Origin of the sequence: Virgibacillus oceani (assembly GCF_014638995.1) — a bacterium.
Lineage (GTDB): Bacteria > Bacillota > Bacilli > Bacillales > Amphibacillaceae > Virgibacillus_E > Virgibacillus_E oceani.
On record NZ_BMFR01000002.1, the window covers coordinates 101,874 to 217,216 of the forward strand.

At 37.5% G+C, this 115,343-nt stretch carries 120 protein-coding genes, 1 tRNA gene, 1 other RNA gene and 2 riboswitches (2 of these 124 cut by a window edge); of the genes, 20 read left to right on the top strand and 102 right to left on the bottom strand.

Translation table 11 applies throughout. The annotated features are described in order from the left end of the window. The 8 genes from IEV74_RS04035 to IEV74_RS04070 all read right to left on the bottom strand — a co-directional run. A protein-coding gene (locus IEV74_RS04035) for a sensor histidine kinase (protein ID WP_188454063.1) crosses the window boundary here: on the bottom strand, positions 1–858 show its 5' portion. 186 nt of this gene lie to the left of the window's left edge; the window shows 858 of its 1,044 coding nt (coding positions 1–858); it begins with the start codon at positions 856–858; its stop codon lies beyond the left edge, outside the window. After that, the gene (gene liaF, locus IEV74_RS04040; protein WP_188454064.1) at positions 855–1,586 is read right to left on the bottom strand and encodes a cell wall-active antibiotics response protein LiaF; all 732 of its coding nucleotides are present in this window, start codon (positions 1,584–1,586) and stop codon (positions 855–857) included. Before liaF ends, IEV74_RS04035 begins: the two co-directional genes overlap by 4 nt. Positions 1,587–1,690: 104 nt before the next feature. Beyond that, complete coding sequence (locus IEV74_RS04045) at positions 1,691–2,326, bottom strand: PspA/IM30 family protein (RefSeq protein ID WP_188454065.1); 636 nt, start codon at positions 2,324–2,326, stop codon at positions 1,691–1,693. 14 nt (positions 2,327–2,340) lie between these two features. Next, complete coding sequence (locus IEV74_RS04050) at positions 2,341–2,691, bottom strand: lmo0954 family membrane protein (RefSeq protein WP_188454066.1); 351 nt, start codon at positions 2,689–2,691, stop codon at positions 2,341–2,343. A gap of 167 nt (positions 2,692–2,858) precedes the next feature. After that, complete coding sequence (locus IEV74_RS04055) at positions 2,859–3,464, bottom strand: DedA family protein (RefSeq protein WP_188454067.1); 606 nt, start codon at positions 3,462–3,464, stop codon at positions 2,859–2,861. 297 nt (positions 3,465–3,761) lie between these two features. Beyond that, positions 3,762–5,051: a nucleobase:cation symporter-2 family protein gene (locus IEV74_RS04060; protein ID WP_188454068.1), complete on the bottom strand. Its 1,290-nt coding sequence runs from the start codon at positions 5,049–5,051 to the stop codon at positions 3,762–3,764. 1 nt (position 5,052) lies between these two features. Further along, positions 5,053–5,631, bottom strand: a complete 579-nt coding sequence (locus IEV74_RS04065) for a xanthine phosphoribosyltransferase (protein ID WP_188454069.1) — start codon at positions 5,629–5,631, stop codon at positions 5,053–5,055. Between the two features lie 141 nt (positions 5,632–5,772). Further along, positions 5,773–5,874, bottom strand: a riboswitch (purine riboswitch). 139 nt (positions 5,875–6,013) lie between these two features. After that, positions 6,014–6,592, bottom strand: a complete 579-nt coding sequence (locus IEV74_RS04070) for a DUF1836 domain-containing protein (protein WP_188454070.1) — start codon at positions 6,590–6,592, stop codon at positions 6,014–6,016. A 104-nt stretch (positions 6,593–6,696) separates the two neighbouring features. Here IEV74_RS04070 and trhA point away from each other — a divergent pair, with 104 nt between their 5' ends. Beyond that, positions 6,697–7,344: a PAQR family membrane homeostasis protein TrhA gene (gene trhA / locus IEV74_RS04075; protein ID WP_188454071.1), complete on the top strand. Its 648-nt coding sequence runs from the start codon at positions 6,697–6,699 to the stop codon at positions 7,342–7,344. A 43-nt stretch (positions 7,345–7,387) separates the two neighbouring features. On the opposite strand, the gene IEV74_RS04080 is transcribed toward trhA, so the two are convergent. The 3 genes from IEV74_RS04080 to IEV74_RS04090 form a co-directional block, all read right to left on the bottom strand. Further along, complete coding sequence (locus IEV74_RS04080; protein WP_188454294.1) at positions 7,388–8,467, bottom strand: M42 family metallopeptidase; 1,080 nt, start codon at positions 8,465–8,467, stop codon at positions 7,388–7,390. 100 nt (positions 8,468–8,567) lie between these two features. Then, positions 8,568–8,699, bottom strand: a complete 132-nt coding sequence (locus IEV74_RS04085) for an anti-repressor SinI family protein (RefSeq protein WP_188454072.1) — start codon at positions 8,697–8,699, stop codon at positions 8,568–8,570. A 100-nt stretch (positions 8,700–8,799) separates the two neighbouring features. Further along, complete coding sequence (locus IEV74_RS04090; protein ID WP_188454073.1) at positions 8,800–9,417, bottom strand: TetR/AcrR family transcriptional regulator; 618 nt, start codon at positions 9,415–9,417, stop codon at positions 8,800–8,802. A gap of 240 nt (positions 9,418–9,657) precedes the next feature. Here IEV74_RS04090 and IEV74_RS04095 point away from each other — a divergent pair, with 240 nt between their 5' ends. Next, a complete protein-coding gene (locus IEV74_RS04095) occupies positions 9,658–11,244 on the top strand; it encodes a peptide chain release factor 3 (RefSeq protein WP_188454074.1) in 1,587 nt (528 codons plus the stop codon). A 169-nt stretch (positions 11,245–11,413) separates the two neighbouring features. Here IEV74_RS04095 and ssrA read toward each other — a convergent pair. The 6 genes from ssrA to secG form a co-directional block, all read right to left on the bottom strand. Then, positions 11,414–11,779: a transfer-messenger RNA gene (gene ssrA / locus IEV74_RS04100) on the bottom strand. A gap of 119 nt (positions 11,780–11,898) precedes the next feature. Further along, positions 11,899–12,366, bottom strand: coding sequence for an SsrA-binding protein SmpB (gene smpB / locus IEV74_RS04105; protein WP_188454075.1), 468 nt, complete (start codon positions 12,364–12,366; stop codon positions 11,899–11,901). 72 nt (positions 12,367–12,438) lie between these two features. Next, the gene (gene zupT / locus IEV74_RS04110) at positions 12,439–13,248 is read right to left on the bottom strand and encodes a zinc transporter ZupT (RefSeq protein WP_188454076.1); all 810 of its coding nucleotides are present in this window, start codon (positions 13,246–13,248) and stop codon (positions 12,439–12,441) included. A gap of 183 nt (positions 13,249–13,431) precedes the next feature. After that, positions 13,432–15,612 (bottom strand): ribonuclease R, encoded by a 2,181-nt coding sequence (gene rnr, locus IEV74_RS04115; RefSeq protein ID WP_188454077.1) that lies wholly within the window; start codon positions 15,610–15,612, stop codon positions 13,432–13,434. 64 nt (positions 15,613–15,676) lie between these two features. Further along, on the bottom strand, positions 15,677–16,423 hold the full coding sequence (locus tag IEV74_RS04120) for an alpha/beta hydrolase (RefSeq protein WP_188454078.1): 747 nt from the start codon (positions 16,421–16,423) through the stop codon (positions 15,677–15,679). 89 nt (positions 16,424–16,512) lie between these two features. Beyond that, positions 16,513–16,746, bottom strand: coding sequence for a preprotein translocase subunit SecG (gene secG / locus IEV74_RS04125; protein ID WP_188454079.1), 234 nt, complete (start codon positions 16,744–16,746; stop codon positions 16,513–16,515). Positions 16,747–16,922: 176 nt separating this feature from the next. On the opposite strand from secG, the gene IEV74_RS04130 reads away from it, so the two are divergent. Continuing rightward, positions 16,923–17,852: an alpha/beta hydrolase gene (locus IEV74_RS04130; RefSeq protein ID WP_188454080.1), complete on the top strand. Its 930-nt coding sequence runs from the start codon at positions 16,923–16,925 to the stop codon at positions 17,850–17,852. 84 nt (positions 17,853–17,936) lie between these two features. Further along, positions 17,937–19,649, top strand: a complete 1,713-nt coding sequence (ptsP, locus tag IEV74_RS04135) for a phosphoenolpyruvate--protein phosphotransferase (RefSeq protein ID WP_188454081.1) — start codon at positions 17,937–17,939, stop codon at positions 19,647–19,649. A 105-nt stretch (positions 19,650–19,754) separates the two neighbouring features. Here ptsP and IEV74_RS04140 read toward each other — a convergent pair whose 3' ends face one another. The 10 genes from IEV74_RS04140 to rpoN all read right to left on the bottom strand — a co-directional run bounded on the left by IEV74_RS04140 (position 19,755) and on the right by rpoN (position 30,360). Continuing rightward, positions 19,755–20,330 carry a nitroreductase family protein gene (locus IEV74_RS04140; protein ID WP_188454295.1) on the bottom strand — a complete coding sequence of 192 codons (576 nt, stop codon included), beginning with the start codon at positions 20,328–20,330 and terminating at the stop codon, positions 19,755–19,757. Between the two features lie 73 nt (positions 20,331–20,403). After that, a complete protein-coding gene (locus IEV74_RS04145; RefSeq protein ID WP_188454296.1) occupies positions 20,404–21,360 on the bottom strand; it encodes a nucleoside hydrolase in 957 nt (318 codons plus the stop codon). A 315-nt stretch (positions 21,361–21,675) separates the two neighbouring features. Next, positions 21,676–22,962 carry a phosphopyruvate hydratase gene (eno, locus tag IEV74_RS04150; RefSeq protein WP_188454082.1) on the bottom strand — a complete coding sequence of 429 codons (1,287 nt, stop codon included), beginning with the start codon at positions 22,960–22,962 and terminating at the stop codon, positions 21,676–21,678. A 13-nt stretch (positions 22,963–22,975) separates the two neighbouring features. Next, positions 22,976–24,514 carry a 2,3-bisphosphoglycerate-independent phosphoglycerate mutase gene (gene gpmI / locus IEV74_RS04155; RefSeq protein ID WP_188454083.1) on the bottom strand — a complete coding sequence of 513 codons (1,539 nt, stop codon included), beginning with the start codon at positions 24,512–24,514 and terminating at the stop codon, positions 22,976–22,978. Then, positions 24,511–25,269 carry a triose-phosphate isomerase gene (tpiA, locus tag IEV74_RS04160; RefSeq protein ID WP_188454084.1) on the bottom strand — a complete coding sequence of 253 codons (759 nt, stop codon included), beginning with the start codon at positions 25,267–25,269 and terminating at the stop codon, positions 24,511–24,513. The genes gpmI and tpiA overlap by 4 nt, the downstream gene beginning before the upstream one ends. 17 nt (positions 25,270–25,286) lie before the next feature. After that, positions 25,287–26,468: a phosphoglycerate kinase gene (locus IEV74_RS04165; protein WP_188454085.1), complete on the bottom strand. Its 1,182-nt coding sequence runs from the start codon at positions 26,466–26,468 to the stop codon at positions 25,287–25,289. A 137-nt stretch (positions 26,469–26,605) separates the two neighbouring features. Continuing rightward, positions 26,606–27,616 carry a type I glyceraldehyde-3-phosphate dehydrogenase gene (gene gap, locus IEV74_RS04170; protein ID WP_188454086.1) on the bottom strand — a complete coding sequence of 337 codons (1,011 nt, stop codon included), beginning with the start codon at positions 27,614–27,616 and terminating at the stop codon, positions 26,606–26,608. A 40-nt stretch (positions 27,617–27,656) separates the two neighbouring features. After that, the gene (locus tag IEV74_RS04175; protein WP_188454087.1) at positions 27,657–28,685 is read right to left on the bottom strand and encodes a sugar-binding transcriptional regulator; all 1,029 of its coding nucleotides are present in this window, start codon (positions 28,683–28,685) and stop codon (positions 27,657–27,659) included. A gap of 128 nt (positions 28,686–28,813) precedes the next feature. Continuing rightward, positions 28,814–29,065 carry a glutaredoxin family protein gene (locus IEV74_RS04180; RefSeq protein WP_188454088.1) on the bottom strand — a complete coding sequence of 84 codons (252 nt, stop codon included), beginning with the start codon at positions 29,063–29,065 and terminating at the stop codon, positions 28,814–28,816. Between the two features lie 2 nt (positions 29,066–29,067). Further along, entirely contained in the window at positions 29,068–30,360 is a 1,293-nt protein-coding gene (rpoN, locus tag IEV74_RS04185) for an RNA polymerase factor sigma-54 (protein WP_188454089.1), read from the bottom strand. A 216-nt stretch (positions 30,361–30,576) separates the two neighbouring features. On the opposite strand from rpoN, the gene IEV74_RS04190 reads away from it, so the two are divergent. Then, positions 30,577–31,344 (top strand): potassium channel family protein, encoded by a 768-nt coding sequence (locus IEV74_RS04190; protein ID WP_188454090.1) that lies wholly within the window; start codon positions 30,577–30,579, stop codon positions 31,342–31,344. A 10-nt stretch (positions 31,345–31,354) separates the two neighbouring features. Here the strand turns inward: IEV74_RS04190 and IEV74_RS04195 are convergent, their stop codons facing one another. The 4 genes from IEV74_RS04195 to IEV74_RS04210 form a co-directional block, all read right to left on the bottom strand. Next, positions 31,355–31,564: a hypothetical protein gene (locus IEV74_RS04195; protein WP_188454091.1), complete on the bottom strand. Its 210-nt coding sequence runs from the start codon at positions 31,562–31,564 to the stop codon at positions 31,355–31,357. A gap of 105 nt (positions 31,565–31,669) precedes the next feature. Continuing rightward, entirely contained in the window at positions 31,670–33,199 is a 1,530-nt protein-coding gene (locus IEV74_RS04200; RefSeq protein WP_188454092.1) for a solute symporter family protein, read from the bottom strand. A 3-nt stretch (positions 33,200–33,202) separates the two neighbouring features. Beyond that, positions 33,203–33,553, bottom strand: a complete 351-nt coding sequence (locus IEV74_RS04205; RefSeq protein ID WP_188454093.1) for a DUF485 domain-containing protein — start codon at positions 33,551–33,553, stop codon at positions 33,203–33,205. A gap of 479 nt (positions 33,554–34,032) precedes the next feature. Next, positions 34,033–34,108, bottom strand: a tRNA-Arg gene (locus IEV74_RS04210). Positions 34,109–34,337: 229 nt separating this feature from the next. Between IEV74_RS04210 and IEV74_RS04215 the strand changes: the two genes are divergently transcribed. From IEV74_RS04215 to clpP, 9 genes are all read left to right on the top strand, one after another. Beyond that, positions 34,338–35,342 carry an ABC transporter ATP-binding protein gene (locus IEV74_RS04215; RefSeq protein ID WP_188454094.1) on the top strand — a complete coding sequence of 335 codons (1,005 nt, stop codon included), beginning with the start codon at positions 34,338–34,340 and terminating at the stop codon, positions 35,340–35,342. Continuing rightward, positions 35,339–36,334, top strand: coding sequence for an ABC transporter ATP-binding protein (locus tag IEV74_RS04220; protein ID WP_188454095.1), 996 nt, complete (start codon positions 35,339–35,341; stop codon positions 36,332–36,334). Before IEV74_RS04215 ends, IEV74_RS04220 begins: the two co-directional genes overlap by 4 nt. A 37-nt stretch (positions 36,335–36,371) precedes the next feature. Then, on the top strand, positions 36,372–38,012 hold the full coding sequence (locus tag IEV74_RS04225) for an ABC transporter substrate-binding protein (RefSeq protein WP_188454096.1): 1,641 nt from the start codon (positions 36,372–36,374) through the stop codon (positions 38,010–38,012). A gap of 95 nt (positions 38,013–38,107) precedes the next feature. After that, positions 38,108–39,112: an ABC transporter permease gene (locus IEV74_RS04230; RefSeq protein ID WP_188454097.1), complete on the top strand. Its 1,005-nt coding sequence runs from the start codon at positions 38,108–38,110 to the stop codon at positions 39,110–39,112. A 50-nt stretch (positions 39,113–39,162) separates the two neighbouring features. Continuing rightward, complete coding sequence (gene nikC, locus IEV74_RS04235; RefSeq protein WP_229683056.1) at positions 39,163–40,074, top strand: nickel transporter permease; 912 nt, start codon at positions 39,163–39,165, stop codon at positions 40,072–40,074. A gap of 75 nt (positions 40,075–40,149) precedes the next feature. Further along, positions 40,150–40,740 carry a DUF6305 family protein gene (locus IEV74_RS04240; RefSeq protein ID WP_188454098.1) on the top strand — a complete coding sequence of 197 codons (591 nt, stop codon included), beginning with the start codon at positions 40,150–40,152 and terminating at the stop codon, positions 40,738–40,740. 38 nt (positions 40,741–40,778) lie between these two features. After that, the gene (locus tag IEV74_RS04245; RefSeq protein WP_188454099.1) at positions 40,779–42,167 is read left to right on the top strand and encodes a sensor histidine kinase; all 1,389 of its coding nucleotides are present in this window, start codon (positions 40,779–40,781) and stop codon (positions 42,165–42,167) included. Further along, a complete protein-coding gene (locus IEV74_RS04250; RefSeq protein WP_229683057.1) occupies positions 42,142–42,753 on the top strand; it encodes a response regulator in 612 nt (203 codons plus the stop codon). The genes IEV74_RS04245 and IEV74_RS04250 overlap by 26 nt, the downstream gene beginning before the upstream one ends. A 274-nt stretch (positions 42,754–43,027) precedes the next feature. Continuing rightward, entirely contained in the window at positions 43,028–43,621 is a 594-nt protein-coding gene (gene clpP / locus IEV74_RS04255; protein WP_188454100.1) for an ATP-dependent Clp endopeptidase proteolytic subunit ClpP, read from the top strand. 45 nt (positions 43,622–43,666) lie between these two features. Here clpP and IEV74_RS04260 read toward each other — a convergent pair whose 3' ends face one another. The 22 genes from IEV74_RS04260 to IEV74_RS04365 all read right to left on the bottom strand — a co-directional run bounded on the left by IEV74_RS04260 (position 43,667) and on the right by IEV74_RS04365 (position 66,512). After that, positions 43,667–43,927: an HPr family phosphocarrier protein gene (locus IEV74_RS04260; RefSeq protein WP_188454299.1), complete on the bottom strand. Its 261-nt coding sequence runs from the start codon at positions 43,925–43,927 to the stop codon at positions 43,667–43,669. A gap of 136 nt (positions 43,928–44,063) precedes the next feature. Next, entirely contained in the window at positions 44,064–45,014 is a 951-nt protein-coding gene (gene whiA, locus IEV74_RS04265) for a DNA-binding protein WhiA (RefSeq protein ID WP_188454101.1), read from the bottom strand. A 101-nt stretch (positions 45,015–45,115) separates the two neighbouring features. Then, positions 45,116–46,072, bottom strand: a complete 957-nt coding sequence (gene mgfK / locus IEV74_RS04270; protein WP_188454102.1) for a gluconeogenesis morphogenetic factor MgfK — start codon at positions 46,070–46,072, stop codon at positions 45,116–45,118. Further along, complete coding sequence (gene rapZ / locus IEV74_RS04275; RefSeq protein WP_188454103.1) at positions 46,069–46,959, bottom strand: RNase adapter RapZ; 891 nt, start codon at positions 46,957–46,959, stop codon at positions 46,069–46,071. The genes mgfK and rapZ overlap by 4 nt, the downstream gene beginning before the upstream one ends. Positions 46,960–46,972: 13 nt before the next feature. Next, positions 46,973–47,440: an 8-oxo-dGTP diphosphatase gene (locus tag IEV74_RS04280; protein ID WP_188454104.1), complete on the bottom strand. Its 468-nt coding sequence runs from the start codon at positions 47,438–47,440 to the stop codon at positions 46,973–46,975. Positions 47,441–48,256: 816 nt separating this feature from the next. Then, the gene (gene trxB, locus IEV74_RS04285) at positions 48,257–49,207 is read right to left on the bottom strand and encodes a thioredoxin-disulfide reductase (RefSeq protein ID WP_188454105.1); all 951 of its coding nucleotides are present in this window, start codon (positions 49,205–49,207) and stop codon (positions 48,257–48,259) included. A gap of 84 nt (positions 49,208–49,291) precedes the next feature. Further along, positions 49,292–50,284 carry a tetratricopeptide repeat protein gene (locus tag IEV74_RS04290; RefSeq protein ID WP_188454300.1) on the bottom strand — a complete coding sequence of 331 codons (993 nt, stop codon included), beginning with the start codon at positions 50,282–50,284 and terminating at the stop codon, positions 49,292–49,294. A 231-nt stretch (positions 50,285–50,515) separates the two neighbouring features. Continuing rightward, positions 50,516–52,177, bottom strand: coding sequence for a glycerol-3-phosphate dehydrogenase/oxidase (locus IEV74_RS04295; RefSeq protein WP_188454106.1), 1,662 nt, complete (start codon positions 52,175–52,177; stop codon positions 50,516–50,518). Between the two features lie 390 nt (positions 52,178–52,567). Beyond that, complete coding sequence (locus tag IEV74_RS04300) at positions 52,568–53,377, bottom strand: MIP/aquaporin family protein (RefSeq protein WP_188454107.1); 810 nt, start codon at positions 53,375–53,377, stop codon at positions 52,568–52,570. A gap of 206 nt (positions 53,378–53,583) precedes the next feature. After that, complete coding sequence (locus IEV74_RS04305; protein WP_188454108.1) at positions 53,584–54,129, bottom strand: glycerol-3-phosphate responsive antiterminator; 546 nt, start codon at positions 54,127–54,129, stop codon at positions 53,584–53,586. 60 nt (positions 54,130–54,189) lie between these two features. Next, the gene (locus IEV74_RS04310; protein ID WP_188454109.1) at positions 54,190–54,711 is read right to left on the bottom strand and encodes an acyltransferase; all 522 of its coding nucleotides are present in this window, start codon (positions 54,709–54,711) and stop codon (positions 54,190–54,192) included. Between the two features lie 3 nt (positions 54,712–54,714). Next, the gene (ppaX, locus tag IEV74_RS04315; RefSeq protein ID WP_188454110.1) at positions 54,715–55,350 is read right to left on the bottom strand and encodes a pyrophosphatase PpaX; all 636 of its coding nucleotides are present in this window, start codon (positions 55,348–55,350) and stop codon (positions 54,715–54,717) included. Further along, positions 55,325–56,284, bottom strand: coding sequence for a nucleoside recognition domain-containing protein (locus IEV74_RS04320; protein ID WP_188454111.1), 960 nt, complete (start codon positions 56,282–56,284; stop codon positions 55,325–55,327). The genes ppaX and IEV74_RS04320 overlap by 26 nt, the downstream gene beginning before the upstream one ends. Positions 56,285–56,314: 30 nt before the next feature. Then, complete coding sequence (gene lgt / locus IEV74_RS04325) at positions 56,315–57,160, bottom strand: prolipoprotein diacylglyceryl transferase (protein ID WP_229683058.1); 846 nt, start codon at positions 57,158–57,160, stop codon at positions 56,315–56,317. A gap of 6 nt (positions 57,161–57,166) precedes the next feature. Beyond that, a complete protein-coding gene (hprK, locus tag IEV74_RS04330; RefSeq protein ID WP_188454112.1) occupies positions 57,167–58,108 on the bottom strand; it encodes an HPr(Ser) kinase/phosphatase in 942 nt (313 codons plus the stop codon). Positions 58,109–58,226: 118 nt separating this feature from the next. Continuing rightward, the gene (locus tag IEV74_RS04335; RefSeq protein ID WP_188454113.1) at positions 58,227–58,589 is read right to left on the bottom strand and encodes a phage holin family protein; all 363 of its coding nucleotides are present in this window, start codon (positions 58,587–58,589) and stop codon (positions 58,227–58,229) included. Next, positions 58,589–58,786 carry a PspC domain-containing protein gene (locus IEV74_RS04340; protein WP_188454114.1) on the bottom strand — a complete coding sequence of 66 codons (198 nt, stop codon included), beginning with the start codon at positions 58,784–58,786 and terminating at the stop codon, positions 58,589–58,591. The genes IEV74_RS04335 and IEV74_RS04340 overlap by 1 nt, the downstream gene beginning before the upstream one ends. 271 nt (positions 58,787–59,057) lie before the next feature. After that, a complete protein-coding gene (gene bshB2 / locus IEV74_RS04345) occupies positions 59,058–59,723 on the bottom strand; it encodes a bacillithiol biosynthesis deacetylase BshB2 (RefSeq protein WP_188454115.1) in 666 nt (221 codons plus the stop codon). A 26-nt stretch (positions 59,724–59,749) separates the two neighbouring features. Continuing rightward, the gene (locus tag IEV74_RS04350) at positions 59,750–60,103 is read right to left on the bottom strand and encodes a YojF family protein (RefSeq protein ID WP_188454116.1); all 354 of its coding nucleotides are present in this window, start codon (positions 60,101–60,103) and stop codon (positions 59,750–59,752) included. Positions 60,104–60,301: 198 nt separating this feature from the next. After that, on the bottom strand, positions 60,302–63,178 hold the full coding sequence (gene uvrA / locus IEV74_RS04355; protein ID WP_188454117.1) for an excinuclease ABC subunit UvrA: 2,877 nt from the start codon (positions 63,176–63,178) through the stop codon (positions 60,302–60,304). Positions 63,179–63,214: 36 nt separating this feature from the next. Next, positions 63,215–65,197 carry an excinuclease ABC subunit UvrB gene (gene uvrB / locus IEV74_RS04360; RefSeq protein ID WP_188454118.1) on the bottom strand — a complete coding sequence of 661 codons (1,983 nt, stop codon included), beginning with the start codon at positions 65,195–65,197 and terminating at the stop codon, positions 63,215–63,217. Positions 65,198–65,396: 199 nt separating this feature from the next. Beyond that, positions 65,397–66,512, bottom strand: a complete 1,116-nt coding sequence (locus IEV74_RS04365; protein ID WP_188454119.1) for an MGDG synthase family glycosyltransferase — start codon at positions 66,510–66,512, stop codon at positions 65,397–65,399. Positions 66,513–66,601: 89 nt separating this feature from the next. Between IEV74_RS04365 and IEV74_RS04370 the strand changes: the two genes are divergently transcribed. Further along, positions 66,602–67,444, top strand: coding sequence for a metallophosphoesterase (locus tag IEV74_RS04370; RefSeq protein WP_188454120.1), 843 nt, complete (start codon positions 66,602–66,604; stop codon positions 67,442–67,444). Here IEV74_RS04370 and IEV74_RS04375 read toward each other — a convergent pair. From IEV74_RS04375 to fakB, 26 genes are all read right to left on the bottom strand, one after another. Next, a complete protein-coding gene (locus tag IEV74_RS04375; protein ID WP_188454121.1) occupies positions 67,430–67,969 on the bottom strand; it encodes a YkoP family protein in 540 nt (179 codons plus the stop codon). The two genes, IEV74_RS04370 and IEV74_RS04375, sit on opposite strands and share 15 nt — an antisense overlap. 128 nt (positions 67,970–68,097) lie before the next feature. Further along, positions 68,098–69,171, bottom strand: coding sequence for a multicopper oxidase domain-containing protein (locus IEV74_RS04380; RefSeq protein WP_373284304.1), 1,074 nt, complete (start codon positions 69,169–69,171; stop codon positions 68,098–68,100). Between the two features lie 348 nt (positions 69,172–69,519). Further along, entirely contained in the window at positions 69,520–70,716 is a 1,197-nt protein-coding gene (locus IEV74_RS04385) for a PDZ domain-containing protein (RefSeq protein WP_229683059.1), read from the bottom strand. A gap of 251 nt (positions 70,717–70,967) precedes the next feature. After that, a complete protein-coding gene (locus IEV74_RS04390; protein ID WP_188454123.1) occupies positions 70,968–72,431 on the bottom strand; it encodes a S41 family peptidase in 1,464 nt (487 codons plus the stop codon). 142 nt (positions 72,432–72,573) lie between these two features. Further along, on the bottom strand, positions 72,574–73,890 hold the full coding sequence (locus IEV74_RS04395; RefSeq protein WP_188454124.1) for a murein hydrolase activator EnvC family protein: 1,317 nt from the start codon (positions 73,888–73,890) through the stop codon (positions 72,574–72,576). A gap of 34 nt (positions 73,891–73,924) precedes the next feature. Beyond that, the gene (ftsX, locus tag IEV74_RS04400; protein ID WP_188454125.1) at positions 73,925–74,818 is read right to left on the bottom strand and encodes a permease-like cell division protein FtsX; all 894 of its coding nucleotides are present in this window, start codon (positions 74,816–74,818) and stop codon (positions 73,925–73,927) included. Beyond that, positions 74,808–75,494, bottom strand: coding sequence for a cell division ATP-binding protein FtsE (ftsE, locus tag IEV74_RS04405; protein ID WP_188454126.1), 687 nt, complete (start codon positions 75,492–75,494; stop codon positions 74,808–74,810). Before ftsE ends, ftsX begins: the two co-directional genes overlap by 11 nt. Positions 75,495–75,798: 304 nt before the next feature. After that, entirely contained in the window at positions 75,799–76,182 is a 384-nt protein-coding gene (gene cccB / locus IEV74_RS04410) for a cytochrome c551 (protein WP_188454127.1), read from the bottom strand. A gap of 224 nt (positions 76,183–76,406) precedes the next feature. After that, a protein-coding gene (prfB, locus tag IEV74_RS04415) for a peptide chain release factor 2 (RefSeq protein ID WP_188454128.1) occupies positions 76,407–77,508 on the bottom strand; the annotation gives its coding sequence in 2 pieces (ribosomal slippage) (positions 76,407–77,435 and positions 77,437–77,508; 1,101 coding nt in all). A 329-nt stretch (positions 77,509–77,837) separates the two neighbouring features. Further along, positions 77,838–80,348 (bottom strand): preprotein translocase subunit SecA, encoded by a 2,511-nt coding sequence (gene secA / locus IEV74_RS04420; protein ID WP_188454129.1) that lies wholly within the window; start codon positions 80,346–80,348, stop codon positions 77,838–77,840. Positions 80,349–80,581: 233 nt separating this feature from the next. Then, positions 80,582–80,746 carry a hypothetical protein gene (locus tag IEV74_RS04425; protein WP_188454130.1) on the bottom strand — a complete coding sequence of 55 codons (165 nt, stop codon included), beginning with the start codon at positions 80,744–80,746 and terminating at the stop codon, positions 80,582–80,584. A 365-nt stretch (positions 80,747–81,111) separates the two neighbouring features. Further along, the gene (gene hpf / locus IEV74_RS04430) at positions 81,112–81,669 is read right to left on the bottom strand and encodes a ribosome hibernation-promoting factor, HPF/YfiA family (protein WP_188454131.1); all 558 of its coding nucleotides are present in this window, start codon (positions 81,667–81,669) and stop codon (positions 81,112–81,114) included. A gap of 224 nt (positions 81,670–81,893) precedes the next feature. Further along, complete coding sequence (gene fliT / locus IEV74_RS04435; RefSeq protein WP_188454132.1) at positions 81,894–82,247, bottom strand: flagellar protein FliT; 354 nt, start codon at positions 82,245–82,247, stop codon at positions 81,894–81,896. Beyond that, positions 82,247–82,648, bottom strand: a complete 402-nt coding sequence (gene fliS / locus IEV74_RS04440) for a flagellar export chaperone FliS (RefSeq protein WP_188454133.1) — start codon at positions 82,646–82,648, stop codon at positions 82,247–82,249. The genes fliT and fliS overlap by 1 nt, the downstream gene beginning before the upstream one ends. A gap of 68 nt (positions 82,649–82,716) precedes the next feature. After that, positions 82,717–83,079, bottom strand: coding sequence for a flagellar protein FlaG (flaG, locus tag IEV74_RS04445; RefSeq protein WP_188454134.1), 363 nt, complete (start codon positions 83,077–83,079; stop codon positions 82,717–82,719). An 82-nt stretch (positions 83,080–83,161) separates the two neighbouring features. Then, positions 83,162–83,389 carry a carbon storage regulator CsrA gene (csrA, locus tag IEV74_RS04450; protein ID WP_188454135.1) on the bottom strand — a complete coding sequence of 76 codons (228 nt, stop codon included), beginning with the start codon at positions 83,387–83,389 and terminating at the stop codon, positions 83,162–83,164. Between the two features lie 2 nt (positions 83,390–83,391). Continuing rightward, complete coding sequence (gene fliW, locus IEV74_RS04455) at positions 83,392–83,847, bottom strand: flagellar assembly protein FliW (RefSeq protein ID WP_506016880.1); 456 nt, start codon at positions 83,845–83,847, stop codon at positions 83,392–83,394. Between the two features lie 6 nt (positions 83,848–83,853). Continuing rightward, the gene (locus tag IEV74_RS04460; protein ID WP_308418970.1) at positions 83,854–84,396 is read right to left on the bottom strand and encodes a DUF6470 family protein; all 543 of its coding nucleotides are present in this window, start codon (positions 84,394–84,396) and stop codon (positions 83,854–83,856) included. 107 nt (positions 84,397–84,503) lie between these two features. After that, positions 84,504–85,406 carry a flagellar hook-associated protein FlgL gene (gene flgL, locus IEV74_RS04465; RefSeq protein WP_188454137.1) on the bottom strand — a complete coding sequence of 301 codons (903 nt, stop codon included), beginning with the start codon at positions 85,404–85,406 and terminating at the stop codon, positions 84,504–84,506. Positions 85,407–85,412: 6 nt separating this feature from the next. Then, the gene (gene flgK, locus IEV74_RS04470) at positions 85,413–86,963 is read right to left on the bottom strand and encodes a flagellar hook-associated protein FlgK (protein ID WP_188454138.1); all 1,551 of its coding nucleotides are present in this window, start codon (positions 86,961–86,963) and stop codon (positions 85,413–85,415) included. Between the two features lie 29 nt (positions 86,964–86,992). Beyond that, the gene (locus IEV74_RS04475; RefSeq protein WP_188454139.1) at positions 86,993–87,481 is read right to left on the bottom strand and encodes a flagellar protein FlgN; all 489 of its coding nucleotides are present in this window, start codon (positions 87,479–87,481) and stop codon (positions 86,993–86,995) included. A 15-nt stretch (positions 87,482–87,496) separates the two neighbouring features. After that, positions 87,497–87,763 carry a flagellar biosynthesis anti-sigma factor FlgM gene (flgM, locus tag IEV74_RS04480; protein ID WP_188454140.1) on the bottom strand — a complete coding sequence of 89 codons (267 nt, stop codon included), beginning with the start codon at positions 87,761–87,763 and terminating at the stop codon, positions 87,497–87,499. 113 nt (positions 87,764–87,876) lie between these two features. After that, positions 87,877–88,299 carry a TIGR03826 family flagellar region protein gene (locus IEV74_RS04485; RefSeq protein WP_188454141.1) on the bottom strand — a complete coding sequence of 141 codons (423 nt, stop codon included), beginning with the start codon at positions 88,297–88,299 and terminating at the stop codon, positions 87,877–87,879. A 45-nt stretch (positions 88,300–88,344) separates the two neighbouring features. Then, a complete protein-coding gene (locus IEV74_RS04490) occupies positions 88,345–89,028 on the bottom strand; it encodes a ComF family protein (RefSeq protein WP_188454142.1) in 684 nt (227 codons plus the stop codon). 3 nt (positions 89,029–89,031) lie between these two features. Continuing rightward, complete coding sequence (locus tag IEV74_RS04495) at positions 89,032–90,477, bottom strand: ATP-dependent helicase ComFA (RefSeq protein ID WP_229683061.1); 1,446 nt, start codon at positions 90,475–90,477, stop codon at positions 89,032–89,034. A gap of 72 nt (positions 90,478–90,549) precedes the next feature. Beyond that, positions 90,550–91,392, bottom strand: coding sequence for a DegV family protein (fakB, locus tag IEV74_RS04500; protein ID WP_188454143.1), 843 nt, complete (start codon positions 91,390–91,392; stop codon positions 90,550–90,552). A gap of 227 nt (positions 91,393–91,619) precedes the next feature. On the opposite strand from fakB, the gene IEV74_RS04505 reads away from it, so the two are divergent. Further along, positions 91,620–91,775 (top strand): hypothetical protein, encoded by a 156-nt coding sequence (locus IEV74_RS04505; protein WP_188454144.1) that lies wholly within the window; start codon positions 91,620–91,622, stop codon positions 91,773–91,775. 132 nt (positions 91,776–91,907) lie between these two features. On the opposite strand, the gene IEV74_RS04510 is transcribed toward IEV74_RS04505, so the two are convergent. Together IEV74_RS04510 and IEV74_RS04515 are read right to left on the bottom strand one after the other, a co-directional pair. Next, complete coding sequence (locus tag IEV74_RS04510; protein ID WP_188454145.1) at positions 91,908–92,600, bottom strand: response regulator; 693 nt, start codon at positions 92,598–92,600, stop codon at positions 91,908–91,910. 154 nt (positions 92,601–92,754) lie between these two features. Further along, positions 92,755–93,897, bottom strand: a complete 1,143-nt coding sequence (locus tag IEV74_RS04515; RefSeq protein WP_188454146.1) for a sensor histidine kinase — start codon at positions 93,895–93,897, stop codon at positions 92,755–92,757. Between the two features lie 176 nt (positions 93,898–94,073). On the opposite strand from IEV74_RS04515, the gene IEV74_RS04520 reads away from it, so the two are divergent. Beyond that, the gene (locus IEV74_RS04520) at positions 94,074–94,709 is read left to right on the top strand and encodes a YigZ family protein (RefSeq protein WP_188454147.1); all 636 of its coding nucleotides are present in this window, start codon (positions 94,074–94,076) and stop codon (positions 94,707–94,709) included. Positions 94,710–94,776: 67 nt separating this feature from the next. On the opposite strand, the gene nagB is transcribed toward IEV74_RS04520, so the two are convergent. The 6 genes from nagB to IEV74_RS04550 all read right to left on the bottom strand — a co-directional run bounded on the left by nagB (position 94,777) and on the right by IEV74_RS04550 (position 98,450). Beyond that, complete coding sequence (gene nagB, locus IEV74_RS04525) at positions 94,777–95,502, bottom strand: glucosamine-6-phosphate deaminase (protein ID WP_188454148.1); 726 nt, start codon at positions 95,500–95,502, stop codon at positions 94,777–94,779. Beyond that, positions 95,489–96,685 (bottom strand): N-acetylglucosamine-6-phosphate deacetylase, encoded by a 1,197-nt coding sequence (nagA, locus tag IEV74_RS04530; RefSeq protein ID WP_188454305.1) that lies wholly within the window; start codon positions 96,683–96,685, stop codon positions 95,489–95,491. The genes nagB and nagA overlap by 14 nt, the downstream gene beginning before the upstream one ends. Positions 96,686–96,990: 305 nt before the next feature. Continuing rightward, positions 96,991–97,149, bottom strand: a complete 159-nt coding sequence (locus tag IEV74_RS04535) for a hypothetical protein (protein WP_188454149.1) — start codon at positions 97,147–97,149, stop codon at positions 96,991–96,993. A gap of 144 nt (positions 97,150–97,293) precedes the next feature. Beyond that, positions 97,294–97,794, bottom strand: a complete 501-nt coding sequence (locus tag IEV74_RS04540) for a VanZ family protein (protein WP_188454150.1) — start codon at positions 97,792–97,794, stop codon at positions 97,294–97,296. A 114-nt stretch (positions 97,795–97,908) separates the two neighbouring features. Beyond that, on the bottom strand, positions 97,909–98,238 hold the full coding sequence (locus IEV74_RS04545; protein WP_188454151.1) for a helix-turn-helix domain-containing protein: 330 nt from the start codon (positions 98,236–98,238) through the stop codon (positions 97,909–97,911). An 83-nt stretch (positions 98,239–98,321) separates the two neighbouring features. Continuing rightward, complete coding sequence (locus IEV74_RS04550; RefSeq protein ID WP_188454152.1) at positions 98,322–98,450, bottom strand: anti-repressor SinI family protein; 129 nt, start codon at positions 98,448–98,450, stop codon at positions 98,322–98,324. 23 nt (positions 98,451–98,473) lie between these two features. Next, a riboswitch (cyclic di-GMP riboswitch) is annotated at positions 98,474–98,557 on the bottom strand. A gap of 246 nt (positions 98,558–98,803) precedes the next feature. On the opposite strand from IEV74_RS04550, the gene srtD reads away from it, so the two are divergent. From srtD to IEV74_RS04565, 3 genes are all read left to right on the top strand, one after another. Beyond that, positions 98,804–99,397, top strand: coding sequence for a class D sortase, LPxTATN-specific (gene srtD, locus IEV74_RS04555; protein WP_188454153.1), 594 nt, complete (start codon positions 98,804–98,806; stop codon positions 99,395–99,397). 75 nt (positions 99,398–99,472) lie between these two features. Further along, entirely contained in the window at positions 99,473–100,417 is a 945-nt protein-coding gene (locus tag IEV74_RS04560; protein WP_188454154.1) for an LCP family glycopolymer transferase, read from the top strand. 111 nt (positions 100,418–100,528) lie between these two features. Next, a complete protein-coding gene (locus IEV74_RS04565; protein WP_188454155.1) occupies positions 100,529–102,547 on the top strand; it encodes a penicillin-binding transpeptidase domain-containing protein in 2,019 nt (672 codons plus the stop codon). A 44-nt stretch (positions 102,548–102,591) separates the two neighbouring features. Here IEV74_RS04565 and IEV74_RS04570 read toward each other — a convergent pair whose 3' ends face one another. The 15 genes from IEV74_RS04570 to IEV74_RS04640 form a co-directional block, all read right to left on the bottom strand. Further along, positions 102,592–103,119, bottom strand: a complete 528-nt coding sequence (locus IEV74_RS04570) for a chromate transporter (protein WP_188454156.1) — start codon at positions 103,117–103,119, stop codon at positions 102,592–102,594. After that, entirely contained in the window at positions 103,116–103,637 is a 522-nt protein-coding gene (locus tag IEV74_RS04575; protein ID WP_229683071.1) for a chromate transporter, read from the bottom strand. Before IEV74_RS04575 ends, IEV74_RS04570 begins: the two co-directional genes overlap by 4 nt. Before the next feature lie 536 nt (positions 103,638–104,173). Next, complete coding sequence (locus IEV74_RS04580; RefSeq protein WP_188454158.1) at positions 104,174–106,042, bottom strand: OPT family oligopeptide transporter; 1,869 nt, start codon at positions 106,040–106,042, stop codon at positions 104,174–104,176. A 310-nt stretch (positions 106,043–106,352) separates the two neighbouring features. After that, complete coding sequence (locus tag IEV74_RS04585; protein ID WP_188454159.1) at positions 106,353–106,796, bottom strand: IDEAL domain-containing protein; 444 nt, start codon at positions 106,794–106,796, stop codon at positions 106,353–106,355. A gap of 102 nt (positions 106,797–106,898) precedes the next feature. Further along, positions 106,899–107,339, bottom strand: coding sequence for an IDEAL domain-containing protein (locus IEV74_RS04590; RefSeq protein WP_188454160.1), 441 nt, complete (start codon positions 107,337–107,339; stop codon positions 106,899–106,901). 182 nt (positions 107,340–107,521) lie between these two features. Further along, the gene (locus IEV74_RS04595) at positions 107,522–108,547 is read right to left on the bottom strand and encodes a hypothetical protein (protein ID WP_188454161.1); all 1,026 of its coding nucleotides are present in this window, start codon (positions 108,545–108,547) and stop codon (positions 107,522–107,524) included. A 162-nt stretch (positions 108,548–108,709) separates the two neighbouring features. Beyond that, on the bottom strand, positions 108,710–109,069 hold the full coding sequence (locus IEV74_RS04600; RefSeq protein ID WP_188454162.1) for a DUF779 domain-containing protein: 360 nt from the start codon (positions 109,067–109,069) through the stop codon (positions 108,710–108,712). A 104-nt stretch (positions 109,070–109,173) separates the two neighbouring features. After that, entirely contained in the window at positions 109,174–110,697 is a 1,524-nt protein-coding gene (gene adh, locus IEV74_RS04605; protein WP_188454163.1) for an aldehyde dehydrogenase, read from the bottom strand. Between the two features lie 335 nt (positions 110,698–111,032). After that, positions 111,033–111,215, bottom strand: coding sequence for a cold-shock protein (locus tag IEV74_RS04610; protein ID WP_188454164.1), 183 nt, complete (start codon positions 111,213–111,215; stop codon positions 111,033–111,035). Positions 111,216–111,376: 161 nt separating this feature from the next. Beyond that, entirely contained in the window at positions 111,377–112,114 is a 738-nt protein-coding gene (locus tag IEV74_RS04615; RefSeq protein ID WP_188454165.1) for a Cof-type HAD-IIB family hydrolase, read from the bottom strand. A 21-nt stretch (positions 112,115–112,135) separates the two neighbouring features. Then, positions 112,136–113,323, bottom strand: coding sequence for an MDR family MFS transporter (locus tag IEV74_RS04620; RefSeq protein WP_188454166.1), 1,188 nt, complete (start codon positions 113,321–113,323; stop codon positions 112,136–112,138). 137 nt (positions 113,324–113,460) lie between these two features. Next, positions 113,461–113,958: an SdpI family protein gene (locus IEV74_RS04625; RefSeq protein WP_188454167.1), complete on the bottom strand. Its 498-nt coding sequence runs from the start codon at positions 113,956–113,958 to the stop codon at positions 113,461–113,463. A gap of 56 nt (positions 113,959–114,014) precedes the next feature. Continuing rightward, the gene (pcp, locus tag IEV74_RS04630) at positions 114,015–114,611 is read right to left on the bottom strand and encodes a pyroglutamyl-peptidase I (protein ID WP_188454168.1); all 597 of its coding nucleotides are present in this window, start codon (positions 114,609–114,611) and stop codon (positions 114,015–114,017) included. Continuing rightward, positions 114,611–115,180 carry a nucleotidyltransferase family protein gene (locus IEV74_RS04635; RefSeq protein WP_188454169.1) on the bottom strand — a complete coding sequence of 190 codons (570 nt, stop codon included), beginning with the start codon at positions 115,178–115,180 and terminating at the stop codon, positions 114,611–114,613. Before IEV74_RS04635 ends, pcp begins: the two co-directional genes overlap by 1 nt. Positions 115,181–115,190: 10 nt before the next feature. Further along, positions 115,191–115,343: the end of a 5-oxoprolinase subunit C family protein gene (locus IEV74_RS04640; RefSeq protein WP_188454170.1), read on the bottom strand. 792 nt of this gene lie beyond the right edge of the window; 153 of the gene's 945 nt are visible here — the last part of the coding sequence; the start codon falls outside the window, past its right edge; it ends in the stop codon at positions 115,191–115,193.

Here is a 115,343-nt window from a genome sequence, read left to right on the forward strand (position 1 = left end):
ACGCAAAATGATTATATCATCGCGTTCGATTAATAATACACTTAGTTTTGTTGCATTTGCATGCCTCAATGTATTAGAAATAGACTCTTGAAGAATCCTAAACAGCTGATCCTCGATCCCCTTAGCAACCTCAAATGACTCAACCTTCGTGTCAATTTCCATAGGAACCTTTTGTGTCAGCTCTATCAAAAGTTCCTCAACACCCTTTTGCAGCGATTTCCCTTTTAGTGCTACCGGTCTGAGATGGAGAAGCAATGCACGCATTTCAAGCTGTGACTGGTGAATCATTCTCTCAACCGTCAATAGCTGTTTTTTTATGGAATCATTTTCTGGTGGATTTGCGTCATTAATCGCTGACATCATCATAGAGGCAGCAAATAATTGCTGACTTACAGAATCATGCAATTCACGGGCAAGACGATTTCTCTCTTGAACAACAACTTCCTGAAGACTTTTTTCCCGTTCATTAGCACGCTCTGTTGCCAAACGCTGCGCATGCTCTGTTTGTATCATAAATTTTTCCTGTATTTGTTCAATTCGTTGCTTAATAGTGTCTAATTCTTTATAAGGTTCTTCATCATTAGATAACCTTTGGCCTTTAACAACTTCATCGAGTTGACGGTCGATCCAATGGAAGCGCTGGCGCCAATACCAGCCTGTTGTAACCCCGATTACGACACCCGCGAGAACCGGAACAATAAATAATAAAAAGATGAATGGAATACCCGAAATGGTTCTTTCAAAGAGAATCGACCAATTATCAAGCGGAAATGTAAATATGGTTAATCCAATTACAATAATTGTGACAAATACACTAAATAATACGGCTGTGACAACATGACGGGCCATCATACTCATATCCGCTTCACCTCGATGTCTCCCGAAACTAACGAGGTAACAATTTTGATTCGCGGGTATGTTGTATCATAATTTTCCGTTTGGTATAAAAGCGTCTGATTCATTAAATTCCAATGCTTTTTTCCAAATATATGCGCACGTCCAAAGATTGAGCTGTGATTGATGCTAACTTCAACTTCATATGGAACGTAAATTTCAATATTTCCAACAAAGTGGCGAATCGAAATTACTGAGGTATCATTTGGCAGAACCGTATTGCTTAAATCAATTACACGATCACCGTAGATGCCATGAATATTAATATCCTGCCATTTGTACGCATGTTCAGTTGTTTTCTGGTCGCCAAACAATCGATGCTTAAACATTGGATCGATTCGTATTACTGGTTCTGCAGTTGAATCGTTTGGTGAGAGGATATATGGATTAATACGATCTGGATCCTTTTTTGTTCTTGAAAAGTCTATTATAAATAATACAATGCCAGCAACAATCAGAAAGCGCACTGCCAGCATATTAAACACTGATAATACTGCGCCGATTATGCCAATCCAAAAAAAGAATTTTCCCCATAAGTGATTAAATTTCTTCCAGCCAATATAGATCAGCAACCCTGAAAATAATGCCGAAAAAATCATGCCCCCATGAAAAAAGGCAATTTCTAAAATAAAGAGGATCACCCCGATAATCATGATCCAATTTAGTGTATCCGTCGACAGTCTGCGAAACATTTTGGGTGACCCCCTTTCCTTATGTAATCATACAGGCGCAAGGATTCATGCGCCTGTATAGTATATCATGATTTGAAACAATACTCATAATAGGAAAGTGACCTTTAATTAATTTTCTCTTTATCTTGCATTTCTTTTTCCAGGCGGGCAATTTTACTATCAAATGTGCTGCGGTAGTAAGAACTATTCACCTTATATTCAAGTCCCTCAATGTAATTTTCCAATTCTTGAAATCGTGAATATGGTTTGTCAGATGATTCTTCAATTACCTTATTAATTTGATAGTTTGCGTGTGCAACATTCTCACGACCCATCAGTTCCATTCTGCGCAAATGCATATCTTTCAGTTTATGTTTCATTTCCTCATATTTTTGCTCTAACCCTTCAAGCTGCTTAACTGCTTCTTCGCGTAATGCTTTCATTCTGTCTGCACGCGCTTGATATTCTTCATGTTCCTTTAATGCAAACTGATGAAGCTCTTCTTCTCCCGCTTTCTCGGCAATAGACGCTTGTTTTAACCGTTTATCAGCGAAATCTTTTGCCTTGTGATACTCACTTGTAAATTCATCCTTTAGCTTATACTGACGTTCAACAAGCTTTCTCACTTTTTCCTTTTCCTGTTCACTTTGACGTAAGTATTGATTCAAAGCTGCGATTGGATTTTTTTGTTCCTTTTGATCTAACATACTGTGTAAGTCTGCTGAAACGGAATCCTTGATACGTGTAAATAAATTTGCCATGTAAATCGCTCCTTTTAATAATTATTAAGCTCTTGCCATTGTTTTTCAAAATTTGCAAAAGGATCATCGTTTACTACTTCCTGCTCGGAACTACTATCTTTTTTCCAATTCTTGAAAATCATATATAACACATATGCCGCTGCGAGACCGATAACTGCATATACATTTGATAACGCAATTCCTAGAACAAAAAGCCCTGCAATTACCCAGCCGATTTTCCCAATAACGGAATCACTCTTTACAAACTGCTTAAAAATTACATAAAGCAGCAAAACACTGACACCTAGCAAGACCATTGGACCTAAACTGCCAAGTAGAATGAAAAGGGCTATTAACCCTCCAACAAATAACATAAATTTCTTCATGTATTTCTGCCTCCTTTCCTTATCTTGACTTCATCTTACCTTGAATTTGGATTTCGGATAATGAGCCTGAGCAATATTTTGAACTAGGACCTAGGACGTATTGTAGATTAATACCAAATGAAACAAGGGGTCCATCAGTTGATGAACCCCTTGTTTACGTTCAATTGCTATCTTTTTTTCTTTCGAATGTACAAACCGAGCAACAAAATAATTCCAGCACCAATCAATATATATACTAGGTTTGAATATATATCCATGAAACTAAGAATGTCTTCCCAAGATTCACCCAGCACAACACCGCATAACACCAGTATTATGTTCCAAATAAATGTACCAATAATGGTAAACAATAAAAATAAACTAAATTTCATGTTAGACATGCCAGCGGGGATCGAGATCAAGCTGCGAATAAGCGGGATCATTCTGCAAAACAAAACTGTCCAATAACCATACTTATCAAACCACGCGTCGGCCTTTCGAATATCACTTTTCTTCACTCGTATAATATGCCCGAACCTATCCACAATTTTTTCCATCCGTTCTACATCAACCAGAAGTCCTATCCCATAGAGAATAATCGCTCCTAAAATAGATCCGGTAGTTGCTGTTACAATAACGCCTAAAATGGAAAGGTGTGTATACGTGGTTAAAAATCCACCAAAGGGAAGGATTATTTCAGATGGAATTGGCGGAAATAAATTTTCCAGGGCCATCATTAGGAATATCCCCAGATAGCCAAATTGCTCCATAATATCTGTGATCCAGGATTGCATCGTACACCCCCGTTATAATTTGTCCACTTATCCAATACTATGATTATATATATTTATTCATTACCTAACATTTTACTGAAAAATTCTCAAACAGTAAATTCAATTTTCTCCCTCTCCAAGCAATGTCCCTCCAAATTAAAACAAGCTTCTTGTTTGTTTATGCTTTGTGAGATAACATATTATGACAATCTAAATTTTTCGCAATATAGCAGCATAAATCACAATGCCAGCACTTTTTTCCATTTTAAAGTGTGACATTGTGACTTTTAATAATTAAACATTCCAATGTTTACTAATTTATGATGCTTCCTTCTCAACCAAATTTCTAACCGCTTTTCTCGATGGAATCATATTGAAAACAATATTTAAGACAATTGCTGTTACACTGCCTGCTACGATTCCATTGCTTGTTAAAATTTGAATGCTTGATGGGAACTGTGCAAATAATTCAGGTACAACCGTCACCCCTAGTCCCATACCTACCGAGCATGCAATAATCATCGAGTTACCCTGTGAATCTGAGATTACATTGCTTAGCATTTTAATCCCTTGGGAAACTACCATTCCAAACATTGCTATCATTGCCCCACCTAATACTGCTGTTGGAATAATCGTTGTCAATGCAGCAATTTTTGGTATAAATCCTAATCCGACCAACATAATACCTGCAACAAAAATTACTTTACGGGACTTGACACCTGTCATTTGGATTAATCCTACATTTTGGGAAAAGGCAGTATACTGAAATGCGTTGAATATCCCACCAAGCAAAATTGCCATACCCTCTGCACGGTAACCTTTAGATAAATCATTTTCATTCAGCTTTCTATCTGTTATATCACCAAGCGCAAAATAAACACCAGTTGATTCAACCAATGATACCATTGCTACCAAAATCATTGTTAAAATAGCTGACCATTCGAACGTTGGTGCTCCAAAATAAAATGGTTGGACCATGTGAAATAGTGATGCGTCAGATACTGCAGCAAAATTCACTTTTCCCATGAACGCTGCAACTATAGTGCCAACAATCAGGCCAATTAAGATTGAAATAGATCTTATAAAGCCTTTGGAAAATCGATACAATACAATTATAAAAATTAATGTGCCGAAAGCTAATGAAATATTTGAAAGCGAACCAAAATCACTTGCACCTTGCCCCCCTCCCATATTATTGATGGCAACAGGAATCAATGTAATCCCGATAATGGTTACAACAGAACCAGTTACGACTGGCGGGAAAAAGCGAACCAATTTACCAAAGAAACGGCTTATCAAAATTACGAATAGACCTGAAACAAGAATCGAACCATAGATTGCTGAAATACCATATTCACCACCAATTGCAATCATTGGACCAACAGCTGTAAATGTACAGCCGAGAACAACCGGAAGACCAATTCCAAAAAAACGATTGCTAACAACTTGTAAAATTGTGGCGATACCACACATCAAAATATCTATCCCAACAAGATAGGTCAATTGCTCCGAAGTTAAACCTAATGCTCCGCCAACAATAAGTGGAACTAAAATCGCACCTGCATACATTGCAAGAACATGCTGAATACTTAGTGCCGCTGTTTTCATTTTACTGTTCCTCCTTAAAGGTAACTTTACCATCTGTTAATGAAGCAATAGCTGCTAATGATTCCATATGAATACCACGTTCCCTGATCAATCTTCCACCATCTTGGAAACCTTTTTCAATTACAATCCCAACCCCGGCTAACGAAGCACCTGCCTGTTCAACTATATTTAAAAGTCCCTGTACTGCTTGTCCATTGGCTAGAAAGTCATCAATTATAAGTACAACATCGTCTCGAGTAATGTAATCCTTCGATGCTGAAATTTCACTTGTCTCATTTTTTGTGTAGGAATATACCTTTGCTGAATATAGATGATCAATTAATGTAAGTGATTTGCGTTTTCTTGAGAATACTACAGGTACACCTAATTTCAATCCTGTCATTATCGATGGTGCAATACCTGACGATTCAAGAGTCAAGATCTTTGTAACACCCAAATCAGCAAACCTTCCTGCAAATTCCTCACCGATGCACTGCATCAATTCAGGATCAATTTGATGGTTCAGAAACGAATCTACTTTTAGGACGTTTCCTGGCAATACCTTTCCTTCTCTTAAAATCTTTTGTTTTAAAAGTTCCATTTGTATCTCCTTCCCGGAAAATAAAAAAAGCCCTAAGACCTCGTCTCCACGTTAACTATGAGTGGAGCGTCGTCTTTCCGAGCTTTAAGGAAATTCGAAAGAGAATGAAAAGATTATACCTAACCATAGAGGCATATCTACTCACCATTTATCGCTGCTCATAGTCGGTTTATTTACGGTAAACCGGTAGAAACTTGCAGGCCATATTCCCGCGATTATATGATTATATGAAATTAGAATGTTACTAGTATAGCACTTGATCTATGAAAAACAACCCCAATAGCAATAAAAAAACTATTTGAATAATTTTTGAATTTTATCGTGTTATTTAGAAAATAACCCTTGCGTAGACAGCTTAGAATGGGGATTCGATCTCCTTTTTTCAAGCATCCTGTTCTTTTCCTATCTCGTCCACTATTTTTTCAGCTGCCTTCCGATATAAATTGCTCATGTTTATTAAAGAGGTAATCAATAGTAATTGTTTCAAATAAACGGAATCCTTATCGTCCAATTTATCTATTTCTTCTTTCACCTTGTTTGTATTTTCTTTTACATCGTCAACAAATTTAACCGCGTTAGCCTCGGCTAGATGAAGATAGCTATTATATAACTTTTCTATATTAAATTCAGCTTCAGGAACCTTTTTGTTTAAGTTTTCCAATGTTAGCTTTATATCGTTAATTGATAAGGCACCTTTTAGCTGATAAATTATGCTTATTAATATAAGGTGTTCTTTTGAATATTTTTTGTTGTTAACTGGGAAAAATAACTTTCCTTTAGCATAATTGTTTATCATTGTTTTTGTTAAAACTTTTTCATCTGCATTTCTTTTTTGCCCCTCATATTTCTTTTCAAATAATTGAATGACCTGATCCATATATAAGTCAATATCTGGAATGTCATCAAGTGTTAAATGATTATCAATAGGTGCGTTTGCTATAAGTTGTTCAATTTTATCCAATGCCAAAACTCCAATTTTTTTATTTCAAGTACGCTTGACTATATAATAACATACCTTTATCATTTAATATAGTATTAAAAACTACATGGGAAGGTGCTAATAAATTGAATACGTACATTCGTGAACCTATTAATGGACTTACACATTTGTTTGGAGCGATTTTATCATTTTTTGGATTGCTGGCTATGGTAATTAAAGCATCTTTAGTTACGGAATCTGCCTTTGCAATTATGGCCGTTATTATTTTCGGTATAAGCATGATCCTATTGTATGCAGCATCTGCCACCTATCATATGGTCATTGCAAAAGAGCAAGTTATTGCTTTCCTAAGAAGAATTGATCATTCAATGATTTTTGTACTTATTGCTGGTACGTATACACCATTATGTATCATTAGTCTAAATAGTGTAACTGGCTGGGTTCTGTTTGGAATCATACAGTGTCTTGCACTAGTTGGAGTCGTTTACAAGTTAATTTGGTTTCGCGCACCGCGATGGTTATCAACGTCCCTATATATTGCAATGGGCTGGATAATCATACTTTTCAGTTCATCCCTTACCGCTGCAATAGGAACCAATGGAATGCTTCTATTGATTCTCGGAGGAATAGCATATACAATTGGTGGAATTATTTATGGGGTAAAGCCTAACTTTTTATCGTTTAAACATATGGGCTTCCATGAGATATTTCATATTTTCATATTAATTGGCAGCCTATTTCATTTCGTGTGTATATTTAATTATGTCCTGTAATGCGGAAAACGAACCTCCTGATAGGCAGGTTCGTTTTTTATTGTTAGTATGAAACAAGCTTTGACAAAATGTAGTGATACAATAATTGTTCTGTGTAGTCCAATGACGTTTCATGCGTTCGTTCAAATGCATGTGAAGAATCAATTCCCGGTCCGATAAGTCCGTGAACAATATCGTGCCCTGCCCTAATGGCCGCGGACGCATCAGAACCATAGTACGGATATATGTCCAATTTATAGTCAATACCGTTTGCATTTGCAAGCTCAACAAGGTGCTTACGTAATCCATAATGATAAGGACCGCTTGCATCTTTCACACAAATCGAGACAGTATATTCGTCAGTTGATTGTCCATCACCCATTGCTCCCATATCGACCGCCAAATATTCAACGGTTTCTGGGGTAATATTAGAATTTCCTCCATAGCCAATTTCCTCATTATTTGAAATAAGAAAATGCGTTGTATATGGCAGTGTAATGTTTTCTTCTTTCAATCTTTTAATAAGCTGTAACAGTATAGCAACACTTGCTTTATCATCTAAGTGACGTGATTTGATGAACCCATTGTCAGATATTTGCACACGAGGATCAAATGAAACAAAATCCCCTACCTCAATTCCAAGTTCACGAATAGCATCCGCATTTTCAACCTTTGCATCAATCCGGACTTCCATATTTTCCTGATCGCGCTTTGCATTACCAGCATCTTTATAAACATGGACAGAGGTTTGGTGCATTAGAATTGTACCCGTAATAATTTCCCCATTTGATGTGTGAATCTCACAATACTCTCCCTCAATTGAGTTGTACTTAAATCCACCTATAAGGTCAAGGCGAAGACGTCCGTTGCTTTTCACTTCTTTAACCATTGCACCTAGTGTATCAACGTGAGCAGTTAACATTCTATGTTCGTTATCGTTTTCACCAGGTAAAGTCGCAATTAGTCCACCTTTGCGATTCCGTTGTGTTTCTACATTTAAATTCGTTAAAAAATCTTCTACATGCTGGATGACCTTTTCTGTATAGCCTGAAGGACTTGGTATAGAGACCAATTGTTTAATAAGATCTTTCGTTTCATTTACATTCGGATATGTATTCAAAATAATTGCCCCTTTCAAAATCATTAATAACATTGTATCGCTATTTACGAAGACTAACAACAAAACAAATCAAAAAAAGGCTTCCACACACGGGAAACCAAAAATTTTATCAAGCGCCATTTCATCACTGTTGTTGTATTTTGTCCACGCTTTTATTCTGTTCCAAAAATGCTCTGACCTCAGCAGGAGTAAGACCAAGGTGTTTAGCAGTTAAAATAAGTTCAATCCAATCTTCCTGAAGCTCTCGTCTATCCATTTCCTCAATCGATTTAATTATTATAATCAGCCCCCTTAATTTTTATAATGAGGAAATATTATTTAAAGAATCTTTGTTTTTTTCTCACAACCTAGCATTTTTACTCGTATACAGAACTTGCTTTATTCCCCATAAACATTCCATACAACAATAAATGGACTACTTCATTTGCAAGCTCCTTAGGTTCCTTTAACCCATTAAGTAATTTTGTCGCGGTTAGTCGCTCAATAATTCCTGTTAAACTTTCCGCCACTATATCCATATCAATTTCGTTACGGAAATAGCCCTCTTTTTGTTCATAAATAAGGTTTTGAGCTATTTGCTTAGATAACTCTTCTTTCATATCCTCTGCATCTGAAGCAACAAAAAGTCCAATTCTCGTTAAATTAGCATGGTTGGCGAAAAACTGAAAAATTGCTACCAGCTTTGCTTTTATCATATCGGAAACATTATTTAAATTAACCTGTGATTCAAGCCGGCTATTTCTAACGAGATCGAACAGGCTTTCGTGAAACATGTCTACCAATTCCTGAAAAATCGACTCTTTGTTTTTAAAATATAGATAAAATGTAGGCTGGGTTACACCAGCTCTCTGAACAATAGTACTGATTTTTGTTTTATAATAGCCTTTTTGCGCAAACTCATCCGCTGCAATATCTAGTAATAACTCTCTGCTCCGTTCACCGTTTGCTCCCTTTTTTCTCCCTCTGGTACTCAAGAATGACAACTCCAAGCTGTATGTATTTATATTACTATTGAGTAGTATACTGTATAACGAACAAAATATCAAGTGTAATTTTCCGAATTGATATAAAAATTAAATGTTTTTCTTATCAATGGAAAAAGAATATAATTTGTAATAGAAAAAACATCCCATATAAAAGGAGAATTATTCCAATGTAAATCCCACCTGTCCATAAATGTATAGAAACTAACTAATAAGGAAAGGGATTTTTTTATGAGTCTACATGAAGAAGTTAATAAAAGAAAAACATTTGCTATTATATCGCATCCAGATGCGGGTAAAACAACGTTAACGGAACGGCTGCTTTTGTTTGGAAATTTAATTCGCTCGGCTGGTACGGTTAAAGGAAAAAAGTCTGGAAAATATGCAACATCTGATTGGATGGAAATTGAAAAGCAACGTGGTATCTCTGTAACCTCAAGTGTGATGAACTTTCCATATAAAGATTACCAGGTAAATATACTGGATACACCCGGTCATGAGGATTTCAGTGAAGATACGTATCGGACGCTTACTGCCGTAGATAGTGTGGTAATGATTATTGATGCGACCAAAGGAATAGAAGCGCAAACAAAAAAATTATTCAAAGTATGCCGAATGCGCGGAATCCCAATTTTTACGTTTATCAATAAACTGGATCGTGAAGGGAGAGAACCACTCGAATTACTAGAAGAAATCGAGGAGGTTTTAGACATTGAGACCTATCCAATGAACTGGCCGGCTGGAATGGGGAAACGATTTCTTGGTATTTTTGATCGAAATGATAAGCAATTTGTTCAGTTTAATGGTAATGGGGAAGAAACATATATATCATATACCGATTTGGATAAACCTGAACATCGGGAGTTAGTTTCAAAGGAAGCATACCAATTAGCAGAAGACGAACTATTGTTATTAGATGAAGCCGGAGATGGATTTTCATCGGAATCGGTTCTTAATGGAGAACAAACCCCTGTGTTTTTTGGAAGTGCTCTAGCACCTTTTGGAGTTGAAACTTTTTTTGATACATTTATTTCTATGGCACCTGCACCAAATCCAAGAAAATCAACCGCAGGAGTCGTGCAGCCTGACAGTGCTGATTTCTCTGGATTTATTTTTAAAATCCAGGCTAATATGAATCCTGCTCATCGTGACAGGGTCGCATTTTTGCGTATATGTTCTGGTAAATTTGAGCGTGGCATGAATGTAAAATTGGCTAGAACAAATAAAGCAATCAAGCTTGCTCAAACCCAGCAATTTGTCGCATCGTCCAGGGATACAGTGGAAGAAGCTTATGCAGGTGATATTATCGGTATTTATGATCCGAATGTTTATCGGATTGGCGATACGTTAATCGAAGGAAAAAAACAATTCGAATATGATGAATTACCACAATTCCCGCCAGAATTATTCAAAAAAGTATCCGCTAAAAACGTTATGAAGGCAAAACAATTTCGAAAAGGCATTGAGCAGCTTGTACAAGAAGGAGCAATCCAGCTTTATAAAGACCACCGCAGTGAATTTAATATATTAGGTGCTGTAGGAGAACTGCAGTATGAGGTTTTTCAGCATCGGATGAAAAATGAATACAATGTAGAAGTCATGTTTGAATCAATTGGGGAACGCATCCCGCGCTGGTTAAAGGATGACAAGATAGATAAATCACTTTTTGATGAACGGAACATTTTAGTTAAAGATCGCGAGGATAATTACGTTGTTTTATTTAAAAATGACTTCTCGTTAAAGTGGTTTCAGGATAAACATCCTAAAATTGAATTGATTGATTTGTTAGAAGTGAATGCCTATAATCAGGTGAATTAATACAAGAAAATATTTAGATACACAGGTTATCTATTCATCCTGAAGCTAAATATTAATTATCATGATAGTAAATTTCTATTATCTATGTCCCATATCTAAAAGCATAAGCATTCCATTTAGAATGCTTATGCTTTACATCACAAAACAAAAAAACCACCAACATATGTATTGGTGGAGACGGTGGGAATCGAACCCACGTCCAGAGATATCGCCACTCAGGCTTCTACACGTGTAGTTGGTATATTATCATTCACTAACCCAAAGGCCTGCCAACAGGCTTAAAAGGCAGCTAGTCTGATTGGTTTCAACTATCATCCTCAGACGGCGAATGACAGTATAGCCCGCTTCATTTGAGACCCTTCTATCTGCCACACGGGCGATAGCAGGAAGGATCGCTTAGCAGTGCTTACGCAGCTGCTAAAGCTGGTTGATTATTAGTTTTGCCAGTTATATTTAGGCGAGTAACGTTTTACGAGCCGTAACCTCGACGCGCAACCTGAGCTCGATCTACCCCTGTCGAATCCGTAACGTCCCCGTATAAGAGAAACGCTCGGGGTTTAACGAGCAATTATTTAGATGAAGTATCATCTAACGACATTTCCTATTATATCATATATACCGCTAAATTCAAGAGGTGGAAGGATTTACAAGCTATTACCTGTAATCGCGATCCTTAATTGCCCGATCAATATCCCGTTTCATTTGCTTCTGCTTCAAATCTTCTCGTTTATCGTATTTCTTTTTCCCCTTGCCAAGGCCAATCAGTATTTTAGCAACACCGTTTTTGATATAAACTTTTAACGGAACAAGTGCATAGCCTTGCTGCTGTGTTAGACCAATCAGTTTATCAATTTCTTTACGGTGCAGAAGCAATTTCCGTGTTCGGGTTGGGTCGTGATTAAACCGATTACCTTGCTCATATGTTGCGATATGCATATTGATCAGCTTAACTTCACCCTTATCAATTCTCGCATGTGAATCCTTTAAATTTATCCGGCCAGCTCGGATTGATTTAATTTCCGTACCTTGCAATACGATGCCTGCTTCATATGTCTCTTCAATAAAATAATCATGAGATGCTTTTTTATTTTGTGCGATTGTTTTTCCGATTCCTTTTGGCATTGCCGGTTCCTCCTACTACTTCGTGAACCTTATTTTACCAAAGATTATCTAATTAAGCCAACATCACAAAAACTAAATAAACAACAGCAAACTGATTGCCATCAATACCATACCACCGATTAAACCATAAATGGACATATGTGCCTCATCGTAACGTTTCGCCGCTGGTAATAACTCATCTAAAGAAATAAATACCATAATTCCAGCAACAGCCGCAAATATGACTCCAAAGACAACATCATTTAAAAATGGCATTAAAATTAAAAAAGCAAACAGTGCCCCGACTGGTTCTGCTAAACCTGATAAAAAGGAGAGCTTAAATGCCTTCTTCTTATCATTCGTGGCGTAATAAACTGGAACAGACACAGCAATCCCCTCTGGAATATTGTGAATTGCTATCGCTACAGCAATCGCAAAACCCAATGCAGGATCCTGTATGGTTGATGCAAATGTTGCTATGCCTTCTGGAAAATTGTGAATACCAATGGCAAGTGCGGCAAAAATCCCCATCTTCATTAAGTCGGGATTATCTACCACTTTCCCTGGATTCTTCATATCTTCAACCTTTTTCAATTCATGTGGATTCGATTGTGATGGGATAAACCGATCAATTAAAGCAATCAGCAGCATTCCTGCGAAGAACGAGCCTGCCGTTAACCAGCTTCCGCCCTTATCACCTAACTCTCCAATTAATGCATCCTGCGCTTTAACAAATATTTCAACCATCGAAACGTAAATCATAACACCAGCTGAAAATCCCAATGCAAAGGATAAGAACTTTGTGTTGGTTGTTTTAGCAAAGAACGCCAGCAAACTTCCAATTCCCGTTGCCAGCCCTGCAAACAATGTAAACAGAAATGCAATAATTACTTCTTCTGTCATTCCTCGCGCGCCCCTTTTTTGTACATGTTAATCAAAGTTTCCTTAGGCAAATTTTTTTAGTTATAGGTACATCTTATTCGATTGCCTAACAGAATGCAACTAAAATTTTTCCAAAATAAAAAGATTAATTCTGCAGGATCCACCCGTTAGAATTAACCTTTAATATTTCAAGTTAAATATGGATTATTTAATTTTTTTCTTATTCTTTTTACCTTTTTTCTGTGGACGTTTACTGCTAACCATTTCAAAATCTACTGCATGTTCATCTATGTTTACACTATCCACACGAACTTCAACTTCATCACCAATACGATAAATATTTCCGGTTCGTTCACCAATCAGTGCATAGCTTCTTTCATCAAAATGGTAGTAATCGTCTGTTAATGTGCTAACATGAACGAGTCCTTCAACGGTATTTTCCAATTCGACAAACATTCCGAAATTAGTAACAGAGCTAATTATACCAGTAAATTCTTCGCCAATTTTATCTTGCATAAATTCTGCTTTCTTCAAGTCATCCGTATCTCGTTCCGCATCAACTGCCGCTCGTTCCATTTCTGAAGTGTGTCGTGAAATTTCCGGCAAACGTTCTTTCCATTCCTGGATCGTCTGTTTATCCATACGTTTTTCAATCAGATATGTTCGGATTAAACGATGGACAATCAAATCTGGATATCTTCTGATCGGAGATGTGAAATGTGTATAAAACTCTGTCGCCAAACCAAAGTGTCCAATACTTTGCGGGTCATATTTTGCCTGTTTCATTGACCGTAGCATTAGTTTGGATACGATCATCTCCTCAGGTTCGCCTTGTGCCTCTTCCAGTACCTTTTGCAATGACTGTGGATGTATTTCATTGGCAGTGCCTTTTACAATGTAGCCAAGACCTGCAAGAAATTCGAAAAAGTGTTCTAATTTTCCATGATCCGGGTCTTCATGAACTCGATGTATAAATGGTACATCCATCCAATGAAAGTGCTCGGCAACTGTCTCATTTGCTGCCAGCATAAATTCTTCAATTAAGCGCTCTGCAACCGACCGTTCACGTAGCACGACATCTTTTGCTTTTCCGTTTTCATCAACCAAAACTTTAGCTTCTTTAAAATCAAAATCAATTGCACCCCGGCCCATACGCTTTCCTCTTAAAATCGATGCCAATTCCTCCATTTTTTCAAACATTGGTACAAGCGATTCATATTTGCTGCGAATTGTATCATCTTTATCTACCAAAATTTTATTCACATCACTGTATGTCATTCTTTCCGTTGTTTTAATGACACTTTGAAAAATTTCATGATTAACCACTTCACCTTTTGGATTAATTTCCATTTCACAGCCAAGGGTCAACCTGTCTGCTTTTGGGTTTAATGAACAAATCCCATTTGATAAGCGATGTGGAATCATTGGAATTACCCGATCAACTAAATAGACACTTGTCCCTCGTTCGAATGCTTCTTTATCCATAGGAGTGCCTTCTTTTACATAATAACTAACATCGGCAATATAAACCCCAAGCTTGTAATTACCGTTTTCCAGTTCTTTAACTGTCACGGCATCATCAAGATCTTTCGCATCAGCTCCATCAATCGTTACAATGACCTCATCACGTAAATCGTGCCGTTGTGCAATTTCTTCCTCCTTGATCGTATCTGGAGAATTTTTAGCTTGATCCAAAACTTCTTCTGGAAAATCGATTTTGATTCCATGTTTATAAATAATGGAGATAATGTCAATTCCCGGGTCGTTTTTGTGTCCAAGAATTTGAATTATCTCTCCTTCTGCACTCTTACGCCCTTCTGGATATTTTGTTATATAAACAATTACTTTATGTCCGCTTACTGCTCCATTTGTCATCCCTTTAGGTATAAAGATATCATTCGGAATCCGCTTATCATCCGCAACAACAAAACCGAATGAGCGATTATCTTCAAACGTTCCAACAACCGTGTGCACTGCTCGCTCAAGGATACGAATAACGGTACCCTCAGGACGAATATCACCCTCACTTTTCTTTTCCAGCCGAACCAGCACTTTATCATTATTCATTGCGGATGCGAGATCGGAGTGATGTATGTAAACATCTCTTTGGTCTTCATCTTCAGGGATCAAAAATGCAAAGCCTTTTGCGTGCATCTGGATTTTACCGCGAATTAAATTCATTTTTTCTGGCAAGCCGAACCGATTCTTCCTTGTACGAACTAATTCACCGGCATCTTCCAATTCGTTTAACGATTTTACAAGTTCTTTAAATTCATCTGCACTGTTAAAATCCAGCACTTCCTCCAATTCATTAACAGACAAGGGCCTTTGTCCATTTTCCTTAAAAAAATCAAGTATTTTCTCTTTACTATTATAATCGGTCATTTTGTTCACCTTCTTTCACATCTATTGTTTACCTATTATGACGATTTTTAATCAATCAAGTTTACTATTCTGCCCAATCCAGTGATTCTAAAAAGTGATAAATATCCTCATGCAGCTGCTCTTTTTCTTTATCTAATGTAATAACGTGTCCAGATTCTTCATACCATTTAATATCCTTTATGTCAGATTCAACGTTCTCGTAAATGTATGTCGCACTTTTTGTGTTAATCATTTCATCCTTTTCAGCCTGTATAACAAATGCCGGTGTATATATGGTATCGACATTATTTTTTACTTCTGTAATGAATTCACCCAGCTGCTGAAACATGGCTGATGCGTTTTCGAGCAAATGATTAACCTCATTTTCAATCGTTTCGTCCTCTTTACCTTCCAATTGTTTAAATTCCTTAGCAAATGTACGAAACCCCTGTGTTAGTTGTTTTTCATTGTCAAAAAACATTGGGGAGCACATCGTAATAATTGATTTTAGCCGTTCGGAATATGCTAGTTTCAAGCCTAAAACTCCACCAAGCGATAATCCGGCAACAGCGACTTCTTTGTAGCCAAGATCATGCAAATGTTGTAAAGCATTTTGCACATCCTCCCACCACTGTGCGGAATTTGCTTTGATCAATTCCTCTGGAGGCAATCCATGGCCTCGGTAAATCGGGGCATGGCATGTATAACCCTTTTTCTCTAAAAATCTTCCAAGCATGCGTACATCTGCTGAATGACCTGTAAACCCATGTAGTAATAATACCGCACGAGGACCAGCTTCAAACGTAAATGGTTCCGGTAATTTAATTTTCATTTTGCTGCATCTCCTTCTTGACTGTACCTTTGTATATTATGGCAAAAAAAATAATCCCTTACCATAAATTTGGCAAAGGATTATTTTTACTATTGTAAAACATATGCGCTTAAGAATGCTAGAACAAATAACAGAATTCCTGTAACCACCGTAGAACGGTGTAATACTAAATCAGCACCTCTTGCCTTTTGTTTACCAAATAATTGTTCAGCACCACCTGAAATAGCTCCGGAAAGACCTTCACTTTTTCCAGATTGTAATAGTACCAGAATAATCATAATAACTGCATCAACTACTAATAATATGTGTACCAAAGCTTCCATGTTACTAAAGCACCTCCTGCAACGTGCAAATACCTACTTGTACTTTAGCACAATTATGTTTTACTTAGCAAGTGAATTTTTTTGAAAAATACGGACGCATAACATAACCTTGGACCTTTTATGAAATTAATTTTATTATTGTCTTAGGAAGTTTATTAAAGGCGGGTGATAAAAAAGTGGAAAATGAGTACTGGCTAAGAATGAGTGATGATGCTGATATATATGTAAAAAAGTGGTTTGAACCAAATCGTAAACCTAAGGCAATCCTGCAGCTGGCCCATGGTATGGTCGAACATATTGAGCGGTACAACGATTTTGCCAGTTTTCTAATCAAACACGATATTTTTGTATATGGCAACGATCACCGTGGACATGGGAAGACTGGGGAAAGGCAGGGATTACTGGGTTTTCTAGCTGAGAAAGATGGTTTTCAAATCGTAACCGAGGACCTTTTTGAAGTAACGAAGAAAATTAAATCTGATTTTCCAAATATACCTGTATTTATGCTCGGTCATAGTATGGGGTCTTTTTTAGGACGAAATTATATCCAATCCCATAGCAATGAAATTGATGGCATACTATTATCTGGAACTGGTTATTTTCCGAAAATCAAAACATTCACCGGAAAACAATTATCTTCCCTTTTTCCACCAAGAAACCCGAACACTTTGATGAATTTTCTTACCTACTTCTCGTATAATAAAAAAATTGGCAATCGAAAAACTACCCTTGACTGGTTAACCAGTAATGAAAAAGCCGTTCAGGATTATATGAATGATCCCTACTGTGGTTTTGTACCAACAGCGAGATTCTTTTACGATTTAATGTCAGGAATCATAAACATTCAAGATAGTAACCGTATTGAAACCATACGGAAAGACCTGCCCTTGCTATTAATCAGTGGTGATATGGATCCAGTTGGTGATTACACAAAAGGGGTATGGAAAACAGCGAAATTGTATGAAAAAGCAGGTATGGAAAAAATAATGATACATATTTTTACAGATGGGCGTCATGAACTATTAAATGAAACATATAAAGATGAGGTTTACCACTCTATTTATAATTGGATTGTAAACGAAATAAATAGAAAATCTTCAGAATGAATTTTATTATTTGTACCTTGCTTCACAAGCGTATAAAATAAGAGGTGGTAAATAAAAACTAATACGAAAGGCTGATTTAATAGAATGGCAAATATAAATGGAATCGCAGCATCAAGTGGTATAGCAATTGCTAAAGCATACCAACTTGTCACACCAAATCTATCGTTTGACAGAAAAAAAGTCGATAATCCAAACGAAGAAGTGGAACGATTAAATAAAGCTCTTCTAACATCCAAACAAGAACTTGAGAAAATCAAGGAACATGCAAAGAAAGAAATTGGCGAGGAACATGCCGAGATCTTTTCAGCTCATTTGCTTGTTCTAAGTGATCCAGAACTTATTAATCCTATTAAAGAAAAAATTAAAACAGAAAATATGATGGCAGAGGCAGCACTTGAGGACACTGCAAATATGTTCATTGAAATGTTTAAAACGATGGATAATGAATATATGCGTGAACGTGCGGCAGATATTCAGGATGTCACTAAACGCGTATTGGCACATCTTCTTGGTGTTACGTTTCCTGATCCTGCATTAATTGATGAAGAGGTCATTGTAATTGCACAGGATTTAACACCTTCTGATACCGCACAATTAAACCGGCAGTTTGTAAAAGGATTTGCAACAGACATTGGCGGCCGTACCTCACATTCAGCAATAATGGCTAGATCACTTGAAATTCCAGCAGTTGTGGGGACAAAGGAAATCTCAAGTACAGTACATCAAAATGATATGATTATTGTAGATGGTTTGGAGGGAATCGTTATTGTCAATCCTTCCGAGGACGATATTGCGGCCTATAAAGAAAAACAGATAGCTTTTGGAAAACAAAAGGATATATGGGCACAATTGAAGGACGAACCAACAACAACTTCAGATGGTGAACAAGTGGAATTAGCAGCTAACATTGGAACCCCGGATGATGTTCATGGTGTTCTTAATAATGGTGGTGAAGGCGTTGGACTTTATCGAACTGAATTTTTGTATATGGGTAAATCGGATTTACCTACAGAAGATGAACAATACGATGCCTACAAATCTGTACTCGAACAAATGGGTGATAAGCCTGTTGTTGTAAGAACGCTAGATGTCGGTGGTGATAAAGAGTTAAGCTATTTGGATCTTCCAAAAGAGCTCAATCCATTCCTAGGTTTTCGTGCTATCCGTTTCTGTTTGGAAAATGAACCTGTTTTTAGGACGCAATTACGTGCCTTGCTGCGGGCAAGTGTCCATGGAAATTTAAAAATAATGTTTCCAATGATTGCAACATTAGAAGAATTCCGTCAAGCAAAAGCAATTCTATTGGACGAAGAAGAAAATTTAACCCGGGAAGGAATAGAAGTTTCCAACGATATCGAAGTCGGAATCATGGTAGAAATCCCGTCCACTGCGGTTATTGCACAGCAATTTGCTAAAGAGGTTGACTTTTTCAGCATTGGAACAAACGATCTTATTCAATACACTATGGCTGCTGATCGAATGAACGAGCGGGTATCTTACCTTTACCAGCCTTATCATCCAGCTATTTTAAACTTAGTTAACAATGTAATAGAAGCTGCACATGCTAAAGATAAATGGGTCGGTATGTGCGGCGAAATGGCAGGGGATCCAATTGCCATTCCTATTCTGTTAAGTCTTGGATTGGACGAATTCAGCATGAGCGCGACTTCCATATTACCAGCTCGTACACAAATTAAAGGATTATCAAAAGGGAAACTAGCTTCATATAAGGACAAACTTTTAAACATGGCGACAGCTGAGGAAGTTGTTGAATTTGTTAAGGAGAAAGCAAAATAATTTGAATAAAAACTCGCTTAAACTATTCGTTTATGCGAGTTTTTATTGTACAATCTTTTCACTTAAAAATCCGTTCTGGCATTTGTACGTATTCCCCTTGTTGCCTCATTCTATAATCTCAAGCTTTTGTTCAATATTGGTCCTCTCTTTTTTTCGTGGTGTTTTTTTCGGATATCCTATCTGCAGAACTGCTGCTACCTTATAATTGTTACTATCCAAGCCAATCTCACGTACAAACTCAGGATCGTGCATATAGGGTGTGATTGTCCAAAGCATCCCGACATTATAGGACCATGCAGCAAGCTGAGCATTCTGAATAAATGCACAAACCGATGCATACTCCTCTTCATATCGAACAGGGTCCCGCTCTTTCGCAAAATAAACTAATGCATGATGCGGAATTTCCAGCATAAAATTTTTCATAGAATCAATCATCTTCAGTGTCTTTGGATCATCATTTTCCTTTAGCATTCCTATCCGCTTATAACTGGCAATGATGGCATTTATAAATAGATACTTCCCTTCCTTTTGATATAGTTTTATCTTCCAAGGCTCTTTCATATAATGCGTAGGTGCAAAGGATCCATATGTAAAGATTTCTTTTAACAATTCAGTGTCCACTTCCTTTCCTGTGAAAGCGTGGATAGATCTTCGTTCAGAAATTGCTTTTAATAGTTCGATAGTGGTTCACCTCATGATAAAAAAGTCTACCTTTATCATAACAGATCGTGCTGCTGCAAAAATAGACTTTTCTCTAAAATTCCTCACCTGTCATAACAGACATAAATTCAGAATAAAACTTTTTATAATCAAGTTTTAATGCAATTCGATACGTCTTTTTAATGCCTTTTTTTTCTTCCACATATGGTCTTAAATCAGCAATGCTTTGACCTCTTGCATCTCCATTTAACGCCTGGACAATCTGAACTGGAAGATTATTAAATGTAAATAAATCTTCTCGAACTGTTGCCATTAATGTTAAGGCATCGTGAACCGGACTCCCTTCTATATTCGGATTTCTCGATTTATAAAAATCATAATAGTAGTCCAGAAGCGGTTTTATAATTTCTGTTCTTCCTGCGTTATTAATATAATTTACCATTTCAGGAGTTACAATTGCATATTCTGTTACATTTAATGGAATAATGGTCACATTATGTGCGTATCTTAATACAATCTGTGCAGCAATCGGATCAACATAAAAATTTGCTTCAGAAACTGGTGTGATATTGCCAGGAACCCAGAAGGCGCCACCCATAACATAAAAGCTTTTTACCTTATTCATGAATCCAGGATATAAAATAAACATTGTTGCGAGTGAAGTTAGCCGTCCGATATTTACGATTATTAATTCATCCTGATATTCCTCTATAATATCAACAATTTTAAAGAAATTTTCCAACGTACCATTTTGTGATTCCTGAGTAGGAATAATAGGTCCAAGACCATATTCTCCATGAATTTCCGGATAAAATGTTGGTATCTCGCCAGTCATCGGAATTTCAGCACCACCAATGATGATGACTTCCTCCTCTGAGATATTAAACAAATTTGTTAAATAATGTACACTTGTAATTGCACGCTCCCTAGGTACATTGCCATAGTCAGCAACAATGCCTACTAAATCAACCTGATCTTTGAAATATCCATAATTTAAGGCAATTACATCATCAATACCAATGTCACCAAAGAGCAGTACTTTTTTTTGCAACATGGATCGCTCCTCTCTTTGTAAAATTTTGTATCTTTATAACTTATACATTGCTAAGTTGTCTTATACATTCATCAATATTTTTAGCTTTGTATGGTAGTTTATCGATCTGATGATTATCCTTTATTTTGAACTTGGTATGGGCATTCATTGTGTTATGAGTGAGTTTTATCTTTGCTTATGGGCTCTCATCTGGACTACGAGTGAAAAGCTTATATTTAGAAAGTGTTTCCTCATGTTAAGTCCATTAGTTATTTTTTGTAACACAAAAAAAGAGACAGGTTTCCCTGCCTCTGCATAAAATTCTTTCCCTATTTATTTTTTTAAATTATAAAATGCACTTAATCCAGCATATTCGCCCATGCCAGCTAATTCATCTTCTATGCGTAATAACTGGTTGTATTTCGCTACTCGGTCTGTACGGGATGGTGCACCTGTTTTAATTTGGCCAGCGTTTGTAGCAACTGCAATATCAGCAATGGTAGCATCTTCCGTTTCACCAGAACGGTGAGAGATAACTGCAGTATATCCAGCACGTTTTGCCATTTCAATTGCCTCGAAGGTTTCTGTCAATGTACCTATTTGGTTCACTTTTACCAGTATTGAGTTTCCAACACCTTGCTCAATACCTTGTGCAAGCTTCTTCGTGTTCGTAACGAATAAATCATCACCGACTAGCTGTACACGGCCACCAAGACGATCAGTCAGAAGTTTATGCCCTTCCCAGTCGTTTTCGTCTAAGCCATCTTCAATTGAAATAATTGGATATTTATTAACCATTTCTTCATACCAGTCAACCATTTCAGCTGATGTACGAACAACACCTTCGCCTTTAAGATTGTATTTGCCGTCTTCAAAAATTTCAGATGAAGCCACATCCATTGCAAGCTTAACTTCTACGCCTGGTTTGTATCCAGCAGCTTCAATTGCTTCAACAATAGTTTGTAATGCTTCTTCGTTTGAACCTAAATTTGGTGCAAATCCACCTTCATCACCAACTGCAGTATTATACCCTTTTGATTTCAATACATTTTTTAATGAATGAAAGATTTCTGCACCTGTACGTAATGCTTCCTGGAATGTTGGTGCAGCAACAGGCATTACCATAAATTCTTGAATATCAACGTTGTTATCTGCGTGTTCACCGCCATTTAAAATGTTCATCATCGGTGTTGGCAGTGTCTTTGCATTAAACCCGCCTAAATAATTGTATAATGGCAGTTCTAAGTAACTTGCAGCCGCATGAGCTACGGCCATGGAAACACCTAAAATAGCATTTGCTCCCAAACTGCCTTTGTTTTCTGTACCATCTAAATCAATCATGATTCGATCAATAATGTTTTGACGTGTAACATCGACACCAATTATTTCAGGCCCAATAATTTCATTTACATTTTGTACTGCCTTCAATACACCTTTTCCTAAGTAACGGTCCTTGTCTCCGTCACGCAATTCAACTGCCTCGTACTCACCTGTTGATGCACCGCTTGGAACCAATGCAGCACCAAATGCACCTGATTCGGTAAAGACTTCTACCTCAACTGTTGGGTTACCGCGGGAATCTAATACTTCACGAGCATAAACATCTGTAATGTATGGCATAAAAATCTCTCCTTTATTTTTTTATTAATGATTTACCTGTCATTTCTTCCGGTTGTTTAATATCTAGCAAATCTAGTAATGTTGGTGATAAGTCGGCTAAAATTCCACCATCACGCAGCTCAACGTTATCTTTTGTTACAATTACTGGAACGGGGTTTGTTGTATGTGCGGTCATTGGATCACCCTTAAGTGTAACCACTTCATCCGAATTCCCATGATCTGCGGTAATAATTGCGTATCCATTAAGCTCTACTATTTTATCAACAACTTTTCCTAGACATTCATCCACTGCTTCAATGGCAGCAATTGTTGGTTTTAATTTACCGGAATGGCCGACCATGTCAGGGTTCGCAAAATTTAATATAATTGCATTTTGCGAACCCGTGTCAAGTTCCTTAAGAAGAGCATCGGTAACATCGAATGCACTCATTTCCGGCTTTAGGTCGTAGGTTGCCACTTTAGGCGAATTAATTAATATCCGCTTCTCACCCGGGAACTCTTGCTCTCGTCCGCCACTCATAAAAAACGTAACGTGTGGGTATTTCTCTGTCTCGGCAATCCGTAATTGATTCATATTGTTTTGCGAAAGCACTTCCCCGACAGTATTATCCAAATTAACTGGCTCATAGGCAACATACCCATCAACCGACTCACTGAAATTAGTTAACATAACAAAATCCAACTTTTTAGGAACACCTTCACCACGATCAAAATCACGAAAATCATCATTAGCGAATGTACGTGATATTTGTATTGCACGATCCGGCCTGAAATTATAGAAGATAATCGAATCCTCATCCTCAATTGTTGCAGTTGGATTTCCGTTTTCATCCGTTATTACGGAAGGTATGACAAACTCATCATATATACCATTTTCATAAGAATCCTCGACTAATTCGATTGGATCCCTGTAGCTTGGTCCTTCACCGTATACCATTGCATCGTACGCCTTTTTTACACGATCCCAGCGTTTATCACGATCCATTGAATAATAACGCCCAGATATTGTAGCAAATTTACCTACACCATATTCCTTCATTTTATCCTGCGTTTGCTTGATAAATCCTTTTGCTGTCTGTGGCCCAACATCACGTCCGTCTAAGAAAGCATGCACAAACACTCTATCCAATCCATTGTCCTTAGCTAGTTTCAGCAAAGCAAACAAGTGATTAATGTGGCTGTGAACACCGCCATCAGATAATAACCCGAAAATGTGAAGCGCCTTATTATGCTCTTTTGCATGCTTCATCGATCTTACAAACGCAGCTTTTTCAAAAAAGTCGCCTTCTTTAATCGATAGATTGACACGTGTTAAACTTTGATAAACTATTCTTCCGGCACCAATGTTTAAATGACCAACCTCTGAATTGCCCATTTGGCCATCCGGAAGTCCAACTGCTTCACCGCTTGCCTGTAATTGATTATGTGGATACTTGTTCCAATAGCGATCAAAATTTGGTGTATTTGCTTGCTTGACTGCATTCCCCATTAGTTCATCACGAATTCCAAATCCGTCGAGAATAATTAATGCAGCTAATTTATCTTGACTCATTTCGTACCTGCCTCCACAAGTGTTAAAAATGATTCTGCCTTAAGACTTGCACCGCCAACTAATGCCCCATCAATATCGGATTGTTCGAGTAATTCCTCAACATTCTCAGGCTTAACACTGCCACCGTATTGAATGATTACCTTTTGTGCAATTTCTTCATTTGTGACATTTTTAATTACATTACGTATATGCGTACATACTTCATTCGCATCTGCACTTGAAGCAGTTTTACCAGTTCCGATTGCCCAAATAGGCTCATATGCAATTATTGTATTTGCAACTTGATCATCAGTAAGGTCCACTAAGGCTTTTGTAATCTGTGTTTCCACATGATGCATTGTTTCATTAGCCTCTCGCTGCTCAAGTGTTTCACCAACACAGACAATTGGAATAAGACCGTGTTTGAATGCAGCATGTGTTTTTTTATTTACAGATTCGTTCGTCTCTGCAAAATATTCTCTTCGTTCTGAATGACCGATAACTACATGTGTTACCCCTACATCCTTCAGCATTACAGGACTAACTTCACCCGTATATGCACCATTTTCTTCATAATGCATATTTTGTGCACCAATTTTCACATTTGATCCTTTTGCTTTCTCAACCAATGATGGCAAAAAGAGAAATGGCGCACAGACAATTGCTTCTACATTGTTATTGTTCGGTACCTTTTTGGCAACTTCCTCAATAAATTGATCTGCTTCTGATAAAACCTTGTTCATTTTCCAGTTACCAGCAATTATATTTTTGCGCATCGTCTCACCTCATCAAATTATTTATTGTCTAATGCTTGTACCCCAGGAAGCTCTTTTCCTTCCATAAACTCTAGTGACGCCCCGCCACCAGTAGAAACATGGTCCATTGCATTAGCCAGGTCAAACTTTTCAACTGCAGCGGCTGAATCGCCACCGCCAATTATAGTATACCCATCAGTTTCTGCTAGCGCTTCGGCAACTGCTTTTGTCCCACCGGCAAATGCATCAAATTCAAATACCCCCATTGGCCCATTCCAAATAATAAGTTTTGAATCAGCAACAATGCTACGGTATGCTTCACGCGTTATCGGTCCAATGTCCAATGCTTCCCAATCAGCGGGAATTTCCGTAATATCCACTATTTTTGTGTTAGCAGTTTCGGAAAAATCATCTGCCACTACTGCATCTTCAGGAAGGATGAATTGAACACCTTTTTCTTCCGCCTTTTGCATAAAAACTTTTGCCAGGTCAATTTTATCTTCTTCCAATAGCGATTTTCCAATTTCAAAACCTTTGGCTTTAATAAACGTATAGGCCAGACCACCACCGATGATAAGATTATCTACTATATCTAATAGATTCTCAATAACATTGATTTTATCTTTCACTTTTGCACCGCCAATAATAGCTGTGAATGGTCTTTCAGGGCTTTCTAAAGCTTTTCCTAACACACTGATCTCTTTTTCCATTAAAAAGCCTGCAGCTGCCGGTAATTTTCCAGCAACACCGGCAGTCGAAGCATGCGCGCGATGTGCCGCACCAAACGCATCATTCACATAAAAATCAGCCATGTCAGCAAATGCCTGCGCTAACTCAGGAGCATTTTCTTCTTCACCGGGCTCAAAACGAACATTTTCAATTAAAAGGATGTCCCCATCACTGACCTGTGACAATGCCTCGTTTACTTCTTCTCCATAAACCGCATCTGTTTTGACGACATCTTTTCCAATTAAGTCACTTAGCCGTTTTGCAACGGGATCGAGACGCAGTTCTTCAACAACCTCACCCTTTGGACGGCCAAGGTGGCTTGCTAGAATTACAATAGCACCCTGTTCGGAAAGGTAGTTTATAGTCGGAAGTGCAGCCTTTATTCGTGTATCGTCTGTAACCTTTCCATCTTTCATCGGAACGTTAAAATCAACCCGGCAAAAGACCTTTTTTCCCGTTACATCAAGATCCTTCAGTGTTTTCTTATTCATCGTTTGGAAAACCTCCTTAATTCGCTGACAGTATGTACAGAATTACCTACTTGTTTTTCCCTTTAAGAGCTTTTTTAATCAAAAATGAGAAAAGGAGAGGAAAAACACTCCCTCCCCCATTATATATTAAATCATTCTTATATTCCTTGTTTTTTAATATATGCTGCTAAATCAACACAACGAGCTGAATATCCCATTTCGTTGTCATACCAAGAAACTACTTTTACCATATTGTCTTCAAGTGTCATGGTTGATTGTGCATCGAATAAGGAAGAATGCGTGTTACCAACAATATCACTAGAAACAAGAGGTTCTTCTGAGTAGCCTAAAACATCTTTTAAATCACCTTGTTCTGATGCCTCTTTAAATGCTTTATTAACTTCCTCTTCCGTTACATTTTTATCAAGCTCTGCAACCAAATCAACCAACGAACCGTCTGGTGTTGGTACACGAACGGCCATTCCATTCAACTTACCATTTAATTCTGGCAATACTTTACCAACAACTTTTGCAGCACCAGTTGTAGTTGGAATGATGTTTTGAGCTGCTGCACGTGCACGGCGATAATCTTTATGTGGAAGATCAAGAATTTGCTGATCGTTTGTATACGAGTGAACAGTTGTCATTAATCCACGTTTTAAGCCAAATTTCTCATGCAATACTTTTGCAAGTGGTGCAATACAGTTTGTTGTACAAGATGCATTGGATACAATGTGATGAATACTCGGATCATAATCTTGTTCGTTAACACCCATTACCATTGTTAGATCTTCTTCTTTAGCAGGTGCAGAAATAATAACTTTTTTAGCTCCAGCGTCGATATGCTTTTGTGCATCATTGCGGTTCGTGAAACGTCCAGTTGATTCAATTACGATTTCAACTCCAAGGTCGCCCCAGCCCAAGTTAGCCGGATCACGTTCGGAAAGTACCTTGATCTCGTTTCCGCCAACAACGATATTTGAACCATTAACAGTTACTTCTTGCTCTAATCTGCCATGTACAGAATCATATTTTAATAAGTGTGCCAACATATCAGCATCTGTCAAATCGTTTACTGCCACTACCTCAACATCATTATTATTAAGTGCTTGACGAAAAACATTACGTCCAATACGTCCAAATCCATTAATACCTATTTTTACAGCCATTTTATTTCCTCCTTAGAATTTTCATTGTAATGAAATATATTTAAAGGGACGTATCCCTTAATATCTGTTCTGCTGCTGCTTCATCTGTAATCAGCAAATCACTTTTGCCTTGTTCAAAATAAGAAGCAATCGCTTGTGCTTTTGAAATTCCTCCTGCAACTGTAATGACACAATCAACAGTCTTTAAGTCTTCTAATTGGATGCCAATCGTTCTAACCTTGTATACGACATCGCCTTCTTTGTTAAAATAATAGCCGAATGCCTCACTAACGGCATTGTTTTCATCTAACTTCCGGATAACTTGTTCAGGTGTTTTCCGGCGCATCGCCATCGTCTTAGCATCACCAATGCCATGCAACACAACATTTGCTCCACGAATCAATTGCAGAATCTCATTTATGGACGGTTCATTTATCATCGTTTGATAGGATATTTCACTTAACGGATCAGGAACATAAAGCATTCGGTAATCACCCTTCGCTTTCTTAGCCATCTCCGCTACGATCGTATTTGCCTGGTTCTCTACCTGCTCACCAATTCCGCCCCTTGCCGGAACAAACAAATATTGCTTCGACTCATCTAGCGGTGTCATTGTTTTGGCAACCGCCGCCATGGTCGTGCCACCCGTTACAGCAATCGTATAATTTGCGGGAATTCGAGACTTGAGAAAGGAAACGCACGCTTTTCCCATTTCCTGTTTCACCCAATCATGATGGTCACTATTACCAGGTACCACAATTACTTGACCTATTTGCAATTTATCCGTTAACTGCTTTTCTAAAACACTTAAACCCATTACATCCTTCATAAAATTGGATAACTGCTCTACAACTACCTTTCCCTCTTCTGTAATAAGCATTCCTTTTGACGTTACATTTATCAATCCCTGTTCATGTAAAAAGTCCACCTCGGCTCGCACATGGCGTTCGGTTAACGAGGAATGCTCGGCAAGCGAACGCCTGCCAATCGGCTGGAAAAACTGTACACTATTTAAAATCGTGTATCGCTGCTGCATAACTTCCAATAAATCAGGAAATAATTTTTTTTGTAAATCAATTAACGTTCTCATGAACAAGCCCCTCACCTGGACATTTTAAGTCCCACATGGTTGTAATATGTCCCGCTTGCTTCAAAAAAATACACAAAGGATTACTTTGTATATTTATAGTTTATCATAACCGAATAAATAATCAATGATTATGCACTTTTTGTCTCTTGTTTTAAAGCACCTTCAAGACTTTCCAAATTGATCTGTTCACAATTTAATTCTATTTTATTAATTTTTACAAATGGTATTAATAGTTGATATTCTTCCAGCCATTTATCATTCGTATAAATGTCCCTCTCTTCTATTGTGAATGCATATTCGTTTTGCAATAAAGTCAGCAGCGAACTAGCATCTTCACATAATGAGCAATTCTCTTTAGTATAAAATACGACATTTAACATGTTCAACCACCCGTTCCTTTTCTTTTAATCGAAGCAGGAATATTTAATTGCTCACGGTATTTCATAACAGTTCGGCGAGCGATAGTTATTCCAAATTCATTATATAATTGTTTTTTTATCATTTCATCTGATAATGGTTTTTGTTTATCCTCATATTCGATCAGCTCTTTCATCAGTTGTTTAATCACAAATGACGCTGTTTGTTTTCCATCACGTTGAGGAACCCCGGATTGCATGAAAAATTTAAGCGAAATAACACCATGCTTCGTTTGTACATATTTATTTGTTATCGTTCTGCTGATTGTTGAAACATGCATCCCTAATTCATATGCTATTTCTTTTAATGTTAACGGCTGAAGCATAAACGATCCATGTTCAAAAAACATATACTGTCGTTTTACAATTGACTGGATAACACGCTCTAGTGTTTGTTTCCGATATGAAACTGCCTGCTTTAACCAATCAATCTGTTTATATTTTTCCTTTAAATACACCGCGGCATCGCCTTTAAAGCTGGATAAATCTTTATACTCCTCGGTTATTTCAATTATAGGAGTATTCCATTTATAAAAAGAGATTTTTAGATTTCCATTTTCATTGTATATATGTGCTTCTGGTACGATGAATTCCGGAGCTGATGCTGACAGAAGCTGCCCAGGTTTTGGATGGCAGGCTTTTACTTGACGAAATATCTCATCTACAACTTCAATTGCCACTCCAAAATGTTCACAAATAGCTTCATCATTTTCCTCGGCAATCCAATCCAAATGCATCATTAGCAATTCTTCCATAAAGGGTTGATAAAATTGCATTTGTTTCAGCTGCAAATGAATGCATTCCTGCAATGTACGTGCACCTATACCAGATGGTTCTAATGTCTGTATCAAAGTTAATGCTTCCTGAACTTTCATTTCGGTTGTATTGCACTTTTCCGCCCAAAGCTCCAGACTAATATCCAAGTACCCATTTTCGTTTAACGAATCAATACCAAATAATATAATAGGTTTTATTTCGTCCGTTAGATTAACAGTATACAGCTGCTGCTTTAATTGATCGTACATCGTTAATTCTTTCTGATTTATTTCTCCGATTGCAGGTAAACTTGCACTTACAGATTTATAACTTGCTAAATCATGATCAAAATTAATTTCTTCTATTAAAGGGTTCTCCTTTGAAATCTCTTCAATATATTCGATTAATTCCATACCCGTATATTGAAGTAAATGAATCGACTGCAGCAGGGATTGATTCATTTTCCATTGTAAAGATTGCACCTGTGAAAGATTTTGTTTCAATTTAAAGTCCCCCATAAAATTGAATTATTCTAAGCCTTTTGTGGTGACTGTATTCATAAATCATTGTTATTACACAAAAAACGTAGACAGCGACATAAATTAAGCAGCATTTACATCTTCTTTTACTAAAAGGCAGCAAATTTTATTGAGTATATGCAATACACTATTATACAGGATAATGCTACAATATAGTTTACCAAGGAAACGAGGGTTTTTATGGAGCAGAATACAAAGACAAGAATAGCGCTGATATATGAATTAATTTTGGTTATTCTAGCATTTTTATCCGTGTTTTTAATATTTTCAGAGAATGTGGTAGTTCGCTATCTTGATAAAATTGTTTGGGCATTATTTTTTGCTGATGTAGTAATACGGTTTATTCTTGCCAAAAATAAATGGACATTTGTGAAAAAGAATCCATTTGATATTATTGCCGCAATACCGCTCGATGCTATTTTTCAAACGGCCCGAATTGCTAGGTTATTTCGGATTTTGCGATTATTTGCTATATCCAACAATTATTTCCCAAAATTTTTTAAGATCTTAAAGACGAACTACCTGGATCGTGTATTGATTGTAGCGGTGTTGATGATAGTTACAGGCGGAACCGTTGTTACGTTTACGGAGCCAAATATCAATACTTTTTCAGATGGTTTATGGTGGGCAATTGTTACGACAACAACGGTTGGTTATGGTGATATTTCCCCAGATACCATTAGTGGACGCGTCGTTGCAGTTATTTTAATGTTTATTGGTATTGGTATAATCGGAATGCTGACAAGTTCAATTACAACATTCTTTATAAGAGATCAAAAAAAGGAGCATCCAACTGTTGAATTTCTTCATCGACAGTTGAACCGTATTGATGAACTATCACCATCTGAACTAAATCACATTATAGCCATACTCAAGGAATATAAAAAAGAAGCCATCCATGGAAAAGAAGACATGGAAAGAAAATCGTCAGACATCAGAAACAACTGATGTCTGACGATTACCTTTTGTGCCGTCTCCTTACATAATCTTCATGTCTTTTACCATGTAAATATTCCCGATTTTTTTGTGAATACAAGTTTGCAGCACCCAATGCCAACATGATTAATAAAGCTCCAGTTACAATTCCAAAATTAAAGTATCCTAAATAAAAGCTTACGACTGTAGCCGCTAATAGAATAACGAATATATATATAAGAAATTTCTTCATGTTGATTCCTCTTTTCAGCTACCCAGTGCGTACAGCTTTTCAAGTTTACATATATAAAAATAGACTAACCATTTCCATTAATCAAGTTTTACGGTCTTTTTTGGATTATTCTCTATATCCAGTATTCGCCTTAACCTTCACTTTTGCGTAACGTTTTAAATTAACTTCTTTAGATAGCAGAGTTCCGACATACCCACCAATAAACCCTAACGGAACTGAAACGATAGCTGGGTTCGTAAATGGAAAAATGGGATCACCAACAAATATCGCCGCTCCTTCAACTGGTGAGAAAACATTTGGACTTATAATCACAAGAATTACAGATGTAAGTAACCCTGTCAGCATTGCCGATACAGCACCTGCTGTATTAAACCTTCTCCAGTAAATTGTATAAATAATTACGGGAAGATTTGCGCTTGCTGCAACACAAAAGGCAAGTGACACCAAAAAGGCGACGTTCATATTTTGTGCAAATAAAGCCAATAAAATAGAGAAAACCGCTACACCGAGTGATGCATATTTTGCAGCCAGCATTTGTTCTTTATCAGAAATCTTTCCTTTCTTAATGATCTGGCCGTAAATATCATGCGCAAAAGCAGATGCTCCCGATAATACGAGCCCGGCTACTACAGCCAATATTGTTGCAAATGCCACCGCAGAGACAAATGACATTAAAAAGTCCCCGCCCAATGCTTCAGCTAGTAATGGTGCTGCCATATTTCCAGCTGGATTAGCTTCTAATATCGTATCGAATCCGACAAATGCAGCTGCTCCAAACCCAAGAAATATAGTTAGGACATAGAATATACCTACAACCCATGTAGCCGTAACAACAGAACTGCGCGCCGTTTTAGCATCTTTAACGGTAAAAAAACGCATTAAGATATGTGGCAATCCAGCAGTACCTAGAACAAGAGCGATCATTAATGAAATGGTTCCGAGTGGATCTGTATATTTAAGGCCAGGCTGCAAATATTCCGCCCCATGGCTTGTAACCGTTTTCATTTCACTGAACATAGATAGAATATTAAAATCAAATTTTGCTAAAACAAGAAACGAAATAATAATAGTTCCAATCATCAAGAGTACTGCCTTTATAATCTGTACCCAGCTAGTAGCTGTCATTCCGCCAAATAGAACATAAATCGTCATCATAACACCAACGATTAATACCGCAACCCAATAATCAAGTCCAAATAATAATTGGATTAATGCACCTGCTCCTACGAGCTGCGCAATCATATAAAAGATAACGATTGTAATTGTATTTAGTGCTGCCACTCCCCGTACTTTCTTCGCATCAAAACGGGCATTGATCATATCAGCCAATGTGTATTTTCCTAGATTGCGAAGTGGTTCAGCTACGATAAATAATACAACTAAATATGCAATGAGAAAACCAATACTATAAAAGAAACCATCAAAACCAAATAGTGCAATAGCACCAGCTATACCTAGAAAAGAAGCAGCTGATAAGTAATCACCGGCAATTGCCAGACCATTTTGCCAGCCGGTTAATCCCCCTCCGGCCGTATAAAAATCACCCGTTGTTTTTGTTTTTTTAGCCGCGTAATATGTAACGACTAGTGTAAGTGCAACAATAAGAAGGAACATAATAACTACTGATGCATTCATGTACTATTTTCCCCCTTCCTTTAATAGTGATTCAATTACCTGATCCGCTTTCTTGTCGAATGAAGCTGATTTCTTTACATATACCGTACAAAGAACCCAAGTCATAATAAATTGTGCAAGTGCGAATATCCATGCCCACGAAATATCTCCAATGGCTGGAGTATTTAGAATGGTAGTGTACGATGTAAGAACTGGCAGTGAAAAATAAAAGACTAAGAAAAAAACCGTCATTGGAACGATAAACTTTTTTCTTTCTTGTACCAATTCCTTAAATTGAGCACCGTCCGCCACTTTTTCAAAATCGGGTTCTTCCCTATTCCTTGAAGAACTTTCTAACTCGTTTAAGCTTCCCATAAATTATTCCTCCCTTTTTTATAAGCCTTCATTGAAAAATTAGTAATATATGTAAGCTAACTTTCAATGTATATATAATATATTGAAATTATTAATTATTCAATCAATTATAACGAAAATAGACCCTTGTACCTAAAATTTACTAGAGAAAAAAATATTGAGCATAACGGTATAGTATTTTATAAGACTTCTTCGCTTATTTCGTCGTTTCGGTAAAAGCGACGGAAGTATTACATTTTATGATGCTCTTCGATTCCGCAGCCCGTATACACTTCTGTTTCCGTGTATACGGCCTGCTAGTGAAAATATATGATTATTTGCTGCTTATCTTTTACCCGTAAATATAATCGAGTAAAAAGCACAATATATATTTCCAGAACGGTGGCAAAAGCATTAGTTATGTCGCAGTTTACGTCTATTGTGTATAAATTAAAAAGACAAGGAGCAAATAATATACTCCTTGTCTTTTTTCTATTTAGCGCGCCCGGAGGGATTCGAACCCCCGACAGGCATGGTACCGGAAACCATCGCTCTATCCAACTGAGCTACGGGCGCAAGATATAATCTTTTCAATCGACACATAGGCTATTATAACGTCTCAATAACACAGATACAAGACTTTTTTAAACAATCCAGTGAATTTTAGGTTCAATTCCTATTATTTTTGAGAAAAAAGAGAAAAACCCAAGAAAAGGAATAAACCCATGTATAATGTACGTTAATTCAAAAGAATCTAACTACTCAAAACTATTTCACAACTATTTCACAACAAAGGAGGATACATATGGTTAAAGAATCTCCACTGCTCAAAGTCAGCAACTTACATACACACTTTTTCACAAAGTCTGGAGTGGTAAAAGCTGTTGATGGTGTCGATTTTGATATTAACCCCGGTGAAACACTCGGGATTGTTGGAGAATCAGGATCAGGTAAAAGTATTACTGCAATGTCTATTCTGGGATTAGTTCCCTCTCCTCCAGGAAAAATCGTAAACGGTGAAGTTCTTTTCAAAGGTGAAAACCTTGTTACGAAAACGGATAAACAGATGAGGAAAATCCGCGGAAAAGAAATTTCTATGGTTTTTCAGGATCCCATGACATCCTTAAATCCTGTTTTTACGGTTGAAAAGCAGATGGTTGAAACCATTTTAGCACACGAAAATATGTCAAAAAAACAAGCAAAAGAACGCACTATTGAATTACTGGACTTAGTAGGAATTCCTGATCCGCAAAAACGATTGAAAAACTATCCGCACGAATTCAGCGGAGGAATGCGGCAGCGGGTAATGATTGCAATGGCATTATCCTGCAATCCTTCCTTACTCATTGCCGATGAACCAACAACAGCACTTGACGTGACAATCCAGGCACAAATTTTAGAGCTTTTTAAGAAAATGCAAAAAGAACTTGATATGGCAATCATTATGATTACCCATGATCTTGGAGTTGTTTCAGAAGTTTGTGACCGAGTTATGGTCATGTATGCGGGAAAACCGGTAGAATTTACGGATACAGCCAACCTTTTTGACGATGGTAAGCACCCGTACACCCTTGGACTAATGAATTCAATACCAAAAATAACAACAGATAAACAAAAACTAGAGGCCATTGATGGTGTTCCACCTGACTTACGTGCACTTCCGAAAGGCTGCAGTTTTGCACCAAGATGCAAGCATGTAATGGAGAGCTGTTTGACAATCGATCCTGGTTTAAAAGCAATAGATGACAACCACCTTGTCCGCTGCTTGTTATACGAGGAATCAGAATCTAAGAAGGCGGTTACCCCATGAGTACATTATTAGAAGTAAAAGACTTAAAAAAACATTTCCCATTAAAAGGGCAAGCACTATTTTCCAAGGATAAACCTGTGCTTAAAGCAGTCGACGGAATATCGTTTTCAGTAGAAACCGGGGAGACACTTGGCCTTGTTGGAGAGAGCGGATGCGGCAAATCTACTGCAGGCAGATCTATATTAAAGCTATTGGAACCAACTGAAGGCGAAGTTATTTTCAAAGGGGAAAATATTACAAAACATCGCGGTGAGAAATTGCGTAAGCTCAGAAAAGATATGCAATTCATTTTTCAGGATCCTTATGCCTCATTGAATCCTAGAAAAACGATTGAACAAATTATTACAGAACCAATGAAAATATTTAATATACCAAAAGCAGAACGAAACAAAAAGCTAACAAGATTATTGGATGTAGTTGGATTAAGTTCCTATCACAAGCATCGCTATCCTCACGAATTCAGCGGAGGACAGAGGCAGCGAATTGGCATTGCCCGATCATTAGCATTGGACCCGGATCTTGTGATTTGCGATGAGCCTGTCTCAGCACTTGATGTTTCGATTCAAGCACAGGTAATTAATCTAATGGAAGATTTACAGGAAGAATTTAATCTTACATACATTTTTATCGCACACGACTTAAGTGTTGTTCATCATATTAGCGATCGTGTAGCAGTCATGTATTTAGGAGAGCTCGTGGAAATAGGTGAAGCAAATGAGCTCTATCAAAATCCAAAGCACCCATACACACAAGCACTTCTATCGGCTGTTCCAGAAGCAAACCCACACCGAGATAAACAGCGAATTATTTTAAAAGGTGACCTTCCTTCACCTGCAAATCCGCCACAAGGCTGTAAATTTCATACCAGATGCCCGTTTGCAGAGGAAATATGCCGCACCCAAGAACCCAAACTAAAAAAAGTATCAGCAACAGGTCAAATGGCATCCTGTCATTTTGCTGAGGAGGTGGTCAATGCGAACGAACCACTTTAACTTGAATATTTAAATTTAAATTTAAGGGGGAACTATCTTGAAGAAGCGTAATTTATTAGCATTATTTAGTTTACTTTTTGCAATCGTATTATTTGTAAGTGCATGCAGTGATGATGCAAATTCGACAGATAGCGATTCAAGTGCAAATTCCACTGATGATGAACAAGCAACGGAAGAAGCTTCTGGGGAAAAAACACTGATATTCGGACGTGGTGCAGATTCTATTCAATTGGATCCATCAAAGATTACAGATGGTGAATCAATTTATGTTACGAATCAAATCTATGATACCCTTGTTCGTTATAAAGAGGAAAATACAGAGGTTAGACCAGCACTAGCAACGGAATGGACACCTAGTGAGGATGGTTTAACATGGACATTCAAGCTGCGGGATGATGTTAAATTCCACGATGGAACAGATTTTACCGCAGAGGATGTTGTCTTTAACTTTGAGCGCTGGGCAACATCAGCTGAATATATCTACTACGGCTATATGTTTGGTGCTTCTGAGGATGATCTTGGAGGAATTATTGAAAAAGTCGAAGCAACAGGTGATTATGAAGTTAAATTCACCTTATCTGAACCAAATGCTCCATTCCTGCAAACCCTAGCAATGCCGCCATTCGGAATTGCCAGCCCTGAGGCTGTCGAAGAGTTCGGAGAGGACTATTTTAAAAATCCAGTTGGTACAGGACCATTTGTATTTGAAGAATGGGTTCCAGATGATAGTATCACAGTTACAAAAAATGAAGATTATTTCGGTGAGACCGCTAACGTTGATAAAGTAATTTTCCGTACAATTCCAGATAATGGTGCTCGCTTTATGGAACTGCAATCAGGTTCAATTGATCTGATGACAGGACTTAACCCGCAAGATATTCAAACAGCAGAAAGTGATGAAAATCTGCAAATTATCCGCCGGCCATCAATGAACGTTAGCTATATGGCAATGAACACAAGTAAAGAAGGTCCGATGTCGGAAAAATTAGTTCGTCAGGCTATTAATCTGGCAATTGATAAGGAAAAGCTTATAACACTTTATGAAGGTATCGGCAAAGCAGCTAAAAATCCAATTCCACCTTCACTTTGGGGATATAACGATGACATAGAAGACTATGGATATGATGTGGAACAGGCGAAAGCATTATTAGCCGAAGCTGGCTATGCAGATGGATTTGATATAACGCTGTACACATTTGCAAATCCTAGACCATATATGCCACAGCCAAAAGTTACTGCTCAAGCAATTCAAGAAATGTTGAAGGCTGTAAATATCAATGTAGAGATTATTGAAAACGACTGGGATACACATTTAGCTGCGACGGAAAATGGCGAACATGATATGGCATTCCTTGGATGGACTGGTGATAACGGGGATCCAGATAACTTCCTATATGTTCTTTTAGATAAAGACAATGCGAAGATGGGATCTGCCGGAAATATTGCTTTTTATAAGAGTGATGAAGTACATGATTTATTGAAAGCTGCGCAAACGGAAATGGATCAGGAAAAACGAACAGAACTATATTTAAAAGCACAGGAAATCATTCATGAGGATGCACCATGGTTCCCTATCGCACATACGACACCTCCGATTGCAGCAAGTAAAAATGTAGTAGATTATGTTCCGCATCCAACTGGAAGTGAACCATTTAACTTATTAGATATTAAGGAATAGATTTACAACTATTTCCCTAAATGGAGAATACAGAGAGTGTCTCTTAAACACATGAGACACCCTCGTATACTCCAGATAAACGGAGGAATCAAACCATGCTAAAATACATTATCCGAAGACTATTTATGCTTATCCCCGTTCTAATTGGTGTTTCCATCCTAACTTTTTCTCTCATTCATCTCATACCGGGGGATCCAGCGAGAAGCATGCTTGGTGAAAAGGCCACTGAAGCCCAGTTAGAGTCATTACGGGAAGAACTCGGTCTTAACGATTCTTATATTGTGCAGTATGGACGCTTTCTAGGGGATATCCTTCAGGGAGATTTAGGTGAGTCCATACAATCAAAGGAAGATATCGCAATTCAATTATTACATAAACTGCCTGCAACAGTAGAACTTACCATATTTGCAATGCTCCTTGCAGTTGTAATAGGAGTTTTAGCCGGTGTTGTTGCCGCAGTCAAACAATATTCGTGGTTTGACAATTTAAGTATGACTGGTGCATTGTTTGGTGTTTCACTGCCAATATTTTGGCTTGGATTAATGATGATTTGGCTCTTTTCCGTAACGCTGAATATTTTGCCGCCATCCGGTAGATTAACCGCTGGTGTTGAATTGAATACGATCACAAACTTTTATTTATTAGATAGTATATTAACAGGTAATTGGGTTGCCTTTAAAGATGCATTTTCACACCTATTAATGCCTGGACTTGCGCTTGGGACAATACCAATGGCTATAATTGCCAGGATGACGCGTTCCAGTATGCTTGAGGTTATGCGTCAGGATTATATTCGTACTGCAAACGCAAAAGGTTTAAAAAAGTATCTAGTTATATTCCAGCATGCATTAAAAAATGCCTCATTGCCGGTATTAACAGTAATAGGTTTACAATTTGGACTATTACTGGGCGGGGCTGTTTTAACAGAGACAATCTTTTCTTGGCCTGGTATTGGACGATATGTATATCTGGCTGTTCTCGGACGTGATTATCCAGTGGTCCAGAGCACTATATTAATTGTCGCAACCATTTTTGTTCTAATTAACTTACTTACAGATATACTCTACAAGTATTTCGACCCTAGGATAAGGTATGAGTAAGAATTCATTCTAGGTGAAATAAATGACTAATAGGAAAGGATGTGCACCATTTGTCACTTCAACCAAATCCAATACCAGATCCAAATACAGTAAATGTGGATCAATCAGAGCAAACAAAGTCACGCAGGTTATGGATAGATTCAGCAATGCGAATAGTAAAGAGCAAAACATCCTTTATTGGGTTATGCATCATTCTAATTTTGATATTAACTGCTATATTTGCACCTTTAATCGCTACACATAGCCCTACGGCACAAGATATTATCAACCGCTATCAGCCACCATCGTCTGAACATTTTTTAGGTACAGATGAACTTGGAAGGGACATTTTTTCAAGAATTGTACATGGCTCGCGAATTTCCATACAAATTGGAGTAATTGCGGTTGGCATAGCCATGATAATTGGTGTGTTATTAGGGGGCGTTGCTGGTTATTTTGGCCGCTGGATAGACCAGATTATCATGCGGATAATCGACATTATGATGGCATTTCCTAGTATTTTGCTAGCTATTGCTTTAGTTGCAGTGCTTGGACCAGGTCTAACCAACGCAATGATTGCAGTTGGTATCGTTGGAATTCCACAGTTTGCAAGGATTGTTCGGTCTGCAGTATTATCTATCAAAGAAACAGAATATATTGAGGCAGCTAAATCGATTGGTGCAAAACATGGAAGAGTCTTAATGCAGCATGTACTTCCGAATTGTGTTGCCCCTATCATTGTCCAAACAACGCTAAGTATTGGTACAGCGATTTTAGATGCCGCTGGTTTAAGCTTCCTTGGTCTAGGAGCACAACCGCCAACGCCTGAATGGGGAGCGATGTTAAGTGATGGTCAGGCTGCAATCCAAAATGCTCCATGGGTCGTAGCATTTCCAGGACTCGCAATTTTCTTTGTCGTATTAGGCTTCAACTTATTAGGTGATGGTCTGCGCGATGCATTAGATCCTAGATTAAAACAATAAATAATGTATGATAAAAGGTAAAGCAAATGCTTTACCTTTTGCATTTTCGCCTGGCTGGAAATGAGGTGTATAAATTTGAAAAAGTATATTCCGGTTTTTATCTGTCTTTTTCTTACATTGATCTTTTTAGTTATTTCAATGGATTCCCGAGAGAATAAGCATATCAATACATATCCAAATCTACCAGCTCCGATTGGTGTCGAAAAGATTCTCATTACCTCCGCGGGTCAAGCTCCAGAAGGGACAATACTTCTCTCCATTGCTGAAAATCTGAATCTTGATGCTGATTATCGCCCAAGAGCATTGTCAACCGATCTTTATGACTATCAAAGTGTAGTTATTGTACTTGGGTATAGTGCAAATGGCTTAGCACACACGCCCAGGTCCTTTCAGGAAGAAATTGTGCGAACAAAACATTTGGTAATGGAAGCTAATAGGAAGGGCTTACCGATCATTCTTACCTGCCTTTCAGGACAGTATCGGGCTGACGGAAACACGTGGAAGCTATTTGAAAAGATAGTTCCCTTTGCTGACTATTATATCGGCCTAAAGGAAACAAAAAATGTATCCAAACTGCTAAATACATTAAAAACACATCACGTACCATCTACACTTGTTAATCAATTAGCGGACATACAAATACCTTTTAATTCCGTATTCAGATAGTTTTGTTGATACTTATTGCAAGGAAGGTTGAAGGAAGAATGAAGGAAAAAAATTATTCATTAATAGGCTTTATCGGAATTATACTTCTGGCATATGGCGAATTCTTTCCCGCATTAATCAAGGATTGGTCATCATTTATTATAGATGGTATTAATGAAAGTATTGTTCTGCAGGATAGCGGCCAGCTGATGATCATTTCATTTGGCTATGCTGCTAAATACACAATTATCTTCTTTCTAATCTATTTTGGAAGCATGATGATTGCCCATGCTTTCTCCAAAAATTTGGAATCTATTACATTCTCTCTATTATTTATTGCTATTTCAATGATTGCCTTTCTTGTGTTCAATCAATTATATAAGGAAAATTTCTCAATTATTGGAGCTATCCTGACAATTGGTATTGTCATTTTCCTTCAGCTGTTTATACCTAAACATAGGCTATATTATATTATTTCATCTATTATTCTTTTTTTAGTTTTACTTTCTATTCAATGGGCACAGCTTATCCCCGCCCTATCACATTATGGATTCGGTTCAAGTGATATTGCGGTTAGTATAAAAATTGCCGATAGTTATTTCACAGCTAATAGATTATTCAACACCCTTGCGACGATATTTTTTGCATCATTTCTTACCATCGCAAGCATACTGACCTTTTTAATATATCTTGTTAATAAACAGCTCAATACTGAAAAGAAGTACCAGCATCAGGAGGAAGAATTAAGAGAAACTCGAATCGCATTGGTTGAATCAAAAGTTTACCAGGAAATAAACACCTTAGTTCACGATTTAAAAACTCCGTTAGTAACCGTGGAAGGATTAGTATCATTAATTAACATGAAATTAAAGCCACAAAAGGAAAGTATTTTAACTGAGTATTTTAAACGATTGGACCATTCCCTTGATAAAATGAACGATATGATTTCCGAAATACTTTATGAAAATATTAAGCAATACATCGCTATTACGGATTTACTAGACTATGTTACAAGCCACTTAGGTTTAGATGAACAACAAATAGATTTAGATATCGTTGTAGATGAAAAACTGCCGCCTGTCTACATTAATAAAATTCGTTTTTCCCGGGCAATTTCCAACATTCTCGAAAATGCAATCACATCATTTGCTGGAAAAGCAGGATATATCCATGTCCATGTCAAAAGAATAGATAAGGGAGTTTTGTTTCAAATTCAAGATAACGGTCCAGGAATTAAACAATCACATCTGGAAGATATCTGGAAAGATGGATTTAGCACGAAAAATTCATCAGGGATAGGACTTTCTTTTGTAAAACGTGTAGTGGAAAATCATAATGGAAGAGTATCGGTAGACAGTGTAGCTGGAAGTCACACACAAATGAATATCTTACTTCCGATCCATAAAGAAGGTGAAAACAAAGTTGAGTACGACCATTTTAATAGTTGATGATAATGAAGACATTCGCTATACATTAAATGAGATTTGCAAATTTGCTAACTATAACGTTATTGAAGCATCCACAGGCAGACAAGCAGCAGACCTGTGCAAAAAAATGGCTCCGGATCTAGTACTTCTTGATTACCATATGCCAAATTGGGACGGATTAAAAACTACGAAAGAAATCCGGCTATATAATCAACGTATACCAATAATTATTCTGACAGTTGATGAACGGCAGGAAATTGCGAATCGTTTTCTTAATGCAGGTGCAACTGACTTTGCCTTAAAGCCAATTAAGGCACCAGACCTGCTTTCCAGAATTCGTATTAATTTAAAAATCAGCAAGCTTACGGAGGATAGAAACAGTGTATATGTTGATAAAGGTATAAATCAGGCAACATTAATGTCAATTAAAAATTATCTTGTAACACAAAAAAGTCCATCCACAATAAATGAAATTCAGCAAAATTTGCCTATAGCATATCAAACTGTTCATCGGTACTTAAATTATCTGGAAGGGAAAGGGGAAGTTGAAGTAATTTCACATTATGGCAAAAAGGGACGTCCAAAGAACATGTACAAATTCGTTTAAAAAGAAGTGAATGTTTTAATCCCACAAGAGGCATAAGGTTTATTTTACATGATAATGGGAATGATGGAAAGTGTATTTTAGGGTACTGGAAGTCATAAGCCGGGTTAGTGGAAATTAACGGGATGGGCGATTTCATTATATCTATTTATGATTTCGAAACTGCTTTTTGCCTTTTGAAAAATGTCGAACGTTTTTGTTTGACCTTTTTTGACCTATTAGTTATGATAAAAATATCCAAACAAATGGATTATATGAATTAAGGGAGGATTTACACATGAATTTAATACCAACAGTCATTGAACAAACAAACCGTGGAGAACGTGCATATGATATTTACTCACGTTTACTTAAAGATCGCATCATCATGTTAGGAAGTGCAATTGACGATAACGTTGCCAACTCTATTGTTGCCCAACTTCTTTTCCTGGAAGCGGAAGATCCTGATAAAGATATTTCCATATACATTAACTCACCAGGTGGATCTATTACGGCTGGAATGGCTATTTATGATACTATGCAGCTAATTAAGCCGGATGTATCAACTATTTGTACCGGAATGGCAGCATCAATGGGGGCATTCCTGTTGACTGCGGGTGAGATCGGAAAACGCTATGTACTTCCAAATAGTGAAGTAATGATTCACCAGCCACTTGGCGGAACACAGGGGCAAGCAACAGATATTGAAATTCATACGAGACGTATCTTGGAAATGCGTGAAAAAATAAATGAAATTCTTGCTGAACGAAGCGGCCAGCCACTCGAGGTTATCCAGCGCGATACAGAGCGTGATAATTTTATGACCTCTACTAGAGCAGTTGAATATGGTTTAGTTGATAAAGTATTAGAACGTAAATCCGATAAGAAGTAACTGCAATAAACCCCTTGATCATGCTTATGATCAAGGGGTCTTTTCTCAAACCTTTGCAGCGGTTACAAAGGTGGTTAATTGATTAAGTGCTTCTTCCTCATCGGCTCCATCAGCAATCAATGTAATAGTTTCTCCAGTCGTAATAGCCAAACTCATTAATCCCATAATGCTTTTTGCATTCACACGTCTGCCGTCTTTTTCTAAAAACAGATGTGAAGCATATCGATTCGCTTCCTGAACAAATCTTGCCGCCGGTCTTGCTTGCAAACCACTATCAATTTCCACTTTTACAGAACTTTCCACCAACTTCATCATCCTCTCCCTTTTTTGAAACCGCTATCATTATTATCTAGAAAAACGCTCTTCATCATTACTGCATGAAGAGCATTGGGTAAATTATCCATAGTATACCATGAAAGAATATAAAATGTATATAAATCGGTTATTTTTCCAAAACCTTTTCACCATTACGAAGTTTATCTGCGTATTCATCTATTTTTTTTAATCTATGATTAACACCCGATTTAGAAATTTTCCCACTTGAAACCAGTTCACCCAATTCCTTTAAGGAAACATCCTGATGCTGCACCCTTAGTACTGCTATTTCACGAAGTTTCTCAGGTAATACATCCAGTCCGACTGTTTTATCAATTAAGTTAATATTTTCAATTTGTCTAAATGCAGCCCCGATTGTTTTGTTCAAATTGGCGGTTTCACAATTTACAAGCCGATTTACTGAATTTCGCATATCGCGGACAATACGAACATCTTCAAATTTAAAGAGCGCATTATGTGCACCGATAATATTTAGAAATTCTGTAATTTTTTCCGCTTCCTTTATATACGTAATATACCCATTCTTCCTTTCTAATTTTCTTGCTCTTAGGTTAAAACTATTAAGTAAATCACATAACGAATCATTATGCTCTTGATAAAAATTAGATATCTCCAAATGATAGGAAGAAGTTTCTGGATTGTTAACCGAACCCCCGGCTAAAAATGCCCCACGCAAATAGGATTTCTTGCAGCATGACTTTTTCAGATATTGTTCCGAAATGGTACGGTCAAACGTATAAGGTTCCTGTAAAATATCGAGGTTCGATAGTAATATCCTTACATCCTCTTTCATGCGAACAATATATACATTGTTTTTCTTTAGCTTCATTTTTTTACGCACCAGTAATTCTACTGGAAACGAATAAAGAGTTTTGATTAAGGTATATATACGGCGGGCTATTGCAGCATTTTCTGTTTGAACATCAAGTAAATACTCTTGCTTCGATACAGAAATAGCACCGTTCATACGAATTAATGCTGCAAGCTCTGCGCGAATACAGCAATCATCAAGCTGTACAGAAGTTAATTCTTTTTTAATTTCAGATGCAAATGACACCCCATCACCTCCCTACTGCATTTACCTAGTTATGCACTAAACTGAAATTCGTGTGTTTTTCAACTATAATTTTGTCTTATATAAAGAAAAGGCAGACTTAGCTAATCAATTAATGAAAAAAGCAGTTTTGCGATTTTGTGCGTATCATGACGAAGGGTTGACTGTGAATGGTCAATAATGTCCCCTTCGATTATTTGCAAGTTCATTTCAAGTAACTTCTCCGTATCATAAATGACTGGTTCAGCATTTTCCTCTGCATAAACATCACGGACACTTGCACGAATAGGTTCATTATGAACAACAATTGAATCCACACAATTACCGCCAATATGATCACGAATAGCCTGAACGTGATCAGAAGCGGCGAATCCAGTTGTTTCACCAGCCTGTGTCATGACATTACAAACATAAACAACCTTTCCTTTTGATTTATTTAAAGCAACATCAATTTTAGGAATGATCAAATTAGGTAATATGCTTGTATATAAACTGCCAGGTGAAATAACGATTAAATCAGCATTTTCAACCGCTTTTACAGCATTTGGCAATGGCTGAATCGTCTCGGGAGTTAAAAATACACGCTCAATTCTTTGATTCTTAAGCGGAATAGCAGATTCTCCAGATACGATAGAACCATCATCCATTTTTGCATGCAATGACATGCTTTCATTTGAAATTGGGTAGATCTTTCCCTTCACATTTAAGACACGGGAAATTTCTTTTATACCTGTATAAAAGTCGCCGGTAATGGAAGTTAAAGCAGCCAGCAGCAAGTTTCCCATCGAGTGCCCCGACAGCCCGTTCCCATTTGCAAAACGATGCTGGAATAATTCAAGCAGCATTGGTTCTGCGTCCGATAATGCGGCAATAACATTCCGGATATCGCCGGGAGCAGGAATATCCATTTCTGTACGCAATCTTCCAGTACTTCCGCCATCATCGGCAACAGTAACCAACGCAGTTAAATGAATTGGTAAATTTTTCAGTCCACGCAAAAGGACTGGCATCCCAGTCCCGCCACCTATTACAACAACCCTAGGCAATTTCACCTTACTCATATGTGGTGACCTTTCCGCTTATCAATATCCCGATGACTTATATGCGTAATATAATTACCGGATAGCTTCTTCGCAAAATACTCGGCAATCGCTACAGAACGATGCTGGCCGCCTGTACAGCCAATTGCAACTACAAGCTGTGATTTACCTTCTTTTTTATATTGCGGTAACATAAATTGAAGCAAATCGAGTACCTTTTCATTAAACCTTTGCGTATCCGACCATTTAAATACATAGGAGGATACCTCTGGGTTAAGTCCTGTTAAGGGTTGTAATTGTGATACATAATGGGGATTTGGCAGGAACCTCACATCAAAAACTAAATCCGCGTCAATCGGTACACCATATTTAAAGCCAAATGAAACCATGTGTACAGAAAAGATTTCCTGCTTATCCTCTGAATATGTTTTAATTATTTTTTCGCGCAGTTCCCTTGGCTTCAAATTTGTAGTATCAATAATGCGCTGTGCTCTTCCCCTTAATTCGTCAAGAATGTTTCGCTCCTGTTTAATACCGTTAAGTGGTAAACCGCCAACCGCCAGTGGATGAGATCGTCTAGTTTCCTTGTACCTTGTAACCAATGCCTCATCTTTTGCATCAAGGAAGATTATATGTTCCTCAAGCCACTCAGATTCATCTAATACATCTAATGCTTCAAATAAGGAGTCAAAAAACTCACGTCCCCGCAAATCCATTACTAACGCTACTTTTCGAATATTGTTCGTAGCATCTCTCATTAGCTCAAGAAATTTAGGCAATAAAGCTGGGGGAAGATTATCAACACAGTAGTATCCTAAATCTTCAAAGCTTTGAACTGCCACTGTTTTTCCTGCACCTGACATGCCTGTAATTATAACTAATTTCGTTTCCTGTTCCGTTTTTTCCATCATTGTCTCCCCCTTAAGGTATGACTGGATCAAGTCGTTCGTCAAGAAGCTCATAATCCACAGTATACGTAAAGGTACCGTATAGTATATCTCCATCATTGGACAATACATGTTTAAAAATTTTCCGATCCCCTTCAGCCATTGGCAAATCATTGATCAGGCTGAGCGGAATCCATTCCAGCTCACCTTCAACGCAATACTCTGTTAATATACCGTCGTAAGCTCGTGAAACAAATGTAAACATCATCCATTCCTGATTAATTGTTTCATTTTCTAATATGTTAAACGTAAATACGCCGGCTAGTTTGGGATTTATGATATTCAATGCGGTTTCCTCACGGTATTCCCTTGTTACAGATTCTTTTATGGTTTCCCCTTGCTCCATTTTCCCGCCAGGTATAGCATACCAGCCTCGTCTCGGTTTTTTTAACAATAATATCTTGTCATTATCTATAACTATGCAATTTGTAACACGTTGCATGCATGACCACCTCTTTCTTTTTAAGAGGAAAAATATAAACATTACTTCTATTATACAATGAAAAAAATCAAAGCTACAAGAATATGATTATAATGGAAGTCCGCAGCTGCTTATACAAATACCGAATCTTACTAAAAAGTAGACGTAAACTGCGACGTAATATTCTCGGGTCGCCGTCCGGGATCGCTCCGGGCGGATGCGCACCTTAGGGCACGGCCTCAGTCTCCTCGAGAAACCCACTCTTTGGTGTCTTCGGACTTGTGCTTTTCTGAGCAGGAGTCACCGCCCGCAGCGATGCCGGACTAGTGCAGTGGAATTAATATATATCGGTACTTGCATAGATTGTAATTATTAAATATAAAGTATCTATAATATCTTTAAGAAATCATGATTACGTTATAAATACACTTACTAGCAGCCCGTATACACGGAGACTCCTGTGGGAGATGAGGCATCGGTGAGACCCCGGAGTGCGTCAGCACGAGGAGGCTCATCAGCCGCCCACGGAAAGCGTAGTGTATACGGGCTGCGGAATCGAAGAACATCATAAAATGTAATACTTATGTCGCAGTCTACGGAAATAGCGACTATGTCAAAGACCTTTAATCATTACTGATCAGCAAAGGATGTTCGACAAAATGGGACGAACGTTTGTAAAAAAGCACAAAAAAAGGCACAGATGCAAAGCACCTGTGCAATAAACTAATTTATCTATTAAAAGGGGGTCAATTAGTTATCTATATTGTACCCCAAAAATATTTCGCGCGTGTTACAACAGCGTTAAAAAGCAATTACTTTCTTAAAAAATAATTTATTTTAATTAGCTGCTTTTAATTCCTCTAATAAATTTTCAATATACCCCTGTGCTGATTGAGCCGCAATACTTCCATCGCCGGTTGCCGTCACAATTTGTCGAAGTTCCTTTTCACGAATATCCCCGGCAGCAAAAACACCAGGAACAGTCGTCTCCATATTTTCATTCGTTGAAATATAGCCATCTTTGTTCGTTATTCCCAGTGATTTAAACGGCTCACTTAACGGAACCATTCCAATGTAGATAAAAACTCCATCTGCAGAGAATTCGCTTTTCTCACCAGTAGTTCGGTTATTTAATGTAACACTACTTACTTTCCCGTCTGTTCCATTAATTGTTTCAACTACTGTGTCCCAAATAAACTCAATTTTTTCATTGTCAAATGCACGCTGCTGCAAGATTTTTTGGGCACGTAATTCATCACGTCGATGGATAATCGTTACCTTTTTAGCGAAACGAGTCAAATAAACGCCTTCTTCAACGGCAGAATCTCCGCCACCAATTACAACTAATTCTTTTTCTTTAAAGAATGCACCATCACATACAGCACAATACGACACTCCGCGGCCACTTAATTCTTCTTCGCCTTGGATACCTAACTTTTTATATTGTGCCCCTGTAGTAATAATGAGTGTTCGCGTTTTGTATTCTTTTTTTCCAGCAATAACAGTTTTATATTCACCATGGTCAATTACGTCTTTAATATCACCATACGCATATTCTGCACCGAATTTTTTGGCATGCTCAAACATCTTATTGGATAAATCCGGTCCTAAAATATGATCATATCCGGGATAATTTTCAACATCCTCTGTATTTGCCATTTGGCCCCCTGGAATTCCTCGTTCAATCATTAATGTCTCTAAATTCGCACGTGAAGCATAGACAGCTGCTGTCATTCCCGCAGGTCCAGCCCCGACAATAATTACATCATACATTTGCTCTTCGGACATATAATTCAGCCCCTTTTTCTCTATAATCATAAACCATACTTATCGTATAAGATCAAGTCTGGTTCGTCTATTATTCTGCTCAAATTAAACTTGCCATGGTTTCTGTTCATTTGAAAGCTTGGGATGCCGTTTACAGCCCTCTTCCCATAATTTATTTGCAAATTCCTGCTTACCTACATGATATGCAGTACTGCTATACCATCGATAATAGGAAGGATGACCTTTTACAATGCCCTTTGCAAGCGAACGAAAGCGTTGATATGCTTCTTGATAAAAATTTGTTCTGGCTAATGAAACAGCCACCCTTAACTTTTGATGTTCGTGAATAGGATATACATTTAATAATCCATCAATGTGTTTTTTATATTCCTCATTATTTGATTCATAATAAAAAAGCGCCAAATTAGTGTGGCTATATAATGAGTTCGGTTCCATTTCAAGAATATCCAATTCCATTTGAATCGCGTCACTTTGTTGTCCGCTGAAAAATAATGCATGTGTATAATCATGTTTCGTTAACTTGTGGTCTGGAAATAACGTGATCATCTCTTCAAGTAACGGCAATGCCTGTTCCCATTCCATATTTTCCATATGATGAAAAACAGTTTCCTGGTAAACAAGGAGTTCATCCTCTTCTTCTAGTTCCCATTCTTCATCATCTTCATCTATATCAATTAAATACAGCAAACTCTCAGCCTCTTCACTAAAATCACCTTTAGGCTCTTTATCAAGATATGATTTTGCATATTTTTTGGCATCATTCAGTAACCCCAAATGTGCATAATTATTAGCCAACAAATAATAACAATCTGTATATTTATCACCAGTTGTTTGAAGTACTTGATTCAGTAATTGATTTGCGGCATGAAATGCTCCAATTTCCGTATATACAATTGACATTTGACATTGATATAACGGATCTTTAGGCGTAGCTTCTATTGCTTTGCGCAGCCATTTTAACGAAATATCAAACTTTCTCTTCTGAAAGGCTTCAACACCTTTTGTAAAATAAAAATCACCTTCAGGAATAAAAGGGAAAACATTATTTTGTTTGCTGTTTTCTGTATTATTCTCCATACGTTGCATGCTTATCCCCCTACTTCTCATAACGTATCCGAACAAAGTATACCACATTCATGTAGGGAATTATAGATAGGATATTAGCTCCAGGTAATTTTTTGACGATCTATAGATGACGTTTCGCTGTGTAATGATAAAAACGCCACACATACTAGTAGTGCAATCCAAAAACAGATAATTTAATCCAAATTTTGAAGTCACTACCACTCGAGGGCGTTTTTATCTCTATTATTTTGCTGGTGTTACTGCTTCATGCAAGAGTACATCCAATTGTTTAATGTAATCCTTTTTTTGTTCATCGTTCCATTGAAATATTTTAGCCATATAATTTATTACATTATCTTTATGCTTTCTAACCCACTCAATTTCAAAAAATAACCCGCCCGTTCTGCGAATGAAGAAATCAACAGGTTTGTATGCTAGCTCATATTCTATTGCATAAATGAGCTCAGCAAATACGATTGGATCAAGCCCTTCTTCATTAGCTTCGGCACTTTTATCCTGAAAGATTTCAAAAATTGTATCAACGTTCGCTCCATATCTTTGAACTAGCAATTCCACAGTGTTTTCATTGATTCCAAGTACAATGCCTTCCTCAATTTTTCGTTGTTTAAATCGTGTAAATCCCTTGGAACCGCCAACTTCACCACCAGAAATCGGCAAATGTTCCGTTTCCGATTTAGAGTATAGGATTCCTTGTTCCTCTTTCAGCTGTTTAACAACTGTATTGACCGCCTGTTCCGCCATTTTTCGGTAACCTGTTAATTTACCGCCCGCCATAGAAATAAGACCTGAATCAGAAATGAATATTTCATCTTTACGGGAAATTTCATCAGGTGATTTTCCTTCTTCTTGAATTAAAGGTCGTAAGCCTGCCCAGCTGGACTCTACGTCTTCTGCTTTCATATCCATCGATGGGAACATATAATTGATAGAATCCAATAAATAATCACGATCATTTTCCGTCATGGTTGGGTGGGCAATATTTCCCTCATAACTCGTATCAGTAGTACCAACGTAAGTTTTATTATTACGTGGTATGGCAAAGATCATTCTGCCATCCGGAGCATCAAAATAAATCGCCTGCTGTAACGGAAAACGATCTTTTGAAAATACTAAATGTACGCCTTTTGTTAAGTGTAACGACTTACCCTTTTTTGAACCATCAATTTCCCTTAAATCATCAACCCATGGACCACATGCATTAACAACTTTTTTTGCATATATTCTATGTTTTTCCCCACTAATTTGATCTTCAGCTAAAACACCTGTAATTTTACCGGATTTGTTATAAATGAATTCAACCGCTTTAGTATAATTAATTGCATGTGCTCCTTTTTGCACCGCCTTTTTCATAACTTCAATTGTTAAACGTGCATCATCTGTTTTGTATTCTACGTAATATCCCGCACCTTTAAGATTATCTTTCTTAATTAGCGGTTCTCGCTGCAATGCTTCATTCGGACTTAACATTTTACGACGTTCGCTTTTCTTTACTCCCGCTAAAAAATCATACATCCGTAATCCAATATTTGTTGTGAATGGTCCAAATGTTCCACCTTTATGAAAAGGAAGCATCATCCATTCAGGCGTCGTTACGTGCGGACCATTTTCATACACAATCGCACGTTCTTTACCAACTTCAGCAACCATCTTCACTTCAAATTGCTTCAAATACCGAAGCCCACCGTGAACAAGTTTGGTTGAACGGCTTGATGTACCTGCAGCAAAATCCTGCATTTCGATTACACCTGTATGAAGCCCGCGCGTAACTGCATCCAAGGCAATACCAGAACCTGTTATTCCTCCACCAATCACCAATACATCTAATGTCTTCTCCGTTAAATTATTGAAAATATCTTCACGTTTTAAGCTTGAAAAATTTGTCATCAACCTTCACTCCCCTGCAAAAATTCTCCTCTAGTTATAAGTACCCTTACATAAAGGAACTCATGTATAATTTAAAAGGAAATTTTATATTAATAACGGATTTTAAACATAAAAAGACCACAAAACGCACTAATGACTTAACATTAGCAGTTTGTGGTTTCTCCATTTCTCCGTCCAAAATATTAACTTATCTATACCTTACCATATAAAAGCGAATTCGAAAAGGAAAATGTATTATTTGCTTGCAGAGGCTTTAACTTCCTTTTCCCCCCTGGATACAATTTTATCGCTTTCTCATGAAGCCCTTCATGAGAAATATGATCCATTTGATAACAACGTGCTTATTCCCCCAATATAAACCAGCAAAATATACAGCACCCAATGCAAGGGTCATTCAATTTTATTCTTCGCCTTGCTAAGTTCAATCCCCAATGAAACAAGAAAAATTACAGCAATCATTACACTTGCCAGCCAAAAATAAATAGTTTTATTTCCTTCAAACATCGCCTGATAAAACAGACCGCCATAAACACCGCCGCTTGCAGGTCCTATTACCGGAACCCATGAATATCCCCAATTTGATGAACCTTTTCCGGGAATAGGCAATATCCAATGTGCTATTCGCGGTCCCAAATCTCGTGCAGGATTAATCGCATACCCAGTTGTTCCACCTAATGACATACCAATTGCCACGATTAATAGTCCCACGATTAATGGATTTAATCCTTCTGTAAACTCATTTGATCCAATAAATAGAATACCCATTACCAGCACAAACGTGCCAATAATTTCACTCACTAAATTTGACATTGGACTTGGAATAGCCGGACCTGTTGAAAATACACCTAACTTTGTATCTGGATCATCGGTCACTTTCCAATGAGGCAAGTAATGAAAAAAGACAACCACTGCACCAATAATTCCACCTATCATTTGTGCAATAATGTATATTGGAACCTTCGCCCAAGGAAAGTCACCAACTGCTGCCAGCCCTAATGTTACAGCAGGATTAACATGTGCACCAGTAATATTGCCAACAGCATAAACAGCCATAGCCACACCTAAGCCCCATGCGAATGTAACCAATACCCATCCAGCACCTTCTGCTAATGTTTTTTTCAGTGATACACCAGCAACTACCCCACCACCAAAAATAATTAATATCATCGTGCCCAGTAATTCTCCGAGAAATTCAGACATAGCGAGCCCTCCTATAATATACATGAAATTAATTCTGTAAATGTATGGATTTGAATCAAAGTTATTTCTTATATTCCACTTTTTTGAATAAAATAACGTTACAGTGGGATAGAAGAGATATACTGCTAAAAATCACTAAAAAAAGACTAAACAATTAGGCAGCTAATTTAGTCGCTACAATTGTATAGTCTCTCAAAAATAATTTTTTAGTAATGCCATAGTGCTGAATTTGATGTAGATACGGCCCGTGCACCACTTTCAAGTGCAGACGCTATTTCTTTTTCAGACGTTACCAATCCCCCTGCGATAACTGGAATTGCTGTTTTCTTATATATTTGGGTAATGAGCTCCGGGATTAGTCCGGGCAATACTTCAGTACAGTCCGGCTGGTATCGCGCAATCGATTTTAAATTATGTTCAAGTGCCAGGCTATCTAATAAAAATATACGCTGTATCGCCAATAATTTATTTTTTTTTGCCAAGCTGATTACATTTCCTCTAGTTGACAGAATACCATCTGGTTTCACTTCACGAATTAAAAATTCCATCCCATATTCGTCAGCCTTCAGTCCATGTATTAAGTCAAAATGAACAAGCGCCAGCTTATTTGCACGTTTTGTATAATCAACCAGACTTTTTAATTGGGCAAGTCGTGTTTCCAGGAAAACGATTGAATCATGAGTCGTTTCCAGCGCCTTATCAAAATCTTTCATTTTTCGAATAGCAGGCAGTATCCCTGTAGGCATATCCAATTTGATTCTCTCCCTTGTAAGTTGTAACCCATGGCGGCTGTCCATAAAATAAAGTACATGCTATAAAAACCTGTCAGCAGCTTCCCGTTTCTCCATTTCATCTTTCGAATAGATTAATTTCATTGGATTCCCGCCTACGAATGAACCGGCGGGAACATCTTTATGTACGAGAGTCCCTGCAGAAACAATGGCATGATCACCAATCGTTACACCTGGTAAAATGGTTGAATTGGCACCTATCATAACTTCATCTCCGATTACGACATCACCTATACGATACTCCTTAATCATATATTCATGCGCCAGAATTGTAGTATTATAACCAATAATACAATTTTTACCAACACGAATCTTCTCTGGAAACATTACATCAGGCATTACCATTAAGGCAAATGCCGTCTGATGACCAATTTCCATCCGTAAAAAGGTACGATACAGCCGGTTCTTTATGACTAAAAAAGGGGTATAGCGAGCAATTTGAATCACAATGAAATTTTTCATTACCTTCCAAAATGAAACAGTTTTATAAATTTGCCATAAGGAATTGGCCTTATTGACCCGATACCGTTTTGTATTCCGCATCTCCTACACTCCTACTATTTTCAATAAATCACGTATATCTTCTAACATGTAGGTTGGTTTGTACTCCTGTAGTTTTTCTCTTCCTTTTAAAGACCATGCACAAGCAGCGGTTTTTACACCTGCATTTTGACCCGCTTCAATGTCATGCGAGTTATCGCCAACCATTACTGTTGAATTTGCAGCTGCACCTAATTCCTTCATCGCCATCATAATTGGTTCTGGATGTGGTTTAGCATGTGTAACGTCATCCAGCGTAATAACAGTATCAAAATAGCGATCAAGTCCAGTTAAAGCTAATCCCATATCAACGGTCCCGCGCATTTTTGTTGTAACTATTCCCAGTTTATAGTTCGCTTCTTTCAATTGTTTTATTGTATCTGGAACATGCGGAAATGCTGTGACATAATCGTCATGATGTTTGAGATTATGTTCACGATACGTTTTTATCATAGCGTCAGTTTGAGTTGGATCAACTATTGCAAACGAGTCCTTTAACGGTGGACCGATAAACTCTATTGCCTGTTCACGGGAAAAGCTCTTACCGTAAAAATTAAACGTATGTTCAAATGAAGCAATGATTAATTCATTTGTATCTATCAATGTTCCATCAAGATCAAAGAGTATGGTATGAATGCTCATGTGCTGCGTCCTTCCTTTTTGTGTTTTCAATTCGTTTCCATATCACAGCGACAACCATTGTTACTAGTATTGCCGTAATCAATCGAATTACAAGCAATGGCCATACCGGAATCCCAAGAGGTATGAAAATTACAGTATCCTCAACAACTGCATGACAGGAAACAAGAAAGATCAATGCTAAATACATATCCCTTTTTGAAACCCCATCCTCTTTAACCGCTTGAATCATTAGTCCCGCACCATATGCTAATCCGATCGTTAAACCGGCAACTAATGTCATGGATGTATTCTTTTCCATTCCCAGTATTTTGGTAAAAGGAGCTAGGCTATTTGATAATTTCGATAAAAAACCTTTCTCACGTAAAAATTGCATGATAATCATCAATGGAATAACAATTAACGCTAATTGCGCAACCGCGACGATAGCAGTTTGGATTCCATGAAGCAATATTTCGTCCCATGCACTAAGTGTTACTTCTGTTGAAGATATAAAACCATATTGCGCAGGTTCTGAACCGCCACTCCATATCAAATTAATCACAACTGCGGCTACAAGGGCAAGCGCAATTCTAATACCGGAAATTAACCATCCGCTTACACCAACTTTTCCGGCGACTGTTGATTCGATAAACAAGTTGTGTGAAAAAGACAGCATTACTGCCATAATAAATACTTCTTTTACAGAGAAATCAAACGACACAATTGCAGCAATCCCAGCGTACAAATTAAGCGCGTTTCCAAGTACTAACGGAACCGCCGCTTCGCCTGACAGGCCTAACAAACCCATGACAGGTGTTAATTTTTCAATAATCCAAGGCAATATGGGTGTATATTGTAAAATTGTTACGATAAGTGTGATTGGAAAAATTACTTTACCTAATGTCCAAGTTGTTTGGATTCCTTGACGTAAACCGCGATAAAAAATTCCAGTCAATTCGTGATGCCTCCTTTGCCTAACCTATATCTATTTTTTCTTAGAGGAATGAATTTTTTTGCCATCGTAGTATTTATCTGCTAAGCCAGATTTACGGCGATATACTATAAGTACTACAGATAAAACGATGAGTATAACGGATAATAATTGAGCCGTACGTAACTGTCCAACAACATACAGGCTATCTGTACGCATGCCTTCAATAAAGAAACGTCCTATTGAATAGGATATTACATAGCTTAAGAACACTACCCCGCGGGCAGGATTATATTTTCTTAATATAAGCAGAAAAACAAATACTAAAATGTTCCAAAATGATTCATATAAAAAGGTCGGATGATACATAATGCCATCGATACACATTTGATTCATAATAAAGTCAGGTAAGTATTGATGAAAACTGTTATATGTAGCTTCCGAAATTGGACCACCGTGTGCTTCCTGGTTCATAAAATTACCCCAGCGGCCAATCGCCTGCCCAAGAATAATACTTGGCGCTGCAATATCAGCTAATTGCCAGAATGAAACCTTCTTCACTCGAGCATAGACGATTGCAGTAAGTACAGAACCAATTAATGCCCCATGAATCGCAATACCGCCATTCCAAACCGCAAAAACATCCCACCATGTACCACCGTCATATTGCTCCCACTCAAATAGTACATAATAGATTCTTGCGGAAATAATAGCGATTGGAATTGCAAAAACGACTAAATCAACCATTAAATCTTTTTTAAGCCCTAAGCGATCTGCCTCTTTTGTTGCTAAATAAAGTCCTATAAAGGCTCCTGCAGCGATAATGACTCCATACCAATAGATTGGCAATGGTCCCAGCTGCAGAAATACTCGATCCATTGAAGGTGCACTACAACTCAATTAAAATCACTCCTGTTCCACGTCATCTTTTTCTTGTTCAATCATCGTTGTTAGTCTTTCAGAGAATTCCTCTGCCGCATTGACACCCATTCGCTTCAACCGGAAATTCATTGCGGCCACTTCAATAATTACTGCCAAGTTTCTGCCTGGACGTACTGGAATTGTAGCTTTTGGCAGCTGAACATCCATTATTTTCATATGATCTTCATCTAGTCCAAGACGATCATATTGCTTTTTCTGATCCCACAATTCTAAATCAATGATAAAAGAAATTTTTTTATGGCTCCGAACAGCTCCAGCGCCAAATAGTGTCATCACATTGATAATTCCTAAGCCGCGAATTTCCAGCAGATGTTCGATTAGCGGTGGTGAGTTTCCAATAAGGGTATCGTAATCCTCCTGGCGAATTTCTACACTGTCATCCGCAACTAGGCGATGGCCACGTTTAACAAGTTCCAATGCGGTTTCGCTTTTACCAACACCACTTTGCCCCGTAATAAGCACACCTATGCCATATATATCGACTAAAACACCATGAATCGCAGTAAATGGTGCAAATTTCGCCTCTAAATAATTTGTTAATCTGCTAATCACCCTTGTCGTTTTACGCGGGGAATGCAAAATAGGCACACCGGATTCATTTGCTGCCTCAATCATAATTTCCGGCACTTCCATCCCTCTTGAAACAACGATACCAGGGGTGATATCCGTACATAATCGTTCCACACGATCCCTTTGCTGTTCATGGGTTAAATCTAAAAAATATGCCATTTCTGTCTTGCCAATTAACTGTAAGCGTTCTTTCGGATAATATTTAAAATATCCAGTCATCTCTATACCTGGGCGGGAGATGTCACTCGTAATAATTTCTCTATGCACACCATCGCTGCCTGCAACAAGTGTTAAATTAAAATTTTCCAATAAATCCTTTGTACGTACCTTGTCCATTTAGACTCCCTCCACATACACACAATTACTGTTTTTTATTGTAGCATATTTTGTTGTTTTGAAGTGAAGGATTAAGTTTAAAAACAAAATCGCAGGATGTTTCACCCGCGATTTTATATTATTGAGGTCTAAATGTATCTTTTATCAATCGATTTAACAATAGATTTAGGATTGAAATGACAATTGCTGCAATCACCGCTGTTCCAAAACTGTCTATAACAAATGATGAATCCATCACCCCTTGCGTGATCATTAAAGTAACAGCATTGATTACAAAAAGAAATAAACCTAGTGTAACAAAGGTTATCGGCAATGTAAGAACAATTAATATTGGTTTAATAAAAATATTTAGGATCGAAAGTATCAAACTAGCGAGAAGTGCGGTGCCAAACCCATCGAGATGGAATGAGCTAAATAATTGGGCAACAGCGATTAACGCTACCGCATTGAGAAATATCGATAAGAACCAGCGCAGTAACATTACCAGTCCTCCCTATCTTTTGGGATAATAAAATACGCAACAAAATAGATTAATGTTAACGTAAATAAGCTTGGAATTAAGAGAATCACAAATATTAATCGTATAAGTGTCGAATCGATGTTAAAATACTCACCGATCCCGCCAAGTATACCTGCTATTTTGCGGTCAGTAATGGAACGTGTTAAACGTTTTGTCATGATAGTGCCCCTCCTTGTTATCTATTTTCCCGTAATCAGGTATTAAAAATCTTTTAGCATAATAAAACATAAATTGTGACGTAATCTGTTCCTTAGTGAACCCGGACTGATTGTAAACTAGACTGAATTATGAAACATCTGCATCGCATTTACTGAAAATACATATTTAAGATGCTCTTCCATACATTTTTATACGGTTATGAATGTACTAAAGATTCATCTGTTTACAGAAAAATCCCTTACCATTAAAGTAAAGGATTCTAATACATTTTCAATATTTCCAGATATAAAATTGTTCCGTTCCTAATCTTTCTTTTGCGGCTTCTTCCATATCTGCTGCAATTTCTGAGTTTTCTTTGAACTTGCCTAACATTCCATCAGCTTGGGATTTATGAGCTAAAATCGCTTCCATTTTTTTGTTGAAATATGGTCTTATATCATTTATTACATCCGGTTTTCCCAGATCTTCATAATAATTATTTGTAATGGCTTGAGCCCACACAATCGGGCGATTAGATTCGTCCATCATTCGTACTGCCTCAACTGCAGCAGCGCCCAATGCATTATGGTCTGGATGAACCGCATGATCCGGGTAATGTGTTATTACCAAACTAGGTTTAATATCTTCTAAGATACCTTTTAAATGATTGGCAACCTTGGTCAGGTCTTCAAATTCAAGAGTTTTATCCCGGTAACCTAGCATTTGCAATTCAATATCTAGTGCTTCTGAGGCCTTGATTAATTCTTCCTTGCGAATTTCGGGAAGTGTTTCCCTATTAGCAAATGTGGGTGATCCCATATTCCGTCCCATTTCACCTAATGTACCGCATAGGTATGTTACAGGTACTCCCTTTTCGCGAAATTCCGAAATCGTTCCCGCTGCACCAAACGATTCATCATCTGGATGCGGATATATTACTACAACATGTTTTTCCATATACACTCACCTAGCCTTTGCCAAATTTAATAGCGAAATGGTACTTCACTAATTTCAAGAGACACCATTAATCGACCTTCACGATCATGACCTGCGAGCAGAAGCTGATTGTCTCCGTGTATCGTCCAATCAGATAATCCTTCAGCATAAATCCAGCCAAATTCCATCTTTAAACCAGCACGATAGCTTTTGCCATTCCCAACAATCTTAGCCTGAGAAAACCTGACCTTCGCATTTCGTATGTATGCCCCGACATTATAGGCCTTGTCGTCAAAGTGACTCGCATAGGCACCATTCGTAGTTTCTAAATGGACATAAACATCCTTATCTATAAAACTTTCTAGTTGCTGTTGTACACTTTCTATTTCAATTGGATTCATAAAACGAACTCCTTCCCCAAAACCTTCTTCTATTTTACATTACATAACTAGGATTAATGCGTCAAAATATTTGACTCTTAACGGATGATCCCAGTTCCTGCTGATATTTCTGTTCTCTAACGATAATATCTCACTTTAGCCATTTATCCCAAATTAAAAATGGCAGCAAACCACTTTTGGGAGTGCTGCCTCGAAAGTTTATTTTGATCCGACCTTTTCTTTTTCCTTCAACAATGCTTCTGCTCTCTTTTTATCACGTTCCAGAACCGGCTTCAAATATCTGCCGGTATAGGATACTTCTGATTCTGCAATTTTCTCCGGCGTGCCAGTGGCAATAATTTCTCCCCCACGGTCTCCACCCTCTGGACCGAGATCGATAATATGATCAGCTGTTTTAATGACATCAAGATTGTGTTCAATAATTAAAACAGTATCTCCATTATCAGCTAAACGCTGCAATACACTTAACAAGCGTTTTATATCATCCACATGCAAACCAGTTGTTGGCTCATCTAATATATAGAAAGACTTTCCATTGGAGCGGCGATGCAGCTCACTTGCCAATTTAACCCGCTGTGCTTCACCACCGGACAATGTAGTAGCTGGTTGCCCAAGCTTAACGTATCCAAGCCCAACATCATAAATTGTTTGCAGTTTTCGTTTGATTTTAGGTATATTGGCAAAAAAGTCGAGCGCTTCTTCAATCCTCATGTCAAGAACTTCGGCAATATTCTTCCCTTTGTATTTTACCTCTAGCGTCTCACGGTTGTAGCGCTTCCCATGACAAACTTCACATGGTACATATACGTCAGGTAGGAAATGCATTTCAATTTTAATGATACCATCACCACGACATGCTTCGCAGCGCCCTCCTTTAACGTTAAAGCTAAAGCGTCCCTTTTTGTACCCTCTGATTTTCGCTTCATTCGTTTGTGCATATACATCGCGTACATCATCAAAGACACCTGTATAGGTTGCTGGATTTGACCTTGGTGTTCGGCCAATTGGTGATTGATCGATATCAATAACTTTATCAATATTTTCTATGCCGTTAACCTTTTTATGTTTACCAGGCTTGCGTTTCCCGCGATATAGTTCCTTTGCCAATGTCTTATATAAAATTTCATTGACCAATGTACTTTTACCTGAACCCGAAACCCCAGTGACAACAGTCATTAAACCAATTGGAAATTTAGCGGTAACATTTTTCAAGTTGTTCTCTTCAGCACCAACAACTTCAATTTTATGTTTTGTAGCCTTACGGCGTTTTGTAGGAAGCGGGACATATTTTTCACCTGATAAATACTGCCCAGTCAATGATTTTTTATTTTTCATAACCTTCTCAGGTGTTCCGCTTGCAACAATTTCACCGCCATGTTCCCCAGCCCCGGGACCAATATCAATCAACCAGTCCGATGCAAGCATGGTATCCTCGTCATGCTCCACCACAATTAGCGTATTATCTAAATCTCTCATTCGCTGCATTGTACTTATCAAGCGGTCATTATCACGCTGATGCAAACCAATTGATGGTTCATCTAATACATATAATACCCCTGTTAATGCGGATCCAATTTGCGTTGCTAAGCGGATTCGCTGTGCCTCACCACCTGAAAGCGTTCCTGATGCACGTGATAAGGTTAAATAATCCAGACCTACATTGTTTAGAAATTCAAGGCGATTATTTATTTCCTTCAATATCATGCGGGCAATCTGTTCCTCTTTTTCAGTCAGTGAAAGATTGCGGAAAAATTCATTTGCCTCTGTAATGGAATAATCAGTTACTTGACTTATGTGCATGTTATTAACTAAAACCGCCAGTGCTTCCTCTTTCAAACGATATCCTTTACATGACGGGCAGTGTTTTTGTGCCATGTATTTTTCCAGCTGTTCACGTATAAAATCAGAGGATGTTTCCTTGTAGCGTCTTGCAATATTGTTCAAGACACCTTCAAACATAATGTGATTATCACGAATATTGCCAAAATCATTCTCATAATGAAAATGAATATTTTCTTTACCGCTGCCATTTAAAATTTTATCCATTTGTTGCTTAGGTAATTTCTTAACTGGTGTATCCATATCAATCCCATAATGATTGCAAACACTCTTTAACAGCTGCGGATAGTATTGCGAGCTGACCGGCTCCCAAGCTGCTATAGCATGTTCATTTAAAGTCCGATCCCAATCAGGTATAACCAGATCAAGATCAACCTCCAAATTTGTCCCTAATCCATCACACGTTGGACAGGCACCAAATGGACTATTAAACGAAAATAAACGCGGCTCTAATTCACTGATTGAAAATCCACAAATTGGACAAGCATGGTTTTCACTGAATTGAAGCTCTTCTTCCCCAATTACATCAACAATTAAATTGCCTTCACCAAGTCCTAAAGCTGTTTCTATTGAATCAGTTAACCGCCCTGATATTCCTTCTTTCACAACGATCCGATCTACAACAACCTCAATGGAATGTTTTTTGTTTTTCTCAAGTTTGATCTCTTCCGTTACCTCGCGCATTTCTTTGTCAACACGAATCCGAACGTAACCTTCCTGCTTTAATTTTTCAATTATTTTAACATGCTCACCTTTTCGTCCGGAAACGACTGGAGCTAAAATTTGCAACTTCGTGCGTTCAGGGTATTCTAAAATTCTATCGACCATTTGCTGAACGGTTTGCGAACTAATTTCAATTCCATGCTTTGGACACGTTGGGCGGCCGATGCGCGCAAAAAGCAGGCGTAAATAATCATAGATTTCAGTTACCGTACCGACCGTGGATCTAGGGTTTTTGCTTGTTGTTTTCTGATCAATTGATATTGCCGGAGATAGGCCATCAATCGTATCCACATCAGGTTTATCCATTTGTCCTAAAAATTGCCTTGCATAGGCAGATAAGGATTCAACGTAACGACGCTGCCCTTCTGCATAAATTGTATCAAATGCAAGTGACGATTTCCCCGATCCCGATAATCCGGTTAGGACTACAAGTTTATTCTTGGGAATCGTAATATCGATATTCTTTAAATTATGTGCTCTGGCACCTTTAATTTGTATTGATTTGCTAGGCATGAACTGGTCATCCTTCCACTATTAAACGTTTAATAATTAAGCTTCCGCCTTCAATTCCAAAATTATATCACGAAGCTCCGCTGCCTTTTCAAAGTCCAGTGCTTTGGCAGCTTCTTTCATTTCTTTTTCCATGTTATCAATAACTTTTACTTTTTCTTTCTTCGATAATTTTGCAAGGCTTCTTGATTTATCATTATATTCTTCCTGATCCTCCGCTTCAATTGTTGCCTTTATTACATCTCGTACGTTCTTCTTAATCGTAGTTGGTGTAATATTATGTTCCTCATTATATGCCATTTGTTTTTCACGGCGCCGATTCGTTTCATCCATTGCCACTTTCATCGAGTCGGTTATTTTATCAGCATACATTACTACTTCGCCATTCTCATTACGTGCTGCGCGCCCCATCGTCTGAATGAGTGACCGTTCCGAGCGTAAAAAACCTTCTTTATCAGCATCTAAAATGGCAACGAGAGAAACCTCTGGAATATCAAGTCCTTCACGTAAAAGATTAATTCCAACTAGTACATCATATTTTCCAACACGCAAATCCCTAATAATCTCAATTCGTTCCAATGTTTTTATTTCGGAATGCAGATAAGCAACCTTTATCCCGATTTCCTTTAGATAATCGGTTAAATCCTCAGACATTTTCTTTGTTAGCGTTGTTACAAGTACACGCTCATTTCGTTCGGTACGTTTGTTAATCTCACCAATTAAATTATCAATCTGACCTTCAATTGGTCTTACATTAATTATCGGATCCAGCAATCCGGTTGGTCGAATAATCTGCTCGGTTACATCTGGAGAATGCTCCTGCTCATATGGACCAGGTGTCGCTGAAACATAGATAAGCTGATTTGTCTGTTTTTCAAATTCCTCAAATTTCAATGGGCGGTTATCCAATGCTGACGGGAGACGGAACCCATGATCCACTAAAACTTGTTTTCTTGCTTGGTCACCATTATACATGCCTCTGATTTGCGGTAAAGTTACATGTGACTCATCTATTACAACAAGGAAATCCTTTGGGAAATAATCCAGCAATGTATATGGAGTTGATCCTGGCTCACGAAATGTCAAATGCCGGGAATAGTTCTCAATTCCCGAACAGAACCCCATTTCCTTCATCATTTCAATGTCATAATTCGTACGTTGCTCAATCCGTTGTGCCTCAAGCAATTTATTATCATCACGTAATTCTTTCAGCCGCCCCTCTAATTCTTTCTCAATATTATTAATTGCAAGCTTTAACTTTTCCTCACGGGTTACGAAATGCGATGCCGGGAATATTGCTACATGCTCGCGGTCGCCAATGATTTCTCCAGTTAAGGCATCAACCTCGCGAATGCGGTCAATTTCATCACCAAAGAATTCAAATCGTAAACAATGTTCCTCGCGTGATGCCGGAATTACTTCAACCGAGTCCCCCCGAACACGGAATGTGCCACGTTGAAAGTTTATATCGTTTCTCGCATATTGAATTTCTACCAAATCGCGTAATAGCTGATCACGATCCTTTTCCATTCCCATCCGCAGGGAAAGAACCTGACTGCCATAATCCTCTGGTGAGCCTAAACCATAAATACACGAAACACTGGCAACAATCAGTACATCATTTCGTTCAAACAATGAAGATGTTGCTGAATGCCTTAATTTGTCAATTTCGTCGTTAATACTTGCATCTTTCTCAATAAATGTATCTGTCGATGGCACATATGCCTCTGGTTGGTAATAATCATAATAACTGACAAAATATTCAACCGCGTTGTTCGGAAAAAATTCTTTAAACTCACTATATAATTGACCTGCCAGTGTTTTGTTATGTGCAATTACTAAAGTTGGCCGATTTATTTCCTTTACAACATTTGAAACAGTAAATGTCTTACCTGTACCCGTTGCACCAAGTAATGTTTGATGCCTTTGACCAGCTAAAACCTTTCTAACCAATTCTTTAATTGCTTTTGGCTGATCCCCGCGCGGCTCATATTGCGCCACTAATTCGAACTGCTTTTCCACAAGGCAAGCCTCCGTTCCATTTTATTTTACATTACCATAATTATATATTAATTTTAACATAAACGCGAACAAATATTCGACCTTTTTGTTTTTTAACACTATCTTTTATTTTACCCTTCTATGTTATTGATAAATATTTACAAAAGTGAAACACGTATAAACACCAGCAGACAAGTAATTCACTGCTGGCGTTTTTCAATTACCATCCCATTATCTGGTCAATAATCGAATAAATAGGCTTTTTGTTTATATTTTGATGATAGTCTCCAACTTTTTGGGCGTACATTTCCTGTTGATTATTATTAGAAAAATAATTTATTAGCTGCGTATTAATGGAATGATTCATGCTAATTGGCAGGATAAGCCCCTGATTAAATAAATGTTCTGCATTAATTTTTTCCTGTCCCGGCAATGGACTATATATAAAGGTCGGTTTTCGTTTTAATAAGCTTTCACTTATGGTAACTCCACCTGGTTTTGTCATTACTGCATCAACCTGATCATATAAACGATTCATCTGTTCCCTTGATGCTATATAAGTATATGGTGTAACATTTGCCTTATTTTCACTTACTAGCTGTTGATAAAGTTTTTCGTTTTTCCCGCACAAAACATGATAATGAATCCGACTTTCATTAACGGAATCCATTAACATATGTCTTATCGAACCTACCCCTAGATTTCCCCCGGCAACTAAAATAGAAAGCTGCTTTCGTACAAAATGATGATTAACCTTTGCTTGAAATGCAGAATGGACGGGGATGCCGGTGACAAATATACAATCTTCTTTAACGCCTTTAGCTAACAAATGATGTTTAACTGCCATCGTTGGGACAAAGTGGAAGTCAATTCCTCTTGACCCCCATATGCGATTGACGAAAAAGTCAGTATACACATTTACAATAATAGCATCCAATTTATTTTTTTGTTTCAGCACACTTGCAATATTAGATGGAAGCGCATGGGTGCAAAAAATAATTTTTGGTTTTCTTTCTTTTATTAGCCTTTTAAAAAAATAAATAAACAATGATTCATAAATATAATTCCGATTATTTTCAGAAACCTTTTTATATGCGGAATGATAATAAAGTAGATTGTAGGTACTGGGAAGACATTTTATCCAAGCTAAATAAGAGGATGATACAATTCTTTCCAATTTACCATAACTGTATGATAAAATATCGACCTTGTCGCATGGCACTTTTTGTTTACAGTTCTTTAATTCATTAATCAATGCATCGGCGACATGATGATGTCCAGAGGGGATTTGCATAAACGGCAAAAATAGCGCTCCTTCTCGGTTAGCTTGTTCCATTAAATCATCTCACTTTTTTTAATACCATCATTTACATATGAAATAACCACTATGTAAATGATATAATCCTTATGGGAGAGGTGTTGTTTATGATGACTTTCATACTTGCAATAATAGTGATTTTAACAATTTTTCTCGTTTACAGAGCATATAAAAATACAAAGGATATTACGATAAATAAAATTAAAATAAATTCAGACCATACGCTAAGAACGGATCATTCTCTATCCATTCTCCATCTATCAGACATGCATCTGGAAAATATTTCGTTAAGCCCTAAACAGTTAATGGAAAAATTAAAAGATGAATATGTTGATATCATTGCTTTAACTGGAGACTTTTTAGACAGAAAACGTACAATACCAAAGCTTGAAGCCTATTTAAAAGTTTTACAGGATATACAGCCCCGATACGGAATATATGCTGTATTTGGCAATCATGATTATGTTTTAAAAGGAAATGACCTTGACAAGCTGAAATCTTTACTTGAACAATATGACTGTAATGTTTTGCAAAATGCGAGTGAAACTATATCGATTAATGGAAATGTAATAAATATTATAGGTATCGATGATTACAGTACGAACCGCAGCGATTTATCGTTAGCTTTTCAAAACATACAATCGGGAACAAATATCGTGTTAACGCATGATCCAACGGTAGTGCTGGAAATGGATCATTATTCATTTGACTATTTAATGGCAGGGCATTTTCATGGTGGTCAAATATGTTACCCCAAAGCATATCATCTTGTTAAAATGGGAAAGCTTGCTAGAAAAAATGTTATAAAAGGGCTGCATAAACAAAATAATATGCCTTTTTATATTAGTGAAGGGTTAGGTCAGACTGGGCTGAATATTCGCATTGGCTCAAGACCTGAGATTACATTTCACGACATTGCAATTCAGACTTCTAAATCAAACATTATATAATGCTAGTAACCGTTCTTTAGACATGAATAAATAAACGGGGGTATTCCGGCAAGACGCATTGGCTAAGAAATTTATTGGTAAAAAGCTCCCTTTTTTTACGATACTGTAACAGGGATTTTTAATTGAGGTTATCTCAAAGCCTAATCGGTCTGCGCCTCGATATAGAGTAGTAATGCCTATTATTGCTTTAATTTCTTGTTTTCTTTTATGAATACCAACATAATTGGCTAGCCATGGCAAAGAACGTTTAATCATGTGATATACGTATACGGCTCGTTTAACATCACTTGTAATATTGTGTAAATCAGTGAGCATTCGCACATTGTGCAGATGAATTTTCAGTAATAAGTCATTTTTATTAATTACGGTTCCATCGCTTAGTACTACTTGTTTTCCTTTATAACGTGTAACTCTAACCCGAAACAATGTATTGCGATTATCATTTTCTGGTACGTATTGTAAGCGAGTTAAATTATAATAAATCGGATCAATTGCATTCCAAACATCTAACAAATAGCTTTTCATTTTGCTTTCCTTTCTTTACAATGATTATTACTAGTTTGTTAATAAAGATAAGAAAATATAAAAGGAATTTTTTAGAAAAAAGAAGCGCTCTACGATTTAACGTATAGCCCTTCTTTATAGTAAATATGTCAGTGCCCTTGAGAAATTTTTCCCCCGTCATCCCAATCGGCATTTACTCTAATATAACCAACAGCTCCCTTTGCGGCATGGTTCATTTGATGAGTGACGAAAGGATAAACACCTTCTTCTTTCACAATAAATTCAACAATTGCACCGCCGCTGACCGGCAGCATAACTGTCTGTAATCCTTCAAGGTGATTATTAGGGTTTCCATCTAAATAGACATCATCAAATATCGCACCAACTACATGGAACGAACTTACCTCATTCGGCCCTGCATTGTTAATATAGATTCGAACTCTCTCGCCCGGTTTTGCTAGAAGAGGAGAATCTTTAATTGCTGTAACTGTACCATTCGTATTAATTTGGCCCTTGTGAAGTGCTTTCGCTGAAAACACAACTTGAGATGGCTCGCCATTTGTCATATCTTCCAAATCATTATATTTATACCATTCGTTCTGAACAATGACATATTCACGGTCTACTTCATTATCTGTCGGATAGCCACCAGTTGGCTGAACGATGATTACCCCATGCATCCCATTCGCAATATGTGCAAGCATTGGTGCGGTACCGCAATGGTACATAAATACTCCCGGTTTAGTTGCTTGATAGGTGAATGTTCCTGTTTCATTCGGTGCTACGTTGGTAAAACTTTTATCCGGTGCAGTTTGTACAGCATGAAAGTCCATACTGTGCGGAATTGCCGGGTCTTTATTTTGGAGTGTAAAATGAATCGTGTCTCCTTCCTCAACTACTACTAATGGTCCTGGTGCTTCTCCATTAAAAGTCCACGCTCTATACATATAACCTTCTTCAATTTCAATGTCTGTAATTTGTGCTGTCATTTTTATTGTTACATCTGTTCCTTCACGCTCCAATACAATCGGGCTTGGTTTTTGGTTAACACCTTGATGCGGTTCAATAACTTTGGAACCAGCAGATTCCGCGTGTACAGTATGGATGGCATTTTCTAATTCAGAAGATACTTTTGACTCAGTTTCATCGCGTTGATTAGAGCAAGCAGATAACAATAATACCATAATGCTTAAACCGGAAATGACTTGAATTCCTGTCCTTATCAACATATCAGTCACCCCTCATTCTTGTTAGATAAAGTTTAAACCGATTCAATCATTTTTATTATTTACTTGTATTTGCTTGATTGAAAGGTTCACCTTATCTTCATTTATAGTTTAGTCCGAAATACCTACTCTACTTGTGATGCTAATCACTAAATAATGTGAAGTTGTGAACAATGTATGGCACTCTGAATATCAAAGAATACGTAAAAGAAGGTCAAATTACCACCATGCAATTGATCATTATAAAAAAGGCAAAGAATGTACGATCTTAGTACTCTCTTTGCCTTTTATTTCTTCAATTTTTCTTAAAGATTGTGCAACAGGACCATCAATTATTAGTTTTTATTAACCTAAACTCCCCGCATGAATTGGCTCTTTTGAATACTGATTATCAGAAAAAATAATTCCCAATTCATGGTGATCCCCTTGATATAATGCACTCTGCAGAAATCTAACCTCACCTGAATCATCCAGCAGCTCCAGTTTAAATGATGCCTTGCTAGCCTGTAATGCCTGATAGAATTCACTCACGGCATTTATTTTTATTCCATTTACCTTAATAATTGTTTCCCCGACAAGTATATTTAATCGATCTGCTGGTGTTCCCGGTATAACAGCCAACACTTTGACACCTTTTTCATTTGTATAGAAATATGGGCTTCTCTCTTTATCGTAAACACGGTGCCGATAGCTAATATATTCCCTTCCTAATATTGCAATGATACTAGCGATTAGTGATAACCAGGAGACAAAAATGCTGCCTATTGATAAGAGCAGGACAATGACACCTAAAATAGATATAGACCTCGCGATTCTTCTTCCAGCGATTTGCGGCAGATTTCCTTTCACCACATGGTCGAATCCAATCAAAAAAGGTATAAGCAATAAACTGTACGTTTCTCCTCCTAGGGAAAAGTATGGCCAAAAAGGCGCGAAAGATGAAATCGTTCCAGTTGGAATGAGTACAAAAAACGGAATGATACATGCCCTTTTTAGATGATGCTGCCCTATCCATTTACCACGCTGCCCCAGCCCTACCTGAGGATATGTTTCATTTCGAGTTACACGTACCATTACAATGGCTTCTACTATTAAAAACAGTCCTAACAATATCGTTAAACCCGTAAAATTTGTTGTTGAAAACAAATTATTATCTGTAAAAGATTGGTTTTCCAATATAAATGGCATAAATAATAGGATTAAGTAAGTTGCACCAATTGTATAGCTTGCCGAAAGCATGGTGAAACGGATTATTATGCTCAACAAAATAATTACTATGCTCAGCAGCAGTACGGTTTCATAGGAAAATACAAGCCCAATACCTAACGAAAATAACGATAAAATTAACCCAGTAACAAGTGAAATTGCCCACGTGCCTTTCCATTCAGAAAAAATATCAAATACTTTTAAACCAAAGTTATTCCTTTCATTTTTAATTCGTTTTGCCCCAACTAGCACCACTAAAATGATTGCCCAATATAGCAAGGGATTTAAAAACATTTTTCCGATACCATTTGCAAGCTCTATTAACCATGTTTCCATTATATGTAATCACCTTCCAGTGTAACTGCATGCATATTCTATTTATTAGTATTCGATATATGTCGAATCATTTCCTGCTTTTGTAAGATGGAAATTTAACTGAAAGTGTAATGACAGACCAGATTACTTGTCCGGCCAAAGAATTAAACACAACCAGGGTTATAGATATTACCCCCGAATCAGCGAATTTCATTTATACTATTTTTATTAAAGAAGGTCCGCGAGGCAAAGGCTCAGGCGGACCATGTTTATTAATATAATGATTCTAAAGCTTTATCTAATTGCAGATCATCTTCACCACTTCTAATTTTATCAACAATTTTCGTTTCAATCGCCCCAGCCGTTTTCTGATCAACTTCTCCTGTTGCATTCAAATCATTATCCTGTTGAAATGCTTTTACCGCACTTTCCGTTTCTTTATTAAAGTAACCATCATCCCGACCAGTATCATAGCCAAGTCCGTCCAACATAATCTGTATATTTGCTATTTTTTCACCTGTATGATTATATGTCAGCGGATCATCTATTTGAACCGGATTAGAATAAAAATAATCAGGCTGCTTCACTTCTATTGTAGGTTTAATTCCCTTTTCATGAATCCAGTTGCCCTTTGGTGAAAGCCATTTAAAGAAAGTTAATTTAATCGTACTGCCATCCCCCATTGGAACTGCCTGTTGCACTGTACCTTTCCCAAAGCTTTTTGTTCCTACTACATCGTACCCTATTTCTTTCATTGCTACCGCAAGAATTTCTGAAGCAGAAGCACTACCCTCGTCAATAATTACACTTATAGGATAATCTTTTTTCTCTTCAAGTTCCGAGAAAATCCTCTCTTTCTTTCCATCTCCATCCTCTATTTGCACATATGGAACATCTTTAGGGACAAACTGTTTCAATATATCCTCGACAACATTTAATAGCCCTCCAGGATTACCACGTACATCAATAACAAGTCCCTCAATCCCTTTGTCTTCCAATGTATTCAGCTGTTTTATAAAGTCTTTAGCCGTATTTTCCGAGAATGTAGTAATCTCAATTACACCCGTTTTCTTTCCATCAACAGTTTTAACATCTGAATAAACGGTTTCTAATGGAATATCATCGCGTTCAATAGTAACGTCAAATGGTTCCGAAACACCTGGACGCTGAATCTTTAAAACTACTTCAGATCCTTTTTTACCACGTATTTTCTCGACCGCTTCAAATAAATCCAGACCCTCTACACTTTCCTCATTTACAGTTAAAATCTGATCGTTCGGTCGCAATCCAGCTTCTTCTGCTGGGGAATCTTTGATTGGTGCAATAATTGTCACTTGTCCATTTTTCATGCTGACCTCAGCACCAATTCCTTCAAAGGATGATTCAATCGTTTCATTAAATTGTTCCATTGTTTCAGCATCCATATACGTACTATATGGATCCTCAAGGGTCTTTAGCATACCTTGAATGGCACCTTCGATTAGCTGCTTATCTTCAACATCCTCTAAGTAATTTTCTTTGATTAAACTATACGCTTGTACAACCTTTTCCATATTTTCTGGCTTTTCCGCTTTACCATCATTGCCTTTTAAAGCTGACGGCAGTTCAGTACTGTTCTCTTGATTTGTTCCCGTTTGATTTGGCTGTGCGATTTTCACTCCGACATACGCACCCGCAAAACCAACAATTAACGCTGCTACTAAGATTAGCACGATGTATTGTTTTTTGAATTTCATTTTTTCACCCCAATATTTAATGGTCGATTGGCGGTACTATGTATTAAATGTGAAGAGCTCAATTATATTTAAAAAAGGCATCACACCGGAATGTGCGATGCCTATAATACTATAGTTTATGCGAGAAAAAAGCAAATATCCATTATTGAATATAACTGATTGGGTTCACCGCATTTGAATTTGGCGGGTGATAACCAATCCATCCACCCTTATGAAGTTCAAAGTGCAGATGAGCTCCAGTCGTCCTGCCAGTAAGTCCGACATAACCAATTACGTCACCTTGTTGAACCGCTTGTCCATTACCAACTGCAAAGCTGCTCATATGGGCATACAATGTAGTATATTTTACTCCATCAATTATACTTACAACTAATACGTGGTTTCCATATGAACCATCAAGATTACCCGTCATGGCAACACCCGATGCAGAAGCATAAATCGGAGTTCCTACTGGTGCTACCAAATCAACCCCGCCATGAAAGCTTCTTTGCCCAGTAACTGGATGAGTTCTCCAGCCAAAGTTTGATGAGACACTAATTCCGCTAATTGGCTTGATAAAGTCTCCGCCTGTAATAACTGGTCCGGATGATGATGCAGTCGATCCAGAATTAGCTTGAGCCTGTCTAGCCGCTTGTTCCTTTGCTAACTGTTCCAGCTCTTGCTTTTGTTGTTCTGCTAGTTTCATAGCTTTATTAAGTGCCGCTTCCTGTTTACGCAGCATTTCCTGTTCTTCAGCAAGGCTCATTTTATATTCTTCCAGGTCAGCATGCTGTTCTTCCAATTGTTCCATTAATTTTTCTTTTTCAGCAATTTGATCATTTAGCTGGGCCTTTAACGACTCTAATTCTTGCTTTGATTCCTCAATAGCTTCTTTTTTATCTTCAACTTCACGCTTTTTATTTTCCAGTTCCTTCTTTTCAGCAGCTTGTGTTTCCATAATGTTTTTATCCTGATCCATTATGGTATTTACCGCTGAGGAACGGCTAATAAAATCACTGAAGTTCTGTGCTCCGAAAATTACTTCTATGTAACGCATATCACCGCCATTTTGCTGAATCGCACGCAGACGTTCTTTTAATAGCTTCTCACGCTTTTTAATACGTTTTTTTAGTACGTCGATATCTTTTTTTAATTGCTTAATTTCTTCATTCGTTTTAGCAATTAGGTTTTCTTTCGACTTAATTTTTGATTTCGTTTCATTAAGCTGCTGATCAATCGTTTGAATATCTGTTTTTACGTTATCTTGTTTTGACAAGTTTTCTTTTATCTTTTTTTCCGTATCAGACTTTTTACCATCAACGTTACCTTGTTTATCATTCAATTCCTTTTTTTCTTCTTCCATTTGATTAATGTCTTTTTTCACATCATCAATCGACTCTGCTTCTACATGATTCCAATTGAACATTCCTGTTCCTAGCAGTAATGTAACTGCTAGGAGGAATGAGACTTTCTTTTTCATTACACTGCCCCTTTCCCTTTAAAATCACTGACAACTATACTTTTAAGAATTTACGGACACTCATTACACTTCCCCAGACACCGATAAATGCGCCAATTGCTAAAATAATCAGTGACAGTTGCCATGCAAACGGGTTGAACGGCAATAATTCGACAAAGCTAAGGGAGATTTTGTCACCTAATGTATTTTCCAAATAGTAGTAGCCAACTATAATAGCAGCAATTGGAATAATTGATCCAAATACACCTAGGAGCAATCCTTCAATAAAGAATGGCCATCTTATAAACCCATTCGTTGCACCAACTAGCTTCATAATACCGATTTCTCTGCTGCGGGCCATGATCGTAATTTTAATTGTATTGGAAATGAGGAAAATGGCTGTAAATACTAATCCAGCAATTAATACCAATCCAATTGTACGTGCATATTCATTGAATTGGAATAATTTTTGAACCACGTCTTTTCCATAATTCACTTCTTGTACGGCTTCAAATCCCTTTATCTCATTAGCAATATCTATCGTATCTACTGGATCTTCAGCCTTTATGATATAAGCATGATTCAGAGGGTTGTCCTGTTCAAACAACTGCCATGACTCACCTTCCTCACCCATGCTCTCGATTAGGTTCTCTAATTCCTCATCCTTAGAAGAAAACTTTACTGAAGCTACTTCATCTATGTTTTTTATATCTTCACCTAATGATTTAATTTGTGATTCGTTTGCGGTAAGGTCAATTAATACTTTAATCTCCACATCATCTTCAATGTTATCCGCCATTTGATTTAAATTAAGCATTAACGCAAGAAAAGCCCCGACCAAAATCAATGTAGTAGTTACTGCACCAATAGATGCAACTGTCATCCATCCATTCCGAAAAATATTTTTAATTCCCTCACGTAAATGTCTCTTTCCTGTTCTAAGCTTCATAGCCGTATTCACCTCGATGTTCGTCACGCACGATTAATCCATCTTCAACCGCAATAACCCGTTTTTTAATCGTGTTAACAATATCTTTACTGTGTGTGGCCATGATTATTGTAGTTCCTTTTGAATTAATTTCCTCAAATACTTTCATTATTCCCAATGATGTTTCGGGGTCTAAGTTTCCTGTAGGTTCATCCGCAATTACAATTTTGGGATGATTTACAATAGCTCTAGCGATGGATACACGCTGTTGCTCACCACCAGATAACTCATCAGGGATAAATCGTGCTTTATTTTTTAGACCTACTAATTCGAGGACATCCATAACACGTTTGCGAATATTGCGGGGAGCTTCTTCGATAACCTCCAAAGCGAATGCAACATTTTCATAGACTGATAGTTTTGGCAACAGTTTAAAATCCTGAAAAATTACGCCAATGTTCCTGCGAAGAAATGGAACCTTCTTTTCCTTAAGCTCACTCATATCAGTATTGTTTATTACGATTGTTCCTTTTGATTGCTTTACTTCCCTGTACATCAGTTTAATAAATGTAGATTTACCTGCTCCACTAGGTCCAACAATATATACAAATTCACCTTGATCGATATCTATATTAATGCCATTAAGTGCAGTTACTCCATTGGCATACGTCTTGTAAACATCTTTCATTTGTATCATTTTACATATCACCTTCATCTTTTTTGTTGTAGGTCTAAGCTGTCTGAACTATTGTATATTGAAGTCATTCATCTATTATATTTAAGCCTGTATCATTTATTTTAATTATACTTTTCTAGTATAACATTTTTCAGCACTATTTTTAGACAAAAATTATTACAATTATATTTCAAAGAAGGAATATTTTTTGTTTTTTTGAAAATATTTGTCTAATTTATACATTATTTGTAATTTAAAAACATCCTTAAAAAAGTGCACAAAAAAAGCTTGCCCCACAATGGACCAAGCTTTTTACCGAAACTACCTATTTCTTTTCTGCTAACCAAGATGCAATTGTTTGTGCATCTTCTTTTGAAACTTGTTTCTGTGGTGGCATTTGACCTTTACCGTTTTGAATAAATCCGGCAATTTCATCTGCTGAATATCTTGAGCCAACCTTTGTCAAATCAGGACCCACTCCACCGGAAAGATCTGCACCATGACAGGAAGCACAATTGCTTTCAAATAACTCTTCAGCTGCCGCAGTGTCAACAGTACCACCTTCTGAACCGCCATTATCGGCAGGTTCTTCAGTTGCATTATCTCCTGCATTGTCGTCAGCATTGTCACTTGCACCGTCATCCCCACCGCCACAAGCTCCAAGTACTAGCGCTGAACCAAATAGAACTGTACATAGCCATTTTTTCATGCTTCAATCCCCCTAACAAAATTTAGTAGTGACTATCATATTTTATTATAACCGAATTATAATCTTTTAAAACCCTTTACGCGTACATCTTAAAACTCCAAAAATCCATTAAACTCAATCGGTGCAAAGCATTTGGCAAATTGTGTCAAATTAATGAAATCACTTAAAGCGAAAAAAGAGCCTGGGACAAAAACGATTTAGTTATGTCCCAGCCTATTGAACGTTTAATCAATTTGTGATCTTAAGTATGCATCAATGAACGGGTTGATATCGCCATCCATTACTCCCTGTGTATTTCCAACTTCAACATTTGTACGGTGATCTTTCACCATGGAATATGGATGAAAGACATATGACCGGATTTGGCTGCCCCAGCCTATTTCTTTTTGTTCTCCTCGGATATCATCCAATTCCTGCTGCTGCTTTTCAATTTCCAGCTGATACAATTTCGACTTAAGCATTTTCATTGCTTGATCACGGTTTTTAATTTGCGAACGCTCTGATTGACATGTGACGACAACATTTGTTGGTAAATGTGTGATTCTTACCGCTGAATCTGTTGTATTAACATGCTGCCCTCCTGCTCCACTGGAACGATACGTATCAATTTTTAGATCCTCCGTCTTTATGTCAATCTCAACATCATCATTAAATTCTGGCATGACATCACAGGAAACAAACGATGTATGTCTTCTGCCGGATGAATCAAATGGCGAAATACGCACTAGTCTATGAACACCTTTTTCCGCCTTCAAATAACCGTAAGCATTATGCCCTTTAATTAATAATGTTACACTTTTCACTCCGGCTTCTTCACCTGGTAAATAATCAAGAGTTTCAACTTTAAAATCCTTATCCTCAGCCCAGCGCTGGTACATTCTAAGAAGCATGCTTGCCCAATCCTGTGATTCTGTTCCACCGGCTCCTGGATGCAGTTCCAATAAAGCATTATTTGCATCGTAAGGCTCGCTTAACAGCATTTGCAATTCGAATTCATTGATATTTTGCCTTAATTCAGTGGTTTCACTTTCCAATTCTGCATATAGTTCGTGATCATCTTCTTCTTTAACTAATTCATATGATACTTCAATATTGTCCAACCGTTCTTCAAGATCTTCAAATGCTGTAACATAACCTTTCAGTCCATTAGATTCGTTAATAACTTTCTGTGCTGCAGTCTGATTGTCCCAAAAATCCGGTTCCGTCATTTGCAGTTCTAATTCTTTAATTCGCTCTTTTTTAACATCTAAGTCAAAGAGACCCCCTAAAATCGGTAATTCTTTCAGCCATTTTATCTAATTCGTTTCTAATTTCAACTAGTTCCATCTTGTCACCTCATCAATTTAGCTATCTTTATAAAAGAGCCTGGGACAAAAGTGTTTTAACCAAAATAAAATCCGAACATAGTTGGTGCATACATACCGCTGCGGAAATACACTACGCTTTCCGCAGGCTGCCCCTGAGCCTACTCTGAGCTATCGTTCTACGCAGTCTCACCTAGGCTTTTCATCCCGCAGGAGTCTCCGTATTTCCTTCTGTAGTATGGTGAATGTTCGGCTTTGGATTAAACAATTTAGTTATGTCCCAGCCTCTTTTTTCAATAATAGAAATCAGCTCATTTACCGATTTCCTTAATTTTCAAAACATGCCTCTTACTATTTCCCATGACACTGTTTATATTTTTTGCCGCTACCACATGGACATGGATCATTTCTTCCAATGTTTTCCTTTTTCACATATGGCTTTCGGCTTTTCTTTTTATTATCATCGCCACCGGAAACAGCCTGCGTATTTTTCACAACTTCCTGACGTTTTAAATTATCACGGATTTGTGCTTTCATCACGTATTTGGCAACTTCTTCCTCAATTGCTATAATCATTTGTTCAAACATGTGGAACCCTTCCGCCTGGTATTCCTGCAATGGATCATTTTGACCGTATGCGCGTAAATGAATACCTTGACGTAATTGGTCCATTTGATCGATGTGATCCATCCATTTCGTATCAACCGTACGCAGAAGAATTACCTTTTCAAATTCCCGCATTTGTTCAGGCGTTAATTCTTCCTCTTTTTCACCTAATTTAACGTTTACTTTTTCGATAATATGTTCGATAATCTCTTCCGGTTCTTTTCCTTTTATATCATCAGCAGTAATATCTTCTGTATCTAATAAATTACCATGCACGTATTCAACAATAGCATTAAGTTCCCAATTTTCATCAAGGTCATCTGCTGTATGCGTATTAACAACACGTTCAACCGTTGATTTAATCATTGTTTCAATAATTTCCGTTAAATCCTCGGAATCAATTACGTCGAAACGCTGCTTATAAATGATTTCCCGTTGCTGACGCAATACATCATCATAAGATAGTACTGTTTTACGTGCATCAAAGTTGTTACCTTCTACACGTTTTTGCGCTGATTCAACAGCCCTTGATACCATTTTACTTTCAATTGGCTGTGTATCATCCATCCCTAGCCGTTCCATCATTGAACGCAAGTTATCGGACCCAAATCTGCGCATTAATTCATCTTCCATTGATAAGTAAAATTGTGTCATCCCCGGATCACCTTGACGTCCGGAACGACCGCGCAATTGGTTATCGATACGGCGTGATTCGTGACGTTCTGTACCAATTACGACAAGCCCGCCCAGATCTCTGACACCTTCACCAAGTTTTATATCTGTACCACGGCCAGCCATGTTTGTTGCAATCGTTACAGAACCACTTTGTCCAGCATTTTCAATTATTTCTGCTTCTCTGTAGTGATTTTTGGCATTTAGTACATTATGCCTGACACCAGCTTTTTTTAATAGCTGTGATATTAACTCTGATGTTTCAACAGCTACTGTTCCCACTAAAACTGGTTGGCCATTTAAGTGACACTCTTTAATATTATCAACAACAGCTCGAAACTTCCCTTCCATCGACTTGTATATCAGATCTGCACGGTCATCCCGAACAATCGGTTTGTTTGTCGGTATCGCAATAACATCCATCGCATAAATATTGCGGAATTCTTCTTCTTCCGTTTTTGCAGTACCAGTCATACCAGAAAGCTTTTGGTACATTCGGAAAAAGTTTTGGAATGTGATTGAAGCTAATGTCATGCTTTCATTTTGGATCTGCAATCCCTCTTTGGCCTCAATTGCCTGATGAAGGCCGTCACTATAGCGCCGTCCCTTCATCAAACGACCGGTAAATTGATCAACAATTACAACTTCGCCTTCTTCGACTACATAATCTGTATCACGATGCATTGATGCATGTGCTTTTAATGCTTGATTTATATGATGTGTCAGCGAAACGTGCGTTAAATCAAATAAGTTTTCAATAGAGAAGAATCGTTCTGCTTTATTAATCCCTTCCTCCGATAATTGAACACCCTTTGTTTTTTCATCGTACGTAAAATCTGTTTCTTTTTGTAACGTACTTACAAAAGAATTTGCCTGCTGGTACATGGATGCGGATTTTTGTGCTGAACCTGAAATGATTAAAGGTGTTCGCGCTTCATCAATCAGGATGGAGTCAACTTCATCAATAATCGCAAAATTTAACGGACGTTGTACCATCTGCTCTTTGTAAAGAACCATGTTATCACGTAAATAGTCAAAACCAAACTCGTTGTTGGTACCATACGTTATATCACAATAATACGCGTCTCTCTTTTCTTCCTTCGTTAGCCCATTACCGTTTAATCCAACCGTTAAGCCAAGAAATCCGAATAACTCTCCCATTTCCTTTGCATCACGATCGGCCAGATATTCGTTAACTGTTATAACATGAACACCTTTGCCCGCAATTGCATTTAGATATGCCGGCATGGTCGAGGCAAGTGTTTTACCTTCACCTGTTTTCATTTCAGCTATATTACCTTCATGCAAAGCTATAGCACCCATTAGCTGAACCGGAAATGGACGCATTTTCAATACACGTTTAGATGCTTCTCGAACTACTGCATATGCTTCAACCAGTATGTCGTCAAGGCTTTCACCTTTTTCATAGCGCTCTTTAAATTGTGCTGTTTTTTCTTTCAATCCATCGTCAGATAAATTCTCATACTCAGGTTCCATTGCTTCTATTTGATCAACAATTTTTTGATAACGATTTAATTGTTTCTGATTTCCATCACCAAAAATCTTTTTCAATAATCCTGGCATAATAAACGCTCCTCAATAAAGTTCAAAATCATTATTCTATTTACTTTTCGCTAACTTTAATAATAACACTATCCAAACAAGGATGACAACTGCTTGCATTGGCGAAACAATTTGATTAGGTTGTAGAAAAATTAGAACAAAAATAAAGAGCAGCCTGAGGATAAGCTGCTCTTTGGATGGGGAAGTTCTGCGGAAGTTTTGCGGAAAATTGGAAGAGACATTCGGGGGAGTAATTAGGATAGTGAAAAATTGTGTTCATTTTTATGTACCTTACGCGACAGTTCAGTAAGTTTACGGTTTGTCGCAGCAACTATTTCGACAAGCTGGGCAATTGTTTCTTCTTGTTGCTGGACTTTATTTACTAATGCATCAAATGCGATATAATCCTGACTGTTCATCACCTTTCCTCCTTCGAAATATTTGTTATCTTACTTATATCATGAAATACAGTACTTAGACTAATCTCTATTTTTAAAATTTAAGGCCAAATTTAAAAAGTATTTCATTAAAAAATAAATTTTAAGCTGGGGTTTTTATCAAATTATTGAAAAAACGTACATATTTAAAAGATGAAAAAGTAAATTTAGTGCATCTGGAAAAAATTTTATAAATACTTCCGATAACCTCCCCGCATCATTTAAATGCCACATAAATGATTTTATTAATTAAGTCTAATTCTCCCTGCACAGCATTCACAAAATCAGACCCGTATGCTGCAATTAATTCACAGCGTACGGGTCTGTAATTTTATTCTATAATTATATTAACTGTTAGGTTCGATTAATCCATATTTGCCATCTTTTCGGCGGTAGACTACATTGGTATCACCAGATATAGCATTAGTGAATACGTAAAAGGCATGACCTAACATATCCATCTGTAATACAGCCTCTTCTGAATCCATTGGCTTTAAATTAAATCTTTTCGTTCTAACTATTTCAAGTTCATCATCATCTAAGGCAATTTGACTATTTGAAGATTCTTTTTCAAGTTCCGCAAAAACATGTTTGGGAGCTCCGTTTTGACGGAACTTTCGATTTACTTTTGTTTTATACTTTCGGATTTGTCTCTCTAGCTTGTCGACTACAAGGTCGATGGCAGCGTACAAATCAATATGTTGCACCTCTGCACGAAGTAACAAATTAGTCATTGGGATTGTAACTTCAATCTTCTGCTCATCATTATAGACACTTAAATTTACATGTACATCGGATGTTGGCGGTGTATCAAAGTATCTTTCCAGCTTGCTGATTTTCTTTTGTACGTAGTCACGTATAGCGCCAGTCACCTCAATATTCTCACCACGAATGTTGTATTTCATAAAAGTGTCCTCCTTTCATCCTTATGTATTTATTATTCTACCATACCCTGTCCAATTCCTGCTTAAACTAAATAATATTTGTGTCAAAATTAGAAGTTTTTTGTTGATATGTTGATAGACTGCATCTTATTATGGTTTGGACTTGAATTAATTTGGAATAACTTTCTAGGTATTTTTAGATTTATACTGAAAATGACAAAAAGCCCCTTTAAAGGACTTTTTCACTACTTCCTGCTATCCATAAACATGCCGTCAATTGTATTAACTTTTTCATATGGATTTATATATGTTTTGTTGGACTTTTTTTGCCGCTTAATTTGCTTCATTTCCAGTTTTAGCTCAGCAAAAAGCGTGTCCATTTTTTGTTGAATAGCGTTATTCATTTCGACAAGTTTTTCACCCGTTTGTTTTTCATCATCATTGAATGGAGGAGTTGCATTTTTTATAAGCTTTCCTCTCTTTTCAATTAATATATTTATTTCACCAATTACTGTTTCACGATTCTTTGATGAAATAGTCTGAACTAGCAATGCTTCCAATTGTTTTGTGATTTGATACACGCTGTCTAAACGATTCATCAGACACTAGCACCTTGCGGATATTGCTTTTGCCTTGTCTTAATGATAACTTCTTTCCATGTATCACGAAACTCTGTTATAAGACCAAGCACTTCTTCCAAAAAGGCAGCTTCATTTTTAACATTTCCTTCTTTAAGCTGAAACTGCATGTATTCATATAAAGGCATCATTTGACCGGAAATTTCATAGGATGGATCTAATGTAATCATCAGTTCCTGGATAATATTTTGTGCTTTTTGGATATTCGTATTTTTTGCTTCAAATCTTTTATCGTTCATATCCTTTATTGCCTGTTTAATAAATTTAATGCAGCCATTATATAACATTAAGGTTAATTCTCCACCTGAGGCTGTATTTACAGCGTTATCCTGGTACGCCTGGTATTGTTTGTTTAGTGACATGCGAACTGAGCACCCCTTTTTATTCATTTTATCTCATTTTATTACTGTAAAAGAGATTCCTTTTTCACTTATACCTTTTCATCAACAAGCAATCCCATAAATTCTGCCATTGCTGCGTACATATCGAGCATTTTTTTGGGAGGGATTTCTTTAATAACTTCATCCGTCAATGGGTTGACCACAGTAACATAGTACTCTTCAAGTTTTTCGTGAAATTCAAATTTTAAATTAGTATGTATTGGTTCAAGAAAGTCGTTCAGCTTAGAAAGAACTGTCTTTACTTCACTTTTATTTATTGCATCTTCCTGTAATTCCTTGTTATGTTCGTTAATTGCTTGTAATGCGGATCTGTTCATTGCAGTTGCTGAATGCACGCTGTTCTCTCTGTTTTGCAAGGGTTGGGATCCCATATTAACTCTATCTAACCTCATTGCCCATGCAACTCCTTTATTACTGTTCCATTTTATCTTATATCGGATGAACTCGATTTATTGTTAAGAATAATAATCATATTTATCTATCATCCTTATCTTTAAGTAATTGAAGTAAATCCATCGATACATTAACTGCTTCATTGTTTTGTTTCTGTATGTCAGCATATATTTCTTTCCGGTAAATATCTATTGCTTTAGGTGCATCAATACCAAGCTTGATCTGATCACCTTCAATTTCTATTACTTTAATTTCAATATCCTCACCTATTTGGATAGCCTCATTCTTTTTTCTAGTTAAAACGAGCATGCTTATTCTCCTTTCACACCCAATGAGGGAGTAATTGATGCTTTTGAAGAGTAGTCATCCGTATTAAGTATATATTGTTTTCCTCGTTTGTTTTTAGAATTGATAATTACAGGTGCCTTTAAATTTAACGTACTCTTATCAAATGGCTGTGAAAGTGTTACAATCGCTAAAATAGCAACATCTCTCTCCGATTCTATATGCAGGGTTTCTTGTAAGCTATCATTTAAATCAACTGTATAATTAGTATAAAAGGTATATGGATTAGTCACAATAAACGCAACAGTCTCAGACCGTACTGATTGTAATACTTGAAAAACCGGATTGCCTGGTAAATCCAGCAGCACAAACTTTGTTTCCTCGATAAATCCAGGTAACCCCATTGAAAATTCAACTATTTTAGATGTATCTATTTCCATGCTCCCTAAATATTTCGTCTGAATTAACACTTTCTGATGCACCCTTTCTTATATATATAAATTGGCAAAATTAATATCCAGATTGCTAAATTGTTTCATGCTAATGGACACATTTCCCCTATGGTATTCATGTAACGGCTTATGTGCTTCAGCTTCTATTCGAGGTTTATTGACCTTAACATCAATTTTTAAATCGGAAGGCTGGTAATGTATTTTTACAGCATCCATGGAAGGTATGAATTTGATTCCCAATGATTTCATTTGGTCAAAGCCATTTTCAATTGCCTGACCTGCAATGGGATTGCCTTTATTTTCAATTTTCATTAGTTCATCGCCCTGTCTGACCCTTCTAGCAATTCCCTCCATCAAACCTTGATGTCCGTCATTTGCAAACTTTTCAATCCGTTTAAAAATATGCATTAAGTTCATGTCTTCCCATGCCTGTGTTTGATCAATCCGGAGCTTGGAAGGAGTTGTGCTCATTGATATTTCCGCTTTAGGCTGCTGAATTGACAATTCCGCCCGTGGCTGCTGTATCTCCTGACGTCCTGGTGTCTGCTGAATCGCTATCATTGCTTTCTGGGATGTCATTCGTATTTGTGGTAACTGCATATTCATCATTCCTTACGTAAAAAGTAACAAAGCCCCGAACCACTGCTTGTAAGTGGTCAGGACTGTGTCATAAAAACTGCAGAATTTTAACGAAGAAAATCTAATAAAGTCGGCTGAATGATTCTTGATCCAGCCGACAACGCGGCACGATGGATGCTTTCTTGTGTAATTAATTCGGTAATTACTTTTTCATAATCAATATCTTCATTCTCCGACATTGTTCGTTTTGCAATCACCTCTTGCTCGCTTAAGCGATTTTCCACCAATTCAAGCCGGTTCATCCGTGCACCTAAATCAGCTCTTGTATTGATAACATTATTAATATTTTCGTCCAATGTACCAATACTTTGTTCAATTGCAGCTTGGTCATTAGATCCTAATGCATTAATGAATGAATCAATTTCTCCAAATAAGTCACCTGAAACATTAGGATCACCTTTAAATACGCTGCCGGCATCAACATTCGCCTGTAATTTCGTGCCATTTGCAACCTCAATCATTACGGGATCCGAATTGATTGCAATTTGTGTAATAGTTCCATTTTCATCAGTTGTAATCGGTGGATTTTCTGTATTTGTTCCATTAAAAATATATTTCCCATTTACATTTGTGTTCGCAATATCGATTAGATGCTGTTTTAATTGTTCAGCTTCCTCCATAATATTTTTGCGCTCTTCCTCGTCATATGTATCATTGCTTGCCTGGACAGCCAAATCCCTTAATTTTTGCAATGCTTTTGTCGCTTTATCCAATGCTGCATCAGAATTATCCATCCAATTGTGAACTTCACTTGTATTACGCATGAATTGCTCTACTTCGGTTACCTGTGAGCGGTAGCCCATCCCTTTCATCGCAATGACCGGGTCGTCTGAAGGAAGATTTATTTTTTTCCCTGTAGATAATTGATTCATTAATGTATCCAGCCTGGAATAGCTGTTTGATAAGTTTCTAAGCATATTGTTCGAAAGCATTCCCTGTGTAATTCTCATAACTACCTACCTTCCTACTATTCCCATATTATTGATAATGCGATCAATCATCTCATCTACCGCTGTCATACTCCTTGCAGCAGCATTATAGGCATGCTGGAATTTGATCATGTTAGCCATTTCTTCATCAAGAGACACGGAACTTACGGACATTCGCTGGTCCTGTACCTGCGATCGAAGTATACCCGTATTTTCAGCCATTCGATTTGCCTCCTGTGCGCGTACACCGAGATCACCAATAATAGATTCATAGAAAGTTTTTACTGATGTATTTTCACCATCAAAACTCAATTCTTTATCAAATACATCTGCTAATGCAGAAGCATTATCACCGTTTCCCGAAGTTCCATCTTGACCAGCCGCAATTAAATCCGGATTATCCAAGATTGCACTATTTATCTTTATATTCCCCGCGGTTATATTTTGCTTATCAAAAAACGGAATATCAGTTGAACCATCAAGTCCATATCCACCTTCATGTACCGTGTTAAATGCTTCAGCAAATTCTTTTGCCATTAAATTCAAATCATCAATCATATCCGTATATTCACCAGTAACAACTGCAGGATTTGTACCTGTTGTATACCCGTAACTATCGATAAACCCTCTAAGTGATCCGTTTGAATTAAAAGCCGCTACATCAAATGTTTCATTTGCTGTAAAATTGCCATCATCGTCATAATTCCCAATCATAATTTGAGTAATGGCATTTGACTGATCGTCACCAGCATAGTTTACGGATAACTCCTGAAAGCTTCCACCTTTACCATCCACCAGTAATAACGGTGGGGTATTTAGTGATTTGCCTTCATCATCCACAATTTCAATCGTAGCCAGACCATCAGCAATATCCAATGAGCTATCACTACTCTTGTCATAGGTAACTTTAATATTAACGATACCTGATAATTCATCAATCAATCGGTCACGTTCATCGTACAAGTCATTTGGCAAATAACCATGCGGCTCAACATTTTTAATTTGATCATTAATAGAATTTATCTGCCGGATTAGTGAGTTCGCATCCTTAACAGTTACATCAATTTGACTCTTTAAATCTGTCCGAATGGAATTTAGCGAGTCAGACAAGTAGTTGAATGTTTCAGCTACAGCCTGTCCGCGTTGCGCGACAACTGATCTGGCTCCAGAGTTCTCTGGATTAACGGAAAGATCCTGAAGCGATTGCCAGAACTGATCCATAACCTTGGAAAGTCCGCTCTCAGATGGTTCGTTCATTAACCTTTCCATCCGGGATAAAGCATCAGCCTTTGTTGCCCAATAGCCTGTCTTACTGTTCTCTGTCCGATACTGATAATCCAAATATTGATTCCGTACCCGCTGAACCGTCCCAGCTTCTACCCCAGTTCCCAGCTGTCCTGGTATTTCCGGACGATTCCGTGATCCAGTCGGAAATGCGGGAAGTGTTTCAAAATTTACCCGCTGTCTCGTATATCCGGGTGTGTTCGCATTTGAAATATTGTGACCTGTTGTATATAAAGCCGACTGCTGTGCAAAAAGTGCTTGTTTTGCCATCTCTAAACCATGGAATGTGCTCATTAAATTACTCCTCTCAGCGAAAACAAAACCTATGCTTTCGAATCAAATACAGATCGTTTTATAGTGTCTGTATCCTCTTTTTTTCCGTAATTCATATTTTTAATAGAAGGATTCAGCATATCTAAAGACAGCTGTACAAATTGCATCGATTGGTTTATTAATGCCTGGTTGAGCTGTTCCTGACCCTTCAATTTCGTTATGACTTCAGTTAATGATACCGTAATCTTTTCCAGCTCATCCCGTTCATTTTCATTAGCAAGTACCTCAAGCATAGCAGTTATTGTAGCGTGTTCATTGGAAATTTGCTGTTCCGCAAACCATTTGTCCACATCTTGCTGTCGTTTTGCCTCCGCTTGCTCAAGTGCCTGTACATGCTTTCGTTCTTTAATAAGCAATGGCTGCAGTTTTTCGACAGAACCTTCTTTCATTACCTGCGTTTTCTGCTGTGATACATTTAATAACGATTCATGCAGCGTTACCAATTTTTCCAGTGATTGAATAATGGGTTGAACGGACAAAATTTCGCCCTCCTTCTACAGTTGCTTCGTCCAGAATGCAATCATTTTTTTGGCGGTTTTCTCAGGGTCAACTTGATATTCTCCTGACTCAACCGACTTTTTAATATCTTGAACATAGGCGGCACGTTCAGCATTCGGTTTAACGTTTTCCTGTAATTTTTTAGCTTGCTTCGATATTTGCAATTGATCCTGTTGAGCTATATCCTTTTTTAAATCTGTCTGTTTTTGTATATTATTTTTATATGGATTGAAATTTGTTTGATTTGGACCATTTATTTTCATGTCAAAATCACCTTCCTCATACCTTTAGAATACATTCCGATCAGTGCATTTGCCTCTTCATATTCTTATTATCGGCTAAATGCAGCTGAATTTTAAGTATTATTAATGAATCTTCAATATTTATCTTTGCGCTGTTCTATCGAATAATAGATACTTGAATTATTCTCCTTATTATCACTTACCCGTTTCTCTATTTGTTCATGCTGTTCCAAATCGTTCAGAAGTTCTTTGGAACAATTGGAACACAGCTTTCCACTTATAATATTTCCCCCGCATTTTTCACATGGATATGCGAGCTTCGGAAATTGTGATGTACGCAATCGTTTTTCTTTAATAAACTTAATAATCAATTCTTCTTCAACCTCTGTTGCATCAACAATTTCCATTAACGTTGCTTCTCTATTTTTTCGTTGCCGTAAAAAACTGTATACCAGATCAAATGCACGTTCTTCTTCTTTATAGCACTTTTGGCAAATTTCACGGATTGTTTTTACAAAAACAGCATCACACCTAGTGCAATTCGCTAGCTCAGCCATTGAACATTCCCCTTTTATTTCTTTTCATTATAGCACGCATTCCTGCTATCCGCGTATTAATGTATAGGCATAAATATGCGGGCAGCCATTTTCCTTTAAAACGGACGCAGCATGCCTTAACGTTGTACCCGTTGTATATATATCATCGACAAGAATAACAGGCTTGTTTACTTTTTCCGTAATCGAAAAAGGATTTTTTGTAGAAAGACGTTCCTTTCGGGTTTTTTTCGATTGCTTTTCACTGTCAATCCGATTCATTATGTTAATTTGTTTCAGTGGTAAAAAATCTGCCAATACCTTTGCTTGATTAAATTTCCGATCACTGAATCGTTCAGCACTTAACGGAATTGGAATTGTTACCGCACCTTTATGCAAATTGGTAAAATGCTTAACAAATGTTTCTTTGAAAATTTGCTGAAATGCATTAGCTAAATGATAATCTCCTCGATACTTCCATTTAGCTACTAAATCATGCATAAGCGAATTATAGGTAAAAATCGAGTAACTAGCCTCTAAAGGGTCCTGTCCATTAAACTGTTTCGCCCACCACAAACAGTCATTACATTCATCCGCTTCACTTGCTCTGCTGCATCGTTTACAGCGATTTCCTGATAATATTTCTAACTTGTTTTCACATTTATCGCAAAGATTCTTTGGTTTCTGTAAAAAGAAAATATTGCTCCAGCTCATTTCCTGAATAATCACTTGATCACACCATACACAATGCATTAGTTACCCAACTCCCCCTCGTTTGTTCATAGCTTTTATTGATTTTACAGCTTGAACCATTGCTTCTGTTTTACCATCATGGAAAAATAGTACTTCGCCAGTTGGATCTTTTGGGCTTCTGCCAGCTCTCCCAGCTATTTGTACAAGTGCCGCTTCATCAAACACTCTATTCCCTGCGTCGAGAACAGCTACATCAACTGAAGGGAAGGTTACACCACGTTCAAGTATAGTTGTCGTTATTAACATAGACATTTTTTTCTGTCTAAAATGATTTACTTTTTCCTCTCGATCTTGATCTGATGCATGAACAGATACTAAATCAAAATCATCCTTCAAAAAACCGTCTTTAAGTAACAGTACAATCAATTTTGCTTTCATTTTCTCTGCTAATGCAATGGTTGGGACAAATATCAATAGTTGACGATCGGGATGTTCCCGCTTTTTCAGCCATCTTATGAATGCCATCGGCGGTAAATTCTTTTCCAAATCCTTTCTTAGGGCAGGACACATTTTAAAAACTGGTACAGGCAACGGATAACCATGAAATCGAAGGGGGACAAAAATATGTGGGAGTTTCTTGCTGGCAATCTTCATCCGGTGTTTTTGCCGTGGAGTAGCTGTTAAATAAATTTTGGTGCCAGTCGAAATGATAGATCGATTAGCTGCAAACGGTAAGGATGGATCAGCGTGATAGGGAAAGGCATCTATTTCATCAATAATCATGACATCAAATGCATGTTGAAATCGGAGCAGCTGATGGGTTGTGGCAATAATAAATTGTGCTGTGGCATCCCTATCCTCACTGCCGCCATACAATGCTTGAATGGATATTTTAGAAAATGCTTGCTGAAAACGGGGAAGAAGTTCACGAACGACATCGGCTCTTGGTGTTGCCAAACAAATTCGCTTTCCTAACTGTAGTGCTTTCGTTATCCCTGGAAAAAGCATTTCCGTTTTTCCGGCTCCACAGACAGCCCAAACGAGTATTTCTTTTTCGTTCTTAATTATTGCTTGAGAAATACGGTCAGCAGCACGCTGTTGATCCACGGTCAACTGCCCATCCCATGAGCAAGGACTCTCGTGCCGCTGCCATTTAGCCATTGGTCCGTTCCAGCAATAAAGCGGCTCACATTCTATCACTCTGCCCATTTCAATACACTTTCTGCAATAAATATGGGGTTTGTTGCATGTTTGACAAGGGATTGCTGCAAATAATGAGCGTTCTGCGTTCCCGCAACGCTGACATTGGGGCTGAAAAAATTTCTTTTTGATGGAAGGAATAGGAGTGAAGCAGCCAGAGGTAACAAGTTCCTGGAAATGTTCTTCTACTAAATGGATTTCGGATCTAAGTAATAATTTACCGGAGAATAAATAAGATAATTCATCTATATCGGCGAATTTTATATGGAGATGTGAGTCATTTAATTGAAGTAAGTGCTGGTCAAACACATTTTACCCCTCCTCGTAATGGCAGCCACCGGCATCGGTTCAGCCGGCAGCTTCGTTTTGATCTGAATAAAGTTATTTAGCATACCATCCAACACCAATTGATCCCTCACCTAAATGAGTTCCAATAACTGGCCCAAAATAGCCAATCATACTGTCAAGGTTTGGATGTTTTTCCTTAACTTGATGCTGCAAATCTAATGCAGCCTGCTCACAATTCGCATGTATAAACACTACTTTTACATCTTTTTTTTGCTCTATATCTTCTTCAAGTAAGCTAATAATTCGATTCAATGCCTTTTTGCGTGTCCGTATTTTTTCAAATGGCACGATTACTTTATTAGAAAAATGAAGAACAGGTTTAACCTGCAGCAGGCTTCCAACAATTGCCTGTGCACTATTCAGGCGGCCGCCACGCTGCAGGTTCTTCAGGTCATCAACCATAAAATAAGCACGCATACTTTGTTTCATTTCATTTAGACGTTCAATTACTTCTTCTGGTGTTTTATTTGTTCTTATCATTTCTGCTGCTTCTAATACATAGAAACCTTGTGCCATTGCACTGATTTCCGAATCAAATGGATAAACCGTTATACCTTCTACCATATTCCCCGCTGTAATAACTGCCTGATAGGTACCACTAATCCCGCTTGAAAGGTGTATGGAAATTACCGCATCATATTCCTTTGCAAGTTCTTCCAATTTATTTGTAATATACCCGATCGATGGCTGTGAAGTCTTTGGCAGGCTATCTGACAGTTTAACCTTTTCATAAAATTCCTCTGTTGCAATATCCAATTCCTCCTGATAGGAATGGTCTCCAAATACAACACTCAAGGGTACCATATGAATGTTATTTTTATCCCGCAGATCTTTAGAAATATATGCCGTACTGTCCGTCATTACAGCAACTTTCATTGTTACCTTCTCCTCTACTTCTTTACTCTATTTTATTTTACATGAATAAACCGCAATTTGCATTATTAATATAGGAAATGCTAATGGCAAAAATAATAGAAATCGGCAATTAGTTTTTTAGTTAAAGCTCATTTCCAATGAACAAAAGCGGAAGCGCCCGTTTAGCGACGTGTGGACTGCGCTTACTCGTCCCACCGAAGAGATTTGCCATGCAGGGTGGTTCGGTGTTGCCACGCAAAGTGGCGGTTTTAACCGAACAATCTACCGCAGGAGATAAAGGAAACTCGGGTGAGCGTAAGCGAATAGATGTTGACCTTATCGTACGGCAGGAATCGGTCAGTTCATCACGGCTCATGCGCTGGAGCTGGACGTGGCCGATGTGATAGTTTAGTTATCCGCAGCATTCAAATTTTATAGTTTCTTAGACGATGAAAAAACTCTGACTCAAAATGAGACAGAGTAAATTTGTAGTCATATTGATTTACAAAATTTTAAGGAACAAAAAAACTAAACCGTTATAAAACCTCTACCCATCCTTTACGAATTGCTGACACAACAGCCTGTGTACGATCATTAACATTCATTTTTTGGAGAATGTTACTAACATGGTTTTTTACTGTTTTTTCACTTATATATAGTGACTCTGAGACTGCACGATTGCTTTTTCCTTCTGCAAGCAATTGCAATACCTCGCATTCGCGTCTCGTTAGCAAGTGAAGCGGCTTGCGATATTCGATACCATATTCTGCGATTCCTGCCGTATTTTCCTTTGCCAGACGGCGGTATTCCTGAACCAAATTGTGGGTTACCTTTGGATGCAAGTACGATCCGCCTTCACTAACAACTTTTATCGCTTCAATAAGTGAATCCGAATCCATTTCTTTTAATAAATAGCCGCGTGCACCTGTTTTCAATGCGTGTGTAACATAGCTTTCATCATCGTGGATAGATAAAATGATTACATGTGCATCTGGATAATTTTCTACTAAATCTGCAGTAGCCTGTACACCATTAATATTCGGCATATTAATATCCATTAAAACTACATCCGGATCATGCATTTTAACAAGTTCTGAGGCAACACTGCCGTCATCACCTTCAGCAACAACCTCAAAGGACGGTTCAAATTCCAATATGCGTTTAACACCTTCACGAAATAACTTATGGTCATCAACTAATACAATCTTCGTAAGTTTTGTTTTATTCATAGGTTTCTGTTCCTCCTGCATCTAATTCTGTTTCTATTTATCTATTAACCCTATTACATATATGCTTTTATTATAGTTTATTTCTATATCGGCAACCAGTAAATGATCATAAACACGACTTTAGACATATTTATTTCCCGAGGATTATAGGCTATTAGTCTTCATTAGTATATGGAACGCTAATAAGTATGGTTGTCCCTTCATCGATAATGGAATCGATGGTCAAAGTACCCTCCAGCATCTCCACACGTTCCCTCATGCCAATTAACCCAAACGATTTATCTCTCTTCATCGAAGGATCAAAACCTTTGCCGTTATCTTTAATTGTCATTAAAATGCGTTTCTTGCCTATTTCCAGTTTCACTTTGATTAATTTAGCACTTGCATGTTTAATCGCATTTTGCACAGCTTCTTGTACTAAACGGAAGAAGGCAATTTCGTACTTTTGATTTAATCGCTGCTCACTGCCCATTGATACAAATTCAATTTTCGTTTTGTTATAGTCTTCAGTTGTACTTAAATATTTTTTGATCGTTGGAACCAACCCTAAATCATCAAGTGCCATTGGCCGCAAATCATAGATTATCCTCCGAACCTCATATAAAGACGAGCGAATCATTCGGCGCACACTCTTAATCTCCTTGACAGCTTCCTCGATACCACCTTGCCGAAACGTTCGGTCAACGAGTTCTGATCGAAGTAAAATATTTGCAAGCATTTGTGCTGGGCCATCATGAATTTCCCTCGATATTTTACGTCGCTCTTCTTCTTGGGCCTCAATAATTTTAAGACCAAATTCCTGTTTTTCTTTCGCTTCTTCTATCATTTCATTCACTTGCCTGAAATCATCGTTTAGATAGGTGAGAATAACAGATATTTTACTGGCAAGACCTTCAGCACGCTCGATTGTTTGGTCTAATGAGATTAATCTTCTCTCTAGTTCATCCCGTTTTTCGCGTAACCCTTTTTCTTCCTGCCTGAGCATTGCCAATTCGGTTTGCATTCTATGTGTCCGTTCATATACTTCTCTTATCTCATTTTCTGAGTAGCGGTCAAAATACTTGCTTACCTCAGATAATCGCTGCCTTGAAAATCTAACCTTCTGTTCCAGTTGATCCCCATCGTTAATATGCTTGATTACGCCCTCCTTAGTCTCGGTTAGTTCCTTTAGGAGACGCTCGTAATCTTTTCTTGCCTCTTCGCTAATGTTAAAAATTTCATCCTTACTATGCTCAACAACATCAATCATTTCATCAATAACAATATCCAGTGCTTTTTCGGAAGTCTTAACTGCCATCGTATTTTCACCAACCTATGCTATATTCATTCGTTATAGTTGTATTTTTTTATAGGGTCTTTTAGCATACTTATAGGAAAGTTTATCCTTCAACTATAGGAAATTCGTATTTATATAAGAACTTACTATTCGTTCATTTATATACTATAATGTTAGTTTAGGAGGTTAAATGCAAGATGTTATCAAATTATTATACCATTAAAACAGATGGTTCTAATCAAATCATCATACAAAAGTCACGATTTATCGGTTATGTCAGGCGCGTTGAAACAGAAGAAGCCGCCCTAGCATTTATTCAGGAAATTAAAAAAAAGCATCATGATGCAAATCATAATTGTTCAGCATACATTATTGGTGAACACGACCAGATTCAAAAAGCGAATGACGACGGTGAACCTAGTGGCACTGCCGGTGTTCCCATGTTGGAAGTCCTGAAGAAACAGGAATTAAAAGATACTGCTGTTGTAGTTACAAGGTACTTTGGAGGAATTAAACTTGGTGCAGGCGGGTTAATTCGTGCATATGGCAGATCAGCATCCCAGGCAATTAAGAAAACCGGTGTTGTTGAAAGACAGTTGATGCAGGGAGTATCGGTTACAGTCGACTATACACTGCTTGGAAAACTTGAGAACGAAATACGAAACTCAGATTGCATTTTGTCCAAGATCGATTATCTTGATAAAGCTGAACTCCTTGTCTATGTAAGAAATGGTCAGGAAAAAGCTTTTTATGATTGGATTATTGACCTCACAAGCGATCAGGCAACAATTTTTAACAAAGATGTTACGTACATTGAAATTGATAAAAACTAATACGTTATCTATTCCACCAACAGAGTGTATTCTCCTCCATTGGTGGAATAATTATTTCCCATAAATTCTAAATTTCTAAAAGTGCCGCTTCGTCTGCAATTACAGTAACATCATGGTGTTTTTGTAAAATGGATGCAGGAAATTCCTCCGTGATATCTCCATCAACAAGTCTTTTAACGGCACCCGCTTTTTTCTCACCCGAAACAAGCAGCATGATTTTTTTACTCTCCATAATAGTGTCTATTCCCATCGTTATAGCTTTTTTTGGTACCTCATTCATGGTATTAAAAAAACGTGCATTTGCCATACGAGTGGATTCATCCAATTCAACAATATGGGTTCTGCTCGTGAGAGGTGTACCAGGTTCATTGAATCCAATGTGTCCATTTAAACCTAATCCTAATAATTGAATATCCATGTGTTCCGCTTTACGGATCAATTGCTCATAATCCCTGCACTCTTGATCCATGTCTTCAGCCATGCCATTTGGAATGTGTGTATTACCTTTTTGTATATCTATATGATTAAACAGTTTTTCGTTCATAAAATAATAGTAGCTATTAGGGTCATCACTGGCAATGCCAACATATTCATCAAGGTTAAACGTTTTTGCTTGTTGAAAAGATACTTCTTTTTGCTGATATTTCTTAATCAATTGCTGGTATAACCCTTCAGGTGTTGAACCAGTAGCGAGCCCTAGCACAGAGTTTGGTTTCTTATTAATGGTATCTACTAGTAGTGAACAAGCTTCCCTGCTCATATCCTGATAGTCTTTTACTTTAATTATTTCCATTTAATTTGTCTCCTTTGTATGAGATTGTTCCTCGACAAATTGTATAGTGAATATTTAATGCATGATCAACTAACAATACGTCTGCGTCCTTTCCTACCGCTATATCGCCTTTCCTATCAAATACCCCAATCTGTTTTGCAGGGTTTGCTGAAGCCATATCAACGATGCTTTTAATTGTAACGCCAGATAAACTTAACATATTTTGCGCACCCTGATACATTTTTAATATACTTCCAGCCAATGTTCCATCCTCTAAAACGGCTCTATCGCCAGTTACGGTTACAGGCTGTCCGCCAAGCTCATAATTTCCTGCCTGTAAACATTTAGCTCGCATTGCGTCTGTAATTAATAGTAAACGGCTACTTCCGATATTATTGTATATTATTTGCAGCATTTCAGGTGATACGTGGATGCCATCAGCAATTAATTCCGCACGTAATTGTTCTAATTGAAAGGCAGCCCCAACAACACCAATGTCACGATGATGGATTCCATTCATCGCATTACAAATATGTGTTACCTGTCTAACCCCAAGAGCAACCGCCTGTTTCATATCCGAAAATCCTGCAGAGGTATGTCCTGAGGAAACATTCACACCATTTTCATATAGGAATTTAATAAAAGCACCATCTTTATCGTGTTCAGGCGCCATCGTAATCGTTTTAATTTTATTGCCTGACAATGCCTGCCATCTTTGAAATTGTTCGGCATTTGGTTCCATAATATACTTCAGCGGCTGTGCACCTTTTTTACTTTTTTCAATAAAAGGTCCCTCTAAATGGACTCCAATGACTTCCGCCTGTCCCGGCTTACTGTCATACGCCGCAACGTTTTTTAATGCCTTGTCAATATTCTCTGGTGACTGGGTAATCGTTGTTGCCAGGAAGCTTGTTGTTCCTTCTTTAGGCAGAGCGGCAGCCATTGTGTCAATCGCCTCTACTGTTGCATCCATTACATCAGCACCATTTGCACCATGAATGTGACCATCGATAAATCCAGGTATTACATTCTGATTTTCCCCATCCAGAACCTCTGTGTTTTCAGGTAGTACGGCTGGTAAATTGGTTGCATCATAAATCGCTTTTATTAGCCCATTTTCCACAAGCAATGCTCCGTCCGAAATGACTCTCTCTTCTGTATAAATGTTTGCATTTTTTATGTATAGTGAAGTTGATTTGCTCATTCCCGATCGTTCCTTTCCATGTACAAACAAACGTTTTCCATATTAAAGGTAGCATATCAGTCATAAGTTTAAAAGTTTAAAGGGCTAGTGGTTTGCTATTAGCTGTTTGAGATAGGAGAAGTATTATTTAACACCTGAACATTTTAATGCTTTCTCTATTCCGCAGTTGTAAACGAATTGTAAAATAATCGACTTTTGGATACTATCCATGTTCTTCTAAAGCTGTTAAATGCCTACAATTAGCAAGAACTGCAATTCCAGCTAACGGCTGGAATTGCAGTTCTTGTATTTTGTAACATTTTATTTTATTTTGACTGTATATTTATGTTCCTTGCTAATGGACTGCTTTCTTTAAGTTCATGAATTAAAGCTTTGATCAGTTCTTCCGATGATTGAATCTTAAAATTCTCAGTCTCATCAATCATTTTACGCAGCACTTTTTTATAACGTTCTTGCTCTCCCATTACTTATTACCGCCTTTAATTATAACATGTTTCTATAGACTCCGGGACTATCATACCATAAACTGCTTATAAATGTTGTCGAAATTTGTCATTTGCTAGATTTTCTTCAGTTTATTTTATTCCTATTGATAGAATACGTTATTATCACTCTTTTTGTGTCGTTAGATTGCCGTATTTATATACATAAAGGAAAAGTAATAAACATGCAGTCCCGCCACCAAATGCATCTATGATAACATCTCCCACGTACGGTGTCCGATTGGCAGTAAATCCTTGATGAAGTTCATCTATTCCAGCATATGCAACCGACACTAAAAATGAGATAAATAATGTTATCCTATTGCCAATTTCGGTTGTTTTCCCTATCGCTATAAACAATAAACAAGCTAAAACAAAAAATACAGTAAAATGTGCACCTTTACGAAAAAAGAATTCCATAAACCCAGCAATCCCGAGTGCATCAATGCTTACTTCAGAATGATGATAGGAAAATGAAATCCAATCGAATAAAGGAACTAAGAATGAAAGATCAAGTGAGTTCGATAAAAGAGGTTTGATGTCCTGATCCTCATATGGAGTTGCGGATGAATAAAAAATAATTCCCATCCAAAAGATTGGCAATAGCCAGTATAAGTATTTTTGCATATAGTCACCCAATCTGATAAAATCTCGGATTTCTATGTTTCATTTTTAACGATACTTGAAAATAAAAAGACCGTAAGCGCCCTAATAGCTATACGGTCTGGAATTTCTATTAACTTACCCTTGTTTATTTCTCCACTTATTAAATTCAAGGTACTCTTTAAATTGCTCTTTGGATACTCCGGATTCCATTGCTTCTTGAACGATCTTTAACCACTCATCATCTAGCTGGTCCTCTGCTTGCATCATATTATCTTCACGAATCAATTCGTTTACAGAAACACCCAACACTGCCCCAATTTTTTCAATAAACTGGATCGATGGATTTGTTTGAAGGTTTCGTTCAATGGAACTTAAATAGGATTTAGCTACACCAGCTTTTTCAGCAAGTTCGGACATCGACATCTTCTTATCTTGGCGTATTTGTTTTATTTTTTCACCGATCAAGTCCACACACCTTCTTTCTATGAAGAGTATATCACAAAATGGTGCATGGTTCTATATATAGCACATCTTCTTTTAAAAATTTTTTACTCCCCTTTTTCCACCTGGATTAAAAATAGCCGGATTTCATCAATCGTTAATCCGATTGTTTTTGCCTCCTTCATTAAATCAATCCACTCACTATCAAGAACAGTCTTTTTTACTACCTTTGTCATCGTTCGTCCCCCATTTTAAATTTCCAGGTAACCCAGCCGCCATAGCCTAGTGCCTTAGACCTGTGATTTTGCGCCCTTACTTTTCAATAAGTTAGCCCTTTTCTGAGGAATATAGATTTAGTATAAGTCTACTATACTATATTTGAATAGGATATTGGGTGTCTTGTTTTGTCAGAATAGAACTAGTTTTGTAAAAATCAGATAATATAAATATTGATAACTGCCTATTGATCATATTATGAGCATTTTATACCATTTATTCGCAAGTTAAAAAATATTTTAATATTTCACTGTTTTAAATGCCACCGAATATCTATATACTTGAAATAACGAAATGATTAGGAGCGATTACTATGAAAAAATTATCCATGCTGCTTATAGTAATTGGACTGATTTTCATAAGCTTTGGCGGATACCAGCTCGTTAAAACAAACAAGGCCCAACAGGATAGTTTATCTGAAGCTGAAGCTTTATTAACGAATGAAACTTCAGCCCATCCAAAAGCCTCCAATACAAAAGAAGAAACAGCCAAAACATATATGCCCAAAGCAGGAGATACGGTAGGAATTTTGTATATTCCCAGGTTGAATTCGGATCTTCCTATAGTAGAAGGAACAGACGAAGACGAGCTTGAACGGGGTGTTGGCCATTATAAGGGAACTGCTTATCCATTACAAAAAGACCAAATTGTTTTGTCAGGGCATCGCGACACCGTATTTCGCCGGATGGGTGAGCTGGAATTAGGTGATATTCTTACGGTGGAGCTGCCATATGGAGATTTTTCGTACGAAATTGTTGATACAAAAGTAGTAGATGCAAATGATCGAACAATTATCAAATCAACAGCTCCTAAGGAAGTTTTAACCGTGACCACTTGTTACCCATTTACCTACATTGGTAACGCACCGGATCGATACATTATTACTGCACTCCCAGTAGAGAGTTAATCCATAGACGAAACACAGACAGTTAGGTATAATTTAGCCAAGATGTACTATTTTTTTTACTAGAGGAGAATATCTGTGGAAACGAGAACAGAAAAAAAACATAAAAAACAAAAACGCAAATGGCCGTATTGGGTTGGCGGAATAATTGGTTTTGCAATCCTTCTTGCCCTAGGTTATGGATATTATTTATATGATAAGGTTGGAGACACTGTTGATGTCATGCATGAACCTTTAGAAAGAGATGATGACCCAGAACGCCAAAAGGAAATAGAATCTATTTTAACATCGTCTAAATCATTAAACGTTTTACTTCTCGGTGTTGATGAACGGGAAAATGACAAAGGCCGTTCCGATACGATGATACTTATGTCATTAAATCCAAAAACGAATTCTATGTTAATGCTAAGCATTCCGCGTGATACATACGTTAACATTCCGGGACGGGGAATGGATAAAATTAATCATGCATATGCTTTCGGTGATGTAGCATTGTCCATACAAACCGTCGAAGATACACTAGATGTACCAGTTCACTTTTATGTAAAAGTGAATATGGAAGGTTTTCAACAAGGGATTGATGCATTAGGTGGTGTAACAGTTATAAATGATCAAGCATTTTCTCAGGGCGGGGAAAACTTCCCAACTGGAGGAATACACCTTGATGGAGAAGAAGCACTAAAGTATATTCGTATGCGTAAAAATGATCCACGTGGCGATTTGGGTCGGAATGAACGTCAACGTACTGTAATTAAGGCTGCCATGGATCAAGCAGCAAGTTTTTCAAGCATAACAAAAGTTGGAGAGATTCTTGGCATATTGGGTGGTAACGTAAAAACGGATCTAAACATGGATCGTATGAAGACATTGTTTAGTGATTATAGGAACACACGAAATAACATTAAAACACTGGAGATTAGCGGAAACGGAGATATGATCAATGGGGTTTGGTATTATGTCGTCCCAGATGAGGAAATGAATCGTATTCAAACCGAAATTAAAAATCATATGGAAGCTAAATAAGGATATATATGAAAGTCATTCTGCATTACTATTCAGAGTGACTTTCCTATTAATTTCAGGTGTGTAAAATGATAGGATAAAATGGAGTATAACAAGATCGAGGGGGAGCATATGAAGAAAATAGCAATAAGTTTTTCCATATTTCTTTTCTTAATTCTGGCAGCTTGTTCAGATGATGAGGTTACACCGCAAGAACGTTTTGACACGTATGTAAAGCAATGGAATCAGCAGAAATTTAACGAAATGTACGATACACTATCTCAGAAATCAACAGATACTTACCCAACCAAGGATTTCGTTGACCGGTATAAAAAAATCTATGATGATTTAGGGGTATCCGATTTAAAAGTCACCTATGAAAAATTAGATGAAGAATCTTTAAAAAATGCAATGGATGAAGGAAAAGCAACGTTTCCATTTTCAGTAAAAATGCAAACCATTGCTGGACCAATTTCATTTGATTACGACGCCACCCTGATCCTGGAGGGTGAAGAAGACAAGCAAAACTGGTATGTTCAATGGGATCCTGGTTTTATTTTTCCAGCAATAAAAGATGGTGGTGAAATAAGGTTTCAAACTGAATCTCCTGAGCGAGGGGAAATTTATGATCGAAATCAACAGGCGTTAGCCAAAAATGATACCGTCTATGAAATTGGAATTGTGCCCGAAAAACTTGGAGATAATCCCGAGAAAATGAAAGAAAAAATTTCTGATTTAACTGGCGTTTCAATTGATGATATAAACTCCAGATTAAATGCCGATTGGGTTAAACCAAACCTTTTTGTACCAATTGCCAAAATGCCTAAAACTAAAGAAAAAATATTAAACAAGCTTTGGGAATTAGGTTCTGTCAGCGGGCGTGAGGTGATCGGACGTGTATATCCTTATGGGAAGGCAACAGCACATCTGGTCGGGTATGTTGGCAAAATAACCGCGGAACAATTGGAAAAACAAGAACCCGGTACGTACTCTGCAAACGATATAATTGGTTACCGCGGCCTTGAACAATTATACGAAGAACAATTAAAGGGACAAAAGGGAATCAAAATTGTTGTTTCAAAAGAAGGCGAAGAAGACATTGTACTCGCTGAAACACCGGTTAAAGACGGTGAAGATATCGTCACAACTATTAATGCAGAACTGCAGAAAAAAATATTTAATTCGTATGGTGAGGATGCTGGGACGACAGCAGCAATTAATCCTGAAACAGGTGAAACTTTAGCACTTGTCAGCAGCCCTGCTTTCGATCCAAATGAAATATTATATGGAGCACCAAATTGGGAGGCGATGGAAAATGACCCGCAGCATCCTACAATTAATCGGTTTGCAGCCACATTTGTGCCCGGCTCCGCAATTAAACCAGTAACAGCTTCCATTGGTTTGCAAAACGGGAGTATCGTTCCTGGTGAAGGTGTTAAAATCAGTGGCTTAACATGGAGCAATGGTGAAGGCTGGGGAAACTATAAAGTCCGTCGTGTCTCTGAATCAAGTGGACCGGTTGATATTATGGATGCATTAATTCGTTCTGATAATATCTACTTCGCAATGAAAGGAATTGAAATGGGATCAGAGGCACTTGTTAGTGGCTTCCAGCAATTCGGCTTTGGTGGAGATGGCATTCCATTCGAATATCCAATAGAAAAGTCGACTGTTGCGAATGATGGTACTATCAATGATGAAGTTTTATTAGCGGACACGAGCTACGGACAAGGTCAAATGCAAATGAGTGCACTGCATCTTGCCATGGCATATACACCATTTTTAAATGATGGAAACATGCTCAAGCCAACATTACTTGAAAAAGAAGAAACAGGACAAATTTGGAAAGAAAACCTTGTTACAACAGAGCAAATAGCACTTATCCAGGATGCGTTAAGACAGGTAGTTACCTCTCCAAAGGGAACTGCTCACTCCGCAGAAGAAGCTGGTATACCGCTATCCGGGAAAACAGGTACTGCCGAACTGAAAAAGGCAGGAGAGGATTCTGGACAGGAGAATGGCTGGTTTGTTGCTTACCCTACGGAGGAACCAAATATTTTAATTGCAATGATGATCGAACATACTGAGGATAAAGGTGGCAGCCACTATACAGTTGAAAAAGTTACAGACATTTTTAAAGAAATCCGATAAGGTAGGAAAGCGGAATCTTTTTCAATAAAGATTCCGCTTTCCAATTATAAAAACAATGCCCCGTATAAGAGTGTGATTCCAATCACGAACGCCGGATGAACCCTCATTCGTTCAATTAGCAAAAAGCTGGAAATGGTAATCAAAAGCATTTGCCATAAACCAATGCCTTCATATGATTCCTGAAAAAATCGCCATGCCATCACACCGAGTAAAATTGCAATTACAGGTCTAACGTACAATGTTAATCGCTTCACTTTTGGTGAATCTTTGTATTTATGAAGAAAACCAAGTAACAGGATCATAATTACAAGTGATGGAGCAACAGCAGCGAAAACCCCAATAACTGACCCGAAAATTCCGCCTTCCGAATACCCAATATACCCGGCGAGCTTTGTTGCAATGGGGCCTGGAAGTGAATTGGCAAGTGCCAGCATCTCACTGAACTCCTGAACTGTCATCCATCCATAACGACTGACTACTTCATTTTCAACGAGCGGAATCGAGGCAGGACCACCACCATAGCCAAGAATTCCCGGAATAAAGAAAGCCAGGAAAATGTGCCAATACTTCATGAAGAGCTGCCTCCTTCTTTAAAAAAGGCTTTATTTGGTTTAAATAAGGCAAACAATATAAGAACACCAATTAATATTCCGGGATGTATGTTCAGAAAATAGAGCAGCACAAAGATTAGCACGGACATGATTGCGGTTTGTAGCCACCCCATTCCTTTTCTCGCCTTATCAAAAAATTGCCATGTTAAAACGGCAAGCATCATACCAACTACAGGAACAACTGCCGCGGTCATCCCTTCAACCCATGCCACATCTTTGATACTAGACAATGAAGCCAATAACACTATCATCAGAACAATTGTTGGGAGAGTTGTTGCTATAACCGCATTCAGCATTCCCCAAAATCCCGCGATTCGATGTCCAATATAACCGGCAAGCTTTGTTGCTATAGGGCCAGGGAGAGTGTTGGATAACGCCAGCAAATCACTAAAATCTTCGTCACTCATCCATTTATATTTTTCAACAACTTCTTTATGTATTAGCGGAATAGATCCTGGTCCACCGCCATAACCAAGCATTCCAATCCTAAAAAACGCTAAAAATATCCTCCACTGCAACAACGTAATTCCCCCTATCAGTTTTAACGGTGAATGAAATTTCACTTCTTGCACATTACCAAAGACCCTATACTTCCATCTGCACGACTTAATGATACCATATTTCCTTCACTGTCCGCCGTTGCTTAATAAACAGTTACGTATATGTTATCCAGCTTTTTGGCTGATTAGTTAATACACCATTACGTGAACGATGATTTTATGGCATAATCCGCGTTTGATAAATTCGCTGATTTCATTCGCATGTGGTTTTCATCCGTAATACAGAATAAGAAAATTGCATTATACTTGGTTATCCCGAAAATTTTTATTTACTGGAAATGGAGATCTGGACCGTGTTTTATACAATTCGGATCGTATTTTACTATTTTTGGATCGTATTGTTTCAAATCGGATCGTATATTATTTTAACTGGATCGTATTGCCATAAATTTGTGCATTTGTATTACCTATCAAAAAGCCACCCCCATTTCTGGAGATGGCTCCAAAGTAAAACGTTATTTGGCAACGCTTTTATTCGCAGTATAGTACAAATACCATGCAACCGCTGCCATCGCGACTACCGAAACGATCGGTCCAAAGATTGTTTCAGCCGGAAGGGTTACTCCAGCTGTTACAACTAACGCAACAACTACTCCCATTAGCGCTTCCCCAGCAATGTAACCAGATGCAAGTAAAACTCCACGTTCTGTTTTCTCTTTCAATTCATCCTTGTTTTTCGTACGGCGCGTAATAATTCCCCTAATAATACCGCCTAGCATAATTGGAGATGATAAATGAATTGGCAAATATAGTCCAACAGCAAACGGAAGCGAACCAATGCCAAACAGTTCAACCACTGCCGCAATTGCCATTCCTATAAAAATTAAATTCCATGGCAAATCCCCATTCATAATGCCTTCTACAACCATCGACATTAGCATTGCTTGAGGTGCTGGTAATTCCGTTGAGCCAAAACCATATGCATTATCCAGCAGAATCAGAATAAATCCAATAACAATACTTGTAATTAATACGCCATATAATTGTGCAATTTGCTGCCATTTAGGAGTTGCACCAACAATATACCCGGTTTTTAAATCCTGTGATGTATCACCGGCTATCGCTGCTGCAATACACACAACTGCCCCAATAATTATTGCCGTTACCATACCTGCTTCTCCAGCATGTCCAACAGCGGATAACACTAAAGAAATAAAGATCAGCGCTCCAATTGTCATACCGGAAACTGGATTTGATGAGCTTCCTACAATACCTACGATCCGCGATGATACGGTTACAAAGAAAAATCCAAAGATAAGTAATAGAACAGCACCTATCACTCCGATTTCAATTCCAGGAAAGAAAATAAGTATTGCGATAAATGCCACTGTCAAACCAACAATGAGTGACATAGGTATATCTTTATCTGTACGTATATCTACTGTATCCCCTGAATCTTTAAAGCCTTTCATTGCACCGCTGAATGATGAGGCAATTGTTGGTAGTGTTTTAACAAGACCAATAATACCGCCGAATGCGACCGCACCTGCACCTATATATCGTAAATAATTATCCCATATTGCGTGATAATCCATTTCACTAATCGGTATATCTGCAGGATAAATTGAAGTCGTTGCAAAGTCCCCGATATAGCTGATCAACGGTATAATTCCAAGCCAGCCAAGAACACCACCTGCAAACATAAATGCAGCAATCCGCGGTCCAATAATGTAACCGACCCCAAGCAATGCTGGCAATGTATCCATTCCAATGGCGGCATTTTTAAACTTGTAAATTTCCCACTCTACTGATGATGGAAAAGCCTTAACTGCATCTGTCAGAAATTTAAATGCCGCCCCAATTCCAAGTCCGCCAAATATCAGTCTTGCCCCAGAACCACCTTTTTCCCCTGCAACAAGTACTTCTGCACATGCAGTTCCTTCCGGGTATGGCAATGTTTCATGTTCATTGACAATTAGTGCTCTTCTGAGCGGAATCATTAATACTACTCCTAAGATTCCACCAGCAAGGGCAATAATCGCAATTGTGGTTAAACTGGGCTGCAATTGCCAAATAAACAATGCCGGAAGCGTAAATATGATCCCAGCTGCAAGTGATTCACCAGTCGACGTTATCGTCTGAACTATGTTGTTTTCTAATATCGATGTACGTTTCATAATTACACGTAATAACGCCATTGAAATTACCGCTGCAGGAATTGATGCCGATACAGTCATCCCCACAATTAATCCTAGATATGCGTTAGCCGCTCCAAATATGATTGCCAACACCGCTCCGACAATCATTGCCATACCTGTAAATTCAGGACGTTTCTCTGCTGCAGGAACATATGGCTTGAAGTCTGATGATTCTTTTTTTGCCATCTTTAACACCTTCCTTGATAAAATGAACGCCTTTGACAATTGAATTTCGTGTTATCTTTTCAATATACAGATTAGTCCACCAAATAGAAAAACCTCACTATAATATCAAATAGCAAGGAAAACATCATTTTCGTAACGCAGGCGCGACAACTGCATGTTAACATAAACTTTTTTATTTCGAAATTATCATATCAATTTGGTTATTCCAGCGTTAGTTTAAACAGTTATTGTAATTTTATTACAGAGGCTGTTGCCGTATTCTCTGTTCTATCTTCTAAAACACTATATTCATCTGCTGCAACGAATCCAGTTACAATAATTTTACCAGCTTATAAAACAGTCCCTTATCCCGTTCATCTAACGCTTTGTCTATTAACCTTTTTATGTTTAACTGTTCAAGCTCATCGATGATAATGACGTTTTTATTTGTAATTTGTGAATCATTTTCGCTGCTATTTTTTATATAGTATGGCTTAACAATGGTGTGTAATTGAATTAAAAAATCTGGAAGCAATACAAGTTCCGGCATTCCGATATGTATCATGTCCTTGCCATTTTTAAACGTAAAAACAGCATCCATATTGACAATTTTTTTGGTATTTCTGTTAACGATTATCTCTTTTGCTCTAAAAGGAACAAATTGATACACTTCTTTATCAATAATTAACGAGAAATATTCATAATCTACAAGCACACGTACTATATTCGTGTCTGCTTTTATAAAATAAGGCTTTAATTTCTTTATGGCCACCATTTATGTCACCTTTTCATAGAGAATTTATCTTTTCAATTCCCTATACAGATAACTGTAAACCTTTAGAAAATAAAAAAGCATCCAAAAGGATGCTTTTTTTCGTTATAATAGTTTAACTAACGAGTGAAATGATTTTTCATCCCGTTCATCAAGTGCCTTATCAATTAAACGCCTTACATTTATTTGTTCCAGCTCATCAATTATGATAGCGGTTTCATTCTTTTGTTCGATCTTCTCTTGCTCTTCTTTAACATAATAAGGCTCTGCTATCGAGTGTAATTCAATTAAGAAATCAGGAAGTGATACAAGCTCAGCCATAGGAATGTAAATGATCTCTTTTCCTTTTTGAAATGCAAATTTATCTTCTATATTTTCTACTTTTTGCGTCTTTCGGTTTATACGAATTTCCTTTGCTTCAACTGGGACAAATTGATAGACCTTATTGTTGATAAATACAGCAAAATATTGATATGCCAAAACAATGCGTACATAATTTTCATCTTCTTTAATATAGTATGGCTTTAACATTTTTACAGTTACCACTCAATCCACCTCCAGTTATTTCCAAACTCGTAATTTTCAGTTAATTAATTTTACATAATTTTAAGAGAAATATCAAGGGTAAATTTTGGAAATAAATAGATTAATAGTACTTACGTCATTTTTCTACCTAAAACGATTGCCGCCTCTTTACGGAAAAGCAAATCGGCGACAATACTAGCATCTTACTTTATCAAAGTTATTATGTCCGCGGCTGCTGCTTCAATCTCATTATCCGAGAAATTACCTATATATTTTTCTTCGTTTCTTTCCAAATAGGTACCAGCAGCCTTTAAGCTTTTGATTCCTTTTTTCATATATGATTTGTAACGGCTGTTTAATTCCGCAATTTCTTTTTCATATTTCTCATCTGTCCCTGGTGTAACCAATTCTTTATACAGGTCCACGATTTCATCTCCATCACGTTCCGGAAAAAACTCATGGGGATCTGTACTATCAAAAATGCAAAAGTCCAATTCTCTTACCAAAACCATATCAATACTGTTAGGATCAAAGCTGCAATGATACAGTTCCACGTCAAATCCATGATCGGAGCATGCATAAGCAATTTTTTTCATGAACGTAGATTTGCCTGTACCTGCTCTGCCCTTTATAAAATAATTTTTTGACAGAGTATCGAGGATTTGCGGTACAACATTTACCACCCCATCCGCAGTATTAGTTCCAAAAAGCCTATGTTTTATTTTACTAGTATCGCGTTTTGAATAATCCTTTAGCAACTTTACATTAAATTCCCAAGCAAGCTGGTCTGCCCGATCGAAATTCATTTCATTGATATAGATTGCCTCAAGCTTATCATGTACGTTAAGTCCTGCTGCAAAGTTAGAATATGCCTCCTGCGTATACTTTTGAATTTCATTTAAAGCGTGAGTATCGTCAAGCTGCTTCGACTGCGGTTCTAAATTAATTTCAGTACCTTTTAAGTTAGCTGCTATTGAATCAACTATTACGGCTATTGACTTATCACGCAATATCATACCGTCCAGGTAATCGTTGCCTAACGGACTGTTTAAAACCTCTATATCATCGGTAGTTTTATAATTTTTTATAAGCTGCTTCATAACCATAGTTTTGAATTTATTTGATGCGTGTTTAAGGATAACGAGCTTTTCTATTCCTTCAACATTTGATTCCAGGAAATTAACGAAACCTTCAGCAGTATTGCCGGTAACGTAATAATTAAAAATCATCTGTCATGGACACTTCCTTTTTTGTAGAGACTTCATAATACTATATGTGGGTGTTCGCCTAATTGTGTTGTTTTTTACAATAATATAAGTATGTTTTATCATTAAAAAAATCGCCACCCAAAAAGCTTGGAATGGCGATGTGCCTATTTTTAATACATTGTTTTATCTACCACCTAACTCCGCCCTCTCTTCCTCCGTAAACACCCTTGATCTTGTTAAGAACCGCTTGCCCTCTGGACCTTCCAATGAAAACATTCCACCACGTCCGTCCACAGCGTCAATAATCAGCTGCGTATGCTTCCAATATTCATATTGATCCTTCGACATATAAAATGGGGTATCGCCAATTTCACCAAGTAAATAATCCGACTCCCCTACACGAAACTCGTCTCTTGGGTAGCACATTGGTGAACTGCCATCACAGCATCCACCTGATTGATGAAACATTAAAGGTCCATGCATCTCTTTTAATGTATTAATTAATGTTAATGCCTCATCTGTAACTGTCACTCGTTCAACCATATTTACACACCCTTTCCAGCTTAAACCAAAAGGAGTGAGTAATCTAAAAAACTACTCACCCTAATGTCCAACAGTCCCCTGTTAAGCAAAACGAAATGCTGCCTTTAAAACAATCCGGCTGGACCTTCACTGTAGCTTATAAGCAGGTTTTTTGTTTGTTGATAATGCTCCAGCATCATCAAATGGTTTTCTCGGCCAATACCCGACTTCTTGTAACCGCCAAACGCAGCATGTGCAGGATATTGGTGGTAACAGTTAGTCCAGACACGACCAGCTTCAATTCCTCGGCCGAAACGGTATGCGGTATTAATGTTACGTGTCCACACACCGGCACCTAAGCCGTATAGCGTGTCATTAGCAATTTCCAATGCCTCCTCTTTTTCCTTAAAAGTCGTAACAGAAAGTACTGGTCCAAAAATTTCTTCCTGGAAAATACGCATTTTATTATTTCCTTTGAAAATAGTTGGCTGAATGTAATAGCCTTCACCTAATTCGGAATCCTCAAGTGTGTTTACCTCACCGCCAACCAGAACCTCTGCACCTTCCTGTTTGCCGATATCAAGATACGACTTGATTTTTTCCATTTGTTCTTGTGAAGCTTGTGCTCCCATCATTGTATCCGTATCAAGCGGATGGCCAATTCTAATTTCTTTGACGCGCTTAATTGCCCGTTCCATAAATTTATCGTATATTGACTCATGAACAAGCGCACGTGAAGGGCAAGTACATACCTCTCCTTGGTTAAGTGCGAACATTACCATTCCCTCGATTGCTTTGTCTAAGAATCCATCATCTTCATCCATTACGTCTTCAAAGAAAATGTTTGGCGACTTCCCACCAAGTTCAAGTGTAACTGGAATAATATTTTCTGAGGCATATTGCATAATTAAACGTCCAGTAGTCGTTTCTCCGGTAAAAGCCACTTTGGAAATACCGCTGTTAGACGCTAAAGGTTTTCCAGCTTCTACACCAAAACCGTTTACGATATTTACGACACCGGCCGGGATTAAATCTTTAATTAAATCAAAAAGCACATGAATAGATGCTGGTGTTTGTTCTGCTGGCTTAAGTACAACACAATTCCCTGCAGCAAGTGCCGGTGCAAGCTTCCAAGTAGCCATTAAGATTGGGAAGTTCCATGGAATAATTTGACCTACAACACCAAGCGGTTCATGAAAGTGGTATGCAACCGTGTCATTATCAATCTGACTGATCCCGCCTTCCTGTGCACGGATTGCCCCGGCAAAATAACGAAAATGGTCAATCGCTAGCGGGATATCGGCAGCTAACGTTTCTCTAACTGCCTTCCCATTATCCCATGTTTCTGCAACAGCCAATGTTTCTAAATTTTCTTCCATACGGTCTGCAATTTTATTTAACATATTAGCTCGCTCTGTAACGGAAGTTTTTCCCCATGAATCTTTGGCAGCATGTGCAGCATCAATAGCTGCCTGAACATCTTCTTTATTTGATCTGGCAATCTCACAAAATACTTTACCTGTAACTGGACTCACATTTTCAAAGTATTTCCCGCTTTCAGGCGCCCTGTATTCTCCCCCGATAAAGTTATCATATCGCTCCTTAAATGTTACTTTAGCTCCGTCTGTGTTTGGATTAGCATACCTCATTACAAACATTCCTCCTCATATTTTGTAAACGCTTACAAATAGTAGATAGATAGGAAAACTAGTTGAGCATCTAGTTAAGATTATACCAAGTTATTTCAAATTATTCCAACAATTTGATATTTTGATTAAAAAATTAAAACCCTGGCTTACAAAAAGTAAACCAAGGTTTGTTTATGACCAGTTTGCTGAAGCTACTATATAGTAAAAGACGCTGGTTCCCCAACGTCGTTGCCTATATAAAAAAGATGCCTGAACGGACATCCTACACAGAATATATAATGTTAAATAAATACTTTTACTAAAGGATATAATAGCTTCAGCTTTAATGATTAATATTACTTCAATTCAGGCAGTACGCGTACTTCCCTTTTCATTGAAGATTTACATAAAGGACATTCTGGTTCTTCCTCAAAGCTGTATGATTCCCTCATCCATCCCTGGCAATCATCACTGGTGCAGGACCATACATTTGTTTCCACTTCTGGTACAGGCTCTTTTGGCCCACGTGAAAAAGACATTACAGCAACCCCTTTCATGGTTCTACTTCTATTATACTCCTTTCCTGAAAACAAAGAAAGGGATGAAAGTCTGACCAATTAATACTTTTGCAATAATTAAGTCCACCATATCAAGGGTTGCCTGAAACAGCTTAAACTATACCTATATTCTAAACAATGAGTTAAAGAACAAACCGCTCAATTGCCTTTGCAACACCATCAGCATTATTTGTGTCTGTAACAAAATCAGCAACCTTTTTAATTGCATCCTGTGCATTTCCCATTGCCACACCAACGCCAGCTTGCTGGATCATTTTAATATCGTTCAGACTATCTCCAACAGCCATAACATTGTTCATGGATATGCCTATCCGATCACAAACTTTGCGAAGAGCATTCGCTTTATTTACTCCAATTGGATTAACCTCAACATTTGTTGGAAGTGAATTTGTAAGTTCTAGCTCCTCATAAAAAGAAAGCTCTTTAACAATCTTATCCAATTTATCTTTGTCAGTAGAGTTAAATCCTATTTTTAGCCATTCATGCTTTGTAAAATCTTCAGGTGCAGCAGATCCTAGCCAAGCATCATCTGTTGAAAACATCCAAGAATTCATCCCAATTTCCTGACCTAATTTATATAGTTTCTCCATCAGCTTCGCATCAATTAAATGACGCTCAAGCAATTCTTTTGTTACAGTCCAAATTTCTCCACCATTAACTGTAATTAAAAATGAAGAAAGTCCTAATGCTTCTGCATAAGGATAGCACGAGTTTAGCCAACGGCCAGTACTCAGCACAACTTGAATATCGTTCGCCAATGCCTTTTTAATTGCTGCCTGTGTCCGTTCCGAAACTTCATGATCACTAGTTAACAGTGTACCATCCATATCTAATGCTACTAGTTTAATTTCATCTGCCATATCCGCTCACCTCAAATAATTTTAACCTGCTTTTGTTTTTCCCTGGTTTTCTAGAATTCCCCGATCGTAAAAATAAGTTGTTACAAAAGGAATCAATAACAAGAATAATAATACAAAGAACAACAATTGTATATTATACACATCTACAATTAATCCTCCAATAACTGGACCAACCATCCGGCCAGCTGCGGCTACACTATTGACAAATCCTTGATAAAACCCTGCACGCCCCTTTGGTGCCAAGTCATTTGCAAGTGTTGGTATCGCTGGCCATACAATCATTTCGCCAATTGTTAAAATAACCATTGCGATAACAAACACTGTAAATTCTTCTGCAAACATAACGACAATAAATGAAGCAAATAAAATCGAAGTTCCAACATAAATCTGATTTTTTTGCGATGTAACTCGATCTGTTACCAATTTTAACAAAGGCTGCCCTAAAACGATAAGAAAACCATTTATTGCCCAAAGTAAACTATATTGATCCAATGGAATTCCAATGTCCTGTGTATGTGATGCTATCGTTGATTGCCATTGACTATAAGCTATCCAGGAGGCTAGAAAACCGCCACTAAGAATAATTAATGCAATAAATTTTGACTTATTTTGGATTTTGCCACTCTGTTCAATTACAGTTGTATGCATTTGGCGATTGCGTTCTTCATCTATCCTTTTAAAGGCAACCAAAACGATGACAAAAAATACCGCAAATAAAGATGCATTCGCCATAAATATATAATTAAATGAAAAACTTGCCACATATCCGCCGACAGTTGCTCCTAATGCGACACCAAGATTTTGTGCAACATAAATTGCATTAAATGCCCTGCGTCCACCCTCGGGCCAAACCGAACCTGCCATTGCAAACATTACTGGCCATGTGATTCCAGATCCAAAACCGATCAGCACCAATAAAACAGAATAGGGAGCAATACTGTGGTAAAAAGACAGTATAACGGCCGATACCATTGCCAATCCTGTACCGTACAGAATCGTTTTATATGCACTAAATTTATCAAAAAGCACACCACCGATTAAGTTTCCGGCAATCGATGCAGCCTGATTAAACATCAAAATAAACCCCGCAAAAGCTAAACTTTTACCGAGCTCATTATGCATATATATAGTATTTAACGGCCAAAGAAATGAAGCCCCTGTAACATTAATTGTTGTTGCAATTGCCAATAGCCAAATGAATTTCGGCATCCCCATCAACTCGCTTTTCCAACTATCATTCAGCCTATTGTAATATATTTCGAGAGGCTAATCAATGAGGAAATACAAGCATGACTAAAAGCGAATAATTCCGTATTTTCCGGCTTAATTAATTATAATACTTTAAATCATTCCAATTTACTCATCTTTATCATGAAGACGATTACCGTTACTAATGGAACTACAATAACTGTAACAATAAACCCTGCACCTAGAGTTTCATTGCCCCTTGCTGATTGAACGATATCCCAGGTAATATAGGAAAATAATATAACCGTCTCAAAATTAATCACTGTCATAAACAGCCGCGCTACAGGATATAATCTTGACGCATTTTCTTCCGTGACCTTGACCATATAATTGAACATATGTGGTTTTTTACTAAGAAAATACATTGGAATAAAGCAAACAAACAATGCGATTGCTGGCATCAAGAAAATGAAAGCTTTATTTCCCCATCCATTCGCTTCACCATTCGCATTGAAATGTGTCGGAATAGTCTCAGGCAAATTACTGTAAGCCTGTACAACGTATAGTATTAATACTATAAGCAGCAAAAAGGATGAAATATTTAAAGCCTTTTCCCATTTACCAGCCGGAACATCTATCTTTGGATGTTTTCCCATTTTCCCTCACCTTTCTAGAAACATTTTAGCGTACGCAGGGCACCCTGTATCCATTGCTATAAACATTGTATCGAGATTTTTATTGCTCGTACTAAATCATCCAATGACCAGCTTGGCAAATTCTTCCTTATAGCCAAAGCATGTGATGCAGGGATATGGATGAACCCTGATTTTTGATTGAGTTGTTTATTCTTGAAATAATGCAATCCGTGATACATGACATTGTTGCACAGATATGTTCCAGCAGTATCAGAAATTTCCGCTGGAAGACCCGCTACCTTTAATTTATCAACCATTTCATGAATTGGCAGGGTAGAAAAATAGCCATCCGGTCCATTATCAATAATCTTCTCCCCCCGGGGCTTATTACCGTTATTATCGACAGGACCGTCATTACAATTGATAGCAATTCGTTCAGGTGTAATACACTTTCTGCCTCCGGCCAATCCAAGTGAGATAACTGTTTCGGGATTATGTTTATGTATCAAATCTATTAATTGCTTACCGGACTTATGAAAATCAACGGACAAAATTTCACCAATAATTTCGTGTTCATTAAGCACAGTTCCATTTAGTTCGTTTACGATATCAGCTGTCGGATTAATAGGAAATTCCAAGAATGGTTCGAATCCTGTTAGTAATAATTTATTCATTATGACGGCTCCTCAACTAGATTTATGTTTGGCCAAATTGTATGCCATTTTTTGTTCGTAATTCGTTGTTTGTAAATTGGATACAGAAACTTATTTTGAAAGAATGGGGTTGGTTTCACCTTAAACTGAACAGCATCTTCAATTCCGTGTGGTGCGGTTAATATAACTCTATTATTCTGATTTAATTTCACTCCTAATGCCGTTGCCGTTTCAGGGAACTTTGAAATAGCGTCCTCTGAAGATTTATACGGCGGAAGCTTATTAATAAGGTGCATCCTGGCCTCATTTTTAACGGACCAGGGGATTGTTGGATTCATAGCAGCCAGGTCCATTTCCAATTGTTTTTCCTTTGATTCATCTAAGTTGGCTTTGTCAAAATATACGACATCGACATCCTGAATTGGTGTTCTTTGTTCATATCCGTGAAGCGTATCCCAAATTTTCGAACGGACAAATCCGGCACAAATCCACCAATCCGGTAAAGCTAGTGATTTTGCAATAGACAAAACTTCCACCATCCATGGATCCTTCTCAATTAAATGTATAACATCCTGTTCAGTCTTCATCATCTTATTCTCCTTAATTTATGCCTTTTCGAAATGTTTCCAGGCAATACAAAAACATTTCCCTTTCTGCTGCTTGTTTCTGGGCTTCATCAACAGAAATTGTATGGAACTTAATCTCACCCTGTGGGGGAAGCTGAGCAACTTTCCCCAAATCATTGGAAATAAC

Coding starts and splice junctions, on each gene's coding strand:
- IEV74_RS04120 (WP_188454078.1), bottom strand. CDS start 16,423: ATGAAAATTAAATTACCGGAACCATTTACGTTTGAAGCTGGTCCTCGT.
- bshB2 (WP_188454115.1), bottom strand. CDS start 59,723: ATGGAAAAACATGTTGTAGTAATATATCCGCATCCAGATGATGAATCG.
- IEV74_RS04485 (WP_188454141.1), bottom strand. CDS start 88,299: ATGGCTGAGCTAGCGAATTGCACTAGGTGTGATGCTGTTTTTGTAAAA.
- rnr (WP_188454077.1), bottom strand. CDS start 15,612: ATGACCGATTATAATAGTAAAGAGAAAATACTTGATTTTTTTAAGGAA.
- IEV74_RS04085 (WP_188454072.1), bottom strand. CDS start 8,699: ATGGATAGACGAGAGCTTCAGGAAGATTGGATTGAACTTATTTTAACT.
- IEV74_RS04580 (WP_188454158.1), bottom strand. CDS start 106,042: ATGGCAAAAAAAGAATCATCAGACTTCAAGCCATATGTTCCTGCAGCA.
- IEV74_RS04490 (WP_188454142.1), bottom strand. CDS start 89,028: ATGCATTGTGTATGGTGTGATCAAGTGATTATTCAGGAAATGAGCTGG.
- IEV74_RS04540 (WP_188454150.1), bottom strand. CDS start 97,794: ATGCAAAAATACTTATACTGGCTATTGCCAATCTTTTGGATGGGAATT.
- IEV74_RS04175 (WP_188454087.1), bottom strand. CDS start 28,685: ATGAGAACGTTAATTGATTTACAAAAAAAATTATTTCCTGATTTATTG.
- mgfK (WP_188454102.1), bottom strand. CDS start 46,072: ATGAGTAAGGTGAAATTGCCTAGGGTTGTTGTAATAGGTGGCGGGACT.
- IEV74_RS04310 (WP_188454109.1), bottom strand. CDS start 54,711: ATGCGGAATACAAAACGGTATCGGGTCAATAAGGCCAATTCCTTATGG.
- IEV74_RS04395 (WP_188454124.1), bottom strand. CDS start 73,890: ATGAAAAAGAAAGTCTCATTCCTCCTAGCAGTTACATTACTGCTAGGA.
- IEV74_RS04205 (WP_188454093.1), bottom strand. CDS start 33,553: ATGGGAAGCTTAAACGAGTTAGAAAGTTCTTCAAGGAATAGGGAAGAA.
- IEV74_RS04340 (WP_188454114.1), bottom strand. CDS start 58,786: ATGACAAAACGTTTAACACGTTCCATTACTGACCGCAAAATAGCAGGT.
- IEV74_RS04295 (WP_188454106.1), bottom strand. CDS start 52,177: ATGACAAATTTTTCAAGCTTAAAACGTGAAGATATTTTCAATAATTTA.
- IEV74_RS04460 (WP_308418970.1), bottom strand. CDS start 84,396: ATGACATCCCAGAAAGCAATGATAGCGATTCAGCAGACACCAGGACGT.
- IEV74_RS04585 (WP_188454159.1), bottom strand. CDS start 106,796: ATGGTGGCCATAAAGAAATTAAAGCCTTATTTTATAAAAGCAGACACG.
- IEV74_RS04635 (WP_188454169.1), bottom strand. CDS start 115,180: ATGATGAAGACTGAACAGGATGTTATACATTTAATTGAGAAGGATCCA.
- adh (WP_188454163.1), bottom strand. CDS start 110,697: ATGAGGTATGCTAATCCAAACACAGACGGAGCTAAAGTAACATTTAAG.
- eno (WP_188454082.1), bottom strand. CDS start 22,962: ATGCCATACATTACAGATGTTTATGCTCGTGAAGTATTAGATTCCCGC.
- IEV74_RS04425 (WP_188454130.1), bottom strand. CDS start 80,746: ATGAACAGTCAGGATTATATCGCATTTGATGCATTAGTAAATAAAGTC.
- IEV74_RS04535 (WP_188454149.1), bottom strand. CDS start 97,149: ATGGGAGAGCAAGAACGTTATAAAAAAGTGCTGCGTAAAATGATTGAT.
- fakB (WP_188454143.1), bottom strand. CDS start 91,392: ATGAAAGTTGCTGTAATGACGGACAGTACGGCATATATTTCTAAAGAT.
- IEV74_RS04095 (WP_188454074.1), top strand. CDS start 9,658: ATGAGTCTACATGAAGAAGTTAATAAAAGAAAAACATTTGCTATTATA.
- IEV74_RS04610 (WP_188454164.1), bottom strand. CDS start 111,215: ATGTCTTTTTCACGTGGGCCAAAAGAGCCTGTACCAGAAGTGGAAACA.
- flgM (WP_188454140.1), bottom strand. CDS start 87,763: ATGAAAATAAATGGTCCAAATCAAACAAATTTCAATCCATATAAAAAT.
- csrA (WP_188454135.1), bottom strand. CDS start 83,389: ATGCTCGTTTTAACTAGAAAAAAGAATGAGGCTATCCAAATAGGTGAG.
- IEV74_RS04370 (WP_188454120.1), top strand. CDS start 66,602: ATGATGACTTTCATACTTGCAATAATAGTGATTTTAACAATTTTTCTC.
- IEV74_RS04220 (WP_188454095.1), top strand. CDS start 35,339: ATGAGTACATTATTAGAAGTAAAAGACTTAAAAAAACATTTCCCATTA.
- IEV74_RS04350 (WP_188454116.1), bottom strand. CDS start 60,103: ATGAATCCAATTGAAATAGAAAGTGTACAACAGCAACTAGAAAGTTTT.
- IEV74_RS04620 (WP_188454166.1), bottom strand. CDS start 113,323: ATGCCGAAATTCATTTGGCTATTGGCAATTGCAACAACAATTAATGTT.
- IEV74_RS04290 (WP_188454300.1), bottom strand. CDS start 50,284: ATGGAGAATAATACAGAAAACAGCAAACAAAATAATGTTTTCCCTTTT.
- uvrA (WP_188454117.1), bottom strand. CDS start 63,178: ATGCCTAGCAAATCAATACAAATTAAAGGTGCCAGAGCACATAATTTA.
- IEV74_RS04195 (WP_188454091.1), bottom strand. CDS start 31,564: ATGAAGAAATTTCTTATATATATATTCGTTATTCTATTAGCGGCTACA.
- IEV74_RS04625 (WP_188454167.1), bottom strand. CDS start 113,958: ATGGGAAAACATCCAAAGATAGATGTTCCGGCTGGTAAATGGGAAAAG.
- IEV74_RS04200 (WP_188454092.1), bottom strand. CDS start 33,199: ATGAATGCATCAGTAGTTATTATGTTCCTTCTTATTGTTGCACTTACA.
- cccB (WP_188454127.1), bottom strand. CDS start 76,182: ATGAAAAAATGGCTATGTACAGTTCTATTTGGTTCAGCGCTAGTACTT.
- ftsE (WP_188454126.1), bottom strand. CDS start 75,494: ATGATACAAATGAAAGATGTTTACAAGACGTATGCCAATGGAGTAACT.
- ptsP (WP_188454081.1), top strand. CDS start 17,937: ATGGCAAATATAAATGGAATCGCAGCATCAAGTGGTATAGCAATTGCT.
- flgK (WP_188454138.1), bottom strand. CDS start 86,963: ATGAGCACATTCCATGGTTTAGAGATGGCAAAACAAGCACTTTTTGCA.
- IEV74_RS04055 (WP_188454067.1), bottom strand. CDS start 3,464: ATGCAATCCTGGATCACAGATATTATGGAGCAATTTGGCTATCTGGGG.
- IEV74_RS04595 (WP_188454161.1), bottom strand. CDS start 108,547: ATGATTTTTAATTATTACGTTACCGGCAATACTGCTGAAGGTTTCGTT.
- IEV74_RS04510 (WP_188454145.1), bottom strand. CDS start 92,600: ATGAATAAAACAAAACTTACGAAGATTGTATTAGTTGATGACCATAAG.
- clpP (WP_188454100.1), top strand. CDS start 43,028: ATGAATTTAATACCAACAGTCATTGAACAAACAAACCGTGGAGAACGT.
- secG (WP_188454079.1), bottom strand. CDS start 16,746: ATGGAAGCTTTGGTACACATATTATTAGTAGTTGATGCAGTTATTATG.
- IEV74_RS04215 (WP_188454094.1), top strand. CDS start 34,338: ATGGTTAAAGAATCTCCACTGCTCAAAGTCAGCAACTTACATACACAC.
- IEV74_RS04045 (WP_188454065.1), bottom strand. CDS start 2,326: ATGGCAAATTTATTTACACGTATCAAGGATTCCGTTTCAGCAGACTTA.
- smpB (WP_188454075.1), bottom strand. CDS start 12,366: ATGCCAAAAGGAATCGGAAAAACAATCGCACAAAATAAAAAAGCATCT.
- IEV74_RS04165 (WP_188454085.1), bottom strand. CDS start 26,468: ATGAATAAGAAAACACTGAAGGATCTTGATGTAACGGGAAAAAAGGTC.
- IEV74_RS04600 (WP_188454162.1), bottom strand. CDS start 109,069: ATGGTTGAACGAGTGACAGTTACAGATGAGGCATTAACATTAATTAAT.
- IEV74_RS04390 (WP_188454123.1), bottom strand. CDS start 72,431: ATGAAATTCAAAAAACAATACATCGTGCTAATCTTAGTAGCAGCGTTA.
- IEV74_RS04365 (WP_188454119.1), bottom strand. CDS start 66,512: ATGGAACAAGCTAACCGAGAAGGAGCGCTATTTTTGCCGTTTATGCAA.
- ftsX (WP_188454125.1), bottom strand. CDS start 74,818: ATGAAGCTTAGAACAGGAAAGAGACATTTACGTGAGGGAATTAAAAAT.
- nagA (WP_188454305.1), bottom strand. CDS start 96,685: ATGAGCAAATCAACTTCACTATACATAAAAAATGCAAACATTTATACA.
- IEV74_RS04280 (WP_188454104.1), bottom strand. CDS start 47,440: ATGCAACGTGTTACAAATTGCATAGTTATAGATAATGACAAGATATTA.
- IEV74_RS04080 (WP_188454294.1), bottom strand. CDS start 8,467: ATGATTTTGAAAGGGGCAATTATTTTGAATACATATCCGAATGTAAAT.
- IEV74_RS04550 (WP_188454152.1), bottom strand. CDS start 98,450: ATGACAAAGGTAGTAAAAAAGACTGTTCTTGATAGTGAGTGGATTGAT.
- secA (WP_188454129.1), bottom strand. CDS start 80,348: ATGCCAGGATTATTGAAAAAGATTTTTGGTGATGGAAATCAGAAACAA.
- trxB (WP_188454105.1), bottom strand. CDS start 49,207: ATGTCCGAAGAGCAAATGTATGATGTAATTATTGTCGGGGCTGGACCT.
- IEV74_RS04300 (WP_188454107.1), bottom strand. CDS start 53,377: ATGTCTGAATTTCTCGGAGAATTACTGGGCACGATGATATTAATTATT.
- IEV74_RS04335 (WP_188454113.1), bottom strand. CDS start 58,589: ATGTTACTGCGCTGGTTCTTATCGATATTTCTCAATGCGGTAGCGTTA.
- IEV74_RS04520 (WP_188454147.1), top strand. CDS start 94,074: ATGTTATCAAATTATTATACCATTAAAACAGATGGTTCTAATCAAATC.
- IEV74_RS04230 (WP_188454097.1), top strand. CDS start 38,108: ATGCTAAAATACATTATCCGAAGACTATTTATGCTTATCCCCGTTCTA.
- ppaX (WP_188454110.1), bottom strand. CDS start 55,350: ATGAGCATTCATACCATACTCTTTGATCTTGATGGAACATTGATAGAT.
- IEV74_RS04575 (WP_229683071.1), bottom strand. CDS start 103,637: ATGCTTGGTTATGGCGGTGGACCAGGATCTATTCCGCTAATACATAAA.
- hpf (WP_188454131.1), bottom strand. CDS start 81,669: ATGAAATACAACATTCGTGGTGAGAATATTGAGGTGACTGGCGCTATA.
- tpiA (WP_188454084.1), bottom strand. CDS start 25,269: ATGCGCAAAAATATAATTGCTGGTAACTGGAAAATGAACAAGGTTTTA.
- fliS (WP_188454133.1), bottom strand. CDS start 82,648: ATGTCACTAAACAAACAATACCAGGCGTACCAGGATAACGCTGTAAAT.
- IEV74_RS04515 (WP_188454146.1), bottom strand. CDS start 93,897: ATGGCAGTTAAGACTTCCGAAAAAGCACTGGATATTGTTATTGATGAA.
- IEV74_RS04245 (WP_188454099.1), top strand. CDS start 40,779: ATGAAGGAAAAAAATTATTCATTAATAGGCTTTATCGGAATTATACTT.
- pcp (WP_188454168.1), bottom strand. CDS start 114,611: ATGAATAAATTATTACTAACAGGATTCGAACCATTCTTGGAATTTCCT.
- IEV74_RS04375 (WP_188454121.1), bottom strand. CDS start 67,969: ATGAAAAGCTATTTGTTAGATGTTTGGAATGCAATTGATCCGATTTAT.
- IEV74_RS04180 (WP_188454088.1), bottom strand. CDS start 29,065: ATGTTAAATGTCGTATTTTATACTAAAGAGAATTGCTCATTATGTGAA.
- IEV74_RS04570 (WP_188454156.1), bottom strand. CDS start 103,119: ATGAAGTATTGGCACATTTTCCTGGCTTTCTTTATTCCGGGAATTCTT.
- IEV74_RS04065 (WP_188454069.1), bottom strand. CDS start 5,631: ATGGAACTTTTAAAACAAAAGATTTTAAGAGAAGGAAAGGTATTGCCA.
- IEV74_RS04565 (WP_188454155.1), top strand. CDS start 100,529: ATGAAGAAAATAGCAATAAGTTTTTCCATATTTCTTTTCTTAATTCTG.
- IEV74_RS04050 (WP_188454066.1), bottom strand. CDS start 2,691: ATGAAGAAATTTATGTTATTTGTTGGAGGGTTAATAGCCCTTTTCATT.
- zupT (WP_188454076.1), bottom strand. CDS start 13,248: ATGACAGAAGAAGTAATTATTGCATTTCTGTTTACATTGTTTGCAGGG.
- IEV74_RS04190 (WP_188454090.1), top strand. CDS start 30,577: ATGGAGCAGAATACAAAGACAAGAATAGCGCTGATATATGAATTAATT.
- hprK (WP_188454112.1), bottom strand. CDS start 58,108: ATGGACAAGGTACGTACAAAGGATTTATTGGAAAATTTTAATTTAACA.
- IEV74_RS04385 (WP_229683059.1), bottom strand. CDS start 70,716: ATGGAAACATGGTTAATAGAGCTTGCAAATGGTATCGGAAAAATGTTT.
- IEV74_RS04615 (WP_188454165.1), bottom strand. CDS start 112,114: ATGGCAGATGAAATTAAACTAGTAGCATTAGATATGGATGGTACACTG.
- srtD (WP_188454153.1), top strand. CDS start 98,804: ATGAAAAAATTATCCATGCTGCTTATAGTAATTGGACTGATTTTCATA.
- fliT (WP_188454132.1), bottom strand. CDS start 82,247: ATGAATCGTTTAGACAGCGTGTATCAAATCACAAAACAATTGGAAGCA.
- gpmI (WP_188454083.1), bottom strand. CDS start 24,514: ATGAGTCAAGATAAATTAGCTGCATTAATTATTCTCGACGGATTTGGA.
- liaF (WP_188454064.1), bottom strand. CDS start 1,586: ATGTTTCGCAGACTGTCGACGGATACACTAAATTGGATCATGATTATC.
- flaG (WP_188454134.1), bottom strand. CDS start 83,079: ATGAGGTTAGATAGAGTTAATATGGGATCCCAACCCTTGCAAAACAGA.
- nagB (WP_188454148.1), bottom strand. CDS start 95,502: ATGGAAATAATTAAAGTAAAAGACTATCAGGATATGAGCAGGGAAGCT.
- IEV74_RS04060 (WP_188454068.1), bottom strand. CDS start 5,051: ATGAAAACAGCGGCACTAAGTATTCAGCATGTTCTTGCAATGTATGCA.
- flgL (WP_188454137.1), bottom strand. CDS start 85,406: ATGAGAATTACACAGGGAATGCTTTCGAACAATATGCTTAGAAACTTA.
- rapZ (WP_188454103.1), bottom strand. CDS start 46,959: ATGGAAAAAACGGAACAGGAAACGAAATTAGTTATAATTACAGGCATG.
- gap (WP_188454086.1), bottom strand. CDS start 27,616: ATGGCTGTAAAAATAGGTATTAATGGATTTGGACGTATTGGACGTAAT.